At 68.9% G+C, this 109755-nt stretch carries 122 protein-coding genes and 4 tRNA genes (1 of these 126 only partly in view); 45 read left to right on the top strand and 81 right to left on the bottom strand.

Annotated features, from left to right (window positions below; all coding sequences use genetic code 11):
- On the top strand, window positions 1-286 hold the 3' portion of the coding sequence (locus ACFPIH_RS26800) for a DUF389 domain-containing protein (protein ID WP_381176468.1). It extends 635 nt beyond the left edge of the window; 286 of the gene's 921 nt are visible here — the last part of the coding sequence; the start codon falls outside the window, past its left edge; the stop codon is at window positions 284-286.
- A 77-nt stretch (window positions 287-363) separates the two neighbouring features.
- Here the strand turns inward: ACFPIH_RS26800 and glmM are convergent, their stop codons facing one another.
- From glmM to rplM, 3 genes are all read right to left on the bottom strand, one after another.
- A complete protein-coding gene (gene glmM, locus ACFPIH_RS26795) occupies window positions 364-1722 on the bottom strand; it encodes a phosphoglucosamine mutase (RefSeq protein WP_381176465.1) in 1359 nt (452 codons plus the stop codon).
- Between the two features lie 178 nt (window positions 1723-1900).
- A complete protein-coding gene (gene rpsI / locus ACFPIH_RS26790) occupies window positions 1901-2422 on the bottom strand; it encodes a 30S ribosomal protein S9 (RefSeq protein ID WP_381176462.1) in 522 nt (173 codons plus the stop codon).
- Between the two features lie 44 nt (window positions 2423-2466).
- Complete coding sequence (gene rplM, locus ACFPIH_RS26785) at window positions 2467-2910, bottom strand: 50S ribosomal protein L13 (protein ID WP_381176458.1); 444 nt, start codon at window positions 2908-2910, stop codon at window positions 2467-2469.
- A 299-nt stretch (window positions 2911-3209) separates the two neighbouring features.
- Between rplM and ACFPIH_RS26780 the strand changes: the two genes are divergently transcribed.
- The 6 genes from ACFPIH_RS26780 to ACFPIH_RS26755 all read left to right on the top strand — a co-directional run bounded on the left by ACFPIH_RS26780 (window position 3210) and on the right by ACFPIH_RS26755 (window position 11640).
- Complete coding sequence (locus ACFPIH_RS26780; protein WP_381176455.1) at window positions 3210-4085, top strand: hypothetical protein; 876 nt, start codon at window positions 3210-3212, stop codon at window positions 4083-4085.
- Between the two features lie 16 nt (window positions 4086-4101).
- Window positions 4102-5484, top strand: coding sequence for a glycosyl hydrolase (locus ACFPIH_RS26775; RefSeq protein ID WP_381176718.1), 1383 nt, complete (start codon window positions 4102-4104; stop codon window positions 5482-5484).
- Window positions 5485-5761: 277 nt separating this feature from the next.
- The gene (locus tag ACFPIH_RS26770) at window positions 5762-7213 is read left to right on the top strand and encodes a glycosyltransferase family 2 protein (RefSeq protein ID WP_381176452.1); all 1452 of its coding nucleotides are present in this window, start codon (window positions 5762-5764) and stop codon (window positions 7211-7213) included.
- A gap of 21 nt (window positions 7214-7234) precedes the next feature.
- Window positions 7235-8458, top strand: a complete 1224-nt coding sequence (locus tag ACFPIH_RS26765) for a glycoside hydrolase family 113 (protein WP_381176449.1) — start codon at window positions 7235-7237, stop codon at window positions 8456-8458.
- Between the two features lie 15 nt (window positions 8459-8473).
- Window positions 8474-9571, top strand: coding sequence for a mannose-1-phosphate guanylyltransferase (gene manB, locus ACFPIH_RS26760; protein ID WP_381176446.1), 1098 nt, complete (start codon window positions 8474-8476; stop codon window positions 9569-9571).
- Between the two features lie 59 nt (window positions 9572-9630).
- On the top strand, window positions 9631-11640 hold the full coding sequence (locus ACFPIH_RS26755; RefSeq protein ID WP_381176443.1) for an acyltransferase family protein: 2010 nt from the start codon (window positions 9631-9633) through the stop codon (window positions 11638-11640).
- Here the strand turns inward: ACFPIH_RS26755 and truA are convergent.
- The 31 genes from truA to rpsJ form a co-directional block, all read right to left on the bottom strand.
- On the bottom strand, window positions 11570-12478 hold the full coding sequence (gene truA / locus ACFPIH_RS26750) for a tRNA pseudouridine(38-40) synthase TruA (protein WP_381176440.1): 909 nt from the start codon (window positions 12476-12478) through the stop codon (window positions 11570-11572). The two genes, ACFPIH_RS26755 and truA, sit on opposite strands and share 71 nt — an antisense overlap.
- A gap of 141 nt (window positions 12479-12619) precedes the next feature.
- Complete coding sequence (gene rplQ, locus ACFPIH_RS26745) at window positions 12620-13135, bottom strand: 50S ribosomal protein L17 (protein ID WP_381176437.1); 516 nt, start codon at window positions 13133-13135, stop codon at window positions 12620-12622.
- Between the two features lie 117 nt (window positions 13136-13252).
- Window positions 13253-14275, bottom strand: a complete 1023-nt coding sequence (locus ACFPIH_RS26740) for a DNA-directed RNA polymerase subunit alpha (protein WP_062640332.1) — start codon at window positions 14273-14275, stop codon at window positions 13253-13255.
- A gap of 143 nt (window positions 14276-14418) precedes the next feature.
- Window positions 14419-14823: a 30S ribosomal protein S11 gene (gene rpsK, locus ACFPIH_RS26735; protein WP_010354218.1), complete on the bottom strand. Its 405-nt coding sequence runs from the start codon at window positions 14821-14823 to the stop codon at window positions 14419-14421.
- 68 nt (window positions 14824-14891) lie between these two features.
- Complete coding sequence (gene rpsM, locus ACFPIH_RS26730) at window positions 14892-15272, bottom strand: 30S ribosomal protein S13 (protein WP_381176432.1); 381 nt, start codon at window positions 15270-15272, stop codon at window positions 14892-14894.
- A gap of 217 nt (window positions 15273-15489) precedes the next feature.
- Window positions 15490-15603, bottom strand: coding sequence for a 50S ribosomal protein L36 (rpmJ, locus tag ACFPIH_RS26725; protein ID WP_003998809.1), 114 nt, complete (start codon window positions 15601-15603; stop codon window positions 15490-15492).
- A 59-nt stretch (window positions 15604-15662) separates the two neighbouring features.
- Entirely contained in the window at window positions 15663-15884 is a 222-nt protein-coding gene (gene infA, locus ACFPIH_RS26720; RefSeq protein WP_003948620.1) for a translation initiation factor IF-1, read from the bottom strand.
- 334 nt (window positions 15885-16218) lie between these two features.
- A complete protein-coding gene (map, locus tag ACFPIH_RS26715; protein ID WP_381176425.1) occupies window positions 16219-17055 on the bottom strand; it encodes a type I methionyl aminopeptidase in 837 nt (278 codons plus the stop codon).
- 121 nt (window positions 17056-17176) lie between these two features.
- Window positions 17177-17836: an adenylate kinase gene (locus ACFPIH_RS26710; RefSeq protein ID WP_381176421.1), complete on the bottom strand. Its 660-nt coding sequence runs from the start codon at window positions 17834-17836 to the stop codon at window positions 17177-17179.
- Complete coding sequence (secY, locus tag ACFPIH_RS26705) at window positions 17836-19149, bottom strand: preprotein translocase subunit SecY (protein WP_381176418.1); 1314 nt, start codon at window positions 19147-19149, stop codon at window positions 17836-17838. Before secY ends, ACFPIH_RS26710 begins: the two co-directional genes overlap by 1 nt.
- A gap of 272 nt (window positions 19150-19421) precedes the next feature.
- Complete coding sequence (gene rplO / locus ACFPIH_RS26700; RefSeq protein WP_381176415.1) at window positions 19422-19877, bottom strand: 50S ribosomal protein L15; 456 nt, start codon at window positions 19875-19877, stop codon at window positions 19422-19424.
- Window positions 19878-19879: 2 nt separating this feature from the next.
- Window positions 19880-20062, bottom strand: a complete 183-nt coding sequence (gene rpmD / locus ACFPIH_RS26695; protein ID WP_030788246.1) for a 50S ribosomal protein L30 — start codon at window positions 20060-20062, stop codon at window positions 19880-19882.
- The gene (rpsE, locus tag ACFPIH_RS26690) at window positions 20062-20670 is read right to left on the bottom strand and encodes a 30S ribosomal protein S5 (protein ID WP_013001409.1); all 609 of its coding nucleotides are present in this window, start codon (window positions 20668-20670) and stop codon (window positions 20062-20064) included. Before rpsE ends, rpmD begins: the two co-directional genes overlap by 1 nt.
- Before the next feature lie 36 nt (window positions 20671-20706).
- Window positions 20707-21090: a 50S ribosomal protein L18 gene (gene rplR, locus ACFPIH_RS26685; protein WP_381176410.1), complete on the bottom strand. Its 384-nt coding sequence runs from the start codon at window positions 21088-21090 to the stop codon at window positions 20707-20709.
- Between the two features lie 3 nt (window positions 21091-21093).
- The gene (gene rplF / locus ACFPIH_RS26680; protein ID WP_381176407.1) at window positions 21094-21633 is read right to left on the bottom strand and encodes a 50S ribosomal protein L6; all 540 of its coding nucleotides are present in this window, start codon (window positions 21631-21633) and stop codon (window positions 21094-21096) included.
- Between the two features lie 24 nt (window positions 21634-21657).
- Window positions 21658-22056, bottom strand: a complete 399-nt coding sequence (gene rpsH / locus ACFPIH_RS26675) for a 30S ribosomal protein S8 (protein WP_073491923.1) — start codon at window positions 22054-22056, stop codon at window positions 21658-21660.
- A 213-nt stretch (window positions 22057-22269) separates the two neighbouring features.
- Entirely contained in the window at window positions 22270-22455 is a 186-nt protein-coding gene (locus ACFPIH_RS26670) for a type Z 30S ribosomal protein S14 (protein ID WP_003956452.1), read from the bottom strand.
- Between the two features lie 5 nt (window positions 22456-22460).
- A complete protein-coding gene (gene rplE / locus ACFPIH_RS26665; protein ID WP_007494758.1) occupies window positions 22461-23018 on the bottom strand; it encodes a 50S ribosomal protein L5 in 558 nt (185 codons plus the stop codon).
- Window positions 23018-23341, bottom strand: coding sequence for a 50S ribosomal protein L24 (rplX, locus tag ACFPIH_RS26660; RefSeq protein ID WP_033272457.1), 324 nt, complete (start codon window positions 23339-23341; stop codon window positions 23018-23020). The genes rplE and rplX overlap by 1 nt, the downstream gene beginning before the upstream one ends.
- Before the next feature lie 2 nt (window positions 23342-23343).
- Window positions 23344-23712, bottom strand: coding sequence for a 50S ribosomal protein L14 (gene rplN, locus ACFPIH_RS26655; protein WP_003992364.1), 369 nt, complete (start codon window positions 23710-23712; stop codon window positions 23344-23346).
- Between the two features lie 124 nt (window positions 23713-23836).
- Entirely contained in the window at window positions 23837-24124 is a 288-nt protein-coding gene (rpsQ, locus tag ACFPIH_RS26650; RefSeq protein WP_381176398.1) for a 30S ribosomal protein S17, read from the bottom strand.
- Window positions 24124-24348, bottom strand: coding sequence for a 50S ribosomal protein L29 (gene rpmC / locus ACFPIH_RS26645; protein ID WP_121894850.1), 225 nt, complete (start codon window positions 24346-24348; stop codon window positions 24124-24126). Before rpmC ends, rpsQ begins: the two co-directional genes overlap by 1 nt.
- Window positions 24348-24767, bottom strand: coding sequence for a 50S ribosomal protein L16 (rplP, locus tag ACFPIH_RS26640; RefSeq protein WP_010354233.1), 420 nt, complete (start codon window positions 24765-24767; stop codon window positions 24348-24350). Before rplP ends, rpmC begins: the two co-directional genes overlap by 1 nt.
- A gap of 5 nt (window positions 24768-24772) precedes the next feature.
- Window positions 24773-25609 (bottom strand): 30S ribosomal protein S3, encoded by an 837-nt coding sequence (gene rpsC / locus ACFPIH_RS26635; RefSeq protein ID WP_381176393.1) that lies wholly within the window; start codon window positions 25607-25609, stop codon window positions 24773-24775.
- Entirely contained in the window at window positions 25609-25956 is a 348-nt protein-coding gene (gene rplV, locus ACFPIH_RS26630) for a 50S ribosomal protein L22 (protein WP_381176389.1), read from the bottom strand. Before rplV ends, rpsC begins: the two co-directional genes overlap by 1 nt.
- Before the next feature lie 43 nt (window positions 25957-25999).
- Complete coding sequence (rpsS, locus tag ACFPIH_RS26625; RefSeq protein ID WP_069770399.1) at window positions 26000-26281, bottom strand: 30S ribosomal protein S19; 282 nt, start codon at window positions 26279-26281, stop codon at window positions 26000-26002.
- Between the two features lie 12 nt (window positions 26282-26293).
- Window positions 26294-27130, bottom strand: coding sequence for a 50S ribosomal protein L2 (rplB, locus tag ACFPIH_RS26620; RefSeq protein WP_055718841.1), 837 nt, complete (start codon window positions 27128-27130; stop codon window positions 26294-26296).
- A gap of 40 nt (window positions 27131-27170) precedes the next feature.
- Window positions 27171-27590, bottom strand: a complete 420-nt coding sequence (rplW, locus tag ACFPIH_RS26615) for a 50S ribosomal protein L23 (RefSeq protein WP_381176385.1) — start codon at window positions 27588-27590, stop codon at window positions 27171-27173.
- Complete coding sequence (rplD, locus tag ACFPIH_RS26610; protein WP_381176382.1) at window positions 27590-28249, bottom strand: 50S ribosomal protein L4; 660 nt, start codon at window positions 28247-28249, stop codon at window positions 27590-27592. Before rplD ends, rplW begins: the two co-directional genes overlap by 1 nt.
- Window positions 28250-28257: 8 nt before the next feature.
- Window positions 28258-28902: a 50S ribosomal protein L3 gene (gene rplC / locus ACFPIH_RS26605; protein WP_210572712.1), complete on the bottom strand. Its 645-nt coding sequence runs from the start codon at window positions 28900-28902 to the stop codon at window positions 28258-28260.
- Between the two features lie 17 nt (window positions 28903-28919).
- Window positions 28920-29228 carry a 30S ribosomal protein S10 gene (rpsJ, locus tag ACFPIH_RS26600; protein ID WP_003948644.1) on the bottom strand — a complete coding sequence of 103 codons (309 nt, stop codon included), beginning with the start codon at window positions 29226-29228 and terminating at the stop codon, window positions 28920-28922.
- Between the two features lie 555 nt (window positions 29229-29783).
- Between rpsJ and ACFPIH_RS26595 the strand changes: the two genes are divergently transcribed.
- Genes ACFPIH_RS26595 through ACFPIH_RS26575 form a run of 5 tightly spaced genes read left to right on the top strand, consistent with a single transcriptional unit; the run spans window position 29784 to window position 34254 of the window.
- The gene (locus ACFPIH_RS26595; protein ID WP_381176377.1) at window positions 29784-30239 is read left to right on the top strand and encodes a hypothetical protein; all 456 of its coding nucleotides are present in this window, start codon (window positions 29784-29786) and stop codon (window positions 30237-30239) included.
- Complete coding sequence (locus tag ACFPIH_RS26590) at window positions 30226-30945, top strand: hypothetical protein (protein ID WP_381176374.1); 720 nt, start codon at window positions 30226-30228, stop codon at window positions 30943-30945. Before ACFPIH_RS26595 ends, ACFPIH_RS26590 begins: the two co-directional genes overlap by 14 nt.
- On the top strand, window positions 30945-32657 hold the full coding sequence (locus tag ACFPIH_RS26585; RefSeq protein WP_381176371.1) for a putative T7SS-secreted protein: 1713 nt from the start codon (window positions 30945-30947) through the stop codon (window positions 32655-32657). The genes ACFPIH_RS26590 and ACFPIH_RS26585 overlap by 1 nt, the downstream gene beginning before the upstream one ends.
- 3 nt (window positions 32658-32660) lie before the next feature.
- The gene (locus tag ACFPIH_RS26580) at window positions 32661-32963 is read left to right on the top strand and encodes a YrhB domain-containing protein (RefSeq protein ID WP_381176368.1); all 303 of its coding nucleotides are present in this window, start codon (window positions 32661-32663) and stop codon (window positions 32961-32963) included.
- 4 nt (window positions 32964-32967) lie between these two features.
- A complete protein-coding gene (locus tag ACFPIH_RS26575; protein WP_381176365.1) occupies window positions 32968-34254 on the top strand; it encodes a YrhB domain-containing protein in 1287 nt (428 codons plus the stop codon).
- A 33-nt stretch (window positions 34255-34287) separates the two neighbouring features.
- On the opposite strand, the gene ACFPIH_RS26570 is transcribed toward ACFPIH_RS26575, so the two are convergent.
- Window positions 34288-34920, bottom strand: coding sequence for a hypothetical protein (locus ACFPIH_RS26570; RefSeq protein ID WP_381176362.1), 633 nt, complete (start codon window positions 34918-34920; stop codon window positions 34288-34290).
- Between the two features lie 16 nt (window positions 34921-34936).
- Complete coding sequence (locus tag ACFPIH_RS26565; RefSeq protein WP_381176359.1) at window positions 34937-35983, bottom strand: hypothetical protein; 1047 nt, start codon at window positions 35981-35983, stop codon at window positions 34937-34939.
- Window positions 35984-36565: 582 nt separating this feature from the next.
- On the opposite strand from ACFPIH_RS26565, the gene ACFPIH_RS26560 reads away from it, so the two are divergent.
- Entirely contained in the window at window positions 36566-36994 is a 429-nt protein-coding gene (locus ACFPIH_RS26560) for a hypothetical protein (protein WP_381176356.1), read from the top strand.
- A gap of 8 nt (window positions 36995-37002) precedes the next feature.
- Here ACFPIH_RS26560 and ACFPIH_RS26555 read toward each other — a convergent pair whose 3' ends face one another.
- The 6 genes from ACFPIH_RS26555 to ACFPIH_RS26530 form a co-directional block, all read right to left on the bottom strand.
- The gene (locus ACFPIH_RS26555) at window positions 37003-38151 is read right to left on the bottom strand and encodes an acyltransferase family protein (protein WP_381176353.1); all 1149 of its coding nucleotides are present in this window, start codon (window positions 38149-38151) and stop codon (window positions 37003-37005) included.
- A gap of 256 nt (window positions 38152-38407) precedes the next feature.
- On the bottom strand, window positions 38408-39601 hold the full coding sequence (tuf, locus tag ACFPIH_RS26550; RefSeq protein WP_381176350.1) for an elongation factor Tu: 1194 nt from the start codon (window positions 39599-39601) through the stop codon (window positions 38408-38410).
- Between the two features lie 174 nt (window positions 39602-39775).
- A complete protein-coding gene (fusA, locus tag ACFPIH_RS26545; RefSeq protein WP_381176347.1) occupies window positions 39776-41902 on the bottom strand; it encodes an elongation factor G in 2127 nt (708 codons plus the stop codon).
- A 39-nt stretch (window positions 41903-41941) separates the two neighbouring features.
- Window positions 41942-42412: a 30S ribosomal protein S7 gene (rpsG, locus tag ACFPIH_RS26540; protein ID WP_121787381.1), complete on the bottom strand. Its 471-nt coding sequence runs from the start codon at window positions 42410-42412 to the stop codon at window positions 41942-41944.
- 2 nt (window positions 42413-42414) lie between these two features.
- Window positions 42415-42786, bottom strand: a complete 372-nt coding sequence (gene rpsL / locus ACFPIH_RS26535) for a 30S ribosomal protein S12 (RefSeq protein WP_003948652.1) — start codon at window positions 42784-42786, stop codon at window positions 42415-42417.
- A 255-nt stretch (window positions 42787-43041) separates the two neighbouring features.
- A complete protein-coding gene (locus ACFPIH_RS26530; protein WP_381176715.1) occupies window positions 43042-44025 on the bottom strand; it encodes a glycosyltransferase family 2 protein in 984 nt (327 codons plus the stop codon).
- A gap of 193 nt (window positions 44026-44218) precedes the next feature.
- Between ACFPIH_RS26530 and ACFPIH_RS26525 the strand changes: the two genes are divergently transcribed.
- Window positions 44219-45496 (top strand): hypothetical protein, encoded by a 1278-nt coding sequence (locus ACFPIH_RS26525; RefSeq protein ID WP_381176342.1) that lies wholly within the window; start codon window positions 44219-44221, stop codon window positions 45494-45496.
- 38 nt (window positions 45497-45534) lie between these two features.
- Here ACFPIH_RS26525 and ACFPIH_RS26520 read toward each other — a convergent pair whose 3' ends face one another.
- The 4 genes from ACFPIH_RS26520 to ACFPIH_RS26505 form a co-directional block, all read right to left on the bottom strand.
- Window positions 45535-46023 carry a DUF1707 and DUF4190 domain-containing protein gene (locus tag ACFPIH_RS26520; protein WP_381176339.1) on the bottom strand — a complete coding sequence of 163 codons (489 nt, stop codon included), beginning with the start codon at window positions 46021-46023 and terminating at the stop codon, window positions 45535-45537.
- Between the two features lie 185 nt (window positions 46024-46208).
- Entirely contained in the window at window positions 46209-46442 is a 234-nt protein-coding gene (locus tag ACFPIH_RS26515) for a MerR family transcriptional regulator (RefSeq protein WP_381176336.1), read from the bottom strand.
- The gene (locus ACFPIH_RS26510; RefSeq protein WP_381176333.1) at window positions 46439-47182 is read right to left on the bottom strand and encodes a hypothetical protein; all 744 of its coding nucleotides are present in this window, start codon (window positions 47180-47182) and stop codon (window positions 46439-46441) included. The genes ACFPIH_RS26515 and ACFPIH_RS26510 overlap by 4 nt, the downstream gene beginning before the upstream one ends.
- A gap of 343 nt (window positions 47183-47525) precedes the next feature.
- A complete protein-coding gene (locus tag ACFPIH_RS26505) occupies window positions 47526-47861 on the bottom strand; it encodes a WhiB family transcriptional regulator (RefSeq protein WP_381176330.1) in 336 nt (111 codons plus the stop codon).
- A gap of 218 nt (window positions 47862-48079) precedes the next feature.
- Between ACFPIH_RS26505 and ACFPIH_RS26500 the strand changes: the two genes are divergently transcribed.
- The 5 genes from ACFPIH_RS26500 to ACFPIH_RS26480 all read left to right on the top strand — a co-directional run bounded on the left by ACFPIH_RS26500 (window position 48080) and on the right by ACFPIH_RS26480 (window position 50990).
- Window positions 48080-48562 (top strand): helix-turn-helix domain-containing protein, encoded by a 483-nt coding sequence (locus ACFPIH_RS26500; RefSeq protein ID WP_381176326.1) that lies wholly within the window; start codon window positions 48080-48082, stop codon window positions 48560-48562.
- 427 nt (window positions 48563-48989) lie between these two features.
- Window positions 48990-49403, top strand: coding sequence for a hypothetical protein (locus ACFPIH_RS26495; protein ID WP_381176323.1), 414 nt, complete (start codon window positions 48990-48992; stop codon window positions 49401-49403).
- 163 nt (window positions 49404-49566) lie between these two features.
- On the top strand, window positions 49567-50169 hold the full coding sequence (locus ACFPIH_RS26490) for a phage tail tube protein (RefSeq protein ID WP_381176320.1): 603 nt from the start codon (window positions 49567-49569) through the stop codon (window positions 50167-50169).
- A gap of 90 nt (window positions 50170-50259) precedes the next feature.
- A complete protein-coding gene (locus ACFPIH_RS26485) occupies window positions 50260-50550 on the top strand; it encodes a hypothetical protein (RefSeq protein ID WP_381176317.1) in 291 nt (96 codons plus the stop codon).
- Between the two features lie 65 nt (window positions 50551-50615).
- Window positions 50616-50990: a hypothetical protein gene (locus ACFPIH_RS26480; RefSeq protein ID WP_381176712.1), complete on the top strand. Its 375-nt coding sequence runs from the start codon at window positions 50616-50618 to the stop codon at window positions 50988-50990.
- A 13-nt stretch (window positions 50991-51003) separates the two neighbouring features.
- On the opposite strand, the gene ACFPIH_RS26475 is transcribed toward ACFPIH_RS26480, so the two are convergent.
- Window positions 51004-51828: a hypothetical protein gene (locus ACFPIH_RS26475; protein ID WP_381176314.1), complete on the bottom strand. Its 825-nt coding sequence runs from the start codon at window positions 51826-51828 to the stop codon at window positions 51004-51006.
- Between the two features lie 353 nt (window positions 51829-52181).
- Here ACFPIH_RS26475 and ACFPIH_RS26470 point away from each other — a divergent pair, with 353 nt between their 5' ends.
- The gene (locus tag ACFPIH_RS26470) at window positions 52182-52391 is read left to right on the top strand and encodes a hypothetical protein (RefSeq protein ID WP_381176311.1); all 210 of its coding nucleotides are present in this window, start codon (window positions 52182-52184) and stop codon (window positions 52389-52391) included.
- Between the two features lie 67 nt (window positions 52392-52458).
- Here ACFPIH_RS26470 and ACFPIH_RS26465 read toward each other — a convergent pair whose 3' ends face one another.
- On the bottom strand, window positions 52459-53163 hold the full coding sequence (locus ACFPIH_RS26465) for a hypothetical protein (RefSeq protein ID WP_381176309.1): 705 nt from the start codon (window positions 53161-53163) through the stop codon (window positions 52459-52461).
- Between the two features lie 35 nt (window positions 53164-53198).
- Between ACFPIH_RS26465 and ACFPIH_RS26460 the strand changes: the two genes are divergently transcribed.
- From ACFPIH_RS26460 to ACFPIH_RS26400, 13 genes are all read left to right on the top strand, one after another.
- Complete coding sequence (locus ACFPIH_RS26460; protein ID WP_381176306.1) at window positions 53199-53876, top strand: hypothetical protein; 678 nt, start codon at window positions 53199-53201, stop codon at window positions 53874-53876.
- A gap of 39 nt (window positions 53877-53915) precedes the next feature.
- Window positions 53916-55112 carry a phage tail protein gene (locus ACFPIH_RS26455; protein ID WP_381176303.1) on the top strand — a complete coding sequence of 399 codons (1197 nt, stop codon included), beginning with the start codon at window positions 53916-53918 and terminating at the stop codon, window positions 55110-55112.
- Window positions 55109-56374: a phage tail family protein gene (locus tag ACFPIH_RS26450; protein WP_381176300.1), complete on the top strand. Its 1266-nt coding sequence runs from the start codon at window positions 55109-55111 to the stop codon at window positions 56372-56374. The genes ACFPIH_RS26455 and ACFPIH_RS26450 overlap by 4 nt, the downstream gene beginning before the upstream one ends.
- A gap of 18 nt (window positions 56375-56392) precedes the next feature.
- The gene (locus ACFPIH_RS26445) at window positions 56393-57313 is read left to right on the top strand and encodes a phage distal tail protein (protein ID WP_381176297.1); all 921 of its coding nucleotides are present in this window, start codon (window positions 56393-56395) and stop codon (window positions 57311-57313) included.
- A 4-nt stretch (window positions 57314-57317) separates the two neighbouring features.
- Window positions 57318-58511 (top strand): hypothetical protein, encoded by a 1194-nt coding sequence (locus tag ACFPIH_RS26440; protein ID WP_381176294.1) that lies wholly within the window; start codon window positions 57318-57320, stop codon window positions 58509-58511.
- Window positions 58512-58551: 40 nt separating this feature from the next.
- Complete coding sequence (locus tag ACFPIH_RS26435) at window positions 58552-59757, top strand: hypothetical protein (protein WP_381176291.1); 1206 nt, start codon at window positions 58552-58554, stop codon at window positions 59755-59757.
- 53 nt (window positions 59758-59810) lie between these two features.
- Window positions 59811-60908 carry a hypothetical protein gene (locus ACFPIH_RS26430; protein WP_381176289.1) on the top strand — a complete coding sequence of 366 codons (1098 nt, stop codon included), beginning with the start codon at window positions 59811-59813 and terminating at the stop codon, window positions 60906-60908.
- Window positions 60905-62047: a hypothetical protein gene (locus ACFPIH_RS26425; protein WP_381176286.1), complete on the top strand. Its 1143-nt coding sequence runs from the start codon at window positions 60905-60907 to the stop codon at window positions 62045-62047. Before ACFPIH_RS26430 ends, ACFPIH_RS26425 begins: the two co-directional genes overlap by 4 nt.
- Window positions 62047-62793: a hypothetical protein gene (locus ACFPIH_RS26420; RefSeq protein WP_381176283.1), complete on the top strand. Its 747-nt coding sequence runs from the start codon at window positions 62047-62049 to the stop codon at window positions 62791-62793. Before ACFPIH_RS26425 ends, ACFPIH_RS26420 begins: the two co-directional genes overlap by 1 nt.
- Before the next feature lie 11 nt (window positions 62794-62804).
- Entirely contained in the window at window positions 62805-63218 is a 414-nt protein-coding gene (locus tag ACFPIH_RS26415; RefSeq protein WP_381176280.1) for a carbonic anhydrase family protein, read from the top strand.
- Between the two features lie 81 nt (window positions 63219-63299).
- Entirely contained in the window at window positions 63300-64169 is an 870-nt protein-coding gene (locus ACFPIH_RS26410; protein WP_381176277.1) for a peptidoglycan-binding protein, read from the top strand.
- 14 nt (window positions 64170-64183) lie between these two features.
- The gene (locus tag ACFPIH_RS26405) at window positions 64184-64402 is read left to right on the top strand and encodes a hypothetical protein (protein WP_381176274.1); all 219 of its coding nucleotides are present in this window, start codon (window positions 64184-64186) and stop codon (window positions 64400-64402) included.
- Window positions 64399-64653: a hypothetical protein gene (locus ACFPIH_RS26400; RefSeq protein ID WP_381176271.1), complete on the top strand. Its 255-nt coding sequence runs from the start codon at window positions 64399-64401 to the stop codon at window positions 64651-64653. Before ACFPIH_RS26405 ends, ACFPIH_RS26400 begins: the two co-directional genes overlap by 4 nt.
- Before the next feature lie 67 nt (window positions 64654-64720).
- On the opposite strand, the gene ACFPIH_RS26395 is transcribed toward ACFPIH_RS26400, so the two are convergent.
- From ACFPIH_RS26395 to ACFPIH_RS26345, 11 genes are all read right to left on the bottom strand, one after another.
- Complete coding sequence (locus ACFPIH_RS26395) at window positions 64721-68620, bottom strand: DNA-directed RNA polymerase subunit beta' (protein ID WP_381176268.1); 3900 nt, start codon at window positions 68618-68620, stop codon at window positions 64721-64723.
- Window positions 68621-68717: 97 nt separating this feature from the next.
- A complete protein-coding gene (rpoB, locus tag ACFPIH_RS26390) occupies window positions 68718-72203 on the bottom strand; it encodes a DNA-directed RNA polymerase subunit beta (RefSeq protein WP_381176265.1) in 3486 nt (1161 codons plus the stop codon).
- Between the two features lie 526 nt (window positions 72204-72729).
- Entirely contained in the window at window positions 72730-73110 is a 381-nt protein-coding gene (gene rplL / locus ACFPIH_RS26385; protein WP_381176262.1) for a 50S ribosomal protein L7/L12, read from the bottom strand.
- A gap of 124 nt (window positions 73111-73234) precedes the next feature.
- Window positions 73235-73765 carry a 50S ribosomal protein L10 gene (gene rplJ / locus ACFPIH_RS26380; protein ID WP_381176259.1) on the bottom strand — a complete coding sequence of 177 codons (531 nt, stop codon included), beginning with the start codon at window positions 73763-73765 and terminating at the stop codon, window positions 73235-73237.
- Between the two features lie 283 nt (window positions 73766-74048).
- Window positions 74049-74948: an SCO4651 family lipoprotein gene (locus ACFPIH_RS26375; RefSeq protein ID WP_381176256.1), complete on the bottom strand. Its 900-nt coding sequence runs from the start codon at window positions 74946-74948 to the stop codon at window positions 74049-74051.
- 74 nt (window positions 74949-75022) lie between these two features.
- Window positions 75023-75919 carry an SCO4651 family lipoprotein gene (locus tag ACFPIH_RS26370; RefSeq protein ID WP_381176253.1) on the bottom strand — a complete coding sequence of 299 codons (897 nt, stop codon included), beginning with the start codon at window positions 75917-75919 and terminating at the stop codon, window positions 75023-75025.
- Window positions 75920-76061: 142 nt separating this feature from the next.
- On the bottom strand, window positions 76062-76787 hold the full coding sequence (gene rplA, locus ACFPIH_RS26365) for a 50S ribosomal protein L1 (RefSeq protein ID WP_381176250.1): 726 nt from the start codon (window positions 76785-76787) through the stop codon (window positions 76062-76064).
- 80 nt (window positions 76788-76867) lie between these two features.
- Window positions 76868-77302 carry a 50S ribosomal protein L11 gene (gene rplK / locus ACFPIH_RS26360; protein ID WP_381176247.1) on the bottom strand — a complete coding sequence of 145 codons (435 nt, stop codon included), beginning with the start codon at window positions 77300-77302 and terminating at the stop codon, window positions 76868-76870.
- A gap of 150 nt (window positions 77303-77452) precedes the next feature.
- Window positions 77453-78304 (bottom strand): transcription termination/antitermination protein NusG, encoded by an 852-nt coding sequence (nusG, locus tag ACFPIH_RS26355; protein ID WP_381176244.1) that lies wholly within the window; start codon window positions 78302-78304, stop codon window positions 77453-77455.
- An 80-nt stretch (window positions 78305-78384) separates the two neighbouring features.
- Complete coding sequence (gene secE / locus ACFPIH_RS26350) at window positions 78385-78672, bottom strand: preprotein translocase subunit SecE (protein ID WP_381176241.1); 288 nt, start codon at window positions 78670-78672, stop codon at window positions 78385-78387.
- 109 nt (window positions 78673-78781) lie between these two features.
- A tRNA-Trp gene (locus ACFPIH_RS26345) sits at window positions 78782-78854 on the bottom strand.
- Window positions 78855-79083: 229 nt separating this feature from the next.
- Here ACFPIH_RS26345 and ACFPIH_RS26340 point away from each other — a divergent pair.
- A complete protein-coding gene (locus ACFPIH_RS26340) occupies window positions 79084-80310 on the top strand; it encodes a pyridoxal phosphate-dependent aminotransferase (protein ID WP_381176238.1) in 1227 nt (408 codons plus the stop codon).
- Between the two features lie 135 nt (window positions 80311-80445).
- The gene (locus tag ACFPIH_RS26335) at window positions 80446-81489 is read left to right on the top strand and encodes an adenosine deaminase (protein ID WP_381176235.1); all 1044 of its coding nucleotides are present in this window, start codon (window positions 80446-80448) and stop codon (window positions 81487-81489) included.
- Between the two features lie 14 nt (window positions 81490-81503).
- On the opposite strand, the gene ACFPIH_RS26330 is transcribed toward ACFPIH_RS26335, so the two are convergent.
- The 8 genes from ACFPIH_RS26330 to ACFPIH_RS26295 all read right to left on the bottom strand — a co-directional run bounded on the left by ACFPIH_RS26330 (window position 81504) and on the right by ACFPIH_RS26295 (window position 86435).
- Window positions 81504-82559: a UDP-N-acetylmuramate dehydrogenase gene (locus ACFPIH_RS26330; RefSeq protein WP_381176232.1), complete on the bottom strand. Its 1056-nt coding sequence runs from the start codon at window positions 82557-82559 to the stop codon at window positions 81504-81506.
- Between the two features lie 150 nt (window positions 82560-82709).
- A complete protein-coding gene (locus tag ACFPIH_RS26325; RefSeq protein WP_381176229.1) occupies window positions 82710-84158 on the bottom strand; it encodes an MFS transporter in 1449 nt (482 codons plus the stop codon).
- A 90-nt stretch (window positions 84159-84248) separates the two neighbouring features.
- Complete coding sequence (locus ACFPIH_RS26320; RefSeq protein WP_381176226.1) at window positions 84249-84794, bottom strand: TetR/AcrR family transcriptional regulator; 546 nt, start codon at window positions 84792-84794, stop codon at window positions 84249-84251.
- A 187-nt stretch (window positions 84795-84981) separates the two neighbouring features.
- Window positions 84982-85410: a MaoC family dehydratase gene (locus tag ACFPIH_RS26315; RefSeq protein ID WP_381176223.1), complete on the bottom strand. Its 429-nt coding sequence runs from the start codon at window positions 85408-85410 to the stop codon at window positions 84982-84984.
- A gap of 7 nt (window positions 85411-85417) precedes the next feature.
- Complete coding sequence (locus ACFPIH_RS26310) at window positions 85418-85870, bottom strand: FAS1-like dehydratase domain-containing protein (RefSeq protein ID WP_381176220.1); 453 nt, start codon at window positions 85868-85870, stop codon at window positions 85418-85420.
- A 120-nt stretch (window positions 85871-85990) separates the two neighbouring features.
- A complete protein-coding gene (gene rpmG, locus ACFPIH_RS26305) occupies window positions 85991-86155 on the bottom strand; it encodes a 50S ribosomal protein L33 (protein WP_003948671.1) in 165 nt (54 codons plus the stop codon).
- Window positions 86156-86243: 88 nt separating this feature from the next.
- A tRNA-Met gene (locus tag ACFPIH_RS26300) sits at window positions 86244-86316 on the bottom strand.
- Window positions 86317-86362: 46 nt separating this feature from the next.
- Window positions 86363-86435 (bottom strand) — tRNA-Thr (locus tag ACFPIH_RS26295).
- A 271-nt stretch (window positions 86436-86706) separates the two neighbouring features.
- Here ACFPIH_RS26295 and ACFPIH_RS26290 point away from each other — a divergent pair.
- Entirely contained in the window at window positions 86707-88026 is a 1320-nt protein-coding gene (locus ACFPIH_RS26290) for an amidohydrolase family protein (protein WP_381176217.1), read from the top strand.
- 92 nt (window positions 88027-88118) lie between these two features.
- A complete protein-coding gene (locus ACFPIH_RS26285; protein WP_381176214.1) occupies window positions 88119-88775 on the top strand; it encodes an SDR family oxidoreductase in 657 nt (218 codons plus the stop codon).
- 46 nt (window positions 88776-88821) lie between these two features.
- On the opposite strand, the gene ACFPIH_RS26280 is transcribed toward ACFPIH_RS26285, so the two are convergent.
- Window positions 88822-89034 carry a hypothetical protein gene (locus tag ACFPIH_RS26280; protein WP_381176211.1) on the bottom strand — a complete coding sequence of 71 codons (213 nt, stop codon included), beginning with the start codon at window positions 89032-89034 and terminating at the stop codon, window positions 88822-88824.
- A gap of 98 nt (window positions 89035-89132) precedes the next feature.
- Between ACFPIH_RS26280 and ACFPIH_RS26275 the strand changes: the two genes are divergently transcribed.
- Window positions 89133-89417 (top strand): hypothetical protein, encoded by a 285-nt coding sequence (locus ACFPIH_RS26275; protein ID WP_381176208.1) that lies wholly within the window; start codon window positions 89133-89135, stop codon window positions 89415-89417.
- Between the two features lie 78 nt (window positions 89418-89495).
- On the opposite strand, the gene ACFPIH_RS26270 is transcribed toward ACFPIH_RS26275, so the two are convergent.
- Window positions 89496-89577, bottom strand: a tRNA-Tyr gene (locus ACFPIH_RS26270).
- A gap of 232 nt (window positions 89578-89809) precedes the next feature.
- On the opposite strand from ACFPIH_RS26270, the gene ACFPIH_RS26265 reads away from it, so the two are divergent.
- Window positions 89810-90298, top strand: coding sequence for a YajQ family cyclic di-GMP-binding protein (locus ACFPIH_RS26265; protein ID WP_381176205.1), 489 nt, complete (start codon window positions 89810-89812; stop codon window positions 90296-90298).
- 145 nt (window positions 90299-90443) lie between these two features.
- Here the strand turns inward: ACFPIH_RS26265 and ACFPIH_RS26260 are convergent, their stop codons facing one another.
- Window positions 90444-90710: a GlsB/YeaQ/YmgE family stress response membrane protein gene (locus ACFPIH_RS26260; RefSeq protein ID WP_381176202.1), complete on the bottom strand. Its 267-nt coding sequence runs from the start codon at window positions 90708-90710 to the stop codon at window positions 90444-90446.
- A 250-nt stretch (window positions 90711-90960) separates the two neighbouring features.
- Here ACFPIH_RS26260 and ACFPIH_RS26255 point away from each other — a divergent pair, with 250 nt between their 5' ends.
- Both ACFPIH_RS26255 and ACFPIH_RS26250 read left to right on the top strand, forming a co-directional pair.
- A complete protein-coding gene (locus ACFPIH_RS26255) occupies window positions 90961-92214 on the top strand; it encodes an APC family permease (RefSeq protein ID WP_381176199.1) in 1254 nt (417 codons plus the stop codon).
- A 268-nt stretch (window positions 92215-92482) separates the two neighbouring features.
- Window positions 92483-92884 (top strand): YccF domain-containing protein, encoded by a 402-nt coding sequence (locus ACFPIH_RS26250; RefSeq protein ID WP_381176196.1) that lies wholly within the window; start codon window positions 92483-92485, stop codon window positions 92882-92884.
- A 192-nt stretch (window positions 92885-93076) separates the two neighbouring features.
- On the opposite strand, the gene htpX is transcribed toward ACFPIH_RS26250, so the two are convergent.
- The 11 genes from htpX to ACFPIH_RS26195 all read right to left on the bottom strand — a co-directional run bounded on the left by htpX (window position 93077) and on the right by ACFPIH_RS26195 (window position 104439).
- Entirely contained in the window at window positions 93077-93940 is an 864-nt protein-coding gene (gene htpX / locus ACFPIH_RS26245; protein WP_381176193.1) for a zinc metalloprotease HtpX, read from the bottom strand.
- Window positions 93941-94244: 304 nt separating this feature from the next.
- Window positions 94245-95798, bottom strand: a complete 1554-nt coding sequence (locus ACFPIH_RS26240) for an NADH-quinone oxidoreductase subunit N (protein WP_381176190.1) — start codon at window positions 95796-95798, stop codon at window positions 94245-94247.
- Window positions 95795-97369 carry a complex I subunit 4 family protein gene (locus tag ACFPIH_RS26235; protein WP_381176187.1) on the bottom strand — a complete coding sequence of 525 codons (1575 nt, stop codon included), beginning with the start codon at window positions 97367-97369 and terminating at the stop codon, window positions 95795-95797. Before ACFPIH_RS26235 ends, ACFPIH_RS26240 begins: the two co-directional genes overlap by 4 nt.
- 6 nt (window positions 97370-97375) lie before the next feature.
- Window positions 97376-99370: an NADH-quinone oxidoreductase subunit 5 family protein gene (locus ACFPIH_RS26230; RefSeq protein ID WP_381176184.1), complete on the bottom strand. Its 1995-nt coding sequence runs from the start codon at window positions 99368-99370 to the stop codon at window positions 97376-97378.
- Window positions 99367-99762: an NADH-quinone oxidoreductase subunit NuoK gene (gene nuoK / locus ACFPIH_RS26225; RefSeq protein WP_381176181.1), complete on the bottom strand. Its 396-nt coding sequence runs from the start codon at window positions 99760-99762 to the stop codon at window positions 99367-99369. Before nuoK ends, ACFPIH_RS26230 begins: the two co-directional genes overlap by 4 nt.
- The gene (locus tag ACFPIH_RS26220) at window positions 99762-100469 is read right to left on the bottom strand and encodes an NADH-quinone oxidoreductase subunit J family protein (protein WP_381176178.1); all 708 of its coding nucleotides are present in this window, start codon (window positions 100467-100469) and stop codon (window positions 99762-99764) included. Before ACFPIH_RS26220 ends, nuoK begins: the two co-directional genes overlap by 1 nt.
- Window positions 100466-101062 (bottom strand): NuoI/complex I 23 kDa subunit family protein, encoded by a 597-nt coding sequence (locus ACFPIH_RS26215; protein ID WP_381176175.1) that lies wholly within the window; start codon window positions 101060-101062, stop codon window positions 100466-100468. Before ACFPIH_RS26215 ends, ACFPIH_RS26220 begins: the two co-directional genes overlap by 4 nt.
- Window positions 101062-102030: a complex I subunit 1/NuoH family protein gene (locus tag ACFPIH_RS26210; RefSeq protein WP_381176172.1), complete on the bottom strand. Its 969-nt coding sequence runs from the start codon at window positions 102028-102030 to the stop codon at window positions 101062-101064. The genes ACFPIH_RS26215 and ACFPIH_RS26210 overlap by 1 nt, the downstream gene beginning before the upstream one ends.
- The gene (locus ACFPIH_RS26205) at window positions 102027-103454 is read right to left on the bottom strand and encodes an NADH-quinone oxidoreductase subunit C (protein ID WP_381176169.1); all 1428 of its coding nucleotides are present in this window, start codon (window positions 103452-103454) and stop codon (window positions 102027-102029) included. The genes ACFPIH_RS26210 and ACFPIH_RS26205 overlap by 4 nt, the downstream gene beginning before the upstream one ends.
- The gene (locus ACFPIH_RS26200) at window positions 103451-104053 is read right to left on the bottom strand and encodes an NADH-quinone oxidoreductase subunit B (RefSeq protein ID WP_381176166.1); all 603 of its coding nucleotides are present in this window, start codon (window positions 104051-104053) and stop codon (window positions 103451-103453) included. Before ACFPIH_RS26200 ends, ACFPIH_RS26205 begins: the two co-directional genes overlap by 4 nt.
- Window positions 104044-104439, bottom strand: a complete 396-nt coding sequence (locus ACFPIH_RS26195) for an NADH-quinone oxidoreductase subunit A (RefSeq protein WP_381176163.1) — start codon at window positions 104437-104439, stop codon at window positions 104044-104046. Before ACFPIH_RS26195 ends, ACFPIH_RS26200 begins: the two co-directional genes overlap by 10 nt.
- A 250-nt stretch (window positions 104440-104689) precedes the next feature.
- Here ACFPIH_RS26195 and ACFPIH_RS26190 point away from each other — a divergent pair, with 250 nt between their 5' ends.
- The 4 genes from ACFPIH_RS26190 to ACFPIH_RS26175 form a co-directional block, all read left to right on the top strand.
- Window positions 104690-106027, top strand: coding sequence for a sensor histidine kinase (locus ACFPIH_RS26190; protein ID WP_381176160.1), 1338 nt, complete (start codon window positions 104690-104692; stop codon window positions 106025-106027).
- Between the two features lie 135 nt (window positions 106028-106162).
- Window positions 106163-107560, top strand: coding sequence for a sensor histidine kinase (locus ACFPIH_RS26185; RefSeq protein WP_381176158.1), 1398 nt, complete (start codon window positions 106163-106165; stop codon window positions 107558-107560).
- A 318-nt stretch (window positions 107561-107878) separates the two neighbouring features.
- Window positions 107879-108550 carry a LuxR C-terminal-related transcriptional regulator gene (locus ACFPIH_RS26180; protein ID WP_381176156.1) on the top strand — a complete coding sequence of 224 codons (672 nt, stop codon included), beginning with the start codon at window positions 107879-107881 and terminating at the stop codon, window positions 108548-108550.
- 208 nt (window positions 108551-108758) lie between these two features.
- A partial coding sequence (locus tag ACFPIH_RS26175; protein ID WP_381176153.1) for a 2-oxoacid:acceptor oxidoreductase family protein occupies window positions 108759-109755 on the top strand: 997 nt, incomplete at its 3' end.

Here is a 109755-nt window from a genome sequence, read left to right as displayed (position 1 = left end):
CGGCTTCGTCTACGCCCCCGACGCCTTCTCCTTCATCGTCGCCGTGCTGGCCGGAGCCGCCGGCACCCTCTCCCTGACCTCCGCCAAGTCCGGCGCCCTGGTCGGCGTGGCCATCTCGGTCACCACGGTCCCGGCCGCCGCCAACGCGGCCGTCGCCCTCAGCTACGGCGACACGGAACAGACCTGGGGCTCGACGCAGCAGCTCCTCCTGAACCTGCTGGGCATCGTCCTGGCCGGCACCGCAACCTTGCTGATCCAGAAACGGGCCTGGGCAAAGCGCCCCTGAAGGAGCGCGGGGCGCTGTCGATTCGCGGCTCCGCCGCCTGGGCGCGACCAGCCACGACGGCGCCGCACCCGAAGGCATCACCCCAGTGCGGACTTCACCACATCGGCCAGCCGCCCCGCCACCGACCGGGCCTGGTCGATGTCGGCCGCCTCGACCATCACCCGGACCAGCGGCTCGGTACCGGAAGGCCGCAGCAGCACCCGTCCCGTCGTGCCCAGCTCCCGCTCGGCGTCGGCGACGGCGGCCGCCAGTTCCGTGGACGAGGAGACCCGGGACCTGTCCACGTCCGGCACATTGATCAGTACCTGGGGCAGCCGCTCCATCACGGAGGCCAGCTCCCGCAGCGACCGTCCGCTCTCCGCGACCCGCGCCGCGAGCATGAGCCCGGTCAGCGTGCCGTCACCGGTCGTCGCGTGGTCGAGGATGATCACGTGCCCGGACTGCTCGCCACCGAGCGCGTAGCCGTGCTCCTTCATCTCCTCCAGCACATACCGGTCGCCGACCGCCGCCTGCACCAGCCGGATCCCCTCCCGCTCCATCGCGAGCTTGAAGCCGAGGTTGGACATCACGGTCGCGACCACGGTGTCGGACCGCAGCGTGCCCCGCTCCCGCATGGCGAGCGCGATCACGGAGAGGATCTGGTCGCCGTCGATCTCCTCGCCGCCGTGGTCCACGGCGAGGCAGCGGTCCGCGTCACCGTCGTGCGCGATGCCGAAGGCGGCCCCGTGCTCGACGACCGCCGCCTTCAGCTTCTCCAGATGCGTGGACCCGCACCCGTCGTTGATGTTGAGCCCGTCCGGCTCCGTCCCGATGGTCACGATCTCGGCCCCGGCCCGCGTGAACGCCTCCGGCGACACCCGTGCCGCCGCGCCGTGCGCCTCGTCGAGGACGATCTTCAGCCCGTCGAGCCGGTTGGGGAGGACGGCGATCAGGTGGGCCACATACCGGTCGAAGCCCTCGTCGTACGTCCGTACGCGTCCGACGCCCGACCCCGTCGGCCGCTGCCAGGGCTCACCGCGCCGGTGCTCCTCGTAGACGGACTCGATCCTGTCCTCCAGCTCGTCGGCGAGCTTGTGGCCGCCGCGGGCGAAGAACTTGACCCCGTTGTCGGGCATGGCGTTGTGGCTCGCGGAGAGCATCACACCGAGGTCGGCGCCGAGCACACCGGTGAGGTGGGCGACGGCCGGCGTCGGCAGCACGCCGACCTTGAGGACGTCCACGCCCGCGCTCGCCAGGCCGGCCACCACGGCGGCCTCCAGAAACTCCCCGGAAGCTCGCGGGTCCCGTCCCACGACGGCCACCGGCCGGTGGCCCTCGAAGGTGCCCGCTTCGGCCAGCACATGCGCCGCGGCGACGGACAGACCGAGCGCCATCTCGGCCGTCAGATCCGCGTTGGCGACACCTCGCACGCCGTCCGTTCCGAAGAGTCGTCCCACTTGTCCTCCTGAGGAAGCGTCAGTTATGGAAAGCGTACTTACACCGGATAGCGGCATCCGGTCGGACAAGTATTTTGAGCACCTTGTGCCGTTATACGCTCCCGACAGTAATAAAACGAACGCCCCGGCGGCACTGTGGCGTGCCGCCGGGGCGTTTCGTTCAAGCAGCAGCGAGCGATTAACGCTTGCTGTACTGCGGGGCCTTGCGGGCCTTCTTCAAACCGGCCTTCTTGCGCTCGACCGCACGGTCGTCTCGGCGCAGGAAGCCCGCCTTCTTCAGCGCGGCGCGGTTGTTGTCGACGTCCGCCTCGTTCAGCGCGCGGGCGACACCGAGACGGAGCGCACCGGCCTGACCGGAGACACCGCCACCGGAGATCCGGGCGACGACGTCGTAGCGGCCTTCGAGCTCGAGCACCTTGAAGGGCTCGTTGACTTCCTGCTGGTGCACCTTGTTCGGGAGGTAGTCCTCGAGGGTGCGACCGTTGATCTTCCACTTGCCGGAGCCCGGGACGATCCGGACTCGGGCGATGGCGTTCTTACGACGGCCCAGGCCGGCGGCCGGCTGCGGGTCGCCGAAGCGGGAGGCCATGGACTCCGAGGTGTACTCGCCCTCGACGGGGACCTCGGACTCGGTGGTGTAGCTCTCGATGTCGACGAGCTCGGTCTCTTCGAGCGGCTGCTCGGCAGTGGTCTCGGCCACGGTGATACCTCAGATTCTCTTCAGCTTGGGGTGGGTGGCCGGACTTACTGCGCGACCTGGGTGATCTCGAACGGCTGCGGCTGCTGCGCGCCGTGCGGGTGCTGGTCACCCTTGTAGACCTTCAGCTTCGAGAGCATCTGACGGCCCAGCGTGTTCTTGGGGAGCATGCCCTTGACGGCCTTCTCGATGGCCTTCTCCGGGTTCTTGTCCAGCAGCTCGTCGTAGCGGACGGAGCGCAGACCACCCGGGTAGCCGGAGTGGCGGTACGCCATCTTCTGGGTCCGCTTGTTGCCGGACAGGTGCACCTTGTCGGCGTTGATGATGATGACGAAGTCACCGGTGTCGACGTGGGGGGCGTAGATCGGCTTGTGCTTGCCGCGCAGAATGGAGGCGGTGGTGCTGGCGAGACGACCCAGGACGATGTCCTGAGCGTCGATGACGTGCCACTGGCGCGTCACATCGCCGGGCTTGGGGCTGTACGTACGCACGGTTCGTAGCCTTCGCTTCGAGTGAGTGGTCCTGACAAGGTCACCGAAGACGATCGACAGCCCAGACCGCACCACGGTGACGCATACCGCGTGCAGGTCGCTGGTCATCGGCCCGGTGGACCGGTGTAAGGGCCCGTCCCGTGAGAATGAGCAAGCCAATACACAACGAAGATGCAGGATACCCGCGTCTGAGGGGTGAGGTCAAAACGGGCCGACCTTTCCGCAGGAAGGCCGCAGGAGGGTTTCAAAGCCCTCGGACGCTGAACGGCTGGCGTGTCATGCCGTCTAAGATGCGGCCCATGAGCTATGGGCAGGGGGGACCTCAGTCCCAGTGGGATCCGTGGAAACCGAACTCCCAGCAGCCGTGGGACAGCGGCACCGGCGGCGCCGCCCCGGACTGGGCCGCGCTGGCCGAGGCGTCGGAGACGCGTAACAGGCGCCGCAAGCTGTTCTTCATAGGCGGCGGCGCGCTGGCCACCATCGGCATCGGCACCGCCGTCGCCATGGGCGTGGTGAACGCGGACAGCAACGACGAGGCCAACCGGCCGACGGCCTCGCTGCCCGTGACCGGCGCCCTGCCGAGCGGGTCGGGCAGTCCGTCCTTCGCGCCGACCAGCGCGCCTCCGGCGCTGGACCCGAAGGAGTTCGTCTCCAGCAAGGCCAAGGACACGGCGCCCAACGGCACGAACCTGATGTTCCCGGGCACCCAGCTGACCATGGGCTCGAACGTCTACAAGAAGGGCCCGACGGCCGACTCCACCAAGTGCGCCACGGGGGCCCAGGGCACCCTGACCAAGGTGCTGGCCGCCAACGACTGCACCCGGGTGATGAGAGTCACGTACACCAAGGGCGACATCGCGGTGACGGTCGGTGTGGCCATCTTCGACACCGAGGCGCAGGCCCTCAAGGTCAAGACGCAGTCGGACAAGCAGAGCATCGTCAAGGCCCTCACGGGCGGCGATGTGAAGGCCTTCTGCAACGGCGCGATCTGCCGCTCGACGACCAACTCCTACGGCCGTTACGCCTACTTCACGATCACCGGCTTCACCAGCGCCAAGGACGTGACGACGAAGGACACCGCGATCTTCGCCGCGGGCGACGACCTCGCCGAGTTCACCTTCCAGCAGATCCACCGCCGCGGCGAGACCCAGGCCTCGGCCGCCGCGAACTCGTAAGCCCCGGCCGGTGCGGATGCGGGGGCGGGTCAAGCTGCTCGGAGCCGCCGCGGGCACCGCGCTGAGCGTTCCCCTGGCGCTGTGGGCCTGGTCGGAGAGCGAAGCCCGGGAGGACGCGGACGACTCCCCGGGCGGACCCCGGCAGGTCCCCGCCGACCTGCGCGGACGCGACCCCGAGGCGACCCCCGCCGCGCGCCGGGTGTACGCGCTGCTGGCGGGCCTGGAGAACGACGCCCGCCGCGGCCGGCCGAGCCGCACGGTCATCGGCCAGCACGTGGAACTGCACAACGAGCGCTACAACGCGGAGTACGGCGACTACCGGGGCACCAAGCAGCCCGGCTACTACTACCGCAAGGCCCGGGACATCACCGGCCGGCTGCCCGGGTTCGTGGAGCTGGACCTGGGCCCCGGCTACGACCGGCCGGGCTGGGCGGTGGGCGAGGCGCGCTCCTACTCCCGCGCCTGGCCGAGCTGCCGGAAGCGGTGGGGGTACGCCGAGGACGCCGTGGACCTGGCCATGGGCGTGTGGGCGGGCCTGCCGCGGCCGGCCGACGGCTCGTACAACCCCTCCGGGATCCGCACGGACTGCGCGTCGAACGGCGCGGAGGTCGTGCTGCCGCACAACGGGGGCGGACCGGCGGGTCTGGTGGGGTTCTCCTTCCACCAGCCCTACCCGGGCAGCCCGGTCAAGGGCTTCGCGCAGACGCTCCAGCGCAACTCGCCCGCCGCGAAGGACCCCGGCTGGTTCGCGCGGGTGGTGACCGAGGGCAGCTCCGAGCACCGGGCCCTGCTGCACGACCTGGGCTATCTCGCGGACCACCTCGGCTACCTCGCCGACCAGGGCGTACCGGTGCTGCTGCGCCCGTACCACGAGATGAACACGGCCCCCGGGCGCGGCTTCTGGTGGGCGGGCCAGGACCCGGCGGCCTTCCGGAAGCTGTGGCGGCTGACGTACGACTTCCTCGTGGGCCGGCGCGGTCTGCACAACCTGATCTTCGTCTGGGCGCCGAACTCCTGGGACGGCTCCTACGGCCGTCAGCCCCGCGCCTGGTTTCCGGGCGGTGACTACGTCGACGTCGTGGGCGTCGACGACTACAGCGGCGGGCCCGGGCAGCCCTTCGGGGGCCGGCCCTGGACCGAGGTCTGGTACCGCGGTCTGGAGGAGTACCGCAGACCGCGCGTCGTCGCGGAGTCCTTCCATGTGCCCCTGGGCGCGGCCCAGCCGGACACGCTGACCAGGACGCCCTGGGTGCTGTGGACGGTGTGGGGGCAGGCGCTGTCGTACGACAACGTCTCCGCGCCGCGCTGGAAGAACACCGGCGCCGACGTGAAACGGACGTACGGCTCACCGCAGGTCATAACCGCCGGCGCATTCGCCCGATCGAACGATTTGACCTGACGCTCACGCACCAAGCGCCCCATTGGTTAACTTTTTGCTACAACGTTCAACCCTCCTTCCCCAACGTAAAACGAATGTGCGAGTATCGTGCATCTATTCGGCCAGTGGCTTGAAAGCGCCCGGGGGGGCTCACAAGCGGGCAGTGGCCGAACGCCAACGAAGGCGACGGGGGGTCGTAGACCCGGAACGTCAGTGCGCGACGCGCGGAGCGTGTCGTGCCGAGATCCGCTGCGCCCTGCCGCGCACCGCCGATCTCAGGGGGAGTTCCGCAGCCGTCATGACATCGACACTGGTCGAGGGGGACGCGTCGCATTCGCGGCACAACGCGAAGCTGGCGAAGCGCACGGCCGCGTGGAGGCCCGGCCTCCTGCCGTTCCTCCTCCCGATGGTCCTCCTGCTCGCTTTCAGCCTGTGGTCGTACACACCGAGCCAGTCGCCGCTGGCCTGGTTCGTCACCATCTGCTGGGCCCTTCCGGTGCCCGGTGTGCTCGTCTCCGTCCAGGGCTTCGTCCTGATCCGCCGCCGGATCCGCAAGGCGCATCTGATGACGCCGCCCGCCCCGGTGAACCAGGACTTCCTGATCACGCTCGTCCCGACCATCGGCCGGCACGACACCTACCCGGCCCTGGAGCGCTCCGTCCTGTCCTACGTGGAGCACCTCCCGGAGTGGTTCCCGTACATGCGGGTGGACGTACTCACCGAGGAGGGCTGTGAGGCCGCCGAGCGGATCGACGCCCTGGCGGCGGTCAGCCCGCTGATCCGCGTGGTCACGGTCCCGAAGGCCTACCAGACCAGGAACGGCACCCGCTTCAAGGCCCGGGCCAACAACTACGCCCACGAGCTGCGCATCGAGGAGGGCGAGGCTCTCGAGCACGTGTGGGTCCTGCACATGGACGACGACACGGGGGTCGGTCCGGACACCTCCGCCTCACTCGCCCAGTTCATCAACCGCCAGCGCCGCGCGACCCCCGAAGAGGTCAAGCACATGGCGCAGGGCATCCTGACCTACCCGCGCGAGAACGCGGTGAGCAAGCTGACCTGGTTCGCCGACGCCATCCGCCCCGCCGACGACATCGCCCGCTTCCGCGCCTTCACCGGGCTCGGCACACCGGCCGCCGGCGTGCACGGCGAGCTCCTCGTCATCCGTGCCTCCATCGAGGCCGAGATCGGCTGGGACTTCGGCCCCAAAGAGATCGTCGAGGACGCCCGGCTGGCCCTGACGTTCTGCCGCCTCTACCCGGGCCGCAGCGACTGGTTCAACGGCCGCTGCTACGGCGCCTCGCCGGCCAACATGAAGGACTTCGTCAAACAGCGTGAGCGCTGGGCGTGGGGCCTGGTCGCCCTCTGCTTCAACCGCAACGTGCCCCTTCGCTACCGCTGGTTCCTGACCATCTGCGTGACGAGCTGGATCCTGGGCCCCCTGCAGCACGTCGGCACCGTGCTGTTCCTGGGCTGGTTCATCGGCGACATGAACACCTCGCCCGTGACCCAGTCGGTCGTCGTGCTGTGGTCGATCAGCTTCGCCTATGTGATCTGGGCGTACTGGGAAGGGCTGCGGCTCAACGCGATCGCCTCGGCGAACGGCAGGCGCAGGTGGTGGGAGCCCATCGCGGTGCTCGCCCTGCTGCCGCTGTTCTCCCTCCTCGAGGGCCTCGGAGGCATCAAGGGCCTCGTGAAGTTCGTCAAGCGCGAGGAGAACAAGTTCGTCGTCATCGCCAAGCCCGCCTGACCCGGAAGAGACCCCACAGCCATGAAGCGCGCACGCCTGCCCCTGCTCGCCGTGCTCCCCGCCACCGTCATCTCGCTCGTGGTCGCGGTGCCGTTCGTCGCCGGCGACCACCCGCTGCGCTGGGAGTCCGGCTCGCTCGTGCCCCACCTCGTCCTGCACGACCAGGACGCCACGCGACCCGCCGGCTCGGGCAGCACGACCACCGCCTCGAACGCGTCCCCGGCCGCCCCCAAGGTCGCCGAGGTGGCCCAGAAGTGGAAGAAGGGCATGCCGCAGTGGGGCGCGCAGCTCTACTGGGAGGACAATCCCGCGCACTCCCTGGAGTACGTGGAGAAGCAGGCCCGGCTGCACGCGAACTACCTGGTCGGCCTGCACGCCAACTCGGTGAGCATTTCCTTCCCATTTGTCACGAAGAATCGTTTCGCCGACGAGGTCTCCCGCGGTACCAAAACCCCCACCCCGGACCGCCTCGCACGCGTCCTTCAGATCTTCCACGAGGCCGGACTGCGCACCACCGTCCGGCCCCTCATGGACGAGAAGACACTCGAACCCGACAACGCCTGGCGCGGCAGCATCAAGCCCGCCGACCGCGACGCCTGGTTCGCCTCCTACGAGAAGTTCCTCACCCCGTACCTGAAGGCCGCGGACGGCGAGAAGGCGGCCACCTTCGTCATCGCCACCGAGCTGAACTCCCTTCAGGGCGACCCCCACTGGGACTCACTCGTCGACGACGCCGAGAAGCTGTTCACCGGCGAGGTCTCCTACGACGCCAACTGGGACGCGTACGTCAGCGGCCCCGTCACCATGCCCGTCCGGCACCTCGGCATCGACGCCTACTTCCCGGTCAAGGTCGGCGACGACGCCTCGGTGCAGACCCTGGTCGACGGCTGGGACAACTGGCTCGACCGCAAGGCCACCGGCCCCCTGCCGAAGATCACCATCGCCGAGGCGGGCATCGGCGCCATGAACGGCGCCTACCACGCCCCCGGCGACTTCTACACCAAGCGCGCGGTCAACCCGAAGGTGCAGGCCAACTGGTACACCGCCGTCTGCCAGGTCGTCCAGGAGCGCCATATGTCCGGCGTCTACTGGTGGTCGATCTACTTCGACGACGACCCGAACACCAAGCCCGACGACCAGAAGGCCTCCCGCCTCGACTTCGCCGGACGACCCCAGAGCGAGAAGGCCATCAAGGCCTGTTTCACCTCCGACTACGCAGGTCCCGGACCCGACACCGCTAGCTGACCGAGGAAGGCACTCATGCAGGAAGCCATCATCCTGGTGGGCGGCAAGGGAACCCGCCTGCGCCCGCTGACGAACCACACCCCGAAACCGCTCCTCGACGTCGCGGGCTCCTCCTTCATCCGGCACCAGACAGCCAAGCTGATGGACGCCGGCGTCGGGCACGTGGTGTTCGCCACCTCGTACCTCGCCAGCCTCTTCGAGGAGGAGTTCAAGAACTTCACCCGGGATCTGGAGATCTCCTACGCCGTCGAGGAGGTTCCGCTCGGCACCGGCGGAGCCATCCGCAACGCCGGGCGTCTGCTGCGCGGTCCGGCGGACGCACCGGTCCTCGTCCTCAACGGCGACATCCTGTCCGGCGTCGACCTGCGCGCCGTCCTGCGGCAGCACGAGGCACGCGAGGCGGATGTGACCCTCCATCTCACCCGTGTCCCCGACCCCCGCGCCTTCGGCCTCGTCCCCACCGACGAGGACGGAAGGGTGCTGTCCTTCCTGGAGAAGCCCAGGACCGCCGAGGAATGCGTCACCGACCAGATCAACGCCGGCTGTTACGTCTTCCGCCGGTCCGTCCTCGACGCCATCCCGGCCGGCCGCGAGGTCTCCGTCGAGCAGGAGACCTTCCCGGAACTCGTCGCCCAGGGGCGGCGCGTGTTCGGCCGCACCACCGAGGACTACTGGCGTGACCTCGGCACACCGATGGCCTTCGTCCACGGTTCCGCCGACCTGGTCACCGGCAGGACGACCTCCCCCCTCGTGGCGGGAGCCGCCGAGGCCCTGATCCACCCCACAGCCGCCGTCGACCCGACCGCCCGCGTCACGGGAGGCTCGACCATCGGCCCGCACGCCGTCATCGGCCCGCACGTGGTCGTCGACCGTTCCATCATCGGCGGCAGCGTCATCGTGGCCAGGGACGCCCGGATCCACACGTCCGTGGTGGACCACGACTCCTCGATCGGCAGCGCGTCCCTCCTCCGTGAGGCTGTCGTGGGCTGCCACGCACACGTCGGCGCGGACAACGAGCTGCCCGCCCAGCTGCGGCTGTCGTGCGGCGTCCGCATTCCCGCCCAGGGGGTGCGCGTGAGCGGTACGGCTGCCGCCTGCCCGACCGTTCACTGAATTCGCCGTCCGCCTGCTACTGGAGAACCACCACCGTGACCCGCCATCGTTCAACGGCCGTGCAGGCAGAGCGCCTGCGCAAGTACCGGCCGGACATCCAGGGCCTGCGTGCCGTCGCCATCATGATGGTGGTCAGCATGCACGTCGGCCTGCTCGACATCCACGGTGGCGTGGACGTGAGCTTCGTCCTGAGCGGCTTCCTCATCGGCAGTCAGCTCCTCGCCGAGATCGACAAGACGGGCAAGGTGTCCCTGAGCAAGTTCTGGGCGCGCCGTATGAGACGGCTCGCCCCGGGCATGGCCATCGTCATCATCACCACAGCGGTGGTGGCGTGGATCTACGCCAGCCCGCTCAGGTTCCGCGACACCATGATGGACGGGCTCAGCTCGGCCCTCAGCTTCATGAACTGGCGCCTCGTCGAGACCGGCACCGACTACTTCGCCAACGACGGCACACAGTCCCCGTACCAGCACTTCTGGTCGCTGGGCATCGAGGAACAGTTCTATGTGGTCGCCCCGATCGTGCTCGTCGTCACGGTCTGGCTGAGCCGCACCCTCTTCCGCAACCGCGCCCTGGTGGCGTTGTTCCTCATGGCCGTGGTGGGCGGGTCACTGTATCTGTCCGTCAAGCAGACCGCCTCGAACCAGCCCCTCGCCTACTTCGGCACCCAGACCCGTATCTGGGAACTCGCCTTCGGCATCCTGGTCGCCCTCGGCGCACCGCTCCTCTCCCGCATGAACACGGTGGTGGCGGCCGTCATCTCCTGGGTGGGGCTCGCCACCGCGGTGGGCACCGCACTCCTCATCACGCCGGAAACCCCCCTGCCCGGCTATGCCGTGGCCGGCCCCGTGCTGGGCGCCGGCATGGTCATCGCCGGAGGCTGTGCCGCTCCCCGCCTCGGCGCGGAATTCATCCTGGACAACCCGGTGGCCAACTTCATCGGAAACGTCAGCTACGGCTGGTACCTCTGGCACTGGCCGATCCTCATCCTCTGGCCGGACGTCACCGGGCGGGATCTCGCCTACTCGGACCGCTTCCGCGTCGTCTTCCTGTCGCTGTTCCTTGCGATCATCACCTACTACACCGTCGAACTGCGGTTCCGGAACAACAAGCAGCTGGTGGCCCGCCCCTGGAAGGGGATCTTCGCCGGCGGCTCGGCCGTCGCGGGAGCGGCCGCCGCCACGGCCATCGCCATGGTCGCCCCGCTGAACCTCGCGACCTCCGCCTCCGCCGTGGGCGGGAGCGCAAGCGCCGTCGGGTACAACGGCCCCGAATCGGTGAAGAGCGCCGCCCTGCGGAAACAGCTCTCCGCGGTCGCCCAGAGCGCCCTGCCGAAGTCTCCCGACGACCACACCCACTACGGCTGCATCGACGACACCAAGGTCGCGGAGTTCGTCATGCGCGACAACTGCGTCATCGGAGACCCTCAGGGGAAGAAGTCGATCGTCGTGATCGGGGACTCGCACGCCTGGCAGTGGGGCGACGCCTTCCACTCCATCGGGAAGACGCTTCACACGAAGATCGTGACCATGGCGAAGGGCGGCTGCTCCCCCGAGATCTACGCCATCAAGAACCCCGAGCTGAACCGCGAGTACTCCGAGTGCGACACCTGGCGGGAATCGGCGTTCGCGGAGATCAAGAAGCTCCACCCCGATGTCATCGTCGTCACCAGCCGCTCACGCCGCGAGGCGACCGAATCCGGCGCCGAGCAGGCCTTCAAGGTCTTCGAGGACTCCGGCGCCAAGCTCGTCTACCTCACGGACACCCCGCAGCCCGGCAGGAACGTACCGGACTGTCTCGCCACCCACACCGACGACGTCACCTCCTGCAACCCCGCACAGGACACCGCCGTCGAGTTCCCCGAGTACCGGGCCATGGAGCAGAAGGTGGCGAAACGCCACGGCGCCGAGATCATCGACGTGCTGCCATGGTTCTGCGCCGACGACGTGTGCCCGACGGTGATCGCCGACCACATCGTCTACTTCGACTCCAGCCACATCACGGCAGGCTACGCGAAGTCTCTGGTTCCCTATCTCCGGCCGGCCCTGGCAAAGGCTCTGGGCGACTGAACCCGTTCCGGACCCGCCGCGCCTGCCGCTGCCGCTCCGCGAGCCGGTCGTCCGCCGGATAGGCGACCTCCTCCAGGGTCAGTCCGTGCGGCCGGACGACGTGGACGGCGCTGTCGCGGACGCCGGCGTCGAGGACCCGCCGCGGCCAGTCCACGCCGCGGTGGCCGTCGCCCACGAACAGCAGCGCCCCGACCATGGAACGCACCTGGTTGTGGCAGAAGGCGTCGGCGCGGACCTCGATCTCGACGACGCCGTCCGCGCGCCGGCGCACCCCGAAGTCGAGGATCTCGCGGATCGTCGTCGCCCCTTCGCGCTTCTTCGCGTACGCCGCGAAGTCGTGCTCCCCGACCAGGGACCTGGCGGCGGCGTCCATCACGGCGACGTCCAGCTCCCAGTCGTGCCAGAGCACATGGCTGCGCAGCAGCGGGTCCACTCCCCCGGGCCGGTCGCCGACCCGGTAGACGTAGCGCCGCCACAGGGCGGCGAACCGCGCGTTGAACCCCGTCGGCGCCTCGGTGAGCGACCACACGCGCACATCCTTGGGCAGCCGCCCGGCGAGCCGCTTGAGCAGCTTCTCCCCGTGCTCGGCCCAGAGCCCCTCCGGCAGATCCACATGCGCCACCTGCCCGCGCGCGTGCACCCCGGCGTCCGTCCGTCCGGCCACGGTCAGCTCGTACGTCGTGTCGCGCGACCGGGTGACGGTCCGCAGCGCGTCCTCGATCTCCCCCTGCACGGTCCGCCGCCCCCCGGCCTGCTTGGCCCAGCCGGAGAACTCGGTCCCGTCATAGGAGAGGCCGAGCCGTATGCGGATGTGTCCGGGCTCTACTTCATCACTCACACAGAGATCCTCTCAGGAACACAAAAGCGGGCCCGCCCCTGAAAAGGAACGGACCCGCCAACGCCCTAAAGGGGCGCGGGGAACTGCGCGACAAGCCACAACGAACCCGCAGCCGCCAACGCACAGCCCCCAGCAGAACGCTTACGCGTCCTTCGACTCCTCAGCCGCGTCCTCGACCTCGTCGGCCTTGACCACGTCGACCTTGGCGTCCTCGACCGGGGTCTCGGCAACAGCCTCGGTGTCCTTGGCGGCACGCTTCGTCGCGGCCTCGGCCTCACCCGTCGCCTGCTGCGCCACGGTCAGCGCCTCGACCAGCTCGATGACGGCCATGGGCGCGTTGTCGCCACGGCGGTTACCGATCTTGGTGATCCGGGTGTAGCCACCGGGACGGTTCTCGTAGCGCGGGCCGATCTCGGTGAAGAGCGTGTGGACGATGCTCTTGTCCGTGATCACCTGGAGCACCTGACGGCGGTTGTGAAGGTCGCCCTTCTTCGCCTTGGTGACCAGACGCTCGGCGTACGGCCGCAGACGGCGGGCCTTCGCCTCGGTGGTGGTGATCCGGCCGTGCTCGAACAGCGCCTTCGCGAGGTTCGCGAGCAGCAGCTTCTCGTGCGCGGCACTGCCGCCCAGACGGGCACCCTTGGTGGGCTTCGGCATGGTTCTTCTCCTGTGTGTCTGCCCCGGCCGTATCAGGTACCGAGGTCAGTATCCGAGCAGGCGGTCGCCTGTCGGAGATCCGGGGTCCGCTGACGCGAACCCCGGAGGTGGTGGAGATCAGTACTGCTCGGTCTCCACGAAACCGGCGTCCGCGTCGTCGTCGGCGCCGAAGGCGTCGGCCGCGGCCGTCGGGTCGAATCCGGGCGGGCTGTCCTTCAGGGCCAGGCCCATGCCGGCCAGCTTCGCCTTGACCTCGTCGATGGACTTCGCACCGAAGTTACGGATGTCCAGGAGGTCGGCCTCGGAACGCGCCACGAGCTCACCCACGGAGTGGATGCCCTCGCGCTTGAGGCAGTTGTACGACCGAACGGTGAGCTCGAGCTCCTCGATCGGCAGGGCGAGATCGGCCGCCAGAGCCGCGTCCGTCGGGGACGGACCCATGTCGATGCCCTCGGCGTCGATGTTGAGCTCACGGGCGAGACCGAACAGCTCGACCAGCGTCTTACCGGCGGAGGCCATGGCGTCACGCGGACGCATCGCCTGCTTGGTCTCGACGTCGACGATCAGCTTGTCGAAGTCGGTGCGCTGCTCGACACGCGTGGCCTCGACCTTGTACGTGACCTTGAGAACCGGCGAGTAGATCGAGTCGACCGGGACGCGCCCGATCTCCTGACCGACCTGCTTGTTCTGCACGGCGGAGACATAACCGCGGCCACGCTCGACCGTCAGCTCCATCTCCAGCTTGCCCTTGCCGTTGAGCGTGGCGAGGACGAGGTCGGGGTTGTGCACCTCGACACCGGCCGGGGGCGCGATGTCGGCGGCGGTGACCAGACCCGGACCCTGCTTGCGCAGGTACATCACGACCGGCTCGTCGTGCTCACTGCTCACGACCAGCTGCTTGATGTTGAGGATCAGGTCGGTGACGTCCTCCTTGACGCCCGGCACGGTGGTGAACTCGTGCAGGACGCCGTCGATCCGGATCGAGGTGACAGCCGCACCCGGGATCGACGACAGAAGCGTACGGCGGAGGGAGTTGCCGAGGGTGTAGCCGAAGCCCGGCTCCAGCGGCTCGATCACGAACCGGGAGCGGAACTCGTCGACGACCTCTTCGGTCAACGAGGGACGCTGAGCGATCAGCATGTTGTGTTTCCTTCAGTCATGGACGCCCACTATTTGACGTCCTGCTGTTACTGCAAGGGTACGGGCGGTACGCCTCCGAGGAGACGTACCGCCCGAAACCCGAGACAACCGTGCGTCAGACGCGGCGGCGCTTGGCCGGTGCGTCAGACGCGGCGGCGCTTGGGCGGACGGCAGCCGTTGTGCGGGGTCGGGGTGACGTCCTGGATGGAGCCGACCTCGAGGCCCGTGGCCTGCAGGGAACGGATGGCGGTCTCACGACCGGCGCCCGGGCCCTTGACGAACACGTCGACCTTGCGCATGCCGTGCTCCTGCGCGCGACGGGCGGCCGACTCGGCGGCCATCTGCGCGGCGAACGGCGTGGACTTGCGCGAGCCCTTGAAACCGACGTGGCCGGCGGAGGCCCACGAGATCACGTTGCCGGCCGGGTCCGTGATGGACACGATCGTGTTGTTGAACGTGCTCTTGATGTGCGCCTGGCCGTGCGCGACGTTCTTCTTTTCCTTGCGGCGCACCTTCTTGGCAGCGCCCTGACGTCCCTTGGGGGGCATACGGAAAACTCCTACGGGAGGTGGTCGGTCCTACAGCGAAGACCGCTGGACGGCGAGTCCGCTGCGGACTACTTCTTGCCCGGCTTCTTCTTGCCGGCGATGGCGCGACGCGGGCCCTTGCGGGTGCGGGCGTTGGTGCTGGTGCGCTGACCGCGGACGGGCAGACCACGACGGTGACGGAGACCCTGGTAGCAGCCGATCTCCACCTTGCGGCGGATGTCGGCCTGGACCTCACGACGGAGGTCACCCTCGGTCTTGATGTTGGCGTCCACGTACTCGCGGATCGCGACGAGCTGCTCCTCGGAGAGGTCGCGAACGCGGGTGTTCGGGTCGATGCCGGTCGCTGCCAGCGTCTCCTGCGAGAGGGTCCGGCCGATGCCGAACACGTAGGTGAGGGCGACCTCCACACGCTTCTCGCGCGGGATGTCGACACCGGAAACGCGTGCCATTCAATGGCTCCTGGTGATCTTCGGAGGTCTTCCGCAGAGCCACCCCCCAGCCGCCGGCCTCTTCCCTTTGGAAGATTTGGTACGAACTGGGTCCCCGGCCTCCGAACCGGGGGTATCAGACGACGCGTACGTCGCCTGGGCCCTGCGTATGAACATATTCAGCTCGCGTCGCGCGAAGTATCTGCGATGTCGATGCAGAGGGTGTGATCGGGTGCGGTCAGCCCTGGCGCTGCTTGTGGCGCGGGTTCTCGCAAATGACCATGACCCGGCCGTGACGGCGGATCACCCTGCACTTGTCGCAGATCTTCTTGACGCTCGGCTTGACCTTCATGGGATTGAGGTTCTCCGGGTCAGTGCCATCACCCCGCCGAAACGAGGAGCGGGCAAGATCTACTTGTACCGGTAGACGATCCGGCCACGCGTCAGGTCGTACGGAGACAGCTCCACCACGACCCGGTCGTCAGGGAGGATGCGGATGTAGTGCATACGCATCTTGCCGCTGATGTGTGCCAGGACCTGGTGGCCGTTCTGGAGCTCGACCTTGAACATGGCGTTCGGAAGAGACTCGACGACAGTGCCCTCGATCTCGATGGCACCTTGCTTCTTGGCCACGCTTCGCCCTTCGAATCGACTACCTTGATCGACTCTTCGAGCATTCCCTTACGGACGCATGAAGACATGCAAATACACGAGAGCCGACGAGTCAGTCTACGCCAGGGCCCTCGGAAAGACGAATCGAGGAAGAATGCCCCACGCAGAAGATCCTTAAGCCAGCCGCCGTCAGGCCAGCGGGTCCGGTGCCGCCACGACCCCGTGCTCCGCCAGCTTCGCCCTGCCGCAGACCCAATCCCCGACGCCCCTCTCGCGGGCTCGGCGCCCGGGGCGCCTCACAAGCTTCGAGCGGCTGCACCGGCCTCCGACCGGTGGTCGCCAGCGGAAGCCACCGTCAGGCCAGCGGGTCCGGTGCCGCCACAACCCCGTGCTCCGCCAGCTTCGCCCTGCCGCAGTCCGGGGATGTGAGGACCAGGGGGCCCTCTTCCGTCAGGGCGATCGAGTGCTCCCAGTGGGAGGACCAGGTGCCGTCGGTCGTGATGACCGTCCAGTCGTCGGAGAGGACCTCGGTCTTCGGGGTGCCCAGGGACACCATCGGCTCGATGGCCAGGCAGAAGCCGGGGACCAGCTTGGGGCCCTTGCCGCGGCGGCGGTCGACGTAGTTCAGCAGGTGCGGGTCCATGTGCATCTCGGTGCCGATGCCGTGGCCGCCGTAGTCCTCGATGATGCCGTAGCGACCGCCGCCGGGCTTCGGCTGGCGGCGGATGTACGTCTCGATGGCGCGGGAGACGTCCACCAGGCGGTTGCCGGGCTTCATGGCGGCGATGCCGGCCCACATCGACTCCTCCGTCACCCGGGAGAGCTCGATCAGCTCCGGGGCGTGACCGGAGCCCACGAACGCGGTGTACGCGGCGTCGCCGTGCCAGCCGTCGACGATCGCGCCGCAGTCGATGGAGATGATGTCGCCGTCCTTGAGGACGACCTCGTCGGAGGGGATGCCGTGGACGACCACGTCGTTCACCGAGGTGCAGATCGTCGCCGGGAAGCCGCCGTAGCCGAGGAAGTTCGACTTCGCGCCGTGCTCCGCAAGGACCTTGCGCGCCACCTCGTCCAGATCCTTCGTGGACGCCCCCGGCACCGCCGCTTCCCGTGTAGCCGCGTGGATGGCGGCGACGACCAGACCTGCCGCACGCATCCGGGCGATCTGCTCGGGGCTCTTGATCTGCACCATGAGGGGCCTGCGCTCTCCGTCACTCGGGTCGGGGGTCACTCGGTCTGGGCTACCAGAGGGTACTTACACAACAGTACGGCCGTGGGGTCCCGGGGACTCCACGGCCGTACAGGGACGACGACTAGTGCTCGACGTCGCGCTTCAGCGCCGCCAGGGCGCGGTCGGTGACCTCTTCCACGGGGCCCATGGAATCGATCGTCACGACCAGGCCCTGCGCCTTGTAGTAGTCGATGATCGGCTCGGTCTGCGTGTGGTAGACCTCGAGACGGGTACGGACCGTTTCCTCGGAGTCGTCGTCCCGCTGGTACAGCTCGCCGCCGCAGACGTCGCAGACGCCGTCCTTCGCGGGCTTCTTGTACGACACGTGGAAGACGTGGGCGGAGTCGTTGCGGCAGATGCGCCGGCCGGCGATCCGCTTGACGACCTCCTCCTCGGGGGCCTCCAGGTCGAGTACCGCGTCCAGCTTGATGCCCTCGGTGGTGAGGAGCTCGTCCAGCGCCTCGGCCTGCGAGACGTTGCGCGGGAAGCCGTCCAGCAGGAAGCCGCGCTCGGCGTCCGGCTGCTCCATCCGGTCCTTGGCCATGGCGATGGTGACCTCGTCGGGGACGAGGTTGCCGGCGTCCATGTAGGACTTCGCGAGTTTCCCGAGCTCCGTCTGCCTGCTGATGTTGGCGCGGAACAGGTCACCCGTGGAGATGTGCGGCACGCTCAGGTTCTCGGCCAGGCGAGTGGCCTGCGTACCCTTTCCGGCACCCGGCGGCCCGACGAGGACGATTCGCATCAGCGGAGGAACCCTTCGTAATTGCGCTGCTGGAGCTGGCTCTCGATCTGCTTCACCGTTTCGAGGCCCACACCCACGATGATCAGGATGCTGGTGCCACCGAACGGGAAGTTCTGGTTTGCCCCGAAACCAACCAACGCCATCGTCGGCACAAGAGCGATCAGACCCAAGTACAGCGAACCCGGCCAGGTGATCCGGTTGAGTACGTAGGACAGGTACTCAGCGGTCGGTCGGCCAGCCCGGATGCCCGGGATGAAGCCACCATACTTCTTCATGTTGTCCGCGACTTCCTCGGGGTTGAAGGAGATCGCCACGTAGAAGAACGCGAAGAACACGATGAGCAAGAAGTACATGCTGATGTAGATCGGGTGGTCGCCCCGGGTCAGATTGTCGTTGATCCAGGTCTTCCAGCTGGAGTTCCCGCCGGAGAACTGAGCGACCAGAGCCGGGATGTAGAGCAGCGACGAGGCGAAGATGACCGGGATCACACCGGCCTGGTTCACCTTCAGCGGGATGTACGTCGACGTACCGCCGTAGGAACGGCGGCCGATCATGCGCTTCGCGTACTGCACCGGGATGCGCCGCTGGGCCTGCTCCACGAAGACCACCAGAGCGACCATCACCAGGCCGACCGCGATGACCGTGCCGAACTCGATCCAGCCGTCCGCGAGCTTGCCCTGCTTCTTGATGGCCCACAGGGCGGAGGGGAAGGTCGCGGCGATCGAGATGAACATCAGGATGGACATGCCGTTGCCGATGCCCCGGTCGGTGATGAGCTCACCGAGCCACATGACGACGGCCGTACCGGCGGTCATGCAGATGACCATGACGATGGTGGTGAAGATCGCGCGGTCCGGAACGATCTGCGTGGCGGCCGAGCACCCGTTGAACAGGGCGCCGCTGCGGGCGGTGGCCACCAGGCCCGTGCCCTGCAGGATGGCGAGCGCCACCGTGAGGTAACGGGTGTACTGCGTGATCTTCGAGGTGCCGGCCTGCCCCTCCTTCTTGAGCGCTTCGAGGCGGGGGATCACCACCGTCAGCAGCTGAAGGATGATGCTCGCCGTGATGTACGGCATGATGCCCAGGGCGAAGATCGTGATCTGCAGCAGCGCCCCGCCGCTGAACATGTTGATCAGGCCGAAGAGGCCCTGATTGCCCGATGCCTCGTTCACACAGATCTGGACGGACTTGTAGTCGACGCCCGGAATCGGAACGTGCGTACCGACCCGGTAGACCACGACGATGGCCAGCGTGAAGAGCAGCTTCTTGCGCAGGTCGGGCGTCTTGAACGCCCGGGCGAACGCGGTGAGCACGGTGCCTCCTGCGACCCCCGCGCATCTGCGTCAAGGGTGACGGTCTTGAAGGTCGAATAAGAACAACGACTTGCGACAACGACTTACGACAACGACATGAGTAACGGCCGGCTGCCGCTCAAGGTGCCCCCTTGGGAGAACCTTGTGAAAAGTGGGCAGTGGAGGTCACCTTACCCGCGACACACCTGCCCTAGGAACGACCGACCGGGGATACCCCATTTGTGGGGTATCCCCGGTCGGGATCGCTCAAGTCATCAAGGCGCCTGATGGGTTCAGACGAGCTCGGTGACGGTACCGCCGGCGGCGGTGATCTTCTCCTTGGCGGAGCCGGAGACGGCGTCGACCGTCACCTGCAGCGCCACGGAGATCTCGCCCTGGCCGAGGACCTTGACGAGGCTGTTCTTGCGCACAGCGCCGTTGGCGACGAGCCCCTCGACGGTGACCTCGCCACCCTCCGGGTACAGCGCGGCCAGCTTGTCGAGGTTCACGACCTGGTACTCGGTCTTGAACGGGTTCTTGAAGCCCTTCAGCTTCGGGAGACGCATGTGGAGGGGCATCTGGCCACCCTCGAAGCGCTCCGGAACCTGGTAACGGGCCTTCGTGCCCTTGGTACCACGACCGGCCGTCTTACCCTTCGACGCCTCACCACGACCGACACGGGTCTTGGCGGTCTTGGCGCCCGGGGCGGGACGGAGGTTGTGGATCTTGAGCGGGTTGTTCTCCGCCATGATCAGTCGACCTCCTCGACCGTCACGAGGTGGCGGACGGTGTGCACCATGCCGCGGAACTCGGGGCGGTCCTCCTTGACGACCACGTCGTTCAGGCGCTTGAGCCCGAGCGAACGCAGGGTGTCACGGTGGTTCTGCTTGCTGCCGATGTAGGACTTCGTCTGCGTGATCTTGAGCTGAGCCATTACGCAGCACCAGCCCCGGCACGCGCACGCAGCAGAGCCGCGGGAGCGACGTCCTCGAGGGGCAGACCACGGCGGGCCGCGATCTCCTCGGGACGCTGCAGGCCCTTCAGGGCCTCCACGGTCGCGTGCACGATGTTGATCGCGTTCGACGAGCCGAGCGACTTCGACAGGATGTCGTGCACGCCCGCGCACTCGAGTACGGCACGCACCGGACCGCCGGCGATGACGCCGGTACCGGGGGAAGCAGGCTTGAGCAGGACGACGCCTGCGGCCTTCTCGCCCGTGATCGGGTGCGGGATGGTGCCCTGGATACGGGGGACCTTGAAGAAGTGCTTCTTGGCCTCCTCAACACCCTTGGCGATGGCGGCCGGCACCTCCTTGGCCTTGCCGTAACCGACACCCACGGTGCCGTCACCGTCGCCCACCACGACCAGCGCGGTGAAGCTGAAGCGACGACCACCCTTCACAACCTTGGCGACGCGGTTGATCGCGACGACGCGCTCAACGTACGCGGTCTTCTCGGCGGCAGCAGCGCCGCCGTCACGGCCCTTCCGGTCCCGCCGCTCGCCGCCACCGGCACCGCCACCGCGGCGCTGGGGTCCAGCCATTGGATTACCTCTCTCTTTCCGCTAGCTACAAGCGGCTCAGAACTTGAGCCCGGCTTCGCGGGCGGCGTCCGCCAGGGCAGCGATGCGCCCGGCGTACTGGTTGCCACCACGGTCGAACACGACAGCCTCGACGCCAGCGGCCTTGGCACGCTCGGCGACCAGGGCGCCGACCTGCTTGGCCTGCGCCGACTTGTCGCCTTCGGCACCGCGGACCGACGCGTCCAGGGTGGACGCGGAGGCCAGGGTGTGGCCCTTGAGGTCGTCGATCACCTGCGCCACGATGTGGCGGTTGGAGCGGGTCACGACCAGGCGGGGGCGCTCCTCCGTACCGGAGATCCGCTTGCGGATCCGGATGTGGCGGCGCTTGATGGCGGCACGCTTGTAGGCGTCGCCCTTCAGGATCTTCTGCCCGTATGCCATGGCTTACTTACCCGCCTTTCCGACCTTGCGGCGGATGACTTCGCCCTCGTACTTGACGCCCTTGGCCTTGTACGGGTCGGGCTTGCGCAGCTTGCGGATGTTGGCCGCGACCTCGCCGACCTTCTGCTTGTCGATGCCCTCGACCTGGAAACGGGTCGGGTTCTCCACCTTGAAGGAGATGCCCTCGGGGGCCTCGACGAGGATCGGGTGGCTGTAACCGAGCGCGAACTCGAGGTTCGAGCCCTTGGCGGTCACGCGGTAACCGACACCGCTGATCTCGAGCTTCTTCACGTAACCCTGGGTCACGCCGGTGATCATGTTCGCCACCAGCGTGCGGGACAGGCCGTGCAGGGCCTTGCTCTGACGCTCGTCGTTGGGGCGGGTCACCAGCAGGTGGCCGTCCTCGCCCTTGGCGATGTCGATCGGAGCAGCAACGGTGTGGGTCAGCGATCCCTTCGGGCCCTTGACCTCGACCGTGCGGCCGTCGATGGTGACGTCCACGCCGGCGGGAACCGCGATGGGGAGCTTGCCGATGCGCGACATAGCTGTTTCCTCCGTTCCCTTCTGCTACCAGACGTAGGCGAGGACTTCTCCGCCTACGCCCTTCTTGCCGGCCTGCTTGTCGGTGAGGAGCCCGTGCGACGTGGAGATGATCGCCACGCCGAGGCCGCCCAGCACCTTGGGCAGGGAGGTGGACTTCGCGTACACCCGGAGACCGGGCTTGGAGATCCGCTTGATGCCCGCGATGGAGCGCTCACGGTTCGGGCCGAACTTCAGCTCGAGGGTGAGGTTCTTGCCGACCTCAGCGTCCTCGATCTTCCAGCCCGTGATGAAGCCCTCCTGCTGGAGGATCTCCGCGATGTGCGACTTGATCTTGGACGCCGGCATCGTCACGGAGTCGTGGTACGCCGAGTTCGCGTTCCGCAGACGCGTAAGCATGTCTGCGATCGGATCAGTCATGGTCATGAATTGGCCTGTGGCCTCTCTCGCCGGGGTTTCCTGGTGCGCCATCCCTCTCCCCGATCCGAGACGGGACGGGTGCGGCGCGGTGGACCTACGGCGTAGTAAGTCGTACGGGCGACCGTCAGGCGCCCAACCCTCCAAGCCTAAGCCATGGAGAGGGGGGCGCCTGACACGCCCATTGCTTACCGAGAGCCCTGGAATCCCCTAACTGGGGATTTACCAGGAGCTCTTGGTCACGCCCGGCAGCTCGCCACGGTGAGCCATCTCACGAAGGCACACGCGGCAGAGGCCGAACTTGCGGTACACGGAGTGCGGACGACCGCAGCGCTGGCAGCGGGTGTACGCGCGCACACCGAACTTGGGCTTACGAGCAGCCTTGGCAATCAGAGCCTTCTTCGCCATCTCGCTTACGCCTCCTTGAAGGGGAAGCCGAGGTGACGGAGAAGGGCACGGCCCTCAGCGTCGTTGGTCGCCGTGGTCACCACGGTGATGTCCATACCCCGGACGCGGTCGATCTTGTCCTGGTCGATCTCGTGGAACATGACCTGCTCGGTGAGACCGAAGGTGTAGTTGCCACGGCCGTCGAACTGCTTGGGGGACAGACCACGGAAGTCGCGGATGCGCGGCAGCGCGAGCGACAGGGTGCGGTCCAGGAACTCCCACATGCGGTCGCCACGGAGCGTGACGTGGGCACCGATCGGCTGACCCTCGCGCAGCTTGAACTGCGCGATGGACTTGCGGGCCTTGGTGACGGCCGGCTTCTGACCGGTGATCGTGGTGAGGTCGCGGATGGCGCCCTCGATCAGCTTGGAGTCGCGGGCGGCGTCGCCCACACCCATGTTGACCACGATCTTGACGAGGCCGGGGATCTGCATGACGTTCTCGTACTTGAACTCGTCACGCAGCTTGCCCGCGATCTCCTCGCGGTACTTCGTCTTGAGACGCGGAGTGGTGGTGGTAGCCATCAGATGTCCTCACCCGTCCGCTTGGCAACGCGGATCTTGTTGCCCTCGTCGTCGAAGCGGTAACCGACACGCGTGACGACCTTGTTGCCGTCCTTCTCAACGACCAGCTGGACGTTGGAGACGTGGATCGGCGCCTCGGTCGTGACGATGCCGCCGGCCTGCGAACCGCTTGCGGTCGGGCCGGCCTTGGTGTGCTTCTTGACCCGGTTGACACCCTCGACCAGGACGCGGTCCTCGCGGGGGAAGGCCGCGATGACCTTGCCCTGCTTGCCCTTGTCCTTGCCGGTGATGACCTGGACCAGGTCGCCCTTCTTGATCTTCATGCTTACAGCACCTCCGGCGCGAGCGAGATGATCTTCATGAACTTCTTCTCGCGCAGCTCCCGGCCGACCGGGCCGAAGATACGGGTGCCACGAGGGTCGCCGTCGTTCTTCAGAATGACAGCGGCGTTCTCGTCGAAGCGGATGTACGAGCCGTCCGGACGGCGGCGCTCCTTGACGGTGCGAACGATGACGGCCTTGATGACGTCACCCTTCTTCACGTTGCCGCCGGGGATCGCGTCCTTGACGGTGGCGACGATGACGTCACCGATGCCTGCGTAGCGGCGACCGGAGCCACCGAGCACACGGATGCAAAGGATCTCCTTTGCACCAGTGTTGTCGGCGACACGCAGTCGCGACTCCTGCTGGATCACGTCTATCTCCTGTTTGTCTGCCGGTTCCCCGGGAGCCGCTCAGCGGCGGCTCCCGGAGCCTGGCGGAACTGTCCTGCGGGTTTGCCCGCAGGCGTACCTATTGGAATTCCCTTGCGGGAACTACTTACTTGGCCTTCTCGAGGATCTCGACGACGCGCCAGCGCTTCGTCGCGGACAGCGGCCGGGTCTCCATCAGGAGGACACGGTCGCCGACGCCCGCGGCGTTCTGCTCGTCGTGCGCCTTGAGCTTGTTCGTACGACGGATGACCTTGCCGTACAGCGCGTGCTTGACGCGGTCCTCGACGGCGACGACGACGGTCTTGTCCATCTTGTCGCTGACGACGAGACCCTCACGGGTCTTGCGGAAACCGCGCGCCTCGGTTGCGTTCTCAGTCACGTTGCTCTCGCTCATCAGGCGCTCTCCACCGTCTCGATGCCCAGCTCGCGCTCACGCATCAGGGTGTAGATCCGCGCGATGTCCTTACGGACGGCCTTCAGCCGACCGTGGTTCTCGAGCTGACCCGTCGCCGCCTGGAAGCGGAGGTTGAACAGCTCTTCCTTGGCCTCGCGGAGCTTGTCCAGCAGCTCCTCGTTGCCCAGCTCGCGCAGCTCGGACGCCTTGGTACCGGCCGACATCACGCTTCACCTGCCTCGCGCTTGACGATCCGGCACTTCATCGGCAGCTTGTGGGCCGCACGGGTCAGCGCCTCACGGGCGATCTTCTCATTGGGGTACGACAGCTCGAACATCACTCGTCCGGGCTTGACGTTGGCGATCCACCACTCCGGAGAACCCTTACCGGAACCCATGCGGGTCTCGGCGGGCTTCTTGGTGAGCGGACGGTCGGGGTAGATGTTGATCCAGACCTTGCCACCACGCTTGATGTGACGCGTCATGGCGATACGAGCGGCCTCGATCTGACGGTTCGTCACGTAAGCCGGGGTGAGCGCCTGGATGCCGTACTCACCGAACGACACCTGCGTACCGCCCTTGGCAGCGCCGTCGCGCTTGGGGTGGTGCTGCTTGCGGTGCTTGACCCTACGGGGGATCAGCATGTCGGTCAGGCCTCCGTTCCGGTGCTTTCGGCAGCCGGAGCGGCGGCGGCGGGAGCCTCGGCCGCGGGGGCCTCGGCGCCGGCAGCCTGCTGCGGCTTACGACCGCGACCGCCACGCTCGCCACCACGGCCACCACGGGCCGGGCGGTCGGCGCCGCCACCACGGGCGGGGCGGTTGCCCGCACGCGCGGCGGCGTTCTCGGCGCGGACCTCGGCGATGTTCTTGACATCGCCCTTGTAGATCCAGACCTTCACACCGATGCGGCCGAAGGTCGTCTTGGCCTCGAAGAAGCCGTAGTCCACGTTCGCGCGGAGCGTGTGCAGGGGCACGCGGCCCTCGCGGTAGAACTCCGAGCGGGACATCTCGGCGCCGCCGAGGCGGCCACCGCACTGGATCTTGATGCCCTTGGCGCCGGCCTTCATCGTGCCCTGCATGCTCTTACGCATGGCGCGACGGAAGGAGACGCGGGAGGACAGCTGCTCGGCGACGGCCTGGGCCACCAGCTGAGCGTCCGTCTCCGGGTTCTTGACCTCGAGGATGTTGAGCTGGACCTGCTTCTTGGTCAGCTTCTCCAGGTCGCCGCGGATACGGTCGGCCTCGGCGCCACGGCGGCCGATGACGATGCCCGGACGCGCGGTGTGGATGTCGACGCGGACGCGGTCACGGGTGCGCTCGATCTCAACCTTCGAGATGCCGGCGCGCTCCATGCCGGACGTCATCATCCGACGGATGGCGACGTCTTCTCCGACGTAGTCCTTGTACAGCTTGTCGGCGTACCAGCGGGACTTGAAGTCCGTGGTGATGCCGAGCCGGAACCCATGCGGGTTTACCTTCTGGCCCATTACCGGGTCCCTTCCTTGCTGGAGACGACCACGGTGATGTGGCTGGTCCGCTTGCGGATCCGGTAGGCGCGGCCCTGGGCACGCGGCCGGAACCGCTTCAGGGTCGGGCCCTCGTCGACGTACGCCTCGGTGATGACGAGCGACGTCGGGTCGGTGTGGTCGTAGTTGTGCGCGGCGTTGGCGATGGCGCTGTCGAGCACCTTGCCGACGGGCACGGAGGCTGCCTGCGGGGCGAATCGCAGAACAGCCTGGGCCTCCGTGGCGTCCATGCCACGGATGAGGTCCACCACGCGGCGGGCCTTCATGGGCGTGACGCGGATGTACCGCGCCTGGGCCCTGGCTTCCATGGTTGTCCCTTCAGTTTCTTACGTGTCTGAATGCGATCCGCTGCTAGCGGCGCTTCGACTTCCGGTCGTCCTTGACGTGACCCCGGAAGGTGCGCGTCGGCGAGAACTCGCCGAGCTTGTGGCCGACCATCGACTCGGTGACGAACACCGGGATGTGGGTCTTGCCGTTGTGCACCGCGATCGTGTGACCCAGCATGCTGGGGATGATCATCGAGCGACGGGACCAGGTCTTGATGACGTTCTTGGAACCGGCTTCGTTCTGGGCGTCCACCTTCTTTACGAGGTGGTCGTCGACGAAGGGCCCCTTCTTGAGACTGCGCGGCATCTAAACCCGCTCCTAGCGCTTCTTGTTCGTCTTGCGGCGGCGGACGATGTACTTGTTCGAAGCCTTCTTCGGCGAACGAGTACGACCCTCCTTCTGACCCCACGGGGAGACCGGGTGGCGACCACCGGAGGTCTTGCCCTCACCACCACCGTGCGGGTGGTCGACCGGGTTCATCGCGACACCACGGACGGTCGGGCGCACGCCCAGCCAGCGCTTGCGGCCGGCCTTACCCCAGTTGATGTTGCTCTGCTCGGCGTTGCCGACCTCGCCGACCGTGGCGCGGCAGCGCTGGTCGACCAGGCGGATCTCGCCGGAGGGCATGCGGAGGTGGGCCATCGAGCCCTCCTTCGCGAGCAGCTGCACGGAGGCACCGGCGGAGCGGGCGAACTTGGCGCCGCCACCGGGACGGAGCTCGATCGCGTGGATCGTGGTACCGACCGGGATGTTGCGGAGCGCCAGGTTGTTGCCCGGCTTGATGTCGGCCCCGGGACCGTTCTCGACGCGGTCGCCCTGCGTGAGGCCGCGCGGCGCGATGATGTAGCGCTTCTCGCCGTCGGCGTAGTGCAGCAGCGCGATGCGCGCGGTGCGGTTGGGGTCGTACTCGATGTGCGCGACCTTCGCCGGCACGCCGTCCTTGTCATGGCGACGGAAGTCGATGACGCGGTAGGCGCGCTTGTGTCCGCCACCCTGGTGGCGAACGGTCACACGACCGGAATTGTTACGGCCGCCCTTGCTGTGCAGGGGGCGAACCAGCGACTTCTCCGGCGTGGACCGCGTGACCTCGACGAAGTCGGCGACGCTGGAGCCACGGCGGCCCGGCGTAGTCGGCTTGTACTTGCGGATTCCCATTTCTCAGTCCTCGTCCGATATCGGACGATCCGGACCGCCCTCAGGCGGTCGGACCGCCGAAGATGTCGATACGGTCGCCCTCGGCGAGGGTCACGATCGCGCGCTTGGTGGCGGCGCGCTGACCGAAACCGGTCTTGGTGCGCTTGCGCTTACCGATGCGGTTGATCGTGTTGACCCCGGTGACCTTGACCGAGAAGACCGCCTGGACGGCCTGCTTGATCTGGGTCTTGTTGGCGTGCGGGGCGACGATGAACGTGTACTTGTTGTCGTCGAGGAGCGCGTAGCTCTTCTCGGACACGACCGGCTTCAGCAGCACGTCACGGGGGTCCGTGTACGACTTGCTGGGCGCGGTGACGACGGTGTTCTTGCCCTCGGTGGCGTGGCGCTTCGCCTTGGCGACGCGCGCGGCCTTGGCGGCCTTGGCCGCCTTGGGGGCGATGCTCGGGTGACGCGTAGCCATCAGGCGTCACTCCCTTCGGTGTCGTTGGCCTTGTTCGGGCCGGACACGAAGGACTCCAGGGCGGCCTGGGTGAAGACCACGTCGTCCGAGACGATCACGTCGTACGTGTTCAGCTGGCCCGGCTCCAGGATGTGGACCTGGGGCAGGTTGCGGGCGGACAGCCACGCGGCCTCGTCGGCGCGGTCGACGACCAGGAGCAGGTTCTTGCGCTCCGAGATCTTGCCGAACAGCACGCGAGCGGCCTTCGTGGAAACGGTCTCGCCCTCGACCACGCCGGTGACGACGTGGATGCGGTTGTGGCGGGCCCGGTCGGTGAGGGCGTGACGCAGGGCGGCAGCCTTCATCTTCTTCGGGGTCCGCTGCGAGTAGTCACGCGGCTGCGGGCCGTGGACGACGCCACCGCCGGCGAACTGCGGCGCGCGGGTCGAGCCCTGGCGCGCGCGGCCGGTGCCCTTCTGACGGTAAGGCTTCTTACCGCCACCACGGACTTCACCGCGGCGCTTGGTCTTGTGCGTGCCCTGGCGGGCAGCGGCGTTCTGCGCGACGACGACCTGGTGGATCAGCGGGATGCTGATCTTCTCCACGCCGAAGATCTCCGCGGGGAGCTCGACGCTACCGGTCTTCTCGCCTGCAGGCGAAAGGATGTCAACAGTGCTCATCGGTTACCTCAGGCCCCCTTGGCCGCGGTGCGGACCAGGACGAGGCCGCCGTTCGGACCGGGGACAGCGCCCTTGATGAGCAGCAGACCCTTCTCCGCGTCAACGGCGTGGACGGTCAGGTTCTGGGTGGTGACACGCTCGTTGCCCATGCGACCCGCCATGCGGAGGCCCTTGAACACGCGGCCCGGGGTGGCGCAGCCACCGATGGAACCGGGCGAGCGGTGCTTGCGCTGGGTGCCGTGTCCGGCGCCGAGGCCCTTGAAGTTGTGACGCTTCATGACACCGGCGAAGCCCTTGCCCTTGCTCTTGCCGGTCACGTCGACCTTGATGCCGGCCTCGAACACCTCAGCGGTGATCTCCTGGCCGAGCGTGTACTCGGAGGCGTCCGCGGTGCGGATCTCGACGAGGTGGCGACGGGGGGTGACATCGGCCTTGGCGAAGTGACCCTTGAGGGGCTTGTTCACCTTGCGCGGGTCGATCTCGCCGAAGGCGATCTGGACCGACTCGTAGCCGTCACTGTCGTTCGTACGGACCTGGGTCACGACGTTCGGGCCGGCCTTGACGACGGTGACCGGAACAACACGGTTGTTCTCGTCCCACACCTGCGTCATGCCGAGCTTCTCGCCCAGGATGCCCTTGATCTGCTTGGTCATTCTCAGCTCACCGACCCTCAGAGCTTGATCTCGATGTCGACACCGGCCGGGAGGTCGAGTCGCATCAAAGAGTCAACGGTCTTGGGGGTGGGGTCGAGGATGTCGATCAGGCGCTTGTGGGTGCGCATCTCGAAGTGCTCGCGCGAGTCCTTGTACTTGTGCGGCGACTTGATGACGCAGTACACGTTCTTCTCAGTGGGCAGCGGCACCGGGCCCGCGACCGACGCACCAGTACGCGTCACCGTCTCGACGATCTTCTTCGCCGAGCTGTCGATGACCTCGTGGTCGTAGGCCTTGAGCCGGATGCGGATCTTCTGTCCCGCCATGGCTACTCAGTAGTCCTGTCTCTTCTTACGCTCTGCATCCCGCTGTCCTGCCCTTGCTCCTCCGACCCACGCGGTCGGGTGTGTCGCGCCCCCGCCGACACAGATGCCCCTTGTTCGAACATCCCTGCTGGGAAGCACGGCCCTTCCGGAACCGCAAGCCGGGAGCGAAAGGCCCACCGGGCGCCTGGCCGGTACTGCACCGCACTTCCCGAAAGATTCCCGTACGTCCGCCCCAGCGCTGCCGCGTACGGCAGTTAGGGCGACGAGTACTGTGGGACTCGCTTTCAGTCCTCCCGGCGGGAGGCGCGCAGCATCAACACTCGACCGAGCAACCCCGCTAGTCTGCCATACGGGGCAGGTGCTCCGCCAATCGAGCCGGAGAGAATACCCCGAGGGTGACGTAGGTCAAACGCGGGTCCGATCGGCGGTGTGTCCGGCACGTGCAGACCCCGTGCGGACCATGTGACAGCCCTGTCCCGTATCCAGGACCCCGCCCCCTCCTCTCCCCCGCGACCGCCATAATCATGGCCATGTCTGAAAACGGGGGTGATCGGCATGGCTGAAAACGCGGGCGACGCACCGAGGTCGCGCTTGGACGACTACGCGGAGATGGCGGTCCCGGAACCGGAGGCTCCCGAGGCCGAGTGGTTCACCGAGCTGCTGGCGGAGTTCCGCCGTACGCCGGTCCTTGTACCGCTGGGCGAGAACGAGCGGGGGCTGCTGACCGCCGACTGGAACGGCGTCCGCTTCATCCTGGCCTTCTCCGACCCCCAGGCCCTCGCCCGCTACGCGCGGGCCCGCGGCGGCTACCACCGCGAGTGGCCCTACCAGACGATCCTCGGCGCCCGCCTGCTGGACGTGGCCGTACCCGCGGCCGGCGTGCCCTGCGGGGTGGCCCTGGACTGCGCGGACGGCCCCGACGGCGCGGTCTTCCCGCCGGTGCGGGGCGTCGTACCGGCGGAGGCGGCCGTGGACCTGGAGGACGAGGGGGTGCCGTATGAGCAGCGGTGACGTGCCGGTGACCACCGGTCTGGTGCCGGCGGACGGCGTCTGGACTCCGGTGAACGGGGGCGGTGGGGCCCCCGATCTGAAGGCCGTCGGCCTGGATCTGGTCGCCAAGGGCCTGACCGACGCGCTGGGCGAGCTGAAGGAGCTGGGCATGGTCGGCATGGCCGGGGCCGGCCGCGGCTTCGGCGACATCGCGCTGTCCGGCCTGGACCTGGGCCACGAGGGCCTGACGGCGACCTTCGGTTCGTTCTGCGAGCGCTGGGAGTGGGGAGTCCGCTCCCTGATCAACGAGGGCAACGCCTTCGCCGTGAAGACCGGCCTGGCGGCCGGCACCCTCCACGAGACCGAGGAGTACGTCGAGGGCACCTTCAAGGTCGTCACCAACGCCGCGATCGGAAATCCGTACGCCACGGAGGACGAGGTCACGCAGATGGGCTGGGGCGACATCGCCAAGTCCGGGGTGTGGGGCGGGAACGTCGACTACAGCCAGGAGTCCTGGGACCAGGCGGGCGAGAACATCAAGCAGGGCTGGAAGGACGCGGGCCGGGACGTGATGACCTCGCACACGGTCGGCCCGCTGGGCCTGAACCCCGAGAACCTGCACGAGACGTTCGGGGTCTCGGACACCGAGTACGACCAGATGCTGGACGACACGTTCGGCCCCTCCCCGGAGGCCCGGGCACAGGCCGCCGAGGGGGGTGAGCGGTAGTGGGCATCGTCGACGACATCAAAGGCGGCCTGAACAGCGGTCTGGAGTTCGGCGAGAACCTCGTCGACGAGGGCAAGAAGAAGCTCGGCGAGGGCGTCGACTACGCGACCGACAAGGTCGGCGACGGGCTCGACTACGTCGGTCTGCACGACGCGGCCGACGCCGTGGAGGACTTCGGCGACGAACTCGCCTCCGACCTCGGTGCCACCCCGGGCGAGCAGCAGCTCGGGCAGACCGAGGAGGCGAACGAGCTCGTCCACGGCAACCCGGGGAAGATCCGGGAGAGCGCGAAGCACCTCAAGGACTTCAACTCGGCCTTCGACAAGGTCGGCGCCGGCATGAAGGCCGTCGACTCCGCCGGCTGGAAGGGCGCGGGCGGCGACGCCTTCCGCGAGAAGTTCGGCGTCCACCCCACGAAATGGCTGCACGCGGCGGACGCCTGCGAGACGGCCGCGGGGGCGCTGGAGTCGTACGCGGACACGGTGAAATGGGCGCAGCAGCAGGCCCAGGAGGCCGTCGAGCTGTACAAGCGGGGCAAGAAGGCGTCCGTGGACGCGGTCGACGCGTACAACAAGAAGGTCGACGCCTACAACGCGAAGATCAAGGCGGACCAGGACCCGGGCCCACAGCCGGCGCCCTTCCACGACCCCGGTATCGACGACATCAGGGCGGCCCGCGAAAAGCTGGCCCAGGCCCGCAAGCAGCGCAACTCCGCCGCCACCGACGTACAGACGAAGGTCAAGGCGGCCCTGGCCCACGCCCCCGCCGAACCCCCGCCCCTCGACCGCCTCGGCAACGACCTGGTCGACGGCTACCAGGCCTACAACATGGAGCTCACCCATGTCGTCGGCGGCGCCCTCAAGGGCACGGCGGGCCTGCTGAACTTCGTGCGCGGCCTGAACCCCGTGGACCCCTACAACCTCACGCACCCCGCCGCGTACGTCCAGAACGTCAACATGACGCTGGCCGGCCTGGTCTCGACGGCCGCCCACCCCGAACGGGTCGTCCAGGCCGCCGTCGACGGCTTCAAGAAGGACCCCTCCGAATTCATCGGCCGCCTGCTCCCCGAACTGATCGGCACGAAGGGCGCGGGTCTGGCCCGCGGCGGACTGCAGATGGCGGTGAAGGAGGGCGCGGAGACCGCCGCGACGAACCTCGCCTCCAAGGGCGTGAAATTCGCGGACGACATCCCGGCGGGGAAGGACTGGAGCGGCCTGGCGAAATCAACGAACCACGTCGGGGAAAAGGCCATCCACTACGACTCGGTGGACCCGAAGGCGGCGCAGGAGTTCCTGGACAGCGAGTATCCGTGGTTGAAGGACGTCAACCAGACCGGTATGCCCGGCTACACGCAGAACTGCAGCCACAATGTCATCGCGGTGGACCGCAGGCTGGACGGCCACGAGGTGGTCGCGACGCCCCGGCAGGTCCCCGACCACGTCGAGCCGTCGTACCTCGGCAGCAGCAGGGCCAAGGGGGACATAGACATGGTCAAAAGCTACGATGACATCGTCAAGGACCTCCAGGCCCGCGGCGACGGCTCACGCAGTGTCGTGTACGTCAGCCGCTCGGACGGCTCGGCACACGTCTTCAACGCCGTGAACACCAAACATGGCGTGGTGTTCCTCGATGGCCAGAGCGGACAGCTGGGAATGCTGGAGAAGAACGCCTCGTCCATCGGACACATCCCTTATCGCGACGGAGTCAAATAAAGAATGGTGACCAAAGAAGAAGCAGTCTCGGCGGGAGCCAATTTCCTGAGGACAGCCGCCTATCCGGACCGCGCGAATTCCGTCGTCATGCTCCCGGAAACGGCCGTGGAATTCACTTACGGCTGGACTGTGCGCTTCGACTTCAAGGAGCACATCGAAACGGGCGACTTCGCCCAGGCTCCTTTCAGCTCCGTCGTGGTCGTCCCTCATGACGGGACGCCCGCGCACTTCCCTCCGACGTTCCCTCCGACCGAGCTGTACATGGAGATGCGCGCCACGGGCAACTGGCCCCCCAAGAAGGGATAGCAAGGTGCCCGTCCCCCACGATCGCGCCGCCGCCTGGCTGAACGCCACCTACGGCGGCCTCGTCGCGCCGTCCGCCGCGGAACCCGTCCACGAAACCCCCGCCGCCTGGCTCATGCCCTGCCGTGCGGTGCCGCAGCCCGGCTACCCGGAGACGCCGATGCTGGCGGCCTCCGTGGTGGTGCCCAAGGACGGCGGCTCCCCCTTCCACCCGGCCCCGAGCGACCCGCTCGCCGACCTGGCCCCGGCTGCCTCGCCCGAGGAGACGGCGGCCCGGGTGGCGGGCCAGCCCCGCCGGATCAACACCCGGGGCTGCACGGTCGCGTTGCACTCCGCGATCTCCGGCGCCCCGTCCATGCCGCTCCCCTGGCGCCCGTCGGACGAGGCCCCGGGCTGGGTGGCCCGCCTGAAGCGCCGCTACTTCCCCGAATTCACGCGCCTGCCCGTCAACACCTGGGACGACATCATCAAGGCCGTCTCGGAACCGGGCCCGGACACCCGGGGCGTGGTCTGGGTACGCCGCGAGATCGGCGGCCACGAGGCGACGGGCAACCTGCTGTACGCGCACAACAACAAGGGGAGGGTGGTCCTGCTGGACGGCCTGACCTCCTCACTGGCCCGCCTGGACACGTCCCTCGTCCGCGAGCTGGTCCTGCTCCGAGCCCTGCCCGCGACGGAAGGCGCGCGCCGTCTGCCGTGGGAACGCCCGGCGGCGGACTTCACGTCGGCGCTCGACAAGGCCCGGCTCTGGCTCGACGACGCCTACCAGGGCCAGGTCGCCCTGGACACCCCGACGCCGGCGGACGAGACGCGACGCGGCTGGGTCTTCTCCTGCAACACCGTCCGCTTTCTCCGCGACGGCAACTGGCAGGACGCCCTCCTCGACGCGACCGTGGTCATCCCCAAGGACGAGTCACCCCCCTTCGGCCTGCCCAACTCCGACCCCTGGGCGTGGCTGTCCCGCTGGGACGCCGGCGAGAACCCGGGGGCCACACCCCAGCCGGGACGCGCCGCATGGCTGGAGCCGACACTCTCGGATCTGGGCGCCGTCCTCTCCACCTCGGAACACGAGGACTGGCCGACCGCACTCGAAGCGCTGTCCGCCCTCCCGACCGATGCCCGAGCCCTGATCTGGATCCGCCGCACGGACGGCCGCGCCCGAGAGGCAGTGGGCTGGCTGGTGACCGCCCGCAAACTCCCGAACGCGGTCATGCTCCTCGACGGCGCAACGGGCACCCCCGCGTCCCCGGACCCTTCGGGCGTCCACCGCTTGCACGTGATCCGCTACCGCTGAACACGACTTACGGTCGTGCCCCCCAATGCCGGACTACGCCTTGGGGGGCATGGTGAAAGCGGCAGGCAGCTCTGCGTTGGATTTACAGCCGAGCAGTTTGGAAAGGGCGCGGCTTGATTCATAGATGATCCGAAGGTTGTCCTGCCTCGCCACATCCTCGGATACGGTCACCTCGTTGTAGATGCGCGAATATCCGTGCACCAGTACTGTCGCACCGGCGCCCATGTAAAATTTCTTGCTGGTGCATTCAAAATAAAGCAGAGCGACCTTTTCACCAGCTGCCGCCCTCTTCCCCATACGATATTCCTGAACAATCGAGTCCTTGCTCGGCGCAGGAACTTCCCGAACCAGTGAGAACCTGGTCCTTACGGAAGGTGTGACCAGGGAAGACCCGCTGTAGATGTTGCAGAAGTCAACCTCATTGTAGTCGTCGGCCGTTGCCGCATCATTTTGCGCAATCAGTTCGTCAGCGGGATCCTGCGGGTCGGTGCGTGTGGAGAGCTTCACGGACGCAGGAATGTCAGCAACTCGCCTCACAGCCTCCTTCCCCTGCGCGCTCAGGACCGTGTCGCAGGAACTCTTGGCAGTGCTGGGCTCCGCGGATTGCTCGCCCTTCGATTCCCCGCCCTGGCAACCAGCCGCAGCGAGAACCACGGCGACGAGCACGGGCGCCATCCTCGCTCTATGCACTGGGAAGTACACCGAGCTGGTCCTCTCCATTTGTCCCCTTCGTATATCCGCTGTTCAGTGCCTCTTCCAAATCCTGCCCGAATCCGTTGTCGTCGTGCGGAATCCCGTGCTTGGCCATGAACGACTCCATGGGTGATGCCGCAGCTACGTGGCCCGCACGATAGATCGCGCCCTGCTGCTCATGCGTGTTGTTGGCGCTGTCCATCTGATGGGTCTCAGCACTGCCGTCGATCACGCTGCCGATCTGCTGCTCGACCGCCCCCTGCCCGGCGTCCATGAAGACGGGGATGAGCGTGCCGGCCACGCCCACGGCAGCAACCGGGGGCAGGAACGCCGCGCCCGCGGCGATACCGACGCCTGCACCGAACTTGATCCACTCGGTCTTCTCTTGGAGGCTCTTGTTGTAGGCCGCGTCCCTCGCCAGCCCCTCCGCCTCGACCTGATCCGCGCGGGACTGGTCGAGGATCCCCTGGATCTCCGCTCCCGTGCGCACGATCTCCCGAGCATGCGGCTGGTTGATGTGGCTCCCGTCGACCTGTGCCTCCAGCGCACTCGTCCCATAGATCTGCTGGGCGACCGAGATCTCCGAGTACGCGTCCGGATGCTGCCCCAGCGTGCTCAGGAACTTGATCGCGTTGTTGGAACCGAACTGTGCGTGCCCCGCCGGATCGGTCGGGGCGAACAGGCTGTCTGCACGGTTCTCGTTCAGGCCCCAGTTCAGGTCGTCGATATACGCCGCGCCCATCCGCCCGAGGCTGTCGGAGATGGGTTCCTTGACGTTCTCGGGGTTGCCGTACGTCTGTACGACCTTCTCCATGATCGCGGCCGACGTCGCGTCCCGCGACGGCGTGGGCGTCGGATCGTCGTACGCGTACCCCAGCGTGGCCGCCTCCAGTGCGTGCCCGAGGGCGTCCGGACCACCGTCGCGGGCATGTACGGCCTCGTCGCTGCCGGGGTGGACGAGACTGTCCGGCGGCCAGTCGAACCCGCAAACCGAGCGCACACCGCCCTCCCGCACCACCCGCACCACCCGCACCACCCGCACCACCCTCATCGACATCACCGGCCCCACCAGCCCCGAAGGCCCTACCGGCCCCTCAGGACGCACCCCCGCGAGCATCAGCCGAAACCGAGCCCAAAGCAGAACCACACCCCCAGCCCCAATCCGAGGCCGCCCCGGAAGCCACCACTCCCCCAAACCCCCGCTCCCTCAGCCCCGAATTCCCGACCTCGACCGCCACCGCACCGCCACCACCCTCCTCTCCACCCTCCACCACCACGACCACCGCCTCCTCCTCTCCGAACGGGACATCGGCCGCCTCGCCCCCGCCGTAGCCGCCTGGCTCGAACGCGGCGCGCACCCCGAGGCCGTACGCCATGCCCTGACCTCGAACCTCCCGGGCGACCCCCGCCACCCGGCGTCCCTGCTCGGCTACCGCCTCACCGAGCTGCTGCCGCCATCTCCACCACCTCCCACACTCCTGTCCAGCGGCCCCAGCGCTCCCCGACCCTCTCGCCCTCTCCTTTCACAACTGCGAGGGCTGCGAGCGCGCCATCCGCGCACCTGCGCCAGGCTCCTACTGCCGCGACTGCCGATCCGATCTTCCGGAGTCCGCCTAGCATGAAAGCGACGATCCTTGCCTCAGACAATGCGCGGCAGGGCGCCTCCCTCCGCTACCGGGCCATGCGGGACTTCGTCCAGTCCACGGAGGACACCCTGCCCGGGAAATTCGAAGTCACCAAGGAAGGAATCGTCCACGGCATGACGGCTCCCGTCGGCCCACACGAGCTGACCGCCGTGCATCTGCGGAAACGTCTCGAAAGACTGATGCCGGACGAGATCGTGGCCCACACAGGCGAGCCGGACGTGGAGGACGAGCCCGAGGGCATCATGCGCCGCCCCGACGTGGTGGTGATCACCCTGACCGACATCCACCGCACCCCCGACGGCCCCCGCTACGCCACCCGCAAGGACTTCGTCTACGGCGAGGACGTCACCATCGCCGACTGGACCATCTCGACCGACGGGCTTCCCCGGTACGCGAGCTGACCGGTCGGCTACTCCTTGCGCAAGCGGGTGAACGCCCCGTCCAGGCCCCGCTTCACCGCCCCCGCCAGCGGTCGCTCCACGAAGCGGTACACCGCCCAGCTGAGGAGGAGGAAGCCGGTCAGGACCGTTGCCAGCAGGAGGCGGGGGTCCATGGTGTCGTGGAGGCGGTTGATGACCGCCGTGCCGGCCGCGTAGTGCATCAGGTAGAGGGGGTAGGTGAGGCTGCCCGCCGTCACCAGCCAGCGCCACTGGATGCGGTCGGTGTAGCCGAGGGCCACGGCGATCATGACGGCCAGGAAGACCGTGAAGATGAGGACCGCGCCGCGCCAGCTGCCGACGTGTTCGACCTCGTCGATACGAGCGCCGATCTCCTTCTGGCCCATCAGCCAGGCCATGCCGAGGATGCCCCACAGGAGCAGGTCCTGGCCGAAGCGGTGCATCAGGTAGAGGGCGAGGCCGGCGATGAAGTACCAGGCCGCTTCCGGGTCGGCGATCAGTGCGAGAAGGGGCAGTTTCGCCACCGGCGCGAGCATGGCCGCGGCGCCCCAGACACAGCAGAAGATCACCACTCTGCGGTACGTCAGGCCCATCCAGACGACCACGAGGAAGAGCAGGTAGAAACGGAGTTCGGACCAGAGGGTCCAGTAGACGCCGTCGACGTTCATCACGCCCTGGCCCGACTGAAGCATCGTCAGGTTGAGGAGGACGTCCCGTAGGGGGAGGCGTGGCCATACGCCCGGGAGTGCGGCCAGCGCGGCCGTCGTGAACAGGACCGCGAACCAGTACGCGGGGTACAGGCGGATGACCCGTGAGACGAAGAACTGCCTCGGCGTCCGGCCCCAGCACGACATGCAGATCACGAAGCCGCTGATCACGAAGAAGATCTCGACGCCGATCCAGCCGTACGCAGACACGCTGAACACCGTCGGCATGATGTCCGAGACCGGGCGGTCCCAGATCAGGTTGCCCGGCTGGTTCACGCGGCGCGTGCCGGCGTAGTGGTGGGCCGCGACCATCAGCGCCGCGAGGAGGCGGATGCCGTCGAGGGCGTAGAGACGCGGCCTCCGCTCCCGGCCGCGCGGGGCGGCGACGGCGGGGGGCCGGTCGGCGAGCGGGGGCAGCGGCTGTCCACCGCGCGTGAATACCAGGCCAGTCATCCTGGTCAGAGTACGGAGGACACAACCGCCGCACAGGGAGCGGCAAGGGACATTCCACTCAGCGCCGCGCCGAATTTGACCCAACCATCGCCGGAACGACCAGGTCCGTTCGCTCTCACTTCACTTGACGGGGGCGCGACCATATGGCCCAACCGGTCGTGTCGCGCAGCCGACAGGAACGACGAATGGGCCCGTACGACCGAAGTCGTACGGGCCCATTCGAGCACTGCTCGAGTACTACCCGGTCAGTTCAAGATCACTTCGTGATCTTGATGACCTGGCCGGCGCCGACCGTCCGGCCACCCTCACGGATGGCGAACTTCAGGCCCTCTTCCATGGCGATGGGCTGGATGAGTTCCACCTTCATCTCGGTGTTGTCACCCGGCATGACCATCTCGGTGCCCTCGGGGAGGGTCACGACGCCGGTCACGTCCGTCGTACGGAAGTAGAACTGCGGACGGTAGTTGTTGAAGAACGGCGTGTGGCGGCCACCCTCGTCCTTGGACAGGATGTAGGCCTGGGCCTCGAAGTCGGTGTGCGGCGTGACCGAACCCGGCTTGATGATGACCTGGCCGCGCTCGACGTCCTCGCGCTTGATGCCGCGGAGCAGCAGACCGACGTTCTCACCGGCCTGGCCCTCGTCGAGCAGCTTGCGGAACATCTCGATACCGGTGACCGTGGTGGTGGTCTTCTCGGTCTTGATGCCGATGATGTCGACGGTCTCGTTGACCTTCAGGACACCACGCTCGATACGGCCGGTGACGACCGTACCGCGACCGGTGATCGTGAAGACGTCCTCGATGGGCATGAGGAACGGCTTGTCGACGTCGCGCTCCGGCTCCGGGATCGACTCGTCGACGGCCTGCATGAGGTCGAGAACCGACTGACCCCACTGCGCGTCGCCCTCGAGGGCCTTGAGCGCGGAGACGCGGACGACCGGCAGGTCGTCGCCCGGGAACTCGTACTCGGAGAGGAGCTCACGGACCTCGAGCTCGACGAGCTCCAGGATCTCCTCGTCGTCCACCATGTCGGCCTTGTTCAGGGCGACCACGATGTACGGCACGCCGACCTGGCGGGCCAGGAGCACGTGCTCCTTGGTCTGCGGCATCGGGCCGTCGGTGGCGGCGACCACGAGGATCGCGCCGTCCATCTGCGCGGCACCGGTGATCATGTTCTTGATGTAGTCCGCGTGACCCGGGCAGTCGACGTGCGCGTAGTGACGCGTCTCCGTCTGGTACTCGACGTGCGCGATGGAGATGGTGATACCGCGCTGGCGCTCCTCGGGAGCCTTGTCGATCTGGTCGAACGCCGATGCCTCGTTCAGGTCCGGGAACGCGTCGTGCAGCACCTTGGTAATGGCGGCCGTGAGGGTCGTCTTACCGTGGTCGATGTGACCGATGGTGCCGATGTTGACGTGCGGCTTAGTCCGCTCGAACTTCGCCTTCGCCACTGGGGTCCTCCTGTGGAGTGGTTCTGTACGCCTTGGTTCATCGGCGCCAGGTGATCTTTGCTGTCAAATCCCGGGCCCGGGATCATTCCGCCGCACATGCCACGAATGACATGAAAGCGGAGGAACGACCCGTGAGGCTCCAGGGTCAAGCCTAAAGCGTCGGAACGCGGTGCGTTACTCGCCCTTGGCCTTCGCGATGATCTCCTCGGCGACGTTCCGCGGAACCTCGGCGTAGGAGTCGAACTGCATCGAGTAGCTTGCGCGACCCGAGGTCTTGCTGCGGAGGTCGCCGACGTAGCCGAACATCTCCGACAGGGGCACAAGACCCTTGACGACACGGGCGCCCGCCCGCTCCTCCATGGCCTGGATCTGACCACGGCGGGAGTTGATGTCGCCGATGACCTCGCCCATGTAGTCCTCGGGCGTGGTGACCTCGACGGCCATCATCGGCTCGAGCAGCACGGGGCTGGCCTTGCGCGCGGCCTCCTTGAAGGCCTGCGAACCGGCGATCTTGAACGCCAGTTCGGAGGAGTCGACCTCGTGGTAGCCACCGTCGAGAAGCGTGACGCGGACGCCCGTCATCTCGTAGCCCGCCAGGATGCCGAACTGCATGGCCTCCTGCGCACCGGCGTCGACCGAGGGGATGTACTCCTTCGGGATACGGCCACCGGTGACCTTGTTCACGAACTCGTACGACGCGTCGCCGCCCTCGATGGGCTCGATCGCGATCTGCACCTTGGCGAACTGGCCGGTACCGCCGGTCTGCTTCTTGTGCGTGTAGTCCACCCGGTCGACCGTCTTGCGGATGGTCTCACGGTAGGCGACCTGCGGCTTGCCGACGTTGGCCTCGACCTTGAACTCACGGCGCATACGGTCGACCAGCACCTCGAGGTGCAGTTCGCCCATGCCGCCGATGATGGTCTGGCCGGTCTCCTCGTTGGTGTGCACCTGGAAGGAGGGGTCCTCCTCGGCCAGGCGCTGGATCGCGATGCCCAGCTTCTCCTGGTCGCCCTTGGACTTGGGCTCGATGGCGACCTGGATGACCGGCGCCGGGAAGTCCATGGACTCCAGGATCACCGGCTGCTTGTCGTCGCACAGCGTCTCACCGGTGGTGGTCTGCTTCAGGCCCATCACGGCGACGATGTCGCCGGCGCCCACCGACTCGATCTCCTCACGCTTGTTCGCGTGCATGCGGTAGATCTTGCCGATGCGCTCCTTCTTGCCCTTGACGGAGTTCAGCACGGCGGTGCCGGACTCCAGGCGGCCCGAGTAGACCCGGACGAAGGTGAGCTTGCCGAGGTGCGGGTCGCTCATGATCTTGAACGCCAGCGCCGACAGCGGCTCGTCGTCGGACGGCTTGCGCTTGACGACCTGCTCCGGGTCCTTGACGTCGTGGCCCTCGATGGCCTCGACGTCCAGGGGGGAGGGCAGGTAGCGCACGACCGCGTCGAGCAGCGGCTGAACACCCTTGTTCTTGAACGCGGTACCGCAGAACACCGGGGTGACCGTGATGTCCGTGGACTTGCCGGACGCGATGGTGATCCGACGGATCGCGGCGTACAGCTGCTCCACGGAAGGCTCCTGGCCGTCCAGGTACAGCTCCATGATCTCGTCGTCGTTCTCGGCGACGGTCTCGATGAGCTTGCCGCGGTACTCCTCGGCAGCCTCGGTGTGGGTGGCCGGGATGTCGACGACGTCGTACATCTCGCCCTTCTCCGCCTCGGCGGACCACACGAAGGCCTTCATCGTGACCAGGTCGACGACGCCCTTGAAGTCGGCCTCGGCACCGATCGGGAGCTGCATGACGATCGGCGTCGCACCCAGGCGGTCGCTGATCATGTCGACGCAGCGGTGGAACTCGGCACCGGTCCGGTCGAGCTTGTTGACGAAGCAGATACGCGGGACGCCGTAGCGGTCCGCCTGACGCCACACCGTCTCGGACTGGGGCTCGACACCGGCGACGCCGTCGAACACCGTCACGGCACCGTCGAGCACGCGCAGCGAACGCTCCACCTCGACGGTGAAGTCGACGTGGCCCGGGGTGTCGATGATGTTGATGGTGTGGTCGACGTCGGCCAGCGGCCAGTGACAGGTGGTGGCAGCAGAGGTGATCGTGATGCCACGCTCCTGCTCCTGCTCCATCCAGTCCATGGTGGCAGCGCCGTCGTGGACCTCACCGATCTTGTAAGACACACCGGTGTAGAACAGGATCCGCTCGGTGGTGGTCGTCTTGCCCGCGTCGATGTGGGCCATGATCCCGATGTTGCGGACCTTGGCCAGGTCAAGTGAAGTGGTAGCCATAAGGCTTTCGTCTTCTCTCGGTCTCGATGTGGGTAGCGACTACCAGCGGTAGTGCGCGAAGGCCTTGTTGGACTCGGCCATCTTGTGCGTGTCCTCGCGCTTCTTGACGGCCGCACCAAGGCCGTTCGAAGCGTCGAGAAGTTCGTTGAGCAGGCGCTCGGTCATGGTCTTCTCGCGACGGGCGCGGGAGTAGCCGACGAGCCAGCGCAGCGCCAGGGTGTTGGCACGGCCGGGCTTGACCTCGACCGGGACCTGGTAGGTGGCGCCACCGACACGGCGGGACTTGACCTCGATGGTCGGCTTGATGTTCTCGAGAGCGCGCTTGAGCGTGATGACCGGGTCGTTGCTGGTCTTCTCGCGCAGGCCCTCCATGGCGCCGTACACGATGCGCTCGGCGGTGGAGCGCTTGCCGTTCAGCAGCACCTTGTTGATCAGGGAGGTCACCAGAGGAGAACCGTAGACCGGGTCGATGATGACCGGGCGCTTCGGGGCAGGGCCCTTACGAGGCATTCTTACTTCTCCTTCTTGGCGCCGTAGCGGCTGCGGGCCTGCTTGCGGTTCTTGACACCCTGGGTGTCGAGCGAACCGCGGATGATCTTGTAGCGAACACCGGGCAGGTCCTTCACACGGCCGCCACGCACGAGCACGATGGAGTGCTCCTGCAGGTTGTGTCCCTCACCCGGAATGTAAGCGGTGACCTCGATCCCGCTGGTCAGACGCACACGCGCGACCTTACGCAGGGCCGAGTTCGGCTTCTTCGGGGTGGTCGTGAACACACGCGTGCAGACGCCACGACGCTGAGGGGAGCCCTCGAGTGCGGGCGTCTTGTTCTTCTCGACCTTGTCTTGCCGGCCCTTGCGGACCAGCTGCTGGATCGTAGGCACTACTTCTCCGGTTTCTGTGTGCCGATTTGTACAGCTAACCTGGAACATCTCCGACCCACGCGGTCGGGTGTGTCGAATCCTGCGGACTCCCGCCGCCAGGCGGGAAGTAAGCGCGGATTGCGGTGGCCGCTCTTGGGCCCCGGTACGGTGTGATGGCACGCACGAGGGCCAGGGCACACCCCAGGCACAAGGTCTGAGCGTACCCAGCTCAATCACTCCGGTCAAAACAGAGGCAGTACGCGCGACACACGACGGTTACGTTCGCGAGCCGGACCGCTGGTGTGGTAAAGGAGTTTCCGCGTCCGCAAGCTGCTGACCTGTGGAGTCCTCCACCACTGTGTCGCGCTCCGTGTCGTGTCCCACAAAATACGTCGGACGGTTCTGTACGGCCGTGTAGATGCGGCCGACGTACTCGCCGAGGAGCCCCACACAGATCAGCTGGACCGCGCCGATGAAAAGGACGCCGGTGAAGAGGGAGGTCCAGCCGGGGACCGTGTGGTCGAAGGCGTGGGCGCCGAGCGTGTAGGCCATCAGCGCCAGACAGACCAGGAAGGCGAAGCCGCCGAGCCAGGTGGCGATCCGCAGCGGCGCCGCGGAGAAGCCGGTGAAGCTGTCCACCGCGAGACGGATCATCCGCCCCAGGGGGTACTTGCTCTGGCCGGCCGGGCGCGGAGCGCGTTCGTACGTCACCTGCCCGCTGGGGAATCCCAGCCACGGTACGAGCAGCCGGTACACGCGCTGCTGGTCCGGCAGGGCCTTGAGGGCATCCACGGCTGCCCTGCTGAGCAACCGGAAGTCACCGGCCTGGGCAGGCACGGAGGGCCCTGCGAGCCGCCGAACGAGCCGGTAGTAGATCCCGGCCGTCCACCGTTTGAACCCGGTGTCGCTGGCCCGGTCGGCACGGATGCCGTAGACGATGTCGAGCCGTTCCCGCTGTGCGAGGGCGAGCATCTCGGGGATCTTCTCGGGCGGGTCCTGGAGATCGGCGTCGATGCTGACGACATAGGCGCCGCCGGCGCGGTCCAGCCCGGCGGTGAGGGCGGCCTGGTGGCCGGAGTTGCGGCGCAGGGTGATGATCCGCAGCTCGGGCCAGCCCAGGCGGAAGGCGGCGAGCAGTTCGGCGGTGCGGTCGGTGCTGCCGTCGTCGACCGCCACGACCTCGTACGCCGTGCCCGACCCGGCGAGCACCGGGCGCAGCCGGCCGACGAGGGCCGGCAGCACCTCTTCCTCGTTGAACATGGGTATGACGACCGATACGACGGTCGTCACGTCGCCGGCGTTCGCGGTCTTCGACGTATCCGCCACGCGCCCTCCCCTTAACCTGTGGCGCACATGTGCGACTCTGTTGCGATCTTATGACCACACTTCACGATCACCCGGGCGACCACTCCGGCCTCGGATCCCGGTGACCGGCCTAGGGGGGACCCCAGTCATGAGCACGGCCCGCAGCGACGCGGCACCGGACTCCACCCTGCCCGAAGGACAGGAACAGCCGCCGCCGAAGCCCCGCCGCCTCGTCCTGCCGGACGGTCTACGACCGTACCGCGACCCACTGCTCCTGTACGGCGTGACGAAGCTGACCGGGCTGATCGTCTTCGCGTGGCTGCTGGAATGGGCCGACGACTACCAGAAGAAGAACCCGCGGTTCGGCGGCGGCACCCACTGGTGGGACGTGCTCGCCACCTGGGACGGCTGGTGGTACCTCCAGGTCGCCGAGAAGGGCTACGACCCCGGGCCGCTCGAACGGCTCGCTCCCGGTGGGCTGTTCACCGTCAAGCAGAACTCGGTCGCGTTCTTCCCGCTCTACCCCGGGCTGATCCGGGGCGTCTCGGAGATCACCGGCCTCGGCCTGTACGGCTCCGCGATCCTGGTCTCGGTGCTGGCCTCCTTCGTCGCGGCGGCCGGCATCTACGCGGTGGTCTCGACCCTGGCGGGGGTGCGGGCGGGCACGATCGCGGCCGGACTGTGGGCGGTGGTGCCGGGCGCGGGCGTGGAGTGGGCGGTCTACTCGGAGTCGGTGTTCGTCGCCATCGCGGCGTGGTGCTGCTACTGCGTGATGAAGGGCCGCTGGATGTCGGCGGGCCTGCTGGCCTTCTTCGCCGGCCTCAACCGCCCGACGTCCGCCGCGCTCATCGGGGCGGTGGGACTGGCCGCGCTGGTCACCCTTGCCCGGCGGGAGAGCCGGCGCGAGCACGGGGTCGCGGGGCCGGTGTACGCCATGTTCGCGGCGCCGCTCGGACTGCTCACCTACATAGCCTGGGTGGGCCTGACCTCGGACTCCGTCACCGCGTACTTCACGCTCCAGCGCGAGGGGTGGGCGCACTACTTCGACTTCGGCAAGTACACGCTGGACGTGCTCGGCAACACCGCGGTCGGCCACAGCAACTATCTCTTCGCCTTCTCCACCCCCGACCTGCTCTCCGTACAGATCGTGCTGGCGCTGCCCTTCCTGATCGCGCTGATGCTGCGCAAGAAGCCGCCGCTGGTGCTGGTCGCGTACGCGCTGGCGTCGATCGTGACGGTTCTGGGCACCCAGCAGATGTTCGGCAACACGGGCCGGTACCTCCTCCCCGTCTTCCCCCTCCTGCTAGCCCCCGCCGCGGCCCTGAACCGCCTCAAATGGCCGAGCCTGGCGGTCTTCTTCATCACGGCCGCCATCGCCTCCGGCTGGTACGCCCACTACGTCATCTTCGAGCTGGGCATCCCGTAGGCGGGGGCTTGGCGGGTGGGTGGGATCCGGCGGGGGCGTCAGCCTGTGGAGGAGGTCGCCGTCAGGAGGATGATCATCACGAAGAACGCCCAGCCCGCCACCGACAGCCAGCCCAGGATCAGGCCGGCCAGGGCGAAGCCCTCACCGCCCTCTCCGGTACGGCGGATCTCGGCGCGGGCCTTGTGGCCGAGGATCACCGCGGGGATGCCGGTGATGCCCGCCGTCATCGTGGTCAGCACTCCGCAGACCATCGAGCCGACCGCCTTGCCGTTGGTCGGCGGCGGCGCGAGCGGCAGGAACGTACGCGGCACGGGCGGGCCGAAGCCCGGGGGCGGGGCGAGTGACGGCTGCACCGCCATCGGTCCCTGCGGCAGATCGGAGACGACCAGCTGCAGCTCACCGACCGTACGCGCCTGGTACGCCCGCTCCACCCGCTTGGTGAACTCGTCCTGCTGAAGGCGTCCTTCGCTGAAGCCCGCCCGGAGCACGTCGACGGCTCGCTCACGGTCGGCATGCGATGCGAGCATCGAGGCGCCTTGTGGCACCGGTCCCTGCCCCGGCTGCCATGGTGACGGATACGACACGGGCACCTCCCCCCGGACGGCTGAATGCCTCCATTCTTCCTCAACGCCCGGCGAGCGCGACCGGTTCCCCCCGGTGAACTGTCCGAACTGCCGAATCTGTGACAGGGATGCCGCCCGCGGGGGTCAGATCACCCCGTGCGCCTCGGGTCGCGGGCCGCGCGTTCGGCCGCGAAGACGTCCTCCAGCCGGAACAGCTGGGCGCGGCCCGCCTTGCCGGCCGGTTTCAGCCGTCCCAGCTGGACCCACTTGCGGATGGTCGCGGGGGCGACGCCGACCTCCTTGGCGGCGAGGGGACCGGGGATGAGGGTCGGGACGTCGTGGCGGCCGTCGTGGCTGGTGCGGTCGGTCATGCGGTCGGTCATACGTGTTGCCACTCCCCCTCGTCCCAGGTGTGCCGGTAGGCCGGGTCGTCGTGGCAGCCGCAGTCGGGGTCCGAGCAGCGGCAGGCCGGGTTGACGCACAGCACGGCGCCGCGGTCGGGGAAGGCCCGCAGGGAGACCGAGTCGCACCAGGGGCAACGGCCGGAGATCCGTACGACGGTCTCCGTGTCGCCCAGCACGCGGGCGCAGCGCCGGGCCATCCGGCGGGTCTCGTCGCGTACGTGGGCGGCCAGGACCGGGTCGGCGGCGATGCCGTCGAGAAGCGCGGCGATCCGGCGCAGCCGTTCCGGCACGGGGGCGCGGCGCGGGCGGGGCAGGCCGAGCCGTTCGCGGACGGCCTCCTCCAGTTCGACCACGCCGTCGGTGATGTCCCGGATGGCGTCGGAGACGTGCAGCCGGAGGGGGGCCGCGCTGTGCCCCGGGGCGGTGAGTCCGTGTCGTTGCTGGAGAAGCAGGGCCTCCTCGCGCTCCTCGCGCAGACGGGCGGAGAGGGCGTCGGGGGCCGGTGCGGAGGCGCCGCGGCGGGCGGCGGGAGTGGTGCGGCCCGGTACCAGCTCCACGGAGAGCTCGGGAAACTGCTGAAGCAGGGTGCCGATCCAGAGCACGGCCTGTGCGACGGCCCGATCGTCGCCGTCGGACCGGGGCGCATCCCCGGACCGGGTCGCTGTGCCGGACGGCGCCTGTACGCCGGACCGCGCCTCGGCCCCGGACCGCGCCGCCACCCCGGATCGAGCGTCGGCCCCAGACCGCGCCTCGGCCCCAGACCGCTGCTGGGCCCCGGATCGCGCCTCGGCCCCAGACCACTGCTGGGCCCCGGACCTCCCCTCGCCCACGGATCTCCCCACGCCCCCGGACCGGCGCCCGCCCCCGCCCCGTTGCCCAGCCGCAAGCCCAGGCCGCTGCCCAGCCGGAAGCCCGTCCCGCGGATCCGCCGCAAGCCCAGGCCGCTGCCCAGCCGGAAGCCCGTCCCGCGGATCCGCCGCAAGCCCAGGCCGCTGCCCAGCCGGAAGCCCGTCCCGCGGATCCGCCGCAAGCCCGGGCCGCTGCTCAGCCGGAGTTCGTCGTTCAGCCACGGACACCGCCTCCCGGAGCGGGCAGGTGTGCGGCGATCGCGGCCAGGGCCGGGGGCAGAAGGTGGTCCGGTACGGCGACCGGCCGGCCGGAGCGCCAGAGACGGCCGCCGCAGACGCCGTCGAACCGGTTCTCGACCGGTGCCACGATCTCCTCGCAGGCGCGCCGTACCCGGCAGACCGCGCAGGCCCGCAGCGCCGGGGCGGCCTCCTTGGGCTTCTTGGAGAAGACGATCCGGGGTGGGAGCCCGGCGCAGGCGGCAGCGGACTGCCAGCCCGCCGGGCGGCCGGCATCCGGTGGTGGGCAGGTACTGGTCGCGGGCATGGACATGGGACCCCCCTGTCGTGTCGGTTCGTGACGAGCCGTTACGAAGTGAACGCCCCCAGAGTCACAGATTGCGTGCGCGCTCGCAACGATTTACTCAGACCTCACCCCTCCATCAACCTCCACCAAATACACGAACTTTCCTCATTGCTTACGCGAGAGCACGTAATTCCGTGCGCGCAAGCAAGCTAAACTCTTGCCACCCCCGAAGGAAGCGAGCAGATATGAACACCCAGGACCTGGAGGCGTTCGCCGCGTGGGTCGAAGACCTGATGCGCGAACGCGGATACGACATCGACAGCCCGCGCGGCGGTGGCAAGTCACGGATCGCGGACGAGGCCGGCGTGCACCGCGCCGCCGTCACCCGCCTGCTCCAGCGGCAGAGCATGCCGGACCTCGAGACCACGCGCCGGCTCGCCCGCGTGCTGGGCGTACCGGTCCGCGACATGCTCATCCGCTCCGGCCGGCTGACCGCCGAGGAACTGGCCGACCCGCACGACTACCTGGCCGCGCCCGCGCCCCCCGCGGGCTCCGGACGCAGGCCCACCCTGGATGAGGTCGCCGACCTGCTGGGCGTCCCGGCCGACCGGCGGGAGATGTTCGTCAGGGTGGTGGAACAGTTCCTGCCGAACGAGTCGGAGCGCGAGAGCGCCGGCGCCCGGGTTCTGATCCAGGCCGGTACGGCGGCCTCACCCGCCACCGACTGACACCGCACAGGGCACCCGTGGGCCGACGGGTGCACCTCGCGAACACACCCCACCTCCCCCCACGCAAACTCCCCCCACTCCAACCCCCATCACCCCCCTCGCCCCCATCGCACCCACGCCCCCCACCTCGCACTTTCGCCCCTCCCGCGCCTTCCGGCGCGATTCCTTCGCCATTTTAGTTGCGTGCGCGCACGATCCTCTGTCACAGTTGGTGCAGCGGCGGAGCTGCGCCCGCACCCCGAGAGGCGGGAGCGGCGCACCCGTCGCCGTACGCCGGGCCGAGGCGCCACGCGCCTCCCCTCCCCGCCCCGCCCCGCGCGGCGCCCGCCCGGCGGCCCCGAGAGCGCACCCTTCCCGCGTTCCGCACCCCGCGTTACGCATCCCGCTTCCTTCCTCCTTCTTCCCGCTTCCGGCGAGGTGACCCGGCATGACCACACCCACTCCACCGAGTGCCTTCCCCGATGTCGAGGCGTTGGTCGTCGACATCCTGGAGGCCGACTCGGCGCTCTCCACGGCGCTGGTGACCGTCCAGCCGCCGGAAGACTTCGACGGCACAACCGCCGCCGTCCTCGTCAACCGGCGCGGCGGCGCCTGGGTCGGCGAACTCCACGTCGACCAGCCGCTGATCGAGCTGGAGGTGTACGGCCCCACCAAGCAGGCCGCACACGTCCTGGCCAACTCCGCCCGCCGCGCGCTGATGGCCGCGGCCGGCAACCGCTACGGCACCAACCTGATCACCGAGGTGGAGGAGCAGGACGGTCCCCGCTGGCTGCCCGACTACCTCTACCGCGCGGCCAACCGCTACGTGGCCGTGCTGAAGGTGTACCTGGACGTCTACTGACGCACCCGCCGCTCGCCCCGCGCACGTTCGCCCTGGAGCGGCCCCACAGACCGAAGGCCCCGCCACCTCTCGCCTCCCCGAGCCGGCGGGGCCTTCGCCGTGCCCGGAACCGCCGGGAACGGCACCCCGCATCACCAACACCCCTATATAAGGAGAACCATCCATGGCAGGCACCAACTCCTCCGAGATCCGCATCGCCGGAGTCGGCCGGCTCTACGTCGCCGCGGCCGACACCAAGATTCCGACGTCCTTCTCCACCGACCTGTCCACCGACTGGGCGACCGGCTGGAAGAACCTCGGTTTCACCAACGGCGAGGGCGTCACCTTCAGCAAGAAGGACAAGCTGGAGCCGGTCGACGTGTGGCAGGCCGTCAGCCCGGTGCACTTCGTGTACTCGGACCGCGACCTGACCCTGAAGTTCTCGCTGATGCAGTTCAACGAGGACACGCTGCCGTTCTTCATGGGCGGCGGCCAGGTCGAGGCCGTGACCGGCTCGACGGGCGTCTACAAGTACGACATCGCCGACCGGCCGTTCGCCGACGTCCGCGCCCTCGGCCTGGAGTTCACCGACGTCCGCGCCGGCGACGGCGCCGCCGTGACCTACCGCTTCGGTATCCCGCGCGGCCAGGTCACCGCGGCGGACGACATCAAGCTGGCCCGCAAGTCGCCGGCCCAGCTCGGCATCACCTTCACGGCGATGGCGGCGACCGACGGTTCGGCGCTGGCGAGCTTCGTGATGAAGGACGCCTCGTACGCCGCGTCCTGACCGACCGGGTGGGGTGAGCGCACCCGCCCACCCCACCCTCATCCCTCTCTCTCCACACCCCACGGACCCAGTCAAGGAGCACCCGGCACCATGACCCGTTTCGACGTCAACGCCGCCCGCGCCCAGCGCCTCGAAGCCCTCGGCCGTACCTGGTCGTTCGAGCTCGACAGCGAGACCTTCACCCTGCCCACGGAGCTGACCCGCGCCACCGCGAAGGCGCTGCGGGAGCTCGACGACAACGACGTGGACGGGCTGCTCGGGCTGCTCATGGGCGAGCAGCAGTTCAGCCGCTTCGAACGGCACGAGATCACCATGCAGGACATCGCCGCGATCCTGGAGGCCTACGGCAAGGAGACCGGGCTCGGCCTGGGGGAAGGCTGAGCCTCGTCGGGTTCGTCGACGAACACGCCGAGGCCCTCGAGGCGGACCTGCTCCGCTACTACGGCATCGACCTGCTGGACTGGCACCGCGACCGCCTCTCCGCGCGGCGGCTCGCGGTGCTCGTCAAGCATCTGCCGCACGACAGCGCCCTCAACCGCGACCTGCACGGCGAGGCCGCCGAGTGGTCGGTGACCGACCATCTGCTGGCCGCCGCGGTGGACCATCTGGCGGCGGCGAACTGGATGTTCGCGAGCGTCAACTCGGACGAGGGCGAACAACCGGACCCGCCGGCACCGGTGCCGCGCCCGGGCAGCCCGGACGAGAACGAGGACGAGGGAGAGGTCCGGGACGCAGATCCCGCCGCGGCGCCAAGCACCGATGCCACCCCCTCCGCCCCTTCCTCCCCTTCACCGACCCAACTGGCCCGCTTCTTCGCCTGACGCACCAAGCGGGTCACCCTCGCCCGGATCCCGACCCCGCCCCCGGCCCTGACCCCGATCCCGGCACCTCCGGCGGCTCATCCCTGCGCCGCCCCGTGGCCCGTCCCTCCAGTCCGTCCGCGAGGGCGCGGGCCCTGTCCGACAGCCGGGGGCGTTCCTCGGGCGGCGGCTCCTGCTGCGGGCGCTCGCCCGGCTCCGTACGGCGTCCCCTGTCCCGCCCGGCTCCCGCGTCGCCACCGGAGCGGGTGAGCGGGGGCACGCTGGCCCGGCCGTTGCGCCGGACCACCGCACGGCGGGCCGAGCGGGCCGACCGTTTCTCGCGTGCCTCGCGGGCGGAGGGCAGGAAGTCGCCGGCGTCGCCGTCGGGCTCGTCCGCGCCCGGCCCCGGCGAGGGCACCGGCGTCCCGTCCGCGACCGACCGTTCCCGTTCGCCCCGCGCCTCCACCCGCGCCATCTCGGACGGCGGGCGCAGCAGTTCGACGTACGGCAGCGGGATGACCTCACCGCCGGGCACGCCCTCCGTACGACGGGCGCGGCGCGGGCGGTGACCGGTGAGGGCGTCGTCCTGGCCCTGGAAGTAGGCGGCGGTGATCCGCTCCTCGTAGGCGCGGCGGATGGCGGGCAGCTGCTCGCTGACGACGTCGGCCCAGCCAGCGCTGTAGGCGGCCAGTTCACGCCGGTCGAGTTCGCCGCGGGGCAGGGTCAGGAGGTCTTCCGGGGCATAGCCGTGGCGGAGGACGAGCTCGGAGACGCGCGCGATGAGATGCGGCAGATCGGGAGACTGTTCCAGCCAGTCGATCTCGTGATCATCTCGCGCGTCGTTCTCGTCCCCGTCCACCCCGTCGGCCTTGCTCTCGTCCCCTGTACCGTCGCGCTCCCCCGCGCGAGGACGGCTGCCCGTCGCCGTCCACCGTCATCTGGCGGACCCTCAACTCTCTTACATATCCCTGTAGTTCACGTGTTCTCCATACCCAATGGGAGAACGGCCGGATCTTACTCCACGAACCTGGCACAACTTTTGGGGCAGCCTGCATCGCCGCAGGTCCGGACCGCGGAAACACGGAGAGTTCGCACCAAACACGGAGCGGCACCACGGACTTACTCGTACACTAGTTCGAACCGACGCTTCGCACACCCCAGGAGCGTCATCTGCAACACAGCCCAGCGGACAGACCGGAAAGCAGGCCCGATATGGCGACTGGCACGAGCGACTTCCCGAAGCGGCAGATCGACACCTACACCCGCCTCGCCCACCTCCTGCACACCGCACCACCCGACCGCGAGGCCCTGCTCGACCGGGTGTACGAAGAACTGCTCACCCGGGAGTCCCGCGCCTACGCGGCCGGCTGGACGGACGCCCTGACGGAGGCCCGGCGGGCGCGCCGGGGCGGGCGGTCATAGCCGTCGGCGCCGCGCCTGTCCGGAGCGATCCCGCAGCCGGTTGGGCGGGGCGATGGGCGGAGCGGCGTCACGAGGCGAACGCGATGAATGCGTGGCCTGCGATTATCCCGCCGACGAGTGCCAGCACGGCCTCGGACACGAAGAGCACCCAGTGCGCCTTCTCGCGTCGTGTTGCCGGGATGATGCGACCCTCCCTCAGCTCCTGTGCGGAAATACCTCGCTCGCGCCTCATCCTCCTCCGCTGCTTCCTCGACTCCGGAAGTACTTCCAGGACCCAGAAGAGATCTCTCATCATGCGCATGGCGCCATCGCCGTTCCGCACGCCGGAGAGGACACCCAGGAGTAGAAACACGAAGAGGCCGAAAAACAGCACTGCGGCAGCCGTGTTCATCACGACCCAGCCGACCCCTCCGACCTGCGGGACATTGACTGCGAAAACCAGGGCGGCGCCGGCCGAGCCGTACAGAAACGCTAATCCGCCAAAGGCTGCGACCGGGCCCACCCAGCCCCGCAATCCGTGCAGCCACCCCACGAGGCAGATCCCGAGGATCAGTGCGGGCGCTCCGATCGCCAGGGCCCAGCGCCCTTCCTCGCAAGCGGGCCCCATCCGGTAACCGCAGTTTCCGAGTCCGCCCAGGCGATCAAAAAGCTCGATGACAAGTGTGGCTCCCCAATAAAGGGCGAACACTCCGCAGATCACCAACAAATGACGTACGGGCAGGTATCCAACCACTGCACCCCGCCCGGCCCCCTTGCCGCCTTGGATGCCCATTCGCGCGATGCTACCAGGAGGGAGTGACTGCCACCATGCCCACACCGGAAGAGCAGATACAGAGCCTCAAGGACGAAGACAAGAGGCTCGCCACCGAAATAAAGCTGCAGATCGACAGGAATGAACTTTTTCTCATCCTCACAGAGAAGAAGATCGAGGAACAGGCAGCCGAGCAGAAGGCGGCGCCGGAAAAGGAGAAAACGCTCAAGAAACTCATTGCCGACGAGATCGAAAAGGCCGGAGCGTCGACCTTCAAACCCGACACCAGGTGGTACAAGACACCGGAGTTCATGGGTTTCGTTTCGGGACTGACAGGCAGCCTCATCGGTGTCACCTTCGTCAAGTACGACTTCGCCATCTTCGATATCACCGAGAAAGTCAACCGGCTCGCCCTCCGCCTGGTGAACGCCGTCATGAGGAGAGCCGAGCTGGATCGCCAGTTCCTGACCGCTCAGCAGAAGGACGAGCGCAAGCTCAACGGCAGGTTCTCCACCATCGAGCACCGTCTCTCGCGTCTCATGAAGAACGCGAACAAACGGATCGGCGCAGTGGAAACAAGGGTGGCCAGGATCGAGCGGTCGGGACGTGACACCCGCGCCCGCGTGGGATCGGTACCGGCCTCACCTGGCTCCATCCCACGGTCGCGCAGCGCGGCGGACGAGCTCGAAAACCTGCACTCACGCATTGACGCGCTGGTTGCGGCCATTGGCTGACCGCAGGGGTTCGTCCCCGATTTCAAGGATGTGGTGAATATGTCTTTGCTTCGATCTCTCGGCAGGGCGTCGTCGTCATTCAAGGATTTCAAGGACCGGGCCCAGGACGCCGGCCGGGCCACGGACGGACTGAAACAGAAGGCCGGCGGTGCGGAGGGCCAGCTCAAGCAGCTCAAGGGGGCGGCGCAGAGTTCGGGAAACGAGCTCAAGGGCCTCAAGACCGCCTCCGAGCAGGCTGAGAAGGCCATCGGTAAAGCCGGCAAGACCGGTTCCACCGCCGGTCAGAGTCTCGGGAAGTACGAGGCCGGGGCCGGTAAGGCGGCCAAGGGTCAGGACAAGATGAACAAGTCGATGAAGGGCAACTTCTTCGGCATGCTCATGAGTCTGCTCCAGCCGCTGATCGAGAAGGTCGTCGACATGGCGACCAGGTCGAAGACCATGCAGAAGGTCCTGCAGACCGCCTTCGGCGTCATCAAGTCCGTGATCGGCACCGTCATGAAGGCCATCGGGCCGATCATGAAGAACGCGGCGAAGCTGATCAAGTCGGTCTGGGACGGCATCAAGACGGCCGTCTCGAAGGTCGTCAAAGCCATCGCGACCGTCATCCAGACCTACGTCAACATCTGGAAGAAAGTCATCAGCACCGCGCTGAACGCGATCAAGTCGGTCGTCTCCGGCGTCTGGAAGGGCATCAAGGCCGTCATCTCGCCGGTCGTCAACTGGGTCAAGTCCGCGATCCCGGGCGCCTTCAAGGCCGTCAAGGACAAGCTGTCCAGCATCTGGGGCGGACTCAAGGGCATCGCGAGCCGTGCCTTCGACGGCATCAAGGACGCGGTGAAGGGCCCGATCAACGCCGTCATCGGCATCATCAACCGCGCGATCGGCGCCCTCAACGGCATCAAGGTCTCCATCCCCGGCTGGGTCCCCGGCGTCGGCGGCAAGTCCTTCGGCGTCAGCCTGCCGCGCATCCCCGCGCTGGCCACCGGCGGTGTCGTCCTGCCCCGCTCCGGCGGTGTCCCGGCGATCCTCGCCGAGGCCGGTGAGGCGGAGGCCGTCCTGCCGCTGAGCAAGCTCGACCGGCTGCTGCGGCGCGCCGCCGCCCAGGGCTCGGCGTACACCGGAGCCACCGGGGCCAGTGGCGGGGCCCTGCACATCGAGCACTACTACGCCGCCGAGACCAGCACCCCGCAGCGCACCGCCGACGCGCTGATGTTCCTGGCGAAGGCGCGCGGATGAGTACCGCGGCAGTGTCAGCCGATCCACTCGCCGGGATCGTGCCGGCCTTGAACTCCTTCCGGTCCCGGGTGGAGCAGAGCCTCGGCCCCGTACGCACGCTCAGCAGCCGCATCAAGGCTGCGGCCGACGGCACCGACCGTATCCGTACGGCAGCGGACCAGGCCGCCACCGCCGTACGCGGCACCAAGGCGAACGCCGACGCCGCCGCCCGCTCCGTCACCAAGGCCGGCCAGACCGCCACCGCCGCCGCGTCCGGCATCAGGAACGCCGGCGGCAAGAGCGCCACGAAGACCCTCCTCGGGCTCACGTCCTCCCTCGGCGGCGTCTTCGCCATCGTCGGCGCGCTGATCGAGGCCTCCGGCGTCCTGGGCGACATCATGGGCACCTTCGGCACCCTCATGACCATCGGCGCCGGCGTCATGCTGATCATCAACGCCCTCACCCGCGCCAACCCCATCGGCTTCGTCACCGGCCTCCTGCTCCCCGTCGCCGGCTGGCTGATCGAGCTCGCGCTGAACTCCGAGACCGGGCAACGGCTGATGGAGCAGCTCGCCACGCTCGTGCTGAAGTACGTCGAGGGGTATCTGACGATCCTGACCCCGGTCATCAAGGCCGTCGCGAGCGCCGTGAACACGTACGTCACCGGCTACCTCGGCCTGGTCACCACCGCGCTCTCCGCCGTCGGCGCCGTCGTCGGCACCGGCTTCGCCGTGCTGAACGCGCTGACCACCGGGGACACCAGGGCACTCAGCGGCAGGGTGTCGTCGGTCTGGCAGGGGTTCAAGGACGCGGTCAGGCCGGCGCTCACCTGGATCACCCAGGACATCCCCCGGATGTTCGGCCGGATCAAGGACGCGGCCTCGGGCACCCTGCGCGCGATGGGACAGTTCCTGACGACCGGCGCGCAGACCGTCGCCGGCGTCGTCAAGGGCCCGATCCAGGGGCTCGTCGCCTTCGCCAACTGGATCATCGACGGGCTCAACTCCCTGAGTTTCTCGTTCCTCGGCAAGAAGTTCGGCGTCCATCTCAACAAGATCCCGATGCTCGCCGAGGGAGGTGTCGCCGTCCCCGGCGCGACCCGCGCGGGCGGACGGGTGCTGCCGCCGAGCGCCCTGGAGCGACAGCGGTCCCTGGCACGCCGGCACCGGACCACGTCCCAACTCCCCCACCGCGTCAAGGAGTTCCACGAGAGCCGCAGCGCCGGCGCCCGCGGCACGGCGGAAGACCTCCTCTTCCTCGCCTCCGCCCACGCCTGCCCATGAGAGTGAGGTGACGGCCCCATGGCCGAGACCACGACAACCGCATACACCGACGACGTGCCACCCGGCTCACTCATCACCCGCGACGGGCAGATGCAGTGGGCCGGACTGCTGCTGGGCCCCGGCACCCCGTACGAGATCGACCGGGGCGGCCTCAGCGGCTGGGAGGACCTGCCGGAGTACGACTCCTCCGACGCCGACCACCCCACCGCGCACGGCGCCTGGCCCGGCGCCCGCTACGCCAAGCCCCGCAGGATCGGCGGCACGGTGTGGACGGTGCCCCCGCAGGGCGACACCGTCTCCTCCCTCACCGTCACCCGCGCCCTGCGCCAGGCCCTGCTCCTCGACGACCAGGAGCGCTGGCTCGCCGTCCGGCTGCACGGCGAGACACTGGCCGTACGCGCCCGGGTCAGCCAGCGGGTGCTGGCCGCCGACCGGACGTACACCACGCAGGGCGTCTCCCGGGCGTCCGTGCAGTGGTACGCCACCGACCCGCGCCGCTACTCGGTCACCGAGCGGACCGCGGTGACCGGTGCCCCGCAGCCCGAGAGCGGACTGACCTGGCCGCTGTACTGGCCGCTGTACTGGGGCCAGGCCACCTCCACCGGCGACGTCAACGCCGACAACGACGGCTCCGCGCCCACCCACCCGGTGCTCACCTTCAACGGCCCGTGCGCCAACCCGACCGTCACCGACCGGACCTCGGCCCTGCGGCTGCGCTACCAGATCGGGCTCGCCGCCGGTGACGAGCTCGTCGTCGACACCGCCGCGGGCACGGTCACCCTCAACGGCACCGCCTCCCGCCGGCACACCGCGGCCCCCGACAGCAGCCCCGAGGAGCTCTTCGCCTTCGCCCCGGGCCGCGCCCAACTGGCCTTCCGGCCCGACACCTACGACACCGGCGCCCGGATGACGGTGCGCTGGCGAGCAGCGGAGTGGTGATCACATGACTGTTCGAGCCGCCTGGCTCACCGAGACCGGCCAGACCCGTGAGGACACCCGCCTCACCCTGTCCGGGCTGCTGACCGTCAACGCCAACGCCGCCGAGAACCTCCCCCTCAAGTCGCGCGGCGGCATCGTCCCCGGCGGCTTCGCCCTCACCGGCGCCACCGGAAGCATGACGTTCACCATCGGCACCGGCCGCGCCTTCGTCCAGGGCGGCCGGATCAACCAGGGCGCCTACCCGGTCGCGGTCACCGAGCCCGAGACCCTGACCGTGCTCGACGGCGACGCCCAGTACGACCGCCTCGACCTGGTCGAACTCGTCGTACGGGACAGCGTCTACGACGGCACCGCGGCGACGGAGGCCCTGCTGCGGCTGGTGAAGGGCACGCCCTCGACCTCCCCGACGCTGCCCAACACCCCCGACGGCAGCGCCCTGCCGCTCTACCAGATCAGGGTGCCCAAGGGCGCCTCGGCCGGCGGCGGGGGACTCCTCTGGGAATCGGCCGTCACTCCTCTGCGCTACCCGACCGTCGCCCTGGGCGGAATCGTCCCGGCGGGCGGCTTCAGCGGCGCCTACCCCGGCCAGTACCGCGAGGAGTCGGGCGTCCTGCAGCGCTGGGACGGCACGGTCTGGGTGCCGTACCCGAAGTCGGCCGGCGGGATCGCGCCGTCCACTCCCCTGCTGGTCAGCGGCAGTTACGTCGGCCAGTACCGGGAGGACGCGGCGGGACAGCTGCAACGCTGGAACGGCAGCGCCTGGGTCTACGCGGAGGGCCGTACGACCCTCCTGCTCAGTGTGTCCCAGAGCACCGCGCAGTCGGTGTCCAGTGGCGTGTGGACGGCGATGAACCTGAACGTCACCGACGTCGACGACACGGCCGGCTGGGCCACCAACGTCTACACCGTGCCGCGCGCCGGATGGTGGCGGGTGGCCGGCGCCGTCACCTGGTTCACGGAGTCCACCTCCGGCACCCGTGGATCGCGCATCTACGTCAACGGTGCCGGTGTGCCCCGCGCCACCTGGCAGATCGGCGCAGGGCCGGGCGCGACCACCGTCGGCGGCACCGCCCTGCTGAAGCTGGCGGCCGGCGACAAGGTCGCCCTGTACGGCCTGCAGAGCTCGGGCACCACGATGACCACCCTCGGCGGCTCCGGCTACTACACCAGCCTGAACGCCGAGTGGCTCCGGTCCTGACCAACCCTCCTTTTCCTCCGCGACCACAGGAGACCAGCAGATGAACCTGCGCAGCTCATGGGTGGCCGAGACCGGCCAGACCCGCGAGGACACCCGACTGACCCAGCTGGGAGCCACCACCCCGGCCAACCCGCTGGACGTCCGCTCCGGCATCCTCCCCGGTTCCTACGACGGGCAGTACCGGCTGTCGGGCTTCTGGATGGAGGGCGGTACCGGCACCATGACCGCCACCGTCCACGAGGGCCGCGCCGTCGTCCAGGGCGACAGCAACCAGGGCGCGTACCCGGTCACCCTCTCCGAGCAGTTGACGCTCACCTTCGCCGACGGCGACGCGGCCCCCCGGATCGACGTCGTCGTCCTGCGGATCTACGACAACCAGTACGACGCCTCCGGCTTCACCAAGGCCGCCGTCGAGATCGTCCGGGGCACCCCGGCCGCGAGCCCGGAGGTGCCCGCGCTCCCCGCCATCGCGCTGCCGATCTACCAGGTCCCGATCGGGGCCGGCAGCAGCGCCGGCACCGGCGGCGTCAACTGGGCCGCCGCCCTCGACCTGCGCACCCCCACCGTCGCGGCCGGCGGCATCCTGCCCGTGGTCGGCGACACCGGGAACGGCGCCTACCCGGGCCAGTACCGCGACTCCGGCGGCGACCTCCAGCGCTGGGACGGCTCGGCCTGGGTCGGCTACCCGAGCGCCCTGGGCGGTATCGCCCCGGCCGGCGCGGTCACCACGGCCAGCTACACCGGCCAGTACCGCGACAGCGGCTCCGGGCTCCAGCGCTGGAACGGCACGGCCTGGACGGCGTACCAGCCGGTGCCCACCTGGACCAACTACACGCCCGTCTGGTACTCGTCCACGGGCACCGCTCCGGTGGTCGGCAACGGCAGCCTCAACGGCAGGTACGTCAAGCTCGGCACGCTCGTCCACGTCCGCGCCCGGCTGGCCATGGGGACGACGACCAACGTCGCCGCGCTGGACGCCGCCGGCGCCTGGTCCATCTCGATGCCGGTCCTCCCGGCCACCGGCTGGATGACCGACATCCTGCTGAACGTCGTCGGTTACAGCAGCATCAACGGCTTCCGCTTCTTCCAGGGGGCCGCCCAGCTGTCGACGGCCAACGGCGGCGTGGCCAATCGCATCACCACCACCTCGGGCACGGTCACGGCGAGCTGGACCAAGTCCGTGCCCTACACCTGGCAGGCCGGCGACGTCCTGTCGATCTGGGGCACCTACGAGTCCGCCACCTGATCCGACCGGCTCGGGCCCACTGAACCACCGCACCCCTCTCGGAAGGAACCGTCATGCCCGTACGCTCCGGATGGCTCTCCCCCGACGGCCAGTCCCGCGAGGACACCCGGCTCGTCTCGCTCGGCGCCCTCACCCCCGTCTCACCGGTCGCCACCCGCTCCGGCGTCCTGCCGGGCTCCGCCAGCGGCCTCTACCGCATCGCGGGCTTCACCCTCACCGGTACCGCCGGCACGATGACCGCCACGGTCAGCCCCGGCCGGGCCCTGATCCAGGGCACGGACGCCCAGGGCGCCTACCCGATCGCGCTCACCGAGTACCTGAACCTGGTCTTCGCCGACGGCGACCCCCTGCACGACCGCGTCGACCTCGTCGTACTGCGCGTCCACGACGACCAGTACGACGCCTCCGGACGCGCCGAGGCCGTCCTGGAGATCGTCAGGGGCGACGCGACCGCGGTGCCCGCCGTCCCGGCCCCGCCCGCGCTGTCCCTGCCGCTGTACCAGGTCACCGTGCCCAAGGGCGCGAGCGCAGGCACCACCGCCATCGACTGGAGCACCCTCGGCGACCGCCGTACGGCGACGGTCGGTGCCGGCGGCATCCTCCCGGTGTTCTCGGACACCACCGGCGGCTCCTACCCGGGCCAGTACCGGGACGTGAACGGGCAGTTGCAGCGCTGGTCCGGCACCGCGTGGACCGACTACCCGGTCCTGCCCACCTGGCAGAGCTGGACGCCGACCTGGGTCACCAGCACCGGATCGGCCACCCCCGCCTTCGGAAACGCCTCGCTGAGCTGCCGGTACGTCAAGTTCGGCACGACCGTGCACCTGAACTTCGCGATCACCTTCGGCAGCACCACCAGCTTCGGCTCCGGCGCCACCACCAACGACAACTGGCGCTTCTCACTGCCGGTGACCGCCGCCGCGGCCCGCCCGCTGATCGGCTTCGCCGAGCTCGCCGCCGGGGACGCCCCCAACCGCGCCACGGCCCGGGTCTACCTCGCCACCACCGGCGCCTTCGAGCTGATCCTCGCCTCGGGCCGGCCCACCGCCACCGCCTTCACCGCCACCGGCGGCCTGGACTCCCTCACCCCGTGGACCTGGGCCTCCGGCCACACCGTCATGGGCACCGCCACCTACGAGGCAGCCTCATGACGACGACCGTCAACACGCCGTACCGGGCGATCTTCTGCGACCTGCTCACCGACCGCACCATCGACATCCTGCCGCTGCGCGACGTCACCGTGGACGACTACATCGGCAAGGCCGGGTCGCTCTCCGGCACCGTCCCGGTGCCCGACACGGCGATGGCCACCCGGGTCCGCCGGATCGAGGAGGGCCGCACCGCGGTCTACCTCCAGCGCGGCAACGACCTGTGGTGGGGCGGCATCATCTGGACGTCCACCCTGCAGAGCGACGACCGCGGCGTCCTCACCCTCGGCATCCAGGCCGCCACCTTCGAGTCGTACGCCGGCCGCCGCCGGATCCGCGACGACCTCGACCTCCAGGACGTGGACCAGCTGGCGGTGGCCCGCAAACTGTGGGAGCACCTCCAGACCGGCAGGTTCGCCGACGGGAGCGGGCCCACCCTGGCCGGCGGGGACATCGGGGTGAGCTACGGCTACGAGACCTCCGACGAGACCCGCTCGGTCGCGTACCGCAACGGCGACGAGACGGTCTACCTGGAGGCGCTGGACGCGCTCGCCGCCCTGGAGAACGGCTTCGAGCACCACATCGCCGTCTACCGCGACCCGGTCAGCGGCGAACGGGTGCGCCGGCTGCGACTGGGCAGCCCGAAGATCTCCATCGGCACCACCGACCTGGTGATGGACCGGCCCGGCTCGATCCTGTCGTACGTCTTCCCGCGCGACGCCACCCGCGGCGGCACCACCGCCCGGGCCCGCGGCGCCACCGACAACACCAACCAGGCGGCCGAGTCCCGGCCCCTGTACGCCGACGCCACCGTCCCCGTGGGCGACACCCTGATCGGCGCCGGCTACCCGCGCATCGACCTGACCTCGGACCACAACGACGTCGCCAGCGTCCCGGTCCTGCTGTCCCTGGCCAACGCCGAACTCACCGAGGGCGTCGGTGCGGTGGTGATCCCCGAGATCAGCGTCCGCCTCGACGACCTGGTGCCGCCCGCGCTCCTGGGCCGCACCGTCCGGCTGCGGATCACCGACGAGTGGTGGACCGAGGGCCTCGACGCCCGCTACCGGATCGTCGGCGTCAAGGTCAGCCCGGGACAGCGGGGCCGCCCCGACACCGCCGAGCTCTACCTGGAGGAGGTCTGATGCCACAGCTCCCCGAGGACATCATCGACCGGCTCACCCAGATGGAACGCCGGATCCAGCAGCTGTCCACCGCCGTCAACACCCGGCCCGCGCTCAACACCATCACCGGCGGCGAGGTCGAGATCAGCGACGGCACCCTGAAGGTCACCGACGGCGGCACCCTGCTAGTACAGCGGCCGGGCAGCACCGGGGCGATGTTCCGGGTCGGCTCGTGGAAGGACGACGAGTACGGCCTGGAGATCCACCGCCAGACCGGCAGCCTCGCCCTGTCCCTGTTCAACGGCGTGGGCACCTCGACCGCGCTCCAGCCGCTGCGGATCTACGACAACGCGAGCCGGGAGATCATCTCCGACGACGTCAACAGCGGCGGCCTGGCCCGGCCCTGGCTCACCATGCTGCCCCCGCAGGACGCCACACCGGCACGCTGGCCGCAGACCGCCGCGACGTCCTGGACGACGATCGCGCTGTCCTACAACCCGGTCTGGCAGCCCAAGCTGCGGCTCAAGCTGAGCACCGCGGCCAGCTCCGGCGGGGCCGGTCAGGTCCGGGTGCTGGTCGCCGGCGTCCAGTGGGGTCCCGCCGTCTCCGCGGGCACCGAGTTCGATTACACCGACCTGGTCAGCAGCGACTTCGGCACGGTCTTCGGCCCCGACGCCGCCAACCCCCTCAAGGTCGAAATCCAGGCCATCGCGACGACCGGCACCGTCTACGCGACCCCGGTCCTCATGTACGGCCGCCAGACCTAGGAAGGCATCCCATGGACATCGATCCCACCCAGCCCTGGGGCATCGCGATCGACTACGCCGGCCGGGCCACCGTCACGGAGGCCGGCCACACCATCCACGTCAACGTCTACGACACCAGCGACAGTTCCGTCCTCACGCCCGACCCGGTCACCGGCATCTACCCGCCCGTCCAGGTCTCCGCCACGTTCTCCGAGGCGGGTGCCGGCGGCGCCGTCCTGTACGCCCGCGGCGACCTCCTCATCGGGCCGGTCGGCACGGACCCGGTCGTCCCCGACCCGACGGCGGTCCAGCGGGCGGTGGCCGCGGCCCTGGCCGACTTCCGGTCCAGGGTGACGGCCTACGCGGCACTGTGCGCCGCATGGCCGGCGGAAGAGCCGGAAGAGCCGGAGGAGGGCGAGCCGGAAGAGGGCGACACCTCCGGCTGACGCCCCCGCGAGCCCCACCCGTACCCCGAGCCGCCCCGGCGGCCGGGGTTTTTTCACGAACTCCCCAGGGAGGCACCACCCATGGCCAACCCCCTCTCCGCCGACGCCCTCGTAGCCGCCCTGAAGGCCGAGGGCGTCACCGTCGTCGAGCACACCGGCTGGCGCACCCACAACCGCAACCACAAAGGCAGTTGGGGCCCGGTCAACGGCGTGATCATCCATCACACCGTCACCTCCGGCACCAGCGGCTCCGTCGCGATGTGCTTCAACGGCTACACCGCCCTGCCCGGCCCCCTCTGCCACGGCGTCATCGCCAAGGACGGCACCGTCCACCTCGTCGGCAACGGCCGCGCCAACCACGCCGGCAGCGGCGACGGCGACGTCCTCAGAGCCGTGATCGCCGAGAAGGCGCTGCCCGCGCCCGACGAGAACGACACCGACGGCAACGTCCACTTCTACGGCTTCGAGTGCGTCAACCTCGGCAACGGCAAGGATCCCTGGCCCGAGGTCCAGCTGGAGGCCATGGTCCGGGCGTCCGCCGCGCTGTGCCGGGCGCACGGCTGGAGCGCCCACTCCGTGATCGGCCACAAGGAGTGGACCAACACCAAGATCGACCCGCGGGGTTTCGCGATGACCGACTTCCGGGCCCGGGTCGCCACCCGCCTCGGCAAGAAGGTCACGACGTCCCCGGGAACCCCCGCCCACCAGCCCTTCCCGGGCGCCGAGTGGTTCCGGAAGAAGCCGAAGTCGGCGGTCGTCACCGCGATGGGCAAGCGCCTGGTCGCGGTCGGCTGCTCCGCCTACGCCTCAGGACCCGGCCCCCAGTGGACCGAGGCCGACCGGCTCTCCTACGCCAAGTGGCAGCGCAGGCTCGGCTACACCGGCTCCGACGCCGACGGCTGGCCCGGCGCCAAGTCCTGGGCGGCACTGAAGGTCCCCTACAGCTCCTGAGAAAGGAGGCCCTCGTGTCAGAGGCCGCCAAGCGGACCCTCCGCACCGTAGTCCAGACCGCTGTCGGCCTGTGCGTCCTGCTGCCGACGGTCGTCGACTCCGTCGGCATCTCCAGGACACTCCCCTGGGTGGCCGGCGCCCTCGCCGTCGCCGCGGCCGTGACCCGGGTCATGGCCCTGCCCGGCGTCCAGGCCCTGCTGCCCGCCTGGCTGCGCACCGGGGGTGACGGATGACGCCCCCGGAACAACGCGACGTCGCACTCGAGCTGGAACGCCTGCGCGGCACCGTGGAGGCCGGTTTCGCCCGCGTCGACGGCTCGCTCGCCCTGCTGGTGCAGCGCAGCGACCAGATCGACAAGCAGCTCGCCGACCACGAACAGCGGCTTGACTCCCTGGAGCGCTCCCGCTGGCCGCTGGCGAGCATCGGCGCCCTGGCCGCGCTCACCACGGCCGCCGTGGCCGCCGTGGAACTCACCGGACGCTGAACCACACGCCGAAGGGCGGTCACCCCGTACGAAACGGGGTGACCGCCCTTCAACTCATTTCACCGGCTCACTGGTTGTACGGACCGTAGTCGTAGTCCTCCAGCGGAACGGCCTGGCCGGAGCCCGTGCCGAACGGCGAGTAGTCGATGTCGTCGTAGCCGACGGCCGAGTACATCGCGGCCTTCGCCTCCTCGGTCGGCTCGACCCGGATGTTGCGGTAGCGGGACAGACCCGTACCGGCCGGGATGAGCTTACCGATGATGACGTTCTCCTTGAGGCCGATGAGGCTGTCGGACTTGGCGTTGATCGCCGCGTCCGTCAGCACTCGGGTCGTCTCCTGGAAGGAGGCGGCCGACAGCCAGGACTCCGTCGCCAGCGAGGCCTTGGTGATACCCATCAGCTGCGGACGACCGGAGGCCGGGTGACCGCCCTCCTGGACCACACGACGGTTCTCGGTCTCGAACTTCGAGCGCTCGACCAGCTCGCCGGGCAGCAGCTCCGCGTCGCCCGACTCGATGATCGTCACCCGGCGCAGCATCTGCCGGATGATGATCTCGATGTGCTTGTCGTGGATCGACACACCCTGCGAGTTGTAGACCTTCTGGACCTCGCCGACCAGGTGGACCTGGACGGCACGCTGGCCCAGAATGCGCAGCACGTCGTGCGGGTTGGTGGCACCCACGGTGAGCTTCTGGCCCACCTGGACGTGCTCGCCCTCGCTGACCAGGAGCCGGGCGCGCTTCGAGATCGGGAACGCCGTCTCGTCGCTGCCGTCGTCCGGGGTGATGACGAGCTTCTTGGTCTTCTCGGTCTCCTCGATCCGCACGCGGCCCTGGGCCTCGGAGATCGGGGCGACACCCTTCGGGGTACGAGCCTCGAAGAGCTCGACGACACGCGGCAGACCCTGGGTGATGTCGTCACCGGCCACACCACCGGTGTGGAAGGTACGCATCGTCAGCTGGGTACCGGGCTCACCGATGGACTGGGCGGCGATGATGCCGACCGCCTCACCGATGTCGACCAGCTTGCCGGTGGCCAGCGAGCGGCCGTAGCACATGGCGCAGGTGCCGACCTGGGACTCACAGGTCAGGATCGAGCGGGTCTTGACCTCCTCGACACCGTGGCGCACCAGCTGGTCGATGAGCACGTCGCCCAGGTCCACGTTGGCCGGCGCGATCACCTTGCCGTCGATGACGACGTCCTCGGCGAGCATGCGGGCGTAGACGCTGGTCTCGACGTCGTCCGTCTTGCGCAGGACGCCGTCCTCGCCGCGGATCGCGATCTTCAGCTTCAGACCGCGCTCGGTGCCGCAGTCCTCCTCGCGGATGATGACGTCCTGCGAGACGTCCACCAGACGACGGGTGAGGTAACCCGAGTCGGCGGTACGCAGGGCGGTGTCCGCGAGACCCTTACGGGCACCGTGGGTGGAGATGAAGTACTCCAGCACGGAGAGGCCTTCACGGAAGGACGCCTTGATGGGACGCGGAATCGTCTCGTTCTTGGCGTTCGACACCAGACCGCGCATACCGGCGATCTGACGCATCTGCATCATGTTTCCGCGAGCACCCGAGTTGACCATCATGGAGACCGGGTTGGTCTTCGGGAAGTTCGCGTTCATCGCCTCGGCGACCTCGTTGGTCGCCTTGGTCCAGATCGCGATGAGCTCCTGAGTGCGCTCTTCCTTGGTGATCAGACCGCGCTCGTACTGCTTCTGGACCTTCTCGTCCTGCGCCTCGTAACCCTTGACGATCTCCTTCTTCGCCTCGGGAACGACGACGTCGGAGATGGCCACGGTGACACCGGAACGGGTCGCCCAGAAGAAGCCGGACGCCTTCAGGTTGTCGAGCGTCGCCGCCACGATGACCTTGGGGTACCGCTCGGCGAGGTCGTTGACGATCTCGGAGAGCTGCTTCTTGCCGACCTCGTAGTCGACGAACGGGTAGTCCTCGGGCAGCAGCTCGTTGAAGAGCGCGCGGCCCAGGGTGGTGTTCAGGCGGAACGAGTCCCCCTGCTGCCACTCCGGCTCGCCCTCCTCCTGGGCCGGCGGGGTCCAGCCGCGCGGCGGGATGGTGCCCACCGGGAAGCGGATGTCCACGCGCGACTGGAGCGACAGCTCACCCGCGTCGAACGCCATGATCGCCTCGGCGACGGACGCGAAGTTGCGGCCCTCGCCCTTGACGTCACGCATCTCGCCGTCGGTGGTGAGGAAGAACAGACCGAGGACCATGTCCTGGGTCGGCATCGTCACCGGACGGCCGTCGGCGGGCTTGAGGATGTTGTTCGAGGACAGCATCAGGATGCGGGCCTCGGCCTGCGCCTCCGCGGAGAGCGGCAGGTGGACGGCCATCTGGTCGCCGTCGAAGTCCGCGTTGAACGCGGTGCAGACGAGCGGGTGGATCTGGATGGCCTTGCCCTCGACCAGCTGCGGCTCGAAGGCCTGGATGCCGAGGCGGTGCAGGGTGGGCGCACGGTTCAGCAGCACCGGGTGCTCGGCGATGACCTCTTCGAGGACGTCGTACACCACGGTCCGGCCGCGCTCGACCATCCGCTTGGCGGACTTGATGTTCTGCGCGTGGTTGAGGTCCACGAGCCGCTTCATGACGAACGGCTTGAAGAGCTCGAGCGCCATCGCCTTCGGCAGACCGCACTGGTGCAGCTTCAGCTGCGGACCGACGACGATCACGGAACGCGCGGAGTAGTCCACACGCTTGCCGAGCAGGTTCTGACGGAAACGGCCCTGCTTGCCCTTCAGCATGTCGCTGAGGGACTTCAGCGGACGGTTACCGGGACCGGTGACCGGGCGACCACGACGACCGTTGTCGAAGAGGGCGTCGACGGCCTCCTGGAGCATGCGCTTCTCGTTGTTGACGATGATCTCGGGCGCACCGAGGTCGAGAAGCCGCTTCAGACGGTTGTTCCGGTTGATCACCCGGCGGTACAGGTCGTTCAGGTCGGAGGTCGCGAAGCGGCCACCGTCCAGCTGCACCATCGGACGCAGGTCCGGCGGGATGACCGGCACGCAGTCAAGGACCATGCCCTTGGGGCTGTTGCTGGTCTGCAGGAACGCGGAGACGACCTTCAGGCGCTTGAGCGCACGGGTCTTCTTCTGGCCCTTGCCGGTGCGGATGATCTCGCGGAGGCGCTCGGCCTCCTCGTCGAGGTCGAAGGACTCCAGGCGCTTCTGCAGCGCCGCGGCACCCATCGAACCGTCGAAGTACGTGCCGAAGCGGTCCCGCAGCTCGCGGTAGAGCAGCTCGTCGCCCTCCAGGTCCTGGACCTTGAGGTTCTTGAAGCGGGTCCACACCTCGTCGAGACGGTCGATCTCGCGCTGCGAACGGTCGCGCAGCTGCTTCATCTCCCGCTCGGCACCTTCGCGCACCTTGCGGCGTACGTCGGCCTTGGCGCCCTCGGCCTCCAGCTCGGCCAGGTCGGTCTCGAGCTTCTTGGCGCGGGCCTCCAGGTCGGCGTCCCGGCGGTTCTCGACCTGCTGGCGCTCCACGGAGACATGCGCCTCCAGGGAGGGCAGGTCACGCGTACGGCGCTCCTCGTCGACGAACGTGATCATGTACGCCGCGAAGTAGATGACCTTCTCGAGGTCCTTGGGAGCCAGGTCGAGCAGATAACCCAGCCGGCTCGGCACACCCTTGAAGTACCAGATGTGCGTGACGGGCGCGGCAAGCTCGATGTGGCCCATCCGCTCACGGCGCACCTTGGCGCGCGTGACCTCGACGCCACAGCGCTCACAGATGATGCCCTTGAAGCGAACGCGCTTGTACTTGCCGCAGTAGCACTCCCAGTCCCGGGTCGGACCGAAGATCTTCTCGCAGAAGAGTCCGTCCTTTTCGGGCTTGAGGGTGCGGTAGTTGATGGTCTCGGGCTTCTTGACCTCGCCGTGGCTCCACTGACGGATGTCGTCAGCGGTTGCCAGACCGATCCGGAGCTCATCGAAGAAGTTGACGTCGAGCACTATGCGTCAATCCCTCTCAGGGTTGTAAGTCTTTGGTCTGAAACGGGGGCCTGGGGGTCGGCGGGGCGCTGATCGCGCAGGCCCCGCCGGACTCCCGTCAGACCTCTTCGACGCTGCTCGGCTCACGCCGGGACAGGTCGATGCCGAGCTCCTCCGCTGCGCGGAAGACGTCCTCGTCGGTGTCACGCATCTCGATGGACATGCCGTCGCTGGACAGCACCTCCACGTTCAGGCAGAGCGACTGCATCTCCTTGATGAGCACCTTGAAGGACTCGGGGATGCCGGGCTCGGGGATGTTCTCGCCCTTGACGATGGCCTCGTAGACCTTCACGCGGCCGGTGACGTCGTCGGACTTGATGGTCAGCAGCTCCTGGAGGGCGTAGGCGGCGCCGTACGCCTCCAGCGCCCACACCTCCATCTCGCCGAACCGCTGGCCACCGAACTGGGCCTTACCACCCAGCGGCTGCTGGGTGATCATCGAGTAGGGGCCGGTCGAACGGGCGTGCAGCTTGTCGTCGACCAGGTGGTGGAGCTTCAGGATGTACATGTAGCCGACCGAGATCGGCTCCGGGAACGGTTCGCCGGAGCGGCCGTCGAACAGCGGCGCCTTGCCGGTCGGGAGCACCATGCGCTCGCCGTCGCGGTTCGGGATCGTGTGCTGGAGGAGACCGGCCAGCTCGTCCTCACGCGCACCGTCGAAGACCGGGGTGGCGACGTTGGTGCCCGGGGCGACCTCGTCGGCACCGATGGCCTGGAGGCGCTGCGCCCAGTCGTCGGCGAGACCGGAGACGTCCCAGCCGCGGCTGGCGAGCCAGCCGAGGTGGATCTCCAGCACCTGTCCCGGGTTCATTCGGGACGGCACACCGAGCGGGTTGAGGATGATGTCGACCGGGGTCCCGTCCTCGAGGAACGGCATGTCCTCGATGGGCAGGATCTTGGAGATGACACCCTTGTTGCCGTGGCGGCCGGCGAGCTTGTCACCGTCCGTGATCTTGCGCTTCTGCGCCACGTAGACACGAACCAGCTGGTTCACGCCCGGCGGCAGCTCGTCGCCCTCTTCACGGTCGAAGACGCGGACGCCGATGACCTTGCCGATCTCGCCGTGCGGCACCTTCAGCGAGGTGTCACGGACCTCACGGGCCTTCTCACCGAAGATCGCGCGCAGCAGGCGCTCCTCCGGCGTCAGCTCGGTCTCACCCTTGGGCGTGACCTTGCCGACCAGGATGTCGCCGGCGACGACCTCGGCACCGATGCGGATGATGCCGCGCTCGTCGAGGTCGGCGAGGACCTCCTCGGAGACGTTCGGGATGTCCCGGGTGATCTCCTCGGGGCCGAGCTTGGTGTCACGGGCGTCGACCTCGTGCTCCTCGATGTGGATCGAGGAGAGGACGTCGTCCTGCACGAGGCGCTGCGACAGGATGATCGCGTCCTCGTAGTTGTGACCCTCCCACGGCATGAACGCCACGAGCAGGTTCTTGCCGAGGGCCATCTCGCCGTTCTCGGTGGCCGGACCGTCGGCCAGGACCTGGCCCTCGATGATCCGGTCGCCCTCGTTGACGATGACCTTCTGGTTGACCGAGGTGCCCTGGTTGGAGCGGGCGAACTTGGCCAGGCGGTACGTGATGTACGTGCCGTCGTCGTTCGCGGTGGTGATGTAGTCCGCGGAGACCTCCTGGACCACACCCGCCTTCTCGGCCTTGACCACGTCGCCGGCGTCGACGGCGGAGCGGTACTCCATGCCGGTGCCGACGAGCGGGGACTCGGACTTGATGAGCGGCACGGCCTGACGCATCATGTTCGCGCCCATGAGGGCACGGTTGGCGTCGTCGTGCTCGAGGAACGGGATCATGGCGGTCGCGACCGACACCATCTGGCGCGGCGAGACGTCCATGTAGTCGACGTCGTCACCGGCGACGTAGTCGACCTCGCCGCCACGGCGGCGGACCAGCACGCGGGACTCGGCGAACCGCAGTTCGTCGGTCAGCGGCGCGTTGGCCTGCGCGATGACGAAGCGGTCCTCCTCGTCGGCGGTCAGGTAGTCGACGTCGTCGGTGACGACGCCCTCGACGACCTTGCGGTACGGCGTCTCGATGAAACCGAACGCGTTGACCCGCCCGTAGGAGGCCAGCGAGCCGATCAGACCGATGTTCGGGCCTTCCGGCGTCTCGATCGGGCACATCCGGCCGTAGTGCGAGGGGTGCACGTCACGGACCTCGAAGCCGGCCCGCTCACGGGAGAGACCACCCGGGCCGAGCGCGTTGAGACGACGCTTGTGCGTCAGACCCGACAGCGGGTTGTTCTGGTCCATGAACTGGGACAGCTGGCTGGTGCCGAAGAACTCCTTGATGGAGGCGACGACCGGCCGGATGTTGATCAGGGTCTGCGGCGTGATCGCCTCGACGTCCTGGGTGGTCATGCGCTCACGCACGACACGCTCCATACGGGCGAGACCCGTACGGACCTGGTTCTGGATCAGCTCGCCGACGCTGCGGATACGGCGGTTGCCGAAGTGGTCGATGTCGTCCGTCTCGACCATGATCGAGCGACCGGACTCGCCGACCGTCTCGGTCTCGCCGGCGTGCAGCTTGACCAGGTACTTGATGGTGGCGATGACGTCGTCGGTGGTGAGCACACCGGCGTCCAGCGGCTCGTCCGCGCCGAGCTTCTTGTTGACCTTGTAGCGGCCGACCTTCGCCAGGTCGTAGCGCTTGGGGTTGAAGTAGAGGTTCTCGAGCAGCGTCTGCGCGGCCTCACGCGTGGGGGGCTCGCCCGGACGCAGCTTGCGGTAGATGTCGAGCAGCGCGTCGTCCTGGCCCTGGGTGTGGTCCTTCTCCAGGGTGGCGCGCATGGACTCGTACTCGCCGAACTCCTCGAGGATCTGCTCGGTGGTCCAGCCGAGCGCCTTCAGGAGGACGGTCACGGACTGCTTGCGCTTGCGGTCGATACGGACACCGACCATGTCGCGCTTGTCGATCTCCATCTCCAGCCAGGCACCCCGGGACGGGATGATCTTGGCGGAGAAGATGTCCTTGTCGGACGTCTTGTCGATCGAGGAGTCGAAGTAGACACCGGGCGAGCGGACCAGCTGCGACACGACGACACGCTCGGTGCCGTTGATGACGAAGGTGCCCTTGCCCGTCATGAGCGGGAAGTCGCCCATGAAGACCGTCTGGGACTTGATCTCGCCGGTCTCGTTGTTGGTGAACTCTGCCGTCACGAAGAGCGGAGCCGCGTACGTGAAGTCGCGCTCCTTGCACTCGTCGATGCTGTTCTTCGGCGGCTCGAAACGGTGGTCGCGGAAGGTCAGCGACATCGACCCGGAGAAGTCCTCGATCGGGGAGATCTCCTCGAAGATCTCTTCGAGGCCGGACTTGGTGGGGACGTCCTGACCGTTCTCCAGAGCCTCCTCCACCCGACTCTGCCAGGCGGTGTTGCCGAGCAGCCAGTCAAAGCTCTCGGTCTGCAGCGCGAGCAGGTTGGGAACCTCGAGAGGCTCACGGATCTTTGCAAAGGAGATGCGCAGCGGGGCGGTGCTGGCGCCGTTGTTCGTATTCGCGATCGAGGCGTTGCGCGAGGCGGCCAAGAGGGGGTCCTTCCGAGGGCTCGGACTCACTACGCGCGTACCGGCCCCTCTCTTGCGCACAGAGACAGAAACCCCAGCTCAGGGGCTCTTCGGTCGTCGGTGCTCAAGGGAGGACAGACCCCTGGTGACGGACAGGGGACAGCTAACAGGCAGCGCAAAGGGTCAGTGTAGCCACTTGGCACACTGATGTCCAGTCCCGTTTTTCAGAGACCCTCGTCGTCCTCAACGCCTGCGCCATCCCCTACCTTCAACGCACGTTGATACTGCCCTCTTCGCCGTCGATCCATGCCTCGGATTCGGATCCTTGTGACGACGCGTCCTGAGAATTGCGCGCTGCGTGCGGTTCGTCAAGGCCCCCCTACGTAAGCCCAGGCTGAGGGGGACACGATGAAGATCACCCTACCCCTCGCCGTCACGGGTGCAAGGCAACCGTGGCCGACCTCCCGGGAACGCGAAGAGCGACCACCCAGATGGATGATCGCTCCTACGCGCTACGGCGTTACAGGTCCGGTGGACCTGAGTGGTGTTACTTGACCTCGACGGAGGCGCCGGCGGCCTTGAGGGACTCGGCGGCCTTCTCCGCGGCCTCCTTGGCGACCTTCTCGAGAACGGGCTTCGGAGCGCCGTCCACGAGGTCCTTGGCCTCCTTCAGGCCCAGCGAGGTCAGCTCACGCACGACCTTGATGACCTGGATCTTCTTCTCGCCGGCGCCGGTGAGGACGACGTCGAACTCGTCCTGCTCCTCCGGGGCCTCGGCGGCGGCGGCCGGAACGCCCGGGCCGGCGACGGCGACCGCGGCGGCGGCGGTGACGTCGAACTTCTCCTCGAACGCCTTCACGAACTCGGAAAGCTGGATGAGGGTCATCGTCTCGAACTCGGCGAGCAGTTCGTCCTGGGTGAGAGCCACGACGGCTTCCTTCCACTAATTCGGCTGGTGCCGGGATGTACATGTATGGCGGGCGTACGTTCGGCCCGCTACGACCTCTGCCTCAGGCGGGATGCCTCAGGCGGCGGTCATTTCGCGAGCCGAGTTACTCGGCACCGCCCTGCTCGTCCTGCTTGGCGCGAAGAGCGTCCACGGTGCGGACGAGCTTCGACGGGAGCGCCTGGAAGACCTGGGCAGCCTGAGTCTGCTTGGCCTTGAAGGCACCCGCCAGCTTGGAGAGCAGAACCTCGCGGGACTCGAGGTCCGCAAGCTTCTTGATCTCGTCGGCGGACAGCGCCTTGCCGTCAAGGACACCGCCCTTGATGACGAGGTTCGGGTTGTCCTTGGCGAAGTCACGAAGACCCTTCGCCGACTCCACCGGGTCACCGGTGACGAAGGCGACCGCCGTCGGACCGTTGAACAGGTCGTCGAGCGTCGTGATCCCGGCCTCGTTGGCCGCAATCTTGGTCAGCGTGTTCTTCACCACGGCGTACTGGGCGTTCTCACCGAGCGAGCGGCGCAGCGTCTTGAGCTGCGCGACGGTGAGACCCCGGTATTCGGTCAGCACGGCGGCGTTCGAGCTGCGGAACTGCTCCGTCAGCTCGGCTACCGCGGCAGCCTTGTCGGGCCTTGCCATAGAGCGTCGGCCTCCTTCCGGGTGATGAGGACCGCTCAGAAGGGGCTGGGACAAACGAAACGCCCCGGCGCAGGCGCACGGGGCGTAGCTCTACCGAACGAGACCCTTGACGGATTCCGGCCCGGGAGCACTTCCACAGTCACCTGCGCGGGTCGTCCGCATATCAGCGGATCCTTCGGCCACCGCACACTCTCGCGAGCACACGGCAACGACCAGCGGTCTTTGGCTTCTGTAGGAGCGTACGCGACCGGGTCGGCGTCAAGCAAATCCGCCCGTACGGGGATCAGCTCGCGGTGGACTCCCCCGGGTCCTCCAGCCCCTCCAGCTCCTTGAGCATGTCCATCAGGTCGAAGGTGTCGGCGGCCGACGGCGCCTCGACCTCGGCCTTGGCGCCGTAGTCGGAGAACGTCATGCTCATCTCGATGTCGCCCTGAGGGGTGTCCATGCCGACGTCCATCCGCACCGGCAGGTCGTCGTCGTTGACCCATACCTCGGTGTCGTAGCCCTTGATGCCGGCCTTCTCGACCTCTTTGAGGACCTTGTCCCGCTCGTCGGCCTCGAGCACGCCCAGGGAGTCGCCGGACTCCATCATCTCCTTGACCGTGAGCGTGCCCTTGTAGTGCTCGGTCTCGGCGCCGTCGATCTTCTCCGTGCCGACGTGCTTCAGATTGGGCGAGTCCAGCAGCAGAGCGAGCTGCTCGGTCGGGTCCTGGTTCATGTTCTCCAGGCCGGAGGTCATCTGCTTCTGCATCTCCTCGTCGCCCGAGGCCTTCGCGATGGCGGCCAGGTCCATCTTCATCCAGCGCTTGCCGTCCAGCTCGGCCGGTGTGTCCGCGCCCATGTCCATGTACATCACGTTGTCCCGGAGGATCATCCGGATGCGCTCCGGGGCGTCCGGGTCCGCCGCGAGGGCGGAGCCCCGCATCGTGACGTCCATGACGGTCGGGTCCCAGCCCATGACGCCGCTCATCTTCATGTCGCCGCCGTCCCCCAGGGCGGCCGGCGCCGACATGGTCATGGTGATCCGGGCGGACTTGGCCTCGGAGGTCTTCTCGTACGCGGCGGTGAGAACCTGCGCGGCGGTCCGGTGTCCACCGGTCACCTCACCGCTCCCGCAGGCCGCGACACCGGTCAGCAGCAGGGCGGTGGCGGTGGCCGCGGCGGTCCTGTGCAGTCTGTTCATGTGTCCCCCCGAACTCATGTTCACATCGTGCTCATGACCATACCCGGATCTCCTTTGCCGCCTCTTGGTTTTTCTCAGCCGGCGCCCTGGTTCTGCACCAGCTCCGTGAAGTCCACCGTGTCGCTCACCGGGGGCTGCTGGGCGGAGACCTGGGTGCCGTAGTCGCTGTAGAAGGCGGTCTGGCTGTACGCGCCCGACGACGTCTGCCCCTTCTCTACCTTCTTGACCAGCAGGTCGTCACTGTCGACCCAGATGTCCACGGTCTCGGTGGTGACGCCGGCCTGCTCCAGCGTCTTCTTCAGCTCGTCGAGCTGGCTGCGGCTGAGGTTGGAGTTCTTCTCGGCGAGATCGGCCACCTCGACCGTGCCCGAGTAGTGGGTGGTCTGCTGTCCGCGCACCTTCTCCTCGCCGACCTTCTCCACGTCCCCGGAGGCCAGCAGCAGTTTCACCGACTGGTTCGGGGTGGTGTTCTGCATCTGGTCCTTGAGGTACGCGCCGGAACTGCCGCCGAGGCTCTCGAGGTCGTCGTAGGCGTACTTGATCCAGTGCTTGCCGCCGGACTGCTCGGCGAAGGTGTCGCCCATCTTCGCGTAGTAGGCGTCGGTCAGATAGCGGGCCTCCATCGACGTGGTGCCCATCTGGCGCATGGTGTCGGCCATGGCGCCGCCGGTGTACGTGATGGTGAGTCTGCCGGTGAGGCCGTCGCCCCAGGCGAGTTCGCCGTCGGCGGTCATCGACATCAGCGAGCCCATGGTGGTGGTCGACTCGACCTTCGCGGAGTCGGCGCCGTCGGTGGACTTCTCGGCGGAGCGCAGGGCGGCGATGGGATCGAACCGGACGCTCCCGTCCTTGCCGGACCCCTCCGAGCCCCCCGAGCCGCCGGACCCTCCCGAACTGCATGCCGTCGCCCCCGCCACCAGGGTCATCGCCGCTACGGACAAGCCCGCCGTACGCACAGTCGCACGCTTCATTCGCCCCACCCCCATGAGAATCCCGTGACTTCAAGCTAACGCACGGCACTGACAGCCGTACCGGAATGCCGTGCCACAAACAGGGACGAGCCCCGCACCTCGAAAGGTTGCGGGGCTCGCGCCGACTGCTGTGAGCCGAGGCTCAGACCGCGGCCGGGTCCTCCTCGACGAGGAGGTTGCGGGTGCGGTTCGGGTCGACCAGGATGCCGGGGCCGATCGTGGTGCTGATCGCGGCCTTCCTGATGTAGCGACCCTTGGCGGCGGACGGCTTCAGACGGAGGATCTCCTCCAGGGCCGCGCCGTAGTTCTCCACCAGCTTGGTGTCGTCGAAGGACACCTTGCCGATGATGAAGTGCAGGTTCGAGTGCTTGTCGACGCGGAACTCGATCTTGCCGCCCTTGATCTCGGTGACGGCCTTGGCCACGTCGGGGGTGACGGTGCCGGTCTTCGGGTTCGGCATCAGACCACGGGGACCGAGCACGCGGCCGAGACGGCCGACCTTGCCCATGAGGTCCGGGGTGGCGACGACGGCGTCGAAGTCCAGACGGCCCTTCGCGACCTCGTCGATCAGTTCGTCGGAGCCGACGATGTCGGCGCCCGCGGCCTCCGCGGCCGCAGCACGGTCACCGGTCGCGAAGACCAGGACCCGGGCGGTCTTGCCGGTGCCGTGCGGCAGGTTCACGGTGCCACGGACCATCTGGTCGGCCTTGCGCGGGTCGACACCCAGACGGAAGGCGACCTCGACGGTGCCGTCGAACTTGGACGTGGAGGTGTCCTTGGCGAGACGGACGGCCTCGAGCGGGGCGTAGAACTTCTCCCGGTCGACCTTGGCGTCCGCAGCGCGGAGAGACTTGCTGCGCTTGCTCACTACTGCTCCTGTTGATTCTGAGGAGTCGTGGTCCGGGCCGAGCGGGCCCTTCCACACTTCTGCTTGGTGCGGGGTGGAGGTCAGCCCTCGACCGTGATGCCCATGGAACGGGCGGTGCCGGCGATGATCTTCGACGCGGCGTCCAGGTCGTTGGCGTTGAGGTCGGGCAGCTTGGTCGTGGCGATCTCGCGGACCTGCGCCTGGGTGATCTTGGCGACCTTGGTCTTGTGCGGCTCGCCGGAGCCCTTCTCGACACCCGCGGCCTTGAGGATCATCTTCGCGGCCGGCGGAGTCTTGGTCACGAAGGTGAAGGAGCGGTCGTCGTAGACCGTGATCTCCACCGGGATGACCCAGCCACGCTGCGACTCGGTCGCGGCGTTGTAGGCCTTGCAGAACTCCATGATGTTGACGCCGTGCTGGCCGAGCGCGGGGCCGACCGGCGGGGCCGGGTTCGCCGCACCGGCGTTGATCTGGAGCTTGATGAGCCCCGTGACCTTCTTCTTCTTGGGAGGCATTTCGGGGTCCTCTCCCGTTTCTTGTCGATTCCGAGTGCCCGAAGGCAACCGCACAACCCTAGCGGGTAGGTCTGCGCGGCTAAAAACCGAGCAGGTCAGACGGGCTGCGTGAGCCGTCTGACCTGTCCGGTAGCTCTGACGCCGAAGGCGTTAGTTCTTCTGGATCTGGTCGAAGCTGAGCTCGACCGGGGTCTCGCGGCCGAAGATCTCGACGAGGCCCTTGACCTTCTTCGAGTCGGCGTTGATCTCGTTGATCGTGGCCTGCAGCGTGGCGAACGGGCCGTCGGTGACGGTGACCGAGTCGCCGACCTCGAAGTCCAGCACCTGGACCTCGACCTTGCGCTGCGGGACCGGCTTGCCCTCGGCCTCGGCTGCCTCGCGGGCTGCCTTCTCCTCGGCCTCCGGGGCGAGCATCTTGACGATCTCGTCCAGGGTCAGCGGGTAGGGGTCGTAGGCGTTGCCCACGAAACCGGTCACGCCGGGGGTGTTACGGACGACGCCCCAGGACTCGTTCGTCAGGTCCATGCGGACGAGAACGTACCCGGGAAGCTTGTTCTGGCGGATGGTCTTGCGCTCGCCGTTCTTGATCTGCGCGACCTCTTCCTGCGGCACCTCGGCCTGGAAGATGAAGTCCTCGACGTTCAGCGAGACGGCGCGCTGCTCCAGGTTGGTCTTCACGCGGTTCTCGTAGCCGGCGTACGTGTGGATGACGTACCACTCGCCGGGGAGGGTGCGCAGCTCCTCGCGCAGGGCGGTGACGGGGTCGACGGGCTCGGCCGGCTCTTCTTCCTCGGCCTCGGCGTCCGCAGCTTCGTCGTCGGCGTCGTCTGCGGTTTCTTCGTCCTCGTCCTCGACGTGGAGCGCGGCTTCCTCCGCGGGCTCGCCCGCGTCGGCATCGGCAGCCTCGAACTCGTCCACCTCGTCAGCGCCCTCGACGATGTCGAGCTCGTCGTCCACGGACTCGTCGGGCTCGATGGCGTCGTTCAGGTTCTGGTCAGACACGGTGGCTGCTTCTTCCTGGATACATAGGGGTGGAACATGCGAAAGGGGCGCCGGATACCTCGGCGCCCTTCGCTTACGGCTCAGCCGAAGATGTACTTGGCGGCGTGGCTGAGTCCATAGTCAATCACGGTCACCAGGCCGATCATGATGACGACGAAGACAATCACCACGGTGGTGTACGTCGTCAGCTGGCCCCGCGTGGGCCAGACGACCTTGCGGAGTTCCGCGACGATCTGCCGATAGAAGAGGGCGAGGCGCTTCAGCGGGCCCTTCTTGGCGCGCTTGCCGCCCTTACGGCCCTTCTTCGTAGCCTCAGGCACCTCGTCCTGGGCATCAGGCGTGTCGATGGAGCCCACGGCGTCCGCCATTCGTCCTCACCTGTTCCCGGGTCGTGGCCGTGCCGCGCCCGGTCTGAGCCGCACGGCGGTGCATTACTGTACGTACATGCGCACACATCACTGGCGAAGGTGTGTGTAGCAGGGCCGGAGGGACTTGAACCCCCAACCGCTGGTTTTGGAGACCAGTGCTCTACCAATTGAGCTACGACCCTTTGTTGCGTTCCCCAACCTACCGCATCCGCCCGGGTGCTCGGTGTGCACCCGATGTGGCACGGCTGTTGAAGGCCAACGACGTAGGAGTGTACGTGGTCCTGAGCGTGCCGTCGAACGGAAAGCGGCCCGGTGCGGATTCATTCTGATGTTCAGTCGGTTCCCCTCTCAGTTGCCCAGTCGGTGAAACCGGTGTGCCGGGGTGGTTTCCGGTCTGAAAACATGGGCGGTATGAGCGCTGCATCCTCTCCCACCGACCGCCGGGTCTCCGCCCGAGTCGGCGCGATTTCCGAGTCCGCCACCCTCGCCGTGGACGCCAAGGCCAAGGCCCTGAAGGCCGCCGGGCGTCCGGTGATCGGCTTCGGCGCCGGCGAGCCCGACTTCCCGACTCCGGACTACATCGTCGAGGCCGCGATCGAGGCCTGCAAGAACCCGAAGTACCACCGGTACACCCCGGCCGGCGGGCTGCCCGAGCTGAAGGCCGCCATCGCCGCGAAGACGCTGCGCGACTCCGGCTACGAGGTCGAGGCGTCCCAGATCCTGGTGACCAACGGCGGTAAGCAGGCCATCTACGAGGCCTTCGCCGCGATCCTCGACCCGGGCGACGAGGTCATCGTCCCGGCGCCGTACTGGACGACGTACCCGGAGTCGATCCGGCTGGCCGGCGGCGTGCCGGTGGAGGTCGTCGCGGACGAGACGACCGGCTACCGGGTCTCGGTGGAGCAGCTGGAGGCGGCGCGCACGCAGAACACGAAGGTCGTGCTCTTCGTCTCCCCGTCCAACCCGACCGGCGCGGTCTACAGCGCCGAGGAGGCCGAGGCGATCGGCCGCTGGGCCGTCGAGCACGGCCTGTGGGTGCTCACGGACGAGATCTACGAGCACCTCGTCTACGGCGACGCGAAGTTCACCTCGCTGCCGGCGATCCTGCCGGAGCTGCGCGACAAGTGCGTCGTGGTCAACGGGGTCGCCAAGACGTACGCGATGACCGGCTGGCGGGTGGGCTGGATCATCGGCCCGAAGGATGTCGTCAAGGCCGCGACGAACCTCCAGTCGCACGCCACCTCGAACGTCTCCAACGTGGCCCAGGTCGCCGCGCTGGCCGCCGTCTCCGGGGACCTGTCGGCCGTCGAGAAGATGCGTGAGGCCTTCGACCGGCGTCGTAAGACGATCGTGCGGATGCTCAACGAGATCGACGGCGTGGTCTGCCCGGAGCCCGAGGGCGCGTTCTACGCGTACCCGTCGGTGAAGGGGCTGCTGGGCAAGGAGATCCGCGGCAAGCGCCCGCAGAACAGCACCGAGCTGGCCGAGCTGATCCTGGACGAGGCCGAGGTCGCGGTCGTCCCGGGTGAGGCGTTCGGCACGCCGGGCTATCTGCGGCTGTCGTACGCGCTGGGCGACGAGGACCTCGTCGAGGGCGTGAGCCGCGTCCAGAAGCTGCTGGCGGAGGCCAAGGCCTGACGTCCGCCGCAGGGGGCCCACCTACCGAATTCGGTAGGTGGGCCCCCTGTCGTTTGTGCGAGCCGTTTGTGCGAGCAAGACCACGTTCGGGGAAACGGCTACCCGCGGGACGCGCGCGTGCGGCAGGATCCTGGAATGGAGCGTGTACCTGAACGTGATGTCTCTGAGCTGCCGAAAGCCCATCTGCACCTGCACTTCACCGGGTCGATGCGGGCCGGCACCGTCCTGGAGCTGGCCGACAAGTACGGGGTGCGACTGCCCGAGGCGCTGACCGAGGCGCTGACGAGCGGGGAGCCGCCGAGACTGCGGGCCACGGACGAGCGGGGCTGGTTCCGCTTCCAGCGGCTGTACGACGCGGCGCGGTCCTGCCTCCGTCGGCCCGAGGACATACAGCGCCTGGTGCGGGAGGCGGCGGAGGAGGACCTGAAGGACGGCTCCGGGTGGCTCGAGATCCAGGTGGACCCGACGTCGTACGCCCCCCGGCTGGGCGGTCTGATCCCGGCGCTGGAGGTCATCCTGGACGCGGTGGAGACGACCTCGCGCGAGACCGGCCTCGGGATGCGCGTCCTGGTCGCCGCCAACCGGATGAAACACCCCCTGGACGCCCGCACACTGGCCCGCCTTGCGGTCCGTTACGCGGACCGGGGCGTGGTCGGCTTCGGCCTCTCCAACGACGAACGGCGCGGTATGGCGCGGGACTTCGACCGGGCGTTCGCGATCGCCAGGGAGGCCGGGCTGCTGTCGGCTCCGCACGGCGGCGAGCTCACCGGCCCCGCCTCGGTCCGTGACTGCCTGGACGACCTGCACGCCAACAGGCTGGGGCACGGTGTGCGCGCGGCGGAGGACCCACGGCTGCTGCGGAAGCTGGCCGAGCGCGGCGTGACCTGTGAGGTCTGCCCGGCCTCGAACGTCGCCCTGGGCGTCTACGAGAAGCCCGAGGACGTACCCCTGCGCACTCTGTTCGACGCCGGGGTCCCGATGGCGCTGGGCGCCGACGACCCGCTCCTCTTCGGCTCACGGCTGGCCGCCCAGTACGAGATCGCCCGCCAACACCACGCCTTCACGGACGAGGAGTTGGCGGAACTGGCCCGCCAGTCGGTACGGGGCTCGGCGGCGCCGGAGGACATGAGGGCAAAGCTGCTGTCGGGAGTGGACGACTGGCTGGCGAAGGTTCCCTAGAGGCTGACGCGGGGCTAGAGGCTGACGCCCACCGTGACGGGCTCGTTGACCAGGGTGATGCCGAAGGTGTCGCGCACCCCGGCGACGACCTCGCGGGCCAGCGCCAGCAGGTCCTCGGTGGTCGCCCGGCCGCGGTTGGTGAGGGCGAGGGTGTGCTTGGTGGAGATACGGGCCGGGCCGCTGCCGTAGCCCTTGCCGAAGCCGGCTCTGTCGATCAGCCAGGCCGCGGAGGTCTTGGTGTGCCCCTCCCCCGCCGGGTACGAGGGCGGCTCCACGCCGTCGCCGAGCCGCTCCCGCACGCGCGCGTGGAACGCGGCGAACTCGGCGTCGGTGAGGATCGGGTTGGTGAAGAACGAACCGGCGGACCAGGTGTCGTGGTCCTCGGGGTCCAGGACCATGCCCTTCCCGGCCCGCAGCTTCAGCACGGTCTCCCGGGCCTCGGCCAGCGGCACCCGGTCTCCGGGCTCCACGCCCATCGCGCGGGCCGTCTCGGCGTACTTGACGGGCCCTGAGAGGCCGCCCGCGTCCTCCAGGGCGAAGCGGACGCGCAGGACGACATACCGCTCGGGCTCGGCCTTGAAGCGGCTGTGGCGGTAGGAGAAGGCGCAGTCGGCGCTCGGGACGGTGACCGTCTCGCGCGCGTGGCGGTCGTAGGCGACCACCTCGGTGATCGTGGACGACACCTCCTGGCCGTACGCCCCCACGTTCTGGATCGGGGTCGCGCCGGCCGAACCCGGGATGCCGGCCAGGCACTCGATGCCCGCGAGCCCGGCCTCGACGGTGCGGGCGACGGCGTCGGTCCACACTTCTCCGGCGGCCAGTTCGAGGCGGGTGCCGTCGAGGGTGAAGCCCTTGGTGGCGATGACGAGGGCGGTGCCGGCGAAGCCCTTGTCGCCGACGACCAGGTTCGAACCGCCGCCGATCAGCAGCAGTGGTGTCCCGGTGTCGTCGGCCTCGCGGACGGCGGCGATCACCTCGGCGTCGCTCGTCGCGGTGACCAGCCGGTCGGCGGGGCCGCCCAGCCGGAAGGTGGTCAGCGGGGCGAGGGAAGCGTCGTGAAGTTCCTGCACCCGCCCAGCGTACGAGACCCCACCGACAACACCCCCCGCGCGTCGTTCCCGTCCCGCACCCCGTACCGGCGCGCCACACACGCGTGCGGCCCCGCCGCGAACGACGGGGCCGGAACGGGGTTGCCACGCGTGCGTGGCGTGCCGCCGAGGTCAGGAGGCGACCTTTTCGAGGACCGGCGCCGGCTCGGTCTCCTCCTGGGCGGTGGTCCGGAGCCGCTCGGCCTGCCTGCGTGTCGGGATCATCAGTGCCGCCACCGCGGCCAGGGCCACGACCGCGGAACCGGTCACCAGTGCGGGCCGGAGGCCGTCGACGAAGGCCTGCCCGGACTCGTAGCCGCCCTGGGCGGAGAAGATCGACCCCATGATCGCGATGCCGAGCGCGCCGCCGACCTCGCGCAGCGCGTTGTTGGCTCCGGAGGCGATGCCCTGCTCCTTGGGCAGGACGCTGGACATCACCAGGTTGGCGGCGGGGGCGAAGTACAGCGCCATGCCGATGCCGCTGACGATCAGACCGGGCAGTTGTATCGCGTAGGAGGCGTCGGCGGTGGCGGCGAAGGCCATCCAGCCGAGGCCGACGGCCTGGAGGAAGAGGCCGGTGGCGACGACCGGGCGCCCGCCGATCCGGTCGGAGAGGATGCCGGCGATCGGTGCGACGAGCATGGGCATGCCGGTCCAGGGCAGCATCCGCAGCCCCGCCTCGGTGGGCGAGTACCCGAGGACGCCCTGCATGTACTGGCTGAGCAGGAAGATCGACCCGAACATGCCGAGGAACATCAGCAGGCTCGCGGCGTTGATGCCGGCGAAGGCGCGGGAGCGGAAGAGCCGCATCGGGAGCATCGGGTTCTTGGCACGGGTGCCGTGGACGACGAAGCCGACGAGAAGCGCGGCGCCGGCGAACAGCCCGGTCAGCACGAGGGAGCTGGTCCATCCGTCGGCCGGCCCGCGCACCAGCCCGTACACGATCCCGAAGAGCCCGCCGCTGGCGAGAAGCGTGCCGGGAAGGTCGAGCGGCGCGCCGGTGCCGTGGGACTCGGCGAGCCGCAGCCGGGCGAGGGGCAGCAGGGCGAGTCCGAGCGGGACGTTCAGCCAGAAGATCCAGTGCCAGGAGACGTGTTCGGTGAGGCTGCCGCCGATGAGCGGCCCGGAGGCCACCGCGAGCCCGTTGACGGCCCCCCAGATCCCGTACGCCATCCCGCGCTTGGCCACGGGCACGGCCGCGGTCAGCAGGGTGAGGGTCAGGGGCATCATGATCGCCGCGCCGACGCCCTGGACCGCGCGTGCGGCGATGAGGGCGTCGATGCCCGTGGCCATGGCCGCGGCGGCGGAGGCGCCGGTGAAGACGGTGAGTCCGGCCAGGAACATCCGGCGCCGGCCGAACCGGTCGCCGAGCGCCGCGCCGAACATCAGCAGCACGGCGAAGGTGAGCGTGTACGCGCTCACGGTCCATTCGAGGTCGCCCAGCCCCCCGCCGAGGTCCTTCCGGATGGAGGGCAGCGCGGTGGTGACGACGAGGTTGTCGAGGGCCGCCATGAATCCGGCGACGCTGGTGATGACGAGCGCCCAGACGGCGCCGCCCTTTCGTGCTGTTTGCTGAGTCATCTCTCCCCCAGGGAGATCGAAGATTAGTTATTGACCACTAACTTTTGAGCGCATGAAAAGCCGCTGACCACCCCTGGGTCACCCCTCGGCTCACGCCGGGGGATAGAGCCCCTGCCACACCCGGTGCTCGACCGGAAACCCCATGGCCACGAGGCAGTTGATGAGCATGCCGTGCCCCATGAAGTCCGTTGTCTCACTCGGATCGGCGCCGAGCAACAGATGGGCGGCGTCCCAGACCCGCGCCCACCCGGCCCGCACGGCCTCACCGAGCTCACGGTCCCCCTCGGCCTCCGCGGCGGCCACCGCGACGTATGTCTGCAGCTGCATCATCAGCCGCTCGGGCTGTTCCGCGATGACCTTGACGTACGCATCCCCCATGGCCTTCTGGGCCGCTTCGCCCTCCGCCCGCTCGGCAGCCTCCGCGAACATCTGGGCGAAGTCGGCCATGCAGCGCTCGGCCGCCGCGAGGAAGATCGCCTTCTTTCCCGGGAAGAGCCGGAAGAGATACGGCTGTGAGACACCCACCCGCTTGGCGATCGCCTCGGTGGACGTGCCGTGGTACCCGGTCCGCGCGAACTCACTGGTCGCCGCCCGAATGACGCTTTCGCGCCGCTCCTCCGCACTCATCCTCGCCATGCAAGTAAGTTAGTGCTCAATCACCAACTATGTCAAGCACTGACCCCGCCAAGTGAGCGGTCCCCCTCGGGAACACTCCCCCCACCCCACCCGTTTCGCAGGCAGGGGGCCTGCACAAGTAAGGAGCGCTCCCCCATGGAGAACGCCCCTTACCGAAGAACCCGCCACTCGCTCGCCGCTCCCGGCCTCAGGCCAGCCGCACGACCGCCCGCGACATCCCGAGCACCTTCTGCCCGCCGCTGGTCACCGTCAGGTCGACCCGGACGGTGTTGTCGTCGAGCTTGGCACCCACCTTGCCGGTCACCTCGATCACGGCACCCTGGTCGTCGTTGGGGACGACGACCGGCTTGGTGAAGCGGACGCCGTAGTCGACGACCGCCCCCGGATCGCCGGTCCAGTCGGTGACGACACGGATCGCCTCGGCCATGGTGAACATGCCGTGCGCGATGACGTCCGGCAGACCCACCTCCTTGGCGAACTTCTCGTTCCAGTGAATGGGGTTGAAGTCCCCGGAGGCGCCCGCGTACCGGACGAGGGCGGCACGGTCAACGGGGAAGGACTGCGCCGGCAGCTCGGTGCCGATCTCGACGTCGTCGTAGGCGATCCTGGCCGTCATCGGTGTCTCACGCCTCCTCGGCCGCGCGGGCCACGAGCTTGGTCCAGGCGGTCACGACGTGCTCTCCGGCCTCGTCGTGCACCTCGCCGCGGATGTCCAGGATGTCGTTGCCCGCCATGGACTTCACGGCCTCGATGGTCGAGGTCACCGTGAGCCGGTCACCGGCGCGCACCGGGCGCCGGTAGGCGAACTTCTGGTCGCCGTGCACCACCCGGCTGTAGTCCAGGCCGAGCCGGGGGTCCTGGACGACCTGTCCCGCCGCCTTGAAGGTGATCGAGAACACGAAGGTCGGCGGGGCGATCACATCCGGGTACCCGAGCGCCTTGGCGGCCTCCGGGTCGGTGTACACCGGGTTGCCGTCCCCGACGGCCTCCGCGAACTCGCGGATCTTCTCCCGGCCGACCTCATAGGGATCGGTGGGCGGATAGGTCCGTCCCACGAAGGACTGGTCGAGCGCCATGGGCTCGGCACCTCCTGGTTGCTCTGCTGGCCTGGTGGCTCTACTGACCGGTACCGGTCGATGTAACGACGCGAGGCCGCCCCCGATCACTCGGGAACGGCCTCGTGTACGAGCCTGTTTTTATCGCGTTTCGCGGTGCGCGGTGTGCGCATTGCAACGCGGGCAGTGCTTCTTCATCTCAAGACGGTCCGGGTTGTTACGCCGGTTCTTCTTGGTGATGTAGTTCCGCTCCTTGCACTCCACGCAGGCCAGCGTGATCTTCGGGCGGACGTCGGTGGCAGCCACGTGAGTGCTCCTTGACGAACGGGTGGGATTGTCAACGCATAAAAGAGTAGCCGATCGAAGGACCGAACCCGCAATCGGCTACTGTCAGTAGCGGTGACCGGACTTGAACCGGTGACACAGCGATTATGAGCCGCTTGCTCTACCGACTGAGCTACACCGCTTTGATGTGATCAGTTCCCGCCTCGCGACGGGAACCTCTCACACCAGAGCCCCAATACGGAATCGAACCGTAGACCTTCTCCTTACCATGGAGACGCTCTGCCGACTGAGCTATTGGGGCGAGCGATGAAGACATTACACGGTCCGCAGCCGTTCACCCAAATCCGTTTCGCGGCCCCTGCCGGGCCCGCCCCGGCGCCCGTTTTCGCGCGGTTCCCCTGGTGACCGGCGGGGTCCCGGCAGCCCCAGAAGCCCCTCCCGTCGACCGGGGCCACACCAGTACGACTATTGCGCTCCTCCCCGACAGCACCCGGCCCCCGCCCTAGGCTCGACTCACTCTGTGTGATCTTGCGTCCCCCAGCCCCGGGACGTCCCCGAGCCCCTGGAGCGCGATGCCCGACAGCCAGCCGCAGCCACCCCCCTGGTCGTCCTCGTCGTCGGGCACCTGGGGCGGTACGCCGGACCCGGCCGCCCTCCTGCTGTGCGGGGCCCGTCTGACGGACGGCCGGACCGTGGACGTGCGGCTGGGCCACGGGCGCATCGAGGCGGTCGGCACGGCAGGCAGCCTGGCGCCGGCTCCGTCCCGCGCCGGAGACGGAGGCGGCGGAATCGGAAGCGGAAACGGAAGCGGAAGCGGCGGAGCGCGCGTCGACCTGGGCGGCTGGCTCCTCCTCCCGGCCCCCGCCGAGCCGCACGCCCACGCCGACACCGCGCTGACCGCCGACATCGACGGCCCCCTCTCGTACGCGCCCCAGGACGTCCAGCGGCGCGCCACCGAGGCCGCGCTCCTCCAGCTCGGGCACGGCGCGACCGCGGTGCGCACGCACGTGCGCGTGGGCGACGTCCAGGGTCTCGGCGCGCTGGCCGCCGTGCTCCAGGCGAGACGTTCGCTGCGCGGGCTCGCCGAGTTGACGACGGTGGCGATGCCGCGCGTCCTGACCGGCGCGGCCGGTGCGGACGGGCTCGCGATCCTGCGGGACGCGCTGAAGATGGGCGCCTCGGTGGTCGGCGGCTGCCCCGACCTCGACCCCGACCCGACGGGCTATGTGGAGGCCGTACTCGACGTCGCGTCAGAACACGGCTGCCCCGTCGACCTGCACACCGACGCCACCGACCCGGGCCGGCTGGCCCGGCTCGCCGCTATGGCGGGCGGTCTGCGCCCCGGTGTCACCCTCAGCCCCTGCGGCGGCCTCGGCCGCCTCCCCGCCGAGGCGGCCGGCCGCACCGCCGACCAACTGGCCGCCGCAGGCGTGACGGTGGTGTGCCTCCCCCAGGGCGGCTGCGGCGCCGTCGAACACCGCGGTACGGCGCCCGTACGGCTGCTGCGCGCGGCCGGGGTGCGGGTGGCGGCGGGCAGCGGGGCGTTGCGCGACGTGTCCAACCCCGTCGGCCGCGGCGACCCCCTGGAGGCGGCCTACCTCCTCGCGTCCCGGTACGGCCTGCGCCCCGAGGAGGCCTACGACGCCGTGAGCACCGCGGCACGGGCGGCCCTGGGCCTGCCCGAGATCCGCGTCGAGGCCGGCTTCCCCGCCGATCTCCTCGCGGTACGCGGCGACCGCCTGGCCGGCGCGCTCTCCCTCGCCTACAGCCGCATCGTCTTCCACAGCGGACGCGTGGTGGCCCGGACGAGCGCGGTCCGCGAGTACTGCAGCTCGGCGGCGGCGACGACGGAACCGGGCCTGCCGAGGCAGGGGCGGAGCCCGTTGTCGTAGGCGCGTCGCGTACGCATGCGGCGTACGCGCGCGTGGCGGCCTTTGCGGGAGCCGTGCGGCGGGTGGGGGCGGGCGGGCGTACGGTCGGAAGCATGCGCATTGTCATCGCTGGTGGTCATGGTCAGATCGCGCTGCGGCTGGAGCGGCTGCTCGCCGGGCGTGGGAACGAGGTCGCGGGGATCATCCGCAGGGCCGAGCAGGCGGGCGACCTTCGGGCGGTCGGCGCCGAACCCGCCGTACTGGACCTGGAGTCGGCGTCGGTCGACGAGGTCGCCGCACTGCTGCGGGGCGCGGACGCGGCGGTGTTCGCGGCGGGCGCCGGCCCGGGCAGCGGGGTGGCCCGCAAGGACACGGTGGACAAGGGCGCGGCGGTGCTGTTCGCCGACGCGGCGGTCCGGGCGGGCGTACGGCGTCTCGTGGTCGTGTCGTCGATGGGCGCCGATCCGGGGCACGCGGGCCAGGAGATCTTCGACGTCTATCTGCGCGCCAAGGGCGAGGCGGACGCGTACGTGCAGGGCCTGGACGCCCTCGACTGGACGATCCTGCGCCCGGGCGCGCTCACGGACGACGCCGGGACCGGCCTGGTCCGGCTGGAGGCCCACACGGGGCGCGGCCCCGTCCCGCGCGACGACGTGGCGGCCGTCCTGGCGGAACTGGTGGACACCCCGGCCACGTCCGGCCTCGTCCTGGAACTCATCGGCGGCTCCACACCGGTGTCGGTGGCGGTGAAGTCGGTGGCGGGCAACTGACGATCTTTCAACTTCCAGAGTTCTGGAACCAGAGCCCTGGAGGGCTCTAGAACAACGACAGCTGCCCGGGGAAGTCGGGCAGCGCGTACCCGTCCAACGACGGCTGTGCGGCGCCCAGTTGTGCGGCCCTGCGGGAGCCCGGGCAGGAGACGAGTTCGCCGTTGTCCCGTGCGCCCGGCGGGTCGTGCCGGGCATACCGTCCGGCGACGACGGCGATCTCGCGACGGCACTCGGGGCAGGCTCTGCGACGGCTGGACATGGGGCCAGTCTGCCCCAGTGCGCCACGCGGGTACCGCGCCGCGGCACGCGCTCCGCTCGCCGCGCGGAAAGGGGGACATCTCCCTAGCATCCGTACATATGGCACATATCTACGAGGAACTCGTACAGATGCAGCGCCTGGCCGACGAGACCCACGCCCGGGTCCTGGAGCTACGGGACTCGTACGGCGCCCCGACGGCCGCCCCCTGGTCGGAAACCCAGACCGACACCTACGAAACCGCCTGGCGCGCCTGGCGCGACCTCGCCCGCGACGTACAGGCGGCGGTCACGGAGTTCGCCAAGGAGGAGGGCAGACCGCGCAACGAGGTGGAGGAGGAGATCAAGCGCACGGCAAAGTCCCCGGACTCCCAGCCGAAGCCCTGACCGAAGCCCCGCCCCAAGACAAGCCGAAGTGCCCGCGACCGATTGTTCTCACAGGTCACGGGCACTTCGTTCTCAGCGTGGCGGCGCCAGGATTCGAACCTGGGAAGGCTGAGCCGGCAGATTTACAGTCTGCTCCCTTTGGCCGCTCGGGCACACCGCCGGGGTTGCTGCCGTTCGAACCGCTTCTGGGCGGCGCTCCCTGGCAACGACGTAAACAATACCCGATACCGAGGGGTGCTTCGCCACCCGATTGATCTGCACCGGGAGGAGCGCGGGTGGCTAGGCTTGGGCGGATGCGGCCCGGGTCACGCCGGGCTCGGCGGTCGCCCCACGTACGCCGATTCGCACCCCGATCGCACCCCTACACGCACTGATACAAGGAGCCACAGGACATGGCCGACTCCAGTTTCGACATCGTCTCGAAGGTCGAGCGGCAGGAGGTCGACAACGCCCTCAACCAGGCCGCCAAGGAGATCTCCCAGCGCTACGACTTCAAGGGCGTGGGCGCCTCGATCTCGTGGTCCGGCGAGAAGATCCTGATGGAGGCGAACTCGGAGGACCGGGTGAGCGCCGTCCTCGACGTCTTCCAGTCGAAGCTGATCAAGCGCGGGATCTCCCTGAAGGCGCTGGACGCGGGCGAGCCCCAGCTCTCCGGCAAGGAGTACAAGCTCTTCGCGGAGATCAAGGAGGGCATCTCCCAGGACAACGCGAAGAAGGTCGCGAAGCTCATCCGCGACGAGGGCCCCAAGGGCGTGAAGGCCCAGGTCCAGGGCGACGAACTGCGCGTCAGCTCCAAGAGCCGCGACGACCTGCAGACCGTCATCGCCCTGCTGAAGGGTCAGGACTTCGACTTCGCGCTGCAGTTCGTGAACTACCGGTAGTCGCCCGCCGGTCACAACGGCACCACCGGTGAAGGCGTACCACCGGTGAGGAGGAAGGGTGGGCACCCGGCTCCGGCCCGGCGTCCGGGGAGCCCAGCTCTTCCCGCCCGTCGGCCGCCCGTTCGGCCGCCCGTCAAGGGCACGCTCAGTCGCGTGAGTTGCCGAACAGCAGACGGTAGATGATCAGGAGCACCAGCGAGCCGCCGATCGCCGCCGCCCAGGTCGCACCGTCGTAGAAGTTCTTGCTGATGGGGTGGTCCAGCCAGCGCGCCGATATCCAGCCGCCGACGAACGCACCCGCGACGCCGATGAGGGTCGTTCCGATGAAGCCACCCGGGTCACGGCCGGGCAGCAGGACCTTGGCGGCGACTCCGGCCAACAGTCCCAGGATGATCCAGCTGATGATGCTCATGTCCTGAACGTGCCCTTCCGTGCTGTGCCCGTACTGTCCGGATGCTGTGATGTTGATCGCCGTCGACCACCATCGACCGCTGCCGATGACCGTCGATCGCCGTCGATCGCCGTCGATCGCTCCGGACTGCCCGGGCTCATGTCCCACGCGCCGTCCCCGCGTCCTGCGTCGCACGCGGGTTCGTGCCGTGTTGCCGTGGACGACGCCGGGCCGGCACCTGGTGGTTCCGCCGGTCAGTAGGGTGCGGCCCATGACACAGTCCGGATCCTCAGGCGCGGAACTGCGGCGGACCCTGGGCGTCGGGGACGCCGTCGTCATCGGACTCGGTTCGATGATCGGCGCCGGCGTCTTCGCCGCCCTGGCCCCGGCCGCGCACGCCGCCGGTTCCGGGCTGCTCCTCGGGCTGGCGCTCGCCGCCCTGGTCGCCTACTGCAACGCCATGTCGTCAGCCCGCCTCGCCGTTCTGTATCCGGCCTCCGGCGGCACGTATGTGTACGGGCGGGAGCGGCTGGGGGCGTTCTGGGGGTATCTGGCCGGATGGTCGTTCGTGGTCGGGAAGACGGCCTCCTGTGCGGCGATGGCTCTGACGGTCGGGGCGTATGTGTGGCCGGGTCAGGCGCACGCGGTGGCGGTCGCGGCCGTGGTGGCACTGACCGCGCTGAACTACGGCGGTGTCCAGAAGTCGGCGTGGCTGACGCGGGTGGTCGTGGCGTTGGTCCTGGCGGTCCTCGCTTCCGTGGTCGTGGTGTGTCTGGGGTCGGGGGCGTCCGACGCCGGACGGTTGGACGTCGGGGCCTCGGGCGGGACGGGTGGGGTCCTTCAGGCGGCCGGTCTGCTGTTCTTCGCGTTCGCCGGGTACGCGCGCATCGCGACGCTCGGCGAGGAGGTGCGGGATCCGTCGCGCACCATCCCGCGCGCGGTCCCGCTGGCACTGGGGATCACGCTGGCCGTCTACGTGTGCGTGGCGGTCGCCGTTCTCTCGGTGCTGGGGGCCGAGGAGCTCGGGCGGGCCGGCGCGCCGCTCGCCGACGCGGTGCGGGCGGCGGGCGTGCCGGGGCTGGTGCCCGTGGTGCGGGCCGGGGCCGCCGTGGCCGCGTTGGGTTCGCTCCTCGCCCTCATCCTGGGCGTCTCACGGACCACGCTGGCCATGGCGCGTGACCGGTATCTGCCCGGCGCGCTGGCGGCCGTGCATCCGCGCTTCCGGGTGCCGCACCGCGCCGAGTTGGCCGTGGGCGCGGTGGTGGCGGTCCTGGCCGCCACGGTGGACGTACGAGGTGCGATCGGCTTCTCCTCCTTCGGTGTGCTGGCGTACTACGCGGTGGCCAACGCCTCGGCCTGGGCCCTCGACGCCTCCCCGGTGGCGAGAGCGCTGCCCGCGGTGGGCCTGCTGGGCTGCGCGGTCCTGGCGTTCGCGCTGCCGGGGACGTCGGTGGCGGCTGGGGCCGGCGTCCTGGCGGTGGGAGCGGTCGTGTACGGGGTGCGCCGGTGGTCGGCCGCACGGTGAGGGGACTGCGAAGGGTGCCTCGGCCACCGTCCCTGTCTGCGCTTGGTCGTTCGAGGTCATGCGTCCATGGTGCGGGCCGCCACTGACAATCGGGCCGGTCTGTGGACAACCGGCCGGTTGTGGAGAACTCGGTGCCCGGTGGGAGGGAACGTCATGAAACGTTCCCGATCACGCCACAGGCCGACTGCGGTTCCCCCTGTTCGCACAACCGGCTGATACTGGTGATAGCAGGCAGTGCCGACGGACCGAACCCTGAGAGGTACCGATCATGAAGCTGTTCAACCTGCTGCTGAACATTCTGTGGCTCGTCTTCTGCGGTCTGTGGATGGCGATCGGCTACGTGATCGCCGCGCTGATCTGCTTCGTCCTGATCATCACGATCCCCTTCGGGATCGCGTCGCTGCGGATCGCCGGCTTCGTGCTGTGGCCGTTCGGACGGACCACCGTGGAGCGGCCGGGCGCCGGGGCCGGGTCGTTCGTGGGGAACGTGATCTGGGTGGTCTTCGCGGGGTGGTGGCTGGCCCTGGCGCACCTGATCACCAGCATCCCGCTGTTCCTCTCGATCATCGGTATCCCCTTCGGGTGGGCCAACCTGAAGCTCATCCCCGTCTCCCTCATGCCGTTGGGGCGCGAGGTGGTGTCGACGGACCAGGGGTTCGGAGGCCGGTGAGCTGCGGGGTCCCTTCGGGCAGGCCACTGTGCCCCCGGCCGGGGATGCGAGGCACGTCACGTGGGTTGGTCATGCGCGGGCCGGCGTCGCGGCGGGTGTGGGACGAGGGCGAGGGCGCCAAGCGCCGTGATCATGATGCGTATGGCCGGATTCCGGCGGGAAACCAGTCAGGAGGGGCGGCGGGCCGGGTGGTCAGGGCCGACGGCCCGCCATCTTCTCGAGACGGGCGATGCGCTCCGCCATCGGCGGATGGGTCGAGAACATTCTGGAGAGTCCCTGGCCGGGACGGAACGGGTTCGCGATCATCATGTGGCTCGCGGTCTCGATCCGGGGCTCGGGCGGCAGCGGCAGTTGCTTGGTGCCCGTCTCCAGCTTGCGCAGGGCGCTCGCGAGGGCCAGCGGGTCGCCGGTGAGCTGCGCGCCCGAGGCGTCCGCCTCGTACTCGCGGGAGCGGCTGATGGCGAGTTGGATGAGGCTCGCGGCCAGCGGGCCCAGAAGCGAGAGCAGGAGGACGCCGAGGAGGCCGGGGCCTTCGTCGTCGTCCGAGCGGCCGATCGGGATCAGCCAGGCGAAGTTGGCCAGGAACACGATCACCGAGGCGAGGGCGCCGGCGACCGACGAGATGAGGATGTCGCGGTTGTAGACATGGCTGAGTTCGTGGCCGATGACCCCGCGCAGTTCGCGCTCGTCGAGGATGCGCAGGATGCCCTCCGTGCAGCACACGGCGGCGTTGCGCGGGTTGCGGCCGGTGGCGAAGGCGTTCGGGGCCTCGGTCGGGGAGATGTACAGGCGGGGCATGGGCTGGCGGGCCTGGGTGGAGAGGTCACGGACCATTCGGTACAGGGCCGGGGCCTCGAACTCGCTCACGGGACGGGCACGCATCGCGCGTAGCGCCAGCTTGTCGCTGTTCCAGTACGCGTACGCGTTCGTACCGAGGGCGATCAGGACCGCGACGATGAGCCCTGCGCGGCCGAAGAGGCTGCCGATGACGATGATGAGTGCGGACAGTCCCCCGAGGAGTACTGCGGTCCTGAGCCCGTTGTGCCGGCGGTGCACGGTACGCCCTCCAAGTCGTACAGCAGGGGAACCCTTTGCTTGCGGATCTTGCTGGTCTGCGGTGCCACTGGTTGCGCGGTGTCACGTCCAGTGCACCCTCCCGTACTGGTCAACGCCAGGCAGGAGGCACTAGTTCCCTTGCCCGCACGGGCACGGCCGTGGGCCGACCGGGTGGCGGAGAGGGAACTACGACGTCAGGGCCGGAGGACTACGGCGTCAGGCTCGCAGCGCCATGGCGTCACTGGCGGGGCACTGCGACGTCACCGGGGGTGGCATCACGCGCGCGTGGGGTCGTGTCGCGCGCTCAGAAGAGGCCGGTGTCGGCGAAGCGGAGGACCAGCTGAGGCGCTCCGGAGAGGACGATGCCGACGGCCGCGGCGAGGGTGATCGCGGCGGTGAGGGGGGCGGGGACGCGGTGCTTGACGGGTGCGCCGCCAGGGGCGTCGTGCCCTTCGGGCGCGCGGAAGAGCAGGGTCGTCCACTGGAGGTAGTAGTACAGGGCGATCACGACGTTGACGGCCATGACGACCGCCAGCCAGCCCAGCCCGGCGTCGACGGCCGCCGAGAAGACGGTGACCTTCGCGAAGAGGCCGATGATCCCCGGCGGCAGTCCGGCGAGGCACAGCAGGAAGAACGCCAGGAGGAGCGCGGAGAGCGGGTTCCTGGCGTACAGGCCGCGGTAGTCCGCGAGACGGTTCTGTGCCGTCGTACGGCCCACCAGGGCGGCCACCGCGAAGGCGCCCAGGTTCACGGCGGCGTACATGAGGGCGTACGCGACCGTGGAGCCGATGGCGCGCTCGGCGTCGTCGGTGTACGCGGCGGCGGCGATCGGCACGAGGAGGTAGCCGGCCTGGCCGACGGAGGACCAGGCGAGCAGCCGTACCGCGCTGTACGCGCGCGTGGCCTGTTGGCGGAGGGCGCCGAGGTTTCCGACCGTCATGGTGAGGGCTGCCAGGGCCGCCAGGGCGGGGCCCCAGACGTCGGCGTAGGAGGGGAAGCCGACGACCGTGACGAGGATGAGGCCGGAGAAACCGACCGCCTTGCCGACGACCGACAGATAGGCGGCGACGGGCAGCGGGGCGCCGACATAGGTGTCGGGAACCCAGAAGTGGAACGGGACGGCGGCCGTCTTGAAGGCGAAGCCGACCAGGGTGAGGACCACGCCGGTCTGGGCGAGGGTGTGCAGCTGGCCGTCCACGTGTTCGATGCGGTCGGCGATCTGGGTGAGGTAGAGGCTGCCGGTCGTGGCGTAGACGAAGCTGATGCCCATCAGGCTGACCGCCGTGGCGGTGACGGACGACAGGAAGAACTTCAGGGCCGCCTCGGCGGACTTTCGGTCGCCGTGCCGGATGCCGACCAGGGCGAACGCGGGCAGGGAGGCGACTTCGAGGGCGACGACGAGGGTGGCGAGGTCGCGGGAGGCCGGCAGCAGGGCGGCACCGGCGGCGGAGGACAGCAGCAGGAACCAGAACTCCCCTTCGGGGAGCCTCCCGCGCGCGTCCTTGAGGGCCGTCACCGACAGAAGAGCCGCCAGTAGCGCTCCTCCGAGGACCAGGAACTGGATGACGAGGGTGAAACGGTCCGCCGTGTAGCTGCACGCGCGCGGGTCGTCCGCCAGGCAGAAGGTCGCGCGGTCGCCGTCCAGGAGGGGCAGCAGCAGGGCCGTGGCGGCGGCGAGGCCCGCGACGGACAGCCAGCCCAGGAGCGGCTTGCGTGCGTCGCTCAGGAACAGGTCGGCGACCAGGACGACAAGGGCGACCACTGCGGCCAGGGTGGGCGGGGCGATGGCGAGCCAGTCGACGGACTGGACCAGCGAGTCGGCAACCGGCTGGGCAAGGGGCTGCGCCGGGAAGCTCATCGGGTGCCTCCTGCGAGGAGCTGCTGCACGGCCGGGTCGGTGAGGCCGAGGAGGGCCTTCGGCCACAGGCCGGCGACGACGGTGAGGGCGACGAGCGGGGTCCAGGCGGCGAACTCGTACGGCTGGACGTCGGCGAGCGTCTGTGTCTCCTTCGGGACGTCACCCATGCAGACGCGGCGGACCACGACGAGCAGGTATGCGGCCGTCAGGAGGGTCCCGAAGGCGGCGATCGCCGTGAAGGTGAGGAAGGCGGGGCGGCTGAGGTCGTCGGCGGGGTCGAACGCGCCGAACAGCGCGAGCATCTCGCCCCAGAACCCGGCCAGTCCCGGCAGACCCAGCGAGGCGACGGCGGCGAAGGCGAGCAGCCCGCCGAGGCGGGGCGCCTTGCCGTAGAGCGCGGCGCCGGTCTGCTGGGCGAGGGCGTCCAGGTCGGTGGTGCCGGTACGGTCCTTGAGCGCGCCGACCAGGAAGAACAGCAGGCCGGTGATGAGGCCGTGGGCGATGTTGGCGAACAGGGCGCCGTTCACTCCGGTCGGGGTCATGGTGGCGATGCCGAGCAGGACGAAGCCCATGTGGCCGACGGAGGAGTAGGCGATCAGCCGTTTGAGGTCGCCCTTCGCGCCCTGTTTGGCGAGGGCCAGGCAGGCCAGGGATCCGTAGATGATCCCGACGACGGCGAAGGCGGCGAGGTAGGGCGCGAAGGTGTGGAAGCCGTCCGGCACGATCGGTAGCAGAATCCGGACGAACCCGTACGTACCCATCTTCAGCAGGACGCCCGCCAGCAGGACCGAGCCGACGGTCGGGGCCGCGGTGTGGGCGTCGGGCAGCCAGCTGTGCAGGGGCCACATCGGGGTCTTGACGGCGAGCCCGAGCCCGATCGCCAAAGCGGCTGTGACCTGCACGGATGTGGACAGCGACCGGCCGTTGTCAGTGGCGAGTGCGACCATGTCGAATGTGCCCGCCTTGATTCCGATCAGGAGCAGGCCGAGGAGCATGACCACGGATCCGAGCAGCGTGAACAGGATGAACTTCATCGCCGCCGGGGTCCGGCCCTCGCCGCCCCAGCGGGCGATGAGGAAGTACATCGGGATCAGGACCATCTCGAAGGCGAGGAAGAACAGCAGCAGGTCGAGGACGGCGAACGTCGCGAGGGTGCCGGACTCGAGGACGAGCAGCAGCGCGACGAAGGCCTTCGGGGTCGGGCCCGCAGGCATCTTGAAGTACGAGTACAGCGCGCACAGGAAGGTAAGCAGCGCGGTCAGGACCACGAGAGGGAGGGAGATGCCGTCGATGCCGAGGTGGATGCGCACGTCGAGTGCGGGGATCCAGCTGATGTCCGTGCCGGCCTGCATCTTCGACGGATGGTCGTGGTCGAAGCCGAGTGCGAGGGCGATCGCGGCGAGGAGGATCACGCCGGTGACCGTGACTCCGTGCCGGAGTACGGCCTGCTCGGGTGACTTCCCCTTCAGCCCGGGCGGGGCCGGCAGGAGAGCGGCGGCGGCGCCGAGGAGCGGGCCGACGACGAGGAACGCCAGAAGGAACTGCATCACGGACTCGTTGATATCGATCACGCCTGCTCACGCTCCCGAAGCGACGAGAAGGGCGGCGACCGCCAGGACGACGGTGCCGGCGAGCAGCGCGCTCACATAGGTCTGGACGTTGCCGGTCTGGGCGCGCCGTACGGCGGTGCCGAGCCAGCGGGGCAGGGTTCCCGCGCCGCGTACGTAGGTCTCGACGACCTCGCGGTCCAGGAACCGGACGAGGCTCGCGGCGGCCTGGACCGGGCGGACGAACAGCGTCTGGTACACGGCGTCGAGGTGGAAGCCGACGGCGGCGTGGCGGTGCAGCGAGCCGAGCAGAAGCCGTCCGGGGTCGGCCGGGTCGGATGCCGAGGCCACGTCTCCGTAGGCGGGTGCGTGAGTGGCGATGGCCTCGGCCTCGACCGTCCCGGCATCGGCCTCGGGGTGGGCGGCGACCGCACCGATCGGGATACGTGCGGCGAGGGCCGTGAGGTGGCGCCAGGCGGCGTACGTGACGAGTCCGCCGGCCAGGGCGACGCCCGTGCCGATCACCGAGGTGGTGAGGGTCGGGGCGAGGTCGTTGCCGTCGAACCAGTCGGGGAGCGTGCGGTAGGCGAGTACGCCGAGGGCGAGGGACGGCACGGCCAGGACCCACAGCACGACGGTCATGGTCAGCGGTTGGTGACCGTGGTCGGGGGCCTCGGCACCCCGGCCGTGGAAGGCCAGCAGCCACAGACGGGTCGCGTAGGCGGCTGTGAGGAGGGCGGTGAGCAGGCCCGCGACGAGGACGAGCCAGCCGGCGGCGCCGGGGGCGTGTTCGGTGTGGCCGGTGGTGACGTGCTCGGCGGCGCCGAGGACGGACTCCTTGGAGAAGAAGCCGCTGAACGGCGGGATCGCGGCGAGCGCGAGGAGCGCCACGGTCATCGTCCAGTAGGCGTCCGGGACGCGGTCGCGCAGGTGGCTCATGCGGGACATGGCGGCGAGCGAGTTGGTTCCGGCGGCATGGATGATCACTCCGGCCGCGAGGAAGAGCAAGGCCTTGAAGGCGCCGTGCGAGAGGAGGTGGAAGACGGCGGCCGAGCGGTCGCCGACGGCGAGGGCGCCGGTCATGTAGCCGAGTTGGCCGATCGTCGAGTAGGCGAGGACGCGCTTGATGTCGTCCTGCGCGAGCGCGGCGAGCCCCGAGCCGACCATCGTGACGGCGGCCATCGTGGCGAGGACGACCATCGCGGCCTGCGAGGCCTCGAAGACCGGGAGGAGCCGGGCGATGAAGTAGACACCGGCGGCGACCATCGTCGCGGCGTGGATCAGCGCGGAGACGGGCGTCGGGCCCGCCATCGCGTCGGGGAGCCAGGTGTGCAGCGGGAACTGGGCCGACTTGCCGGCCACGCCCGCCAGGAGCAGCAGGGCGACGAGGGTCGGATGGTCGAGTCCGCCGTGCGCGACGGTGGCGAGGACCTTCGTGATGCGGAAGGAGCCGGCGTCGGTGGCCAGGGCGAACAGACCGATGAGGAAGGGGACGTCGCCGAGCTTGGTGACCAGGAAGGCCTTGATGGAGGCGGCGCGGGCCTCCGGGGTCTCCCAGTAGTGGCCGACGAGGAAGTAGGAGCAGATGCCCATGACCTCCCAGCCGACCAGCAGCACGATCAGGTCGCCGGAGTAGACGACCAGGAACATCGCGGAGGTGAAGAGGGAGACGAGCGCCGCGTAGGAGGGGTAGCGGGGGTCGTCGCGGAGGTAGCCGGTCGAGTAGATCTGCACACAGGTGGCGACGGTGGCGACGAGTACGGCGACCAGGGCTGCGAAGCCGTCGATGTGCAGGGCGAGTTCGATCGGGACCGAGCCGGTGGGGGTGAGTTCGGTGGCCGCGTTCACGGGGCCGTCACCGCCCTGGCGTACGGCTACCAGGGCGGCCAGCACCAGGGAGGTGAGGGTCGGCAGGACGGCGAGGGGGCGGACGAAACCGGGGGCGGTGCGGCCCAGGAGCAGTCCGGCGAGCGCACCGAGGAAGGGCAGGAGGGGGACGAGGACGGCGAGGGTGGTCGTGGTCACGCGCTGGCCTCAGCCTTCTCGGCGCCCGGATCGGTCGCGGGGGTGTCGGTCTCGTCACCCTCGGCGGTCTCGTGGCCCTCGGCGGTGTCGCGGAGCCGGTCGATGTCCGAGGTGCCACGGCCCCGGTGCACCGCGAGGACGATCGCCAGGCCGATGCCGATCTCGGCGGCGGCGATGGCGATGGTGAACAGGGTCAGAGCCTGCCCGGAGTGCAGGGTTTCCTCGGCGGTCCGGCTGAGCCAGACGTCGAAGGCGACCAGGTTGAGGTTGACGGCGTTGAGCATCAACTCGACCGACATCAGGACGAGGATCGCGTTGCGACGGGCGAGGACGCCGTACAGGCCGGTGCAGAAGAGGAGGGCGGCGAGGACGGCGGGGTAGGCGAGGTGCATCAGCGGACGCCTTCCTGCTCGGCCGGGCCCTGCCGGGAGTCCGGAGCGGATTCCGAACTTTCGGTGACGGATTGGGAACTCTGAGTGACGGGCGGGCCGTTCACCGGGAGAGAGCTCGAATCCGACTCGGCCTTCGCCTTACGGGACAGGACGATCGCGCCGACCAGGGCCGCGAGGAGGAGGACGGAGAGGGCCTCGAAGGGAAGGACCCAGTTCTGGAAGAGGCTGGCGCCGGTGACCTCGGTGGAGCCGGCGGCCGGCCCGTCCAGGTCGATCCAGGTGGTGCGGAAGGCGTCGACGACCACCCAGACCAGCGCTGCGGCCGAGGCCACGGCGACCGTGAGGGCGGCCCAGCGGTTGCCGGAGTCCGCGTCCGGGGAGCGGCCGATGGGGGCCTTGGTGAGCATCAGACCGAAGAGAAGGAGGACGACCACGGAACCGACGTAGATGAGGACCTGCACCCAGGCGATGAACTCGGCGGTGAGCAGGAGGTACTCGACGGCGAGACCACCGAGGGCGACCACCAGCCACAGGGCGGCGTGCACCAGCTGCCGGGTGGTGACGGTCACCAGGGCGGCCCCGAAGGTTGCCAGGCCGACGAGGAGGAAGGCGATCTCGACACCGGTCGGGGAGAGAAAGCCGTGCGGGTCACGGGCGGCGAGAGACGCCGTCGCGGAGACGGAGGCAGAGGCGAGGGCGGGCGTCACGACTGTCCCTCCTGTGGCTCGGCGGGCTCGGCGGGCTCGGCGGGTCCGGCAGTCTCGGCGGGCTGGGCCTGGGCTGCGGCCAGCTTCTCTGCCGCCTTGCGGGCGGCGGCGATCTCCTTCGGCTCCTCGGCGGCGGGGTCGAGGGCGGGCGGGGCCGGGACCGTCCACATCCACTCGCGGAGCTTGTCCCGCTCGTGGGTGAGGTCGCGGATGTCGGTCTCTGCGTACTCGAACTCCGGGGACCAGAACAGAGCGTCGAAAGGACAGACCTCGATGCAGATACCGCAGTACATGCACAGGGAGAAGTCGATGGCGAAGCGGTCGAGGACGTTGCGGCTGCGTTCGCGTCCACCGGGGGCGGCGGGCGGCACGGTCTCCTTGTGGGAGTCGATGTAGATGCACCAGTCGGGGCACTCACGGGCGCAGAGCATGCAGACCGTGCAGTTCTCCTCGAACAGGCCGATCACACCCCGGGTGCGGGGCGGGAGCTCCGGCTGGGCGTCCGGGTACTGCTCGGTGACGGACTTCCTCGTCATCGTGCGGAGGGTGACGGCCAGGCCCTTGGCGAGGCCGGAGCCTGGGATGGGGGCCACTAGGAAATCACCACCTTGACGACGCCGGTGAGGGCGATCTGGGCGAGGGAAAGGGGGACGAAGAGGGTCCAGGAGAGCTTCTGGAGCTGGTCCTCGCGCAGGCGGGGGTAGGTCACACGCAGCCAGATGACGACGAAGGCGAGGACGGCCGCCTTCAGCAGGGTCCAGACCCAGCCGAGGCCGTCGGCGCCCCAGGGGCCGTGCCAGCCGCCCAGGAAGAGGACGGTGGTCAGGCCGCACAGGACGACGATTCCGGCGTACTCGGCGAGCAGGAAGAGGGCGAAGCGCAGGCCGGTGTACTCGGTGTACGCGCCGAAGATGATCTCCGAGTCGGCTACGGGCATGTCGAAGGGAGGGCGCTGGAGTTCGGCGAGGCCGGCGACGAAGAAGACGATCGCACCGGTGATCTGCCAGGGCAGCCACCACCACTCGAAGGCGTCGACGATGCCGGGCAGGGAGACCGTGCCGGCCGCCATCGCCACCGAGGCGGCGGTGAGCAGCATCGGGAGTTCGTAGGCGAGGAGTTGCGCGGCGGTGCGCAGGCCGCCGAGGAGGGAGAACTTGTTGGCGCTGGCCCAGCCGGCCATGAGGGAGCCGAGCACACCGACGCCCATGACGGCGAGTACGAAGAACACGCCAGCGTCCAGGACCTGGCCGACGGCGCCCTCGCCCGGGCCGATCGGGATGGCGAGGAGGACGAGGAGGTAGGGCAGGAGGGCTACGGCGGGGGCGAGTTGGAAGATACGGCGGTCCGCGCCCGCGGGGACCACATCCTCCTTCTGCGCGAACTTCACGCCGTCGGCGATGAGTTGGGCCCAGCCGTGGAAGCCACCGGCGTACATCGGGCCGAGGCGGCCCTGCATGTGGGCCATCACCTTGTGTTCGGTCTGACCGACGATCAGAGGGAAGGTGAGGAAGACGACGAAGACGAGCAGGAGTCGCAGGCCGACGTCGAGTGCGTCGTTCACCGCGGACCTCCTGGCGGGGTTTCGGGGGTGTGGGGCTGAGGTTCGGAGTCGCCGACGGAGGACGACTCCTCACCCGAGTCGGGCTGGTCCGGCTGGTCCTTGGCCGGCTGTTTCGGGTCCGGCTGCTTCGGGGCCGACTGGTCCTGCTCCCCCTGGTCCTGGGCCTGCTCCGGCTCCTTGGGTACCGGCCGCTTACGTTCCGGCTCGTCGAAAGCCGGGCGGGCGTGGTGCCAGGGGGCGTCGGAGCTGCGGGGGGCCGTGGCGGGGCGCGTCGGCTTGTCGGAGACGGAGTCGGACTCGGACTCGGACTCGGAAGTGGAGTCTGGGGCCGGGTTTGAGGGGTGGGTGCGCTGGGAGGCCGAGCCCTGGGAGGCGCTGCGGGATCGGCGGGGGCCGGCCGGGGCCGCGGGGGTCTCGGCGGGGGCGGGGGCAGCCGACTCGGCCTCTGCGGGCCCGGCCGCCGTTGGCCCAGCCTGCGCCGGCCCGGCCTCCGATGCCTCAGCCTCCGCTGCCGCAGCCTGCGCTGGTGTGACCTGCGCCGTCCCTGTCTCCGGCGGAGTGACCCGCGTCGGCCCGGCCTCCGGTGGAGGGGTTTGCATCGCCCCAGCCGCCGTTGGCCCAGCCGCCGTAGCCCCAGCCGCCGTTGGCCCAGCCTGCCTGGGCTCGGGCGGTGTGGGTCCGGGCGCTGTCGGCGGGTGGGTCGGCTGGCTGGCTGAGCCCTCGGCTGCGGTGCGGGTGCGGCGGGGTGGGCGGTCGGTGGGCGCTGGGCGGGGTGGGCGGTCGCCTGCTGCTCGGCCCGGTGCAGTGCTGCGGGCCGGGCGGGTGGGGGCCGGGGGGAGCTGGCCCTTGAGGGGGCCCCATTCGTTCGGGTCGGGGACGCCTGGGGGGAGCATCTGGCGGCGTCGCGGGGCGCCGTGTCCCGCACCGGCAGCGGGCTCCCGCTCCCCCGGTTCCTTGGCGCCGGGCCAGGCCTTGGCGACGCGGGCGGCGAGGACGAAGTCCTTGCGGAGGGGGTGGCCCTCGAAGTTCTCGGGGAGAAGGAGGTGGTTCAGGGCGGGGTGGCCGTCGAAGCGGACGCCGAACATTTCGTGGGTCTCGCGTTCGTGCCAGGCGGCGCCCGCGTAGACGTCGACGGCGGAGGCGATGGTCGGCGCCTCGTGCGGGACGGTCGTACGGAGGAGGAGGCGACGGACGGGGGCCAGGGCCACCACGTGTGCCGAGATACGGAAGCCGGTGCCCGGTTCGTCGACGGCGCTGAGCCAGTCGAAGTAGGTGCAGGAGAGGTCGTCGCGGGCGGCCCGGAGCGCGGTGGTCCAGGAGGCAGGCGGGACGTCGACGGTCAGGACGCCGTAGGACTCCTCGGCGGTGGCGTCCGGGCCGAAGAGTTCCGTGGCGGGGGCGGGGAGCCAGCCGGGCTGGGTCATCGCGCGTCCTCCGGGGTGGGCGGCGGCGTCACCAGTCCGCTCTGCAGGGCCGTGGCCGAGGGGCGGGAGGTGCCGTAGCGCTCGGTCAGGGACTCGCGGGCGATCTTCTCCTGGAGCTTGAGGATGCCCTGGAGGAGCGCCTCGGGGCGGGGCGGGCAGCCGGGGACGTACACGTCGACGGGGATGATCTGGTCGACGCCCTTCGTCACCGAGTAGGAGTCCCAGTAGGGGCCGCCGCAGTTGCTGCACGCGCCGAAGGAGATGACGTACTTGGGTTCCGGCATCTGCTCGTAGAGGCGCTTCACGGCGGGGGCCATCTTGTCGGTGACCGTGCCCGAGACCACCATCAGGTCGGCCTGGCGGGGGCCCGGCGCGAAGGGGATGACGCCGAGGCGGATGAAGTCGTGGCGGGCCATCGACGCGGCGATGAACTCGATGGCGCAGCAGGCGAGGCCGAAGTTGAAGACCCAGAGGGAGTAGCGGCGGCCCCAGTTCAGGACGACCTTCATCGGCTCGGGAGCGAGGCGGGCGAGGGCGCCCAGGCGCTTGGGCTCGGGGAGCAGCAGCGGCTCGGTGGAAGGAGGCGGGGTCACGTCCATGTCAGGACGCCCTTCTTGTACGCGTACAGCAGGCCGACGGCGAGGAAGCCGAGGAAGATGAACATCTCCACGAGGGTCGTCGCGCCGTAGCCGGGGGCGGCGAAGACCGTCGCCCAGGGGAACAGGAAGATCGAGTCGACGGCGAAGATGACGTAGAGGAAGGCGTACACGTAGTAGCGGACCTGGGTGTGGGCCCAGCCCTCGCCGACGGGGTCGACGCCGCACTCGTACGTCATGAGCTTCTCGGGGGTGGGGACCACCGGGCGCAGGAGGCGTCCCGCACCGAAGGCGACGGCGACGAAGAGCACGCCGACGACGGCGAGCAGTCCGACAACCGAATAGGACCGGAAGTAGTCTGCCGCGACCTCGACGGTCGGTTCCCGCAAGTCCGTCCCCTCGCTCCCTGGCCTCGGGCTGGGAGGCCCCGATGGCCGCTCGGGCCCCTGGGGCCTCTTCGACGATCTGTATGCACGGAGTCTAGGCCCTGATAAAGGGACGGTAAGCAGCCCGTCACGCCTCGGACCGCACTCCACGGCCCTCCGACCACCCTGGGACCGCGGGGCGGGGGTTTTCCCCAGGAAGCAGGCAGGGCGAACCTCATGGCGCGGTGGCGCGCGGGGCGGCACGCTAGCCCATATGACCACTTCCCACCAGCCCGCCGAACAGCAACCGGACAGACAGCGGACAGCCGGACAGCAGAAAGCCGGACAGCGGACAGCCGGACAGCGGACAGCCGGACAGCACGCGGCCGTGTCCCAGGCCAGTGGATACCAGGCCAGCCAGCCCAGTGGGTACCAGCCCGTCGGAGGGCGGGGCGAGGACGGGCTGCCGCCGGCCCGGTTCGCGCTGGGGGCACAGACCTGGAAGGAGATCGCGCATCTCCTGGCCAACCTGCCGATGTCGCTGGTCGGCTTCGTGTATGTGATGACGGTGATCGCCATCGGCGCCTCGCTGACCCTCACGGTGGTCGGGCTGCCGCTGCTCGCGCTGGGGCTGGCGGGGGCGCGGCTGGTGGGCCGGTTCGAGCGGGGGCGGGCTCGGCTGCTGCTCGGGCTGCGGATCGACGAGCCGAGCCCGTTGCCGCGACGCCGGGCGGGTGGTCCCCTCGCGTGGATGTGGCTGGCGCTGAAGGACCCGGTGGCCTGGCGCACGGTGCTCTACGACTTCATCCGGCTGCCCTGGGGCATTCTCACGTTCTCCATCATCGTCCCGTCCCTGTTCGTGCTGTGGCCGGTGCTGCCGTATCTGGCGCGGGGTCTGACCAACGCGGACCGGGCGATGGTGCGGGCGCTGCTGTCGCCGTCCGACGACCTGGAGCGGCGGATCGCCGAGCTGGAGTCGGACCGAGGGGTCGTCGTGGACACGGCGGCGGCCGATCTGCGGCGGATCGAACGAGATCTGCACGACGGCGCACAGGCCCGGCTGGTCAATCTGGCGATGGGGCTGGGGCTGGCGAAGGAGAAGCTCCTGGAGGGTCAGGCGGACGACGCGGTCGCGGCGATGGTGGAGGAGGCGCACGGCGAGGTGAAGCTCGCGCTGCAGGAACTGCGGGATCTGGCGCGCGGGATCCATCCGGCCGTGCTGACCGACCGGGGACTGGACGCGGCGCTGTCGTCGGTGGCATCGCGATGCACGGTGCCGGTGAAGGTGACCGCCGACCTGGGGTCCAGACCGGCGCAGGCCATCGAGGGCATCGCGTACTTCACGGTCTCCGAGCTGCTGCAGAACATCAGCAAGCACAGCGGGGCGCGGTCGGCCTCGGTGGACGTGTGGCGGACGGACGACCGGCTGCTGATCCAGGTCTGGGACGACGGCCGGGGCGGGGCGAGCCTCGACGCGGGTTCGGGTATGCGCGGGCTGGCGGAGCGGCTGGACGCCGTCGACGGGCTGTTCGTCGTGGACTCGCCGGTCGGGGGGCCTACGACGGTGACGGCGGAGCTGCCCTGGCGGGAGCGGCAGCGGGAGCAGGGGTGAGCGAGAACGAGGCTGAGGGGCGGGGGTAGGGAAAACCCCCCTTTCGAGACGCCGACGGACTCCATGGTTCCTCGGGGCGTCCCCTAGGAGGGTGGAGGTAAGGGACGGCGGCTACGAGGAGAACGGACGGCGGCGATGGCCACGCAGTACGGGCAGTACGGCTCCGGGTACGGGTACGGGTCGGACTACGGATCGGATGACGAGTCCGGGTACGGATACGGGTCGGAGCACGGGAGGCGGCGGCGTCGGGTGCCCACCGCGTTGCGGGAGCCGGTCAGCGGGCGGCACTGGCGTGAGCTCGCCTATGTGCTGCTCGGTTTCCCGATCAGCGTCACGCTGTTCGTCTTCACCGTGAGCATGCTGTCGGCGGGGGCGGGTCTGCTGGTGACGTTCGTCGGTATCCCGGTGCTGGCGGCGGCGCTGGCCGCGTGCCGGGGCTTCGGGGCGCTGGAGCGGGCACGGGCGCGGGGGCTGCTGGGGCTGGAGGTGGGCGATCCCGAGCCGTTGCGGGTGCGCGCGGGCGGCGGGGCGATGGCGTGGATGGGGGCCGTCCTGAAGAGCGGCACCTCGTGGCGGAACGCGCTGTTCGTGCTGCTGCAGTTCCCCTGGGCGGTGTTCTCGTTCGCCGTGACGGTGGCGGTGTGGACGTTCGGGTGGACGTTGCTGACGTACCCGGTGTGGTTCTGGGTGTTCCCGATGTACGGCGGGCAGGGCGGGTTGCAGCTGTACGGCGACGAGCAGCACCAGGTGTATCTGGACAACCCCTTCGAGATCACCGTGACGGCGCTGGTGGGGCTGCTCGTCACGCTGGCGACGCCGTGGATCGTGCGGGCGCTGACCACCGTGGACCGGCTGCTGGTGCACGGGCTGCTCGGGCCCTCGCGGCTGGTGTCCCGGGTGGTGGAGCTGGAGTCGGACCGGGGGGTCGTCGTGGACACGGCGGCGGCCGATCTGCGGCGGATCGAACGGGATCTGCACGACGGCGCGCAGGCCCGGCTGGTCAATCTGGCGATGGATCTGGGGCTGGCGAAGGAGAAGCTGCGGGAGGATCCGCGGGAGGCGGCGCGGATGGTGGACGAGGCGCACGGCGAGGTGAAGACGGCGCTGCAGGAGCTGCGGGACCTCGCGCGCGGGATCCATCCGGCCGTGCTGACCGACCGGGGGCTGGACGCGGCGCTGTCCGCGGTGGCGTCGCGGTGCGTGGTGCCGGTGCGGGTGGAGGTGGATCTGGTGGAACGGCCGGTGGCGGCGATCGAGGGGATCGCGTACTTCACGGTCTCCGAGCTGCTGCAGAACATCAGCAAGCACAGTGGGGCGCGGTCGGCCTCGGTGGATGTGTGGCGGGTGGAGAACCGGTTGATGTTGCAGGTGGAGGATGACGGGGCGGGCGGTGCGGATGCCTCCGGCGGGTCCGGGCTGGCGGGGCTGGCGGGGCGGCTGGATGCGGTGGACGGGATTCTGGTGGTGGATTCTCCCGTAGGGGGGCCTACGCGGATCACTGCGGAGTTGCCTTGGCGGGGGGTGCGGGGGTAGGGGGCGGCTGGTTTTCGCCCCCGCCGCCCTTACCCGTTCCCCTCCTCAGGGGCGCGCTGCCCCTTCGACCCCGCTCTGGGGGCTACGCCCCCAGGCCCCGCCCCCCTTCGGCCCTGAACGGGCCTCGTCCTCAAACGCCGGACGGGCTGAAAGACACCCGACCGGCGTTGAAAGACACCCCGCGAAAACCCGCCGTTGCCAGTCCTGATCCCGTCGTCCTCGTGGTCCTCGTGCCCGTTGTGGGGTGCAGATGGCGTCGATGCTGGAATGCTGGAGGTCGTTCAACACAGCGGGTGGACGGCTGGGGGGCCGAGGATCGTGGAGGACAGGGTGCGGGTGGTGATCGCCGAGGATTCGGTGCTGCTGAGGGAGGGGCTCACCCGGTTGCTGACCGACCGGGGGCATGACGTCGTCGCCGGCGTCGGGGATGCCGAAGCACTGGTCAAGACCATCGCCGAGCTCGATGACGAGGGCGCCCTGCCCGATGTCGTCGTCGCCGACGTACGAATGCCGCCCACGCACACCGACGAGGGCGTGCGGGCGGCCGTACTGCTGCGCAAGGCGCATCCGGGGCTCGGGGTGCTGGTGCTGTCGCAGTACGTGGAGGAGAGGTACGCCACCGAACTACTGGCCGGTTCCAGCCACGGAGTGGGGTATCTGCTCAAGGACCGGGTGGCCGAGGTGCGGGAGTTCGTGGACGCCGTGGTGCGGGTGGCCTCCGGGGGAACCGCGCTCGATCCCGAGGTCGTGGCGCAGCTGCTCGGGCGGAGCCGGAAGCAGCACGTGCTCACCGGTCTCACTCCGCGTGAGCGGGAGGTTCTGGGGCTGATGGCCGAGGGGCGGACCAACTCCGCCATCGCCAAGCAGCTCGTCGTGAGCGACGGAGCCGTGGAGAAGCACGTCAGCAACATCTTCCTGAAGCTCGGTCTTTCGCCCAGTGACGGGGATCACCGTCGCGTACTTGCGGTCCTCACCTATCTCAATTCCTGAGGGCATGCCACTGTGCCACCCGGTGGGTCTCCCGCGACGAGACCGCGGGGCGGTAAATCATGACAAGTCGGGGTGCCGGGTCGTCTCGGGGGCAGCGACGTCCTACGAATGGCCGAGGGAAGGTGACCCTTACCGACGTAGGGTTGATCCAGGAGGGTCTTCGAGAAGGCCGCTCCTGGGACAGCCGCCTCGAAGGAGGTCCAGTTCAGTGACCAGTCAGGTCAGCAGCGCAGCGGAACAGGCCGGGCAGGACGAGCAGGCCGACGGAACCGTAGTGGGAGAACAGCGCAAACCGGGCACGGCGGAGAAGGACGTACGCCGCCTCGACCGGGTGATCATCAGGTTCGCCGGGGACTCGGGTGACGGTATGCAGCTCACCGGTGACCGCTTCACCTCGGAGACGGCCTCGTTCGGCAACGACCTCTCCACGCTCCCGAACTTCCCGGCCGAGATCCGTGCCCCCGCCGGCACCCTCCCCGGTGTCTCCTCCTTCCAACTGCACTTCGCCGACCACGACATCCTCACGCCGGGTGACGCGCCCAATGTGCTGGTCGCGATGAACCCGGCGGCGCTGAAGGCCAACATCGGCGATCTGCCCCGCGGCGCGGAGATCATCGTCAACACCGACGAGTTCACCAAACGCGCCCTGCAGAAAGTGGGGTACGCGGCCTCGCCGCTGGAAGACGGCTCCCTCGACGGTTACCAGCTCCACCCGGTCCCCCTGACCACCCTGACCGTCGAGGCCCTCAAAGAATTCGCCCTCACCCGCAAAGAGGCCGAGCGCAGCAAGAACATGTTCGCGCTCGGCCTCTTGTCATGGATGTACCACCGGCCCACCGAGGGCACGGAGAAGTTCCTCAGAACGAAGTTCGCGAAGAAGCCGGAGATCGCCGAGGCGAACCTGGCCGCGTTCCGCGCCGGCTGGAACTTCGGCGAGACGACCGAGGACTTCGCCGTCAGCTACGAGGTCGCCCCGGCCGCCACCGCGTTCCCGCCCGGTGTCTACCGCAACATCTCCGGGAACCTCGCCCTGTCCTACGGCCTGATCGCCGCCTCCCGCCAGGCCGACCTGCCCCTCTTCCTGGGCTCGTACCCGATCACCCCGGCCTCCGACATCCTCCACGAACTCAGCCGCCACAAGAACTTCGGCGTCCGCACCTTCCAGGCCGAGGACGAGATCGCCGGCATCGGCGCCGCCCTGGGCG

This window comes from Streptomyces vulcanius, assembly GCF_042653945.1.
In the GTDB taxonomy this organism is placed as follows: domain Bacteria; phylum Actinomycetota; class Actinomycetes; order Streptomycetales; family Streptomycetaceae; genus Streptomyces; species Streptomyces mangrovi.
The sequence above is the reverse complement of the archived record's forward strand: the minus strand, read 5'-3'. Positions and strand labels throughout refer to the sequence as shown.

What these genes read in the sequence shown, in the direction of transcription:
- ACFPIH_RS26425 (WP_381176286.1), top strand. Translation starts at nt 60,905, where the DNA reads ATGACGACGACCGTCAACACGCCGTACCGGGCGATCTTCTGCGACCTG.
- rplK (WP_381176247.1), bottom strand. Translation starts at nt 77,302, where the DNA reads ATGCCTCCCAAGAAGAAGAAGGTCACGGGGCTCATCAAGCTCCAGATC.
- ACFPIH_RS26450 (WP_381176300.1), top strand. Translation starts at nt 55,109, where the DNA reads ATGAGTACCGCGGCAGTGTCAGCCGATCCACTCGCCGGGATCGTGCCG.
- rpsK (WP_010354218.1), bottom strand. Translation starts at nt 14,823, where the DNA reads ATGCCCCCCAAGGGACGTCAGGGCGCTGCCAAGAAGGTGCGCCGCAAG.
- rplO (WP_381176415.1), bottom strand. Translation starts at nt 19,877, where the DNA reads ATGGCGGAGAACAACCCGCTCAAGATCCACAACCTCCGTCCCGCCCCG.
- ACFPIH_RS26465 (WP_381176309.1), bottom strand. Translation starts at nt 53,163, where the DNA reads ATGGGCATCCAAGGCGGCAAGGGGGCCGGGCGGGGTGCAGTGGTTGGA.
- map (WP_381176425.1), bottom strand. Translation starts at nt 17,055, where the DNA reads ATGGTGCAGATCAAGAGCCCCGAGCAGATCGCCCGGATGCGTGCGGCA.
- rplR (WP_381176410.1), bottom strand. Translation starts at nt 21,090, where the DNA reads ATGGCATACGGGCAGAAGATCCTGAAGGGCGACGCCTACAAGCGTGCC.
- fusA (WP_381176347.1), bottom strand. Translation starts at nt 41,902, where the DNA reads ATGGCTACCACTTCACTTGACCTGGCCAAGGTCCGCAACATCGGGATC.
- ACFPIH_RS26485 (WP_381176317.1), top strand. Translation starts at nt 50,260, where the DNA reads ATGACCCGTTTCGACGTCAACGCCGCCCGCGCCCAGCGCCTCGAAGCC.
- ACFPIH_RS26375 (WP_381176256.1), bottom strand. Translation starts at nt 74,948, where the DNA reads ATGAACAGACTGCACAGGACCGCCGCGGCCACCGCCACCGCCCTGCTG.
- rpmD (WP_030788246.1), bottom strand. Translation starts at nt 20,062, where the DNA reads ATGGCTCAGCTCAAGATCACGCAGACGAAGTCCTACATCGGCAGCAAG.
- ACFPIH_RS26340 (WP_381176238.1), top strand. Translation starts at nt 79,084, where the DNA reads ATGAGCGCTGCATCCTCTCCCACCGACCGCCGGGTCTCCGCCCGAGTC.
- rpmC (WP_121894850.1), bottom strand. Translation starts at nt 24,348, where the DNA reads ATGTCGGCCGGTACCAAGGCGTCCGAGCTGCGCGAGCTGGGCAACGAG.
- ACFPIH_RS26780 (WP_381176455.1), top strand. Translation starts at nt 3,210, where the DNA reads ATGAGCTATGGGCAGGGGGGACCTCAGTCCCAGTGGGATCCGTGGAAA.
- ACFPIH_RS26555 (WP_381176353.1), bottom strand. Translation starts at nt 38,151, where the DNA reads ATGACTGGCCTGGTATTCACGCGCGGTGGACAGCCGCTGCCCCCGCTC.
- ACFPIH_RS26580 (WP_381176368.1), top strand. Translation starts at nt 32,661, where the DNA reads ATGGTGACCAAAGAAGAAGCAGTCTCGGCGGGAGCCAATTTCCTGAGG.
- ACFPIH_RS26590 (WP_381176374.1), top strand. Translation starts at nt 30,226, where the DNA reads ATGAGCAGCGGTGACGTGCCGGTGACCACCGGTCTGGTGCCGGCGGAC.
- rpsJ (WP_003948644.1), bottom strand. Translation starts at nt 29,228, where the DNA reads ATGGCGGGACAGAAGATCCGCATCCGGCTCAAGGCCTACGACCACGAG.
- ACFPIH_RS26325 (WP_381176229.1), bottom strand. Translation starts at nt 84,158, where the DNA reads ATGACTCAGCAAACAGCACGAAAGGGCGGCGCCGTCTGGGCGCTCGTC.
- ACFPIH_RS26560 (WP_381176356.1), top strand. Translation starts at nt 36,566, where the DNA reads ATGAAAGCGACGATCCTTGCCTCAGACAATGCGCGGCAGGGCGCCTCC.
- rplX (WP_033272457.1), bottom strand. Translation starts at nt 23,341, where the DNA reads ATGAAGATCAAGAAGGGCGACCTGGTCCAGGTCATCACCGGCAAGGAC.
- ACFPIH_RS26740 (WP_062640332.1), bottom strand. Translation starts at nt 14,275, where the DNA reads ATGCTGATCGCTCAGCGTCCCTCGTTGACCGAAGAGGTCGTCGACGAG.
- ACFPIH_RS26280 (WP_381176211.1), bottom strand. Translation starts at nt 89,034, where the DNA reads ATGTCCAGCCGTCGCAGAGCCTGCCCCGAGTGCCGTCGCGAGATCGCC.
- rplW (WP_381176385.1), bottom strand. Translation starts at nt 27,590, where the DNA reads ATGGCTACGCGTCACCCGAGCATCGCCCCCAAGGCGGCCAAGGCCGCC.
- ACFPIH_RS26285 (WP_381176214.1), top strand. Translation starts at nt 88,119, where the DNA reads ATGCGCATTGTCATCGCTGGTGGTCATGGTCAGATCGCGCTGCGGCTG.
- rplJ (WP_381176259.1), bottom strand. Translation starts at nt 73,765, where the DNA reads ATGGCAAGGCCCGACAAGGCTGCCGCGGTAGCCGAGCTGACGGAGCAG.
- ACFPIH_RS26240 (WP_381176190.1), bottom strand. Translation starts at nt 95,798, where the DNA reads ATGAGCTTCCCGGCGCAGCCCCTTGCCCAGCCGGTTGCCGACTCGCTG.
- ACFPIH_RS26435 (WP_381176291.1), top strand. Translation starts at nt 58,552, where the DNA reads ATGAACCTGCGCAGCTCATGGGTGGCCGAGACCGGCCAGACCCGCGAG.
- ACFPIH_RS26290 (WP_381176217.1), top strand. Translation starts at nt 86,707, where the DNA reads ATGCCCGACAGCCAGCCGCAGCCACCCCCCTGGTCGTCCTCGTCGTCG.
- ACFPIH_RS26670 (WP_003956452.1), bottom strand. Translation starts at nt 22,455, where the DNA reads ATGGCGAAGAAGGCTCTGATTGCCAAGGCTGCTCGTAAGCCCAAGTTC.
- ACFPIH_RS26410 (WP_381176277.1), top strand. Translation starts at nt 63,300, where the DNA reads ATGGCCAACCCCCTCTCCGCCGACGCCCTCGTAGCCGCCCTGAAGGCC.
- ACFPIH_RS26710 (WP_381176421.1), bottom strand. Translation starts at nt 17,836, where the DNA reads ATGCGAATCGTCCTCGTCGGGCCGCCGGGTGCCGGAAAGGGTACGCAG.
- ACFPIH_RS26520 (WP_381176339.1), bottom strand. Translation starts at nt 46,023, where the DNA reads ATGCTCGCATCGCATGCCGACCGTGAGCGAGCCGTCGACGTGCTCCGG.
- rpsM (WP_381176432.1), bottom strand. Translation starts at nt 15,272, where the DNA reads ATGGCACGCGTTTCCGGTGTCGACATCCCGCGCGAGAAGCGTGTGGAG.
- ACFPIH_RS26420 (WP_381176283.1), top strand. Translation starts at nt 62,047, where the DNA reads ATGCCACAGCTCCCCGAGGACATCATCGACCGGCTCACCCAGATGGAA.
- rplQ (WP_381176437.1), bottom strand. Translation starts at nt 13,135, where the DNA reads ATGCCGAAGCCCACCAAGGGTGCCCGTCTGGGCGGCAGTGCCGCGCAC.
- ACFPIH_RS26190 (WP_381176160.1), top strand. Translation starts at nt 104,690, where the DNA reads ATGACCACTTCCCACCAGCCCGCCGAACAGCAACCGGACAGACAGCGG.
- ACFPIH_RS26445 (WP_381176297.1), top strand. Translation starts at nt 56,393, where the DNA reads ATGGCCGAGACCACGACAACCGCATACACCGACGACGTGCCACCCGGC.
- rplD (WP_381176382.1), bottom strand. Translation starts at nt 28,249, where the DNA reads ATGAGCACTGTTGACATCCTTTCGCCTGCAGGCGAGAAGACCGGTAGC.
- rplC (WP_210572712.1), bottom strand. Translation starts at nt 28,902, where the DNA reads ATGACCAAGCAGATCAAGGGCATCCTGGGCGAGAAGCTCGGCATGACG.
- ACFPIH_RS26765 (WP_381176449.1), top strand. Translation starts at nt 7,235, where the DNA reads ATGAAGCGCGCACGCCTGCCCCTGCTCGCCGTGCTCCCCGCCACCGTC.
- rpsG (WP_121787381.1), bottom strand. Translation starts at nt 42,412, where the DNA reads ATGCCTCGTAAGGGCCCTGCCCCGAAGCGCCCGGTCATCATCGACCCG.
- ACFPIH_RS26525 (WP_381176342.1), top strand. Translation starts at nt 44,219, where the DNA reads ATGAGCACGGCCCGCAGCGACGCGGCACCGGACTCCACCCTGCCCGAA.
- ACFPIH_RS26250 (WP_381176196.1), top strand. Translation starts at nt 92,483, where the DNA reads ATGAAGCTGTTCAACCTGCTGCTGAACATTCTGTGGCTCGTCTTCTGC.
- ACFPIH_RS26775 (WP_381176718.1), top strand. Translation starts at nt 4,102, where the DNA reads ATGCGGGGGCGGGTCAAGCTGCTCGGAGCCGCCGCGGGCACCGCGCTG.
- ACFPIH_RS26275 (WP_381176208.1), top strand. Translation starts at nt 89,133, where the DNA reads ATGGCACATATCTACGAGGAACTCGTACAGATGCAGCGCCTGGCCGAC.
- ACFPIH_RS26400 (WP_381176271.1), top strand. Translation starts at nt 64,399, where the DNA reads ATGACGCCCCCGGAACAACGCGACGTCGCACTCGAGCTGGAACGCCTG.
- nuoK (WP_381176181.1), bottom strand. Translation starts at nt 99,762, where the DNA reads ATGCACCTCGCCTACCCCGCCGTCCTCGCCGCCCTCCTCTTCTGCACC.
- ACFPIH_RS26205 (WP_381176169.1), bottom strand. Translation starts at nt 103,454, where the DNA reads ATGACCCAGCCCGGCTGGCTCCCCGCCCCCGCCACGGAACTCTTCGGC.
- ACFPIH_RS26430 (WP_381176289.1), top strand. Translation starts at nt 59,811, where the DNA reads ATGCCCGTACGCTCCGGATGGCTCTCCCCCGACGGCCAGTCCCGCGAG.
- rplF (WP_381176407.1), bottom strand. Translation starts at nt 21,633, where the DNA reads ATGTCGCGCATCGGCAAGCTCCCCATCGCGGTTCCCGCCGGCGTGGAC.
- ACFPIH_RS26460 (WP_381176306.1), top strand. Translation starts at nt 53,199, where the DNA reads ATGCCCACACCGGAAGAGCAGATACAGAGCCTCAAGGACGAAGACAAG.
- rplB (WP_055718841.1), bottom strand. Translation starts at nt 27,130, where the DNA reads ATGGGAATCCGCAAGTACAAGCCGACTACGCCGGGCCGCCGTGGCTCC.
- ACFPIH_RS26185 (WP_381176158.1), top strand. Translation starts at nt 106,163, where the DNA reads ATGGCCACGCAGTACGGGCAGTACGGCTCCGGGTACGGGTACGGGTCG.
- ACFPIH_RS26440 (WP_381176294.1), top strand. Translation starts at nt 57,318, where the DNA reads ATGACTGTTCGAGCCGCCTGGCTCACCGAGACCGGCCAGACCCGTGAG.
- ACFPIH_RS26505 (WP_381176330.1), bottom strand. Translation starts at nt 47,861, where the DNA reads ATGTCCATGCCCGCGACCAGTACCTGCCCACCACCGGATGCCGGCCGC.
- rpsS (WP_069770399.1), bottom strand. Translation starts at nt 26,281, where the DNA reads ATGCCGCGCAGTCTCAAGAAGGGGCCCTTCGTCGACGACCACCTCGTA.
- ACFPIH_RS26320 (WP_381176226.1), bottom strand. Translation starts at nt 84,794, where the DNA reads ATGGCGAGGATGAGTGCGGAGGAGCGGCGCGAAAGCGTCATTCGGGCG.
- rplV (WP_381176389.1), bottom strand. Translation starts at nt 25,956, where the DNA reads ATGGAAGCCAGGGCCCAGGCGCGGTACATCCGCGTCACGCCCATGAAG.
- rpsH (WP_073491923.1), bottom strand. Translation starts at nt 22,056, where the DNA reads ATGACCATGACTGATCCGATCGCAGACATGCTTACGCGTCTGCGGAAC.
- ACFPIH_RS26255 (WP_381176199.1), top strand. Translation starts at nt 90,961, where the DNA reads ATGACACAGTCCGGATCCTCAGGCGCGGAACTGCGGCGGACCCTGGGC.
- rplE (WP_007494758.1), bottom strand. Translation starts at nt 23,018, where the DNA reads ATGGCTACCACCACCACTCCGCGTCTCAAGACGAAGTACCGCGAGGAG.
- ACFPIH_RS26370 (WP_381176253.1), bottom strand. Translation starts at nt 75,919, where the DNA reads ATGAAGCGTGCGACTGTGCGTACGGCGGGCTTGTCCGTAGCGGCGATG.
- ACFPIH_RS26415 (WP_381176280.1), top strand. Translation starts at nt 62,805, where the DNA reads ATGGACATCGATCCCACCCAGCCCTGGGGCATCGCGATCGACTACGCC.
- ACFPIH_RS26770 (WP_381176452.1), top strand. Translation starts at nt 5,762, where the DNA reads ATGACATCGACACTGGTCGAGGGGGACGCGTCGCATTCGCGGCACAAC.
- ACFPIH_RS26470 (WP_381176311.1), top strand. Translation starts at nt 52,182, where the DNA reads ATGGCGACTGGCACGAGCGACTTCCCGAAGCGGCAGATCGACACCTAC.
- rpmJ (WP_003998809.1), bottom strand. Translation starts at nt 15,603, where the DNA reads ATGAAGGTCAAGCCGAGCGTCAAGAAGATCTGCGACAAGTGCAGGGTG.
- ACFPIH_RS26515 (WP_381176336.1), bottom strand. Translation starts at nt 46,442, where the DNA reads ATGACCGACCGCATGACCGACCGCACCAGCCACGACGGCCGCCACGAC.
- ACFPIH_RS26500 (WP_381176326.1), top strand. Translation starts at nt 48,080, where the DNA reads ATGAACACCCAGGACCTGGAGGCGTTCGCCGCGTGGGTCGAAGACCTG.
- rpsE (WP_013001409.1), bottom strand. Translation starts at nt 20,670, where the DNA reads ATGGCTGGACCCCAGCGCCGCGGTGGCGGTGCCGGTGGCGGCGAGCGG.
- ACFPIH_RS26495 (WP_381176323.1), top strand. Translation starts at nt 48,990, where the DNA reads ATGACCACACCCACTCCACCGAGTGCCTTCCCCGATGTCGAGGCGTTG.
- ACFPIH_RS26265 (WP_381176205.1), top strand. Translation starts at nt 89,810, where the DNA reads ATGGCCGACTCCAGTTTCGACATCGTCTCGAAGGTCGAGCGGCAGGAG.
- ACFPIH_RS26490 (WP_381176320.1), top strand. Translation starts at nt 49,567, where the DNA reads ATGGCAGGCACCAACTCCTCCGAGATCCGCATCGCCGGAGTCGGCCGG.
- ACFPIH_RS26200 (WP_381176166.1), bottom strand. Translation starts at nt 104,053, where the DNA reads ATGGACGTGACCCCGCCTCCTTCCACCGAGCCGCTGCTGCTCCCCGAG.
- rpsQ (WP_381176398.1), bottom strand. Translation starts at nt 24,124, where the DNA reads ATGAGCGAGAGCAACGTGACTGAGAACGCAACCGAGGCGCGCGGTTTC.
- ACFPIH_RS26335 (WP_381176235.1), top strand. Translation starts at nt 80,446, where the DNA reads ATGGAGCGTGTACCTGAACGTGATGTCTCTGAGCTGCCGAAAGCCCAT.
- ACFPIH_RS26315 (WP_381176223.1), bottom strand. Translation starts at nt 85,410, where the DNA reads ATGACGGCCAGGATCGCCTACGACGACGTCGAGATCGGCACCGAGCTG.
- ACFPIH_RS26310 (WP_381176220.1), bottom strand. Translation starts at nt 85,870, where the DNA reads ATGGCGCTCGACCAGTCCTTCGTGGGACGGACCTATCCGCCCACCGAT.
- rplP (WP_010354233.1), bottom strand. Translation starts at nt 24,767, where the DNA reads ATGCTGATCCCCCGTAGGGTCAAGCACCGCAAGCAGCACCACCCCAAG.
- ACFPIH_RS26455 (WP_381176303.1), top strand. Translation starts at nt 53,916, where the DNA reads ATGTCTTTGCTTCGATCTCTCGGCAGGGCGTCGTCGTCATTCAAGGAT.
- manB (WP_381176446.1), top strand. Translation starts at nt 8,474, where the DNA reads ATGCAGGAAGCCATCATCCTGGTGGGCGGCAAGGGAACCCGCCTGCGC.
- ACFPIH_RS26260 (WP_381176202.1), bottom strand. Translation starts at nt 90,710, where the DNA reads ATGAGCATCATCAGCTGGATCATCCTGGGACTGTTGGCCGGAGTCGCC.
- rpsC (WP_381176393.1), bottom strand. Translation starts at nt 25,609, where the DNA reads ATGGGCCAGAAGGTAAACCCGCATGGGTTCCGGCTCGGCATCACCACG.
- secE (WP_381176241.1), bottom strand. Translation starts at nt 78,672, where the DNA reads ATGGCGGACGCCGTGGGCTCCATCGACACGCCTGATGCCCAGGACGAG.
- ACFPIH_RS26530 (WP_381176715.1), bottom strand. Translation starts at nt 44,025, where the DNA reads ATGTTCAACGAGGAAGAGGTGCTGCCGGCCCTCGTCGGCCGGCTGCGC.
- ACFPIH_RS26595 (WP_381176377.1), top strand. Translation starts at nt 29,784, where the DNA reads ATGGCTGAAAACGCGGGCGACGCACCGAGGTCGCGCTTGGACGACTAC.